This is a genomic window from Saccharothrix espanaensis DSM 44229 (genome assembly GCF_000328705.1).
GTDB classification, from domain to species: Bacteria; Actinomycetota; Actinomycetes; order Mycobacteriales; family Pseudonocardiaceae; genus Actinosynnema; species Actinosynnema espanaense.
Window position 1 is genome coordinate 4,177,420 of record NC_019673.1, and the last position, 115,343, is coordinate 4,292,762.

Annotated in this window: 91 protein-coding genes, 1 tRNA gene and 3 pseudogenes (2 of these 95 only partly in view); 30 read left to right on the forward strand and 65 right to left on the reverse strand. The window is 73.5% G+C overall.

Features of this window, described 5'->3' with window-relative positions; genetic code table 11:
* The 8 genes from BN6_RS18560 to BN6_RS18595 all read right to left on the reverse strand — a co-directional run.
* Nucleotides 1-460, reverse strand: the 5' end (the start) of a protein-coding gene (locus tag BN6_RS18560) for a 3-oxoacyl-ACP synthase III family protein (RefSeq protein WP_231905335.1). Its footprint begins 506 nt before the window's first position; 460 of the gene's 966 nt are visible here — the first part of the coding sequence; it begins with the start codon at nucleotides 458-460; the stop codon falls past the left edge of the window.
* Between the two features lie 207 nt (nucleotides 461-667).
* A complete protein-coding gene (locus BN6_RS18565) occupies nucleotides 668-1,867 on the reverse strand; it encodes a cytochrome P450 (protein ID WP_015101237.1) in 1,200 nt (399 codons plus the stop codon).
* A 20-nt stretch (nucleotides 1,868-1,887) separates the two neighbouring features.
* Nucleotides 1,888-3,051, reverse strand: a complete 1,164-nt coding sequence (locus tag BN6_RS18570; RefSeq protein WP_015101238.1) for an NAD(P)/FAD-dependent oxidoreductase — start codon at nucleotides 3,049-3,051, stop codon at nucleotides 1,888-1,890.
* On the reverse strand, nucleotides 3,048-3,245 hold the full coding sequence (locus tag BN6_RS18575; RefSeq protein WP_041317266.1) for a ferredoxin: 198 nt from the start codon (nucleotides 3,243-3,245) through the stop codon (nucleotides 3,048-3,050). Before BN6_RS18575 ends, BN6_RS18570 begins: the two co-directional genes overlap by 4 nt.
* Nucleotides 3,246-3,618: 373 nt before the next feature.
* A complete protein-coding gene (locus tag BN6_RS18580; protein WP_015101240.1) occupies nucleotides 3,619-4,272 on the reverse strand; it encodes a TetR family transcriptional regulator in 654 nt (217 codons plus the stop codon).
* The gene (locus BN6_RS18585; protein ID WP_015101241.1) at nucleotides 4,266-5,462 is read right to left on the reverse strand and encodes a cytochrome P450; all 1,197 of its coding nucleotides are present in this window, start codon (nucleotides 5,460-5,462) and stop codon (nucleotides 4,266-4,268) included. The genes BN6_RS18580 and BN6_RS18585 overlap by 7 nt, the downstream gene beginning before the upstream one ends.
* A 70-nt stretch (nucleotides 5,463-5,532) precedes the next feature.
* Nucleotides 5,533-7,539: a hypothetical protein gene (locus tag BN6_RS18590; RefSeq protein ID WP_041313216.1), complete on the reverse strand. Its 2,007-nt coding sequence runs from the start codon at nucleotides 7,537-7,539 to the stop codon at nucleotides 5,533-5,535.
* Nucleotides 7,540-7,744: 205 nt separating this feature from the next.
* Entirely contained in the window at nucleotides 7,745-11,032 is a 3,288-nt protein-coding gene (locus BN6_RS18595; RefSeq protein WP_015101243.1) for a DUF4082 domain-containing protein, read from the reverse strand.
* Between the two features lie 368 nt (nucleotides 11,033-11,400).
* Here BN6_RS18595 and BN6_RS18600 point away from each other — a divergent pair, with 368 nt between their 5' ends.
* Together BN6_RS18600 and BN6_RS18605 are read left to right on the forward strand one after the other, a co-directional pair.
* Entirely contained in the window at nucleotides 11,401-12,816 is a 1,416-nt protein-coding gene (locus BN6_RS18600; RefSeq protein ID WP_084672702.1) for a serine hydrolase domain-containing protein, read from the forward strand.
* Nucleotides 12,816-13,994 (forward strand): NAD(P)/FAD-dependent oxidoreductase, encoded by a 1,179-nt coding sequence (locus BN6_RS18605; protein WP_015101245.1) that lies wholly within the window; start codon nucleotides 12,816-12,818, stop codon nucleotides 13,992-13,994. The genes BN6_RS18600 and BN6_RS18605 overlap by 1 nt, the downstream gene beginning before the upstream one ends.
* An 18-nt stretch (nucleotides 13,995-14,012) precedes the next feature.
* Here the strand turns inward: BN6_RS18605 and BN6_RS18610 are convergent, their stop codons facing one another.
* Both BN6_RS18610 and BN6_RS18615 read right to left on the reverse strand, forming a co-directional pair.
* Nucleotides 14,013-14,927: a nitrilase-related carbon-nitrogen hydrolase gene (locus tag BN6_RS18610; RefSeq protein ID WP_041313219.1), complete on the reverse strand. Its 915-nt coding sequence runs from the start codon at nucleotides 14,925-14,927 to the stop codon at nucleotides 14,013-14,015.
* 69 nt (nucleotides 14,928-14,996) lie between these two features.
* Entirely contained in the window at nucleotides 14,997-15,557 is a 561-nt protein-coding gene (locus BN6_RS18615) for an isochorismatase family protein (RefSeq protein ID WP_041313222.1), read from the reverse strand.
* 379 nt (nucleotides 15,558-15,936) lie between these two features.
* Between BN6_RS18615 and BN6_RS18620 the strand changes: the two genes are divergently transcribed.
* From BN6_RS18620 to BN6_RS48890, 3 genes and pseudogenes are all read left to right on the forward strand, one after another.
* Nucleotides 15,937-17,472 (forward strand): carboxylesterase/lipase family protein, encoded by a 1,536-nt coding sequence (locus BN6_RS18620; protein WP_041313225.1) that lies wholly within the window; start codon nucleotides 15,937-15,939, stop codon nucleotides 17,470-17,472.
* A gap of 99 nt (nucleotides 17,473-17,571) precedes the next feature.
* Nucleotides 17,572-18,072, forward strand: coding sequence for an ATP-binding protein (locus BN6_RS18625; RefSeq protein ID WP_015101249.1), 501 nt, complete (start codon nucleotides 17,572-17,574; stop codon nucleotides 18,070-18,072).
* A gap of 300 nt (nucleotides 18,073-18,372) precedes the next feature.
* Nucleotides 18,373-18,954 (forward strand): annotated as a pseudogene (locus BN6_RS48890) (oligopeptide/dipeptide ABC transporter ATP-binding protein); the annotation flags it as partial.
* Nucleotides 18,955-19,370: 416 nt separating this feature from the next.
* On the opposite strand, the gene BN6_RS18635 reads toward BN6_RS48890, so the two are convergent.
* From BN6_RS18635 to BN6_RS18660, 6 genes are all read right to left on the reverse strand, one after another.
* A complete protein-coding gene (locus BN6_RS18635) occupies nucleotides 19,371-22,100 on the reverse strand; it encodes an ABC transporter substrate-binding protein (RefSeq protein WP_015101251.1) in 2,730 nt (909 codons plus the stop codon).
* Nucleotides 22,101-22,450: 350 nt separating this feature from the next.
* On the reverse strand, nucleotides 22,451-23,614 hold the full coding sequence (locus BN6_RS18640) for a S8 family peptidase (protein WP_015101252.1): 1,164 nt from the start codon (nucleotides 23,612-23,614) through the stop codon (nucleotides 22,451-22,453).
* A gap of 502 nt (nucleotides 23,615-24,116) precedes the next feature.
* Nucleotides 24,117-24,809: a hypothetical protein gene (locus BN6_RS18645; RefSeq protein WP_148302925.1), complete on the reverse strand. Its 693-nt coding sequence runs from the start codon at nucleotides 24,807-24,809 to the stop codon at nucleotides 24,117-24,119.
* A 96-nt stretch (nucleotides 24,810-24,905) separates the two neighbouring features.
* The gene (locus BN6_RS18650) at nucleotides 24,906-27,197 is read right to left on the reverse strand and encodes a hypothetical protein (RefSeq protein WP_148302926.1); all 2,292 of its coding nucleotides are present in this window, start codon (nucleotides 27,195-27,197) and stop codon (nucleotides 24,906-24,908) included.
* 358 nt (nucleotides 27,198-27,555) lie between these two features.
* Nucleotides 27,556-29,904, reverse strand: a complete 2,349-nt coding sequence (locus BN6_RS18655) for an ATP-binding protein (RefSeq protein WP_015101255.1) — start codon at nucleotides 29,902-29,904, stop codon at nucleotides 27,556-27,558.
* Between the two features lie 129 nt (nucleotides 29,905-30,033).
* Entirely contained in the window at nucleotides 30,034-32,481 is a 2,448-nt protein-coding gene (locus BN6_RS18660; protein WP_015101256.1) for an ATP-binding protein, read from the reverse strand.
* 280 nt (nucleotides 32,482-32,761) lie between these two features.
* Here BN6_RS18660 and BN6_RS49660 point away from each other — a divergent pair, with 280 nt between their 5' ends.
* Both BN6_RS49660 and BN6_RS49665 read left to right on the forward strand, forming a co-directional pair.
* Entirely contained in the window at nucleotides 32,762-33,241 is a 480-nt protein-coding gene (locus BN6_RS49660) for a serine hydrolase domain-containing protein (RefSeq protein ID WP_051075638.1), read from the forward strand.
* Nucleotides 33,175-33,744 (forward strand): serine hydrolase domain-containing protein, encoded by a 570-nt coding sequence (locus BN6_RS49665; RefSeq protein ID WP_269454341.1) that lies wholly within the window; start codon nucleotides 33,175-33,177, stop codon nucleotides 33,742-33,744. Before BN6_RS49660 ends, BN6_RS49665 begins: the two co-directional genes overlap by 67 nt.
* A 398-nt stretch (nucleotides 33,745-34,142) precedes the next feature.
* Here the strand turns inward: BN6_RS49665 and BN6_RS18670 are convergent, their stop codons facing one another.
* The 5 genes from BN6_RS18670 to BN6_RS46780 all read right to left on the reverse strand — a co-directional run bounded on the left by BN6_RS18670 (nucleotide 34,143) and on the right by BN6_RS46780 (nucleotide 38,290).
* Nucleotides 34,143-34,817 (reverse strand): papain-like cysteine protease family protein, encoded by a 675-nt coding sequence (locus BN6_RS18670; RefSeq protein WP_015101259.1) that lies wholly within the window; start codon nucleotides 34,815-34,817, stop codon nucleotides 34,143-34,145.
* Between the two features lie 324 nt (nucleotides 34,818-35,141).
* A complete protein-coding gene (locus BN6_RS18675) occupies nucleotides 35,142-36,734 on the reverse strand; it encodes a carboxylesterase/lipase family protein (protein WP_015101260.1) in 1,593 nt (530 codons plus the stop codon).
* A gap of 178 nt (nucleotides 36,735-36,912) precedes the next feature.
* Nucleotides 36,913-37,557, reverse strand: coding sequence for a class I SAM-dependent DNA methyltransferase (locus BN6_RS18680; protein ID WP_015101261.1), 645 nt, complete (start codon nucleotides 37,555-37,557; stop codon nucleotides 36,913-36,915).
* Nucleotides 37,558-37,652: 95 nt separating this feature from the next.
* The gene (locus BN6_RS47890) at nucleotides 37,653-37,790 is read right to left on the reverse strand and encodes a hypothetical protein (RefSeq protein WP_015101262.1); all 138 of its coding nucleotides are present in this window, start codon (nucleotides 37,788-37,790) and stop codon (nucleotides 37,653-37,655) included.
* Nucleotides 37,791-38,113: 323 nt separating this feature from the next.
* Nucleotides 38,114-38,290, reverse strand: coding sequence for a hypothetical protein (locus BN6_RS46780; protein ID WP_158509408.1), 177 nt, complete (start codon nucleotides 38,288-38,290; stop codon nucleotides 38,114-38,116).
* A 322-nt stretch (nucleotides 38,291-38,612) separates the two neighbouring features.
* On the opposite strand from BN6_RS46780, the gene BN6_RS18690 reads away from it, so the two are divergent.
* Nucleotides 38,613-39,797, forward strand: coding sequence for a hypothetical protein (locus tag BN6_RS18690; protein WP_041313234.1), 1,185 nt, complete (start codon nucleotides 38,613-38,615; stop codon nucleotides 39,795-39,797).
* 72 nt (nucleotides 39,798-39,869) lie between these two features.
* Here BN6_RS18690 and BN6_RS18695 read toward each other — a convergent pair whose 3' ends face one another.
* Both BN6_RS18695 and BN6_RS18700 read right to left on the reverse strand, forming a co-directional pair.
* Nucleotides 39,870-40,280, reverse strand: coding sequence for a hypothetical protein (locus BN6_RS18695; RefSeq protein WP_015101265.1), 411 nt, complete (start codon nucleotides 40,278-40,280; stop codon nucleotides 39,870-39,872).
* Between the two features lie 165 nt (nucleotides 40,281-40,445).
* Nucleotides 40,446-41,042: a VOC family protein gene (locus BN6_RS18700; RefSeq protein ID WP_015101267.1), complete on the reverse strand. Its 597-nt coding sequence runs from the start codon at nucleotides 41,040-41,042 to the stop codon at nucleotides 40,446-40,448.
* 160 nt (nucleotides 41,043-41,202) lie between these two features.
* Here BN6_RS18700 and BN6_RS18705 point away from each other — a divergent pair, with 160 nt between their 5' ends.
* Nucleotides 41,203-41,889: a class I SAM-dependent methyltransferase gene (locus tag BN6_RS18705; protein ID WP_231905336.1), complete on the forward strand. Its 687-nt coding sequence runs from the start codon at nucleotides 41,203-41,205 to the stop codon at nucleotides 41,887-41,889.
* Between the two features lie 8 nt (nucleotides 41,890-41,897).
* Nucleotides 41,898-41,973: transfer RNA gene (locus BN6_RS18710), tRNA-Cys, on the forward strand.
* On the opposite strand, the gene BN6_RS18715 is transcribed toward BN6_RS18710, so the two are convergent.
* Complete coding sequence (locus BN6_RS18715; RefSeq protein WP_015101269.1) at nucleotides 41,971-42,642, reverse strand: TetR/AcrR family transcriptional regulator; 672 nt, start codon at nucleotides 42,640-42,642, stop codon at nucleotides 41,971-41,973. The two genes, BN6_RS18710 and BN6_RS18715, sit on opposite strands and share 3 nt — an antisense overlap.
* A gap of 75 nt (nucleotides 42,643-42,717) precedes the next feature.
* Here BN6_RS18715 and BN6_RS18720 point away from each other — a divergent pair, with 75 nt between their 5' ends.
* From BN6_RS18720 to BN6_RS18730, 3 genes and pseudogenes are all read left to right on the forward strand, one after another.
* On the forward strand, nucleotides 42,718-43,590 hold the full coding sequence (locus BN6_RS18720; RefSeq protein ID WP_015101270.1) for an MBL fold metallo-hydrolase: 873 nt from the start codon (nucleotides 42,718-42,720) through the stop codon (nucleotides 43,588-43,590).
* 387 nt (nucleotides 43,591-43,977) lie between these two features.
* Nucleotides 43,978-45,600 (forward strand): ABC-F family ATP-binding cassette domain-containing protein, encoded by a 1,623-nt coding sequence (locus BN6_RS18725; protein WP_041317287.1) that lies wholly within the window; start codon nucleotides 43,978-43,980, stop codon nucleotides 45,598-45,600.
* A gap of 44 nt (nucleotides 45,601-45,644) precedes the next feature.
* Nucleotides 45,645-47,054 (forward strand): annotated as a pseudogene (locus tag BN6_RS18730) (ATP-binding cassette domain-containing protein); the annotation flags it as partial.
* Nucleotides 47,055-47,293: 239 nt separating this feature from the next.
* Here the strand turns inward: BN6_RS18730 and BN6_RS18735 are convergent.
* Nucleotides 47,294-48,511: a glycoside hydrolase family 3 N-terminal domain-containing protein gene (locus BN6_RS18735; RefSeq protein WP_015101273.1), complete on the reverse strand. Its 1,218-nt coding sequence runs from the start codon at nucleotides 48,509-48,511 to the stop codon at nucleotides 47,294-47,296.
* An 83-nt stretch (nucleotides 48,512-48,594) separates the two neighbouring features.
* Here BN6_RS18735 and BN6_RS18740 point away from each other — a divergent pair, with 83 nt between their 5' ends.
* Both BN6_RS18740 and BN6_RS18745 read left to right on the forward strand, forming a co-directional pair.
* A complete protein-coding gene (locus BN6_RS18740) occupies nucleotides 48,595-51,201 on the forward strand; it encodes a helix-turn-helix transcriptional regulator (protein WP_015101274.1) in 2,607 nt (868 codons plus the stop codon).
* 385 nt (nucleotides 51,202-51,586) lie between these two features.
* The gene (locus BN6_RS18745) at nucleotides 51,587-52,261 is read left to right on the forward strand and encodes a S1 family peptidase (RefSeq protein WP_015101275.1); all 675 of its coding nucleotides are present in this window, start codon (nucleotides 51,587-51,589) and stop codon (nucleotides 52,259-52,261) included.
* A 75-nt stretch (nucleotides 52,262-52,336) separates the two neighbouring features.
* On the opposite strand, the gene BN6_RS18750 is transcribed toward BN6_RS18745, so the two are convergent.
* The 3 genes and pseudogenes from BN6_RS18750 to BN6_RS50250 form a co-directional block, all read right to left on the reverse strand.
* A complete protein-coding gene (locus BN6_RS18750) occupies nucleotides 52,337-55,060 on the reverse strand; it encodes a secreted protein (protein WP_015101276.1) in 2,724 nt (907 codons plus the stop codon).
* Between the two features lie 178 nt (nucleotides 55,061-55,238).
* A complete protein-coding gene (locus BN6_RS47895; RefSeq protein WP_015101277.1) occupies nucleotides 55,239-55,676 on the reverse strand; it encodes an AAA family ATPase in 438 nt (145 codons plus the stop codon).
* A 40-nt stretch (nucleotides 55,677-55,716) separates the two neighbouring features.
* Nucleotides 55,717-55,938 (reverse strand): annotated as a pseudogene (locus tag BN6_RS50250) (hypothetical protein); the annotation flags it as partial.
* Nucleotides 55,939-56,395: 457 nt separating this feature from the next.
* Between BN6_RS50250 and BN6_RS18760 the strand changes: the two are divergent.
* A complete protein-coding gene (locus BN6_RS18760) occupies nucleotides 56,396-57,676 on the forward strand; it encodes a D-alanyl-D-alanine carboxypeptidase family protein (RefSeq protein ID WP_041313238.1) in 1,281 nt (426 codons plus the stop codon).
* Here the strand turns inward: BN6_RS18760 and BN6_RS18765 are convergent.
* From BN6_RS18765 to BN6_RS18780, 4 genes are read right to left on the reverse strand one after another with little or no spacing between them, the layout of a single operon-like run.
* Entirely contained in the window at nucleotides 57,646-58,164 is a 519-nt protein-coding gene (locus BN6_RS18765; RefSeq protein WP_015101280.1) for a hypothetical protein, read from the reverse strand. The two genes, BN6_RS18760 and BN6_RS18765, sit on opposite strands and share 31 nt — an antisense overlap.
* A 9-nt stretch (nucleotides 58,165-58,173) precedes the next feature.
* A complete protein-coding gene (locus tag BN6_RS18770) occupies nucleotides 58,174-58,446 on the reverse strand; it encodes a hypothetical protein (RefSeq protein WP_015101281.1) in 273 nt (90 codons plus the stop codon).
* Nucleotides 58,407-58,751, reverse strand: coding sequence for a hypothetical protein (locus BN6_RS18775; RefSeq protein WP_015101282.1), 345 nt, complete (start codon nucleotides 58,749-58,751; stop codon nucleotides 58,407-58,409). Before BN6_RS18775 ends, BN6_RS18770 begins: the two co-directional genes overlap by 40 nt.
* 12 nt (nucleotides 58,752-58,763) lie before the next feature.
* Nucleotides 58,764-58,985: a hypothetical protein gene (locus tag BN6_RS18780; protein WP_041313242.1), complete on the reverse strand. Its 222-nt coding sequence runs from the start codon at nucleotides 58,983-58,985 to the stop codon at nucleotides 58,764-58,766.
* 477 nt (nucleotides 58,986-59,462) lie between these two features.
* On the opposite strand from BN6_RS18780, the gene BN6_RS46790 reads away from it, so the two are divergent.
* Genes BN6_RS46790 through BN6_RS18795 form a run of 3 tightly spaced genes read left to right on the forward strand, consistent with a single transcriptional unit; the run spans nucleotide 59,463 to nucleotide 62,294 of the window.
* Nucleotides 59,463-60,515, forward strand: coding sequence for a sensor histidine kinase (locus tag BN6_RS46790; RefSeq protein ID WP_158509411.1), 1,053 nt, complete (start codon nucleotides 59,463-59,465; stop codon nucleotides 60,513-60,515).
* Nucleotides 60,508-61,656, forward strand: coding sequence for a hypothetical protein (locus BN6_RS18790; RefSeq protein ID WP_015101285.1), 1,149 nt, complete (start codon nucleotides 60,508-60,510; stop codon nucleotides 61,654-61,656). Before BN6_RS46790 ends, BN6_RS18790 begins: the two co-directional genes overlap by 8 nt.
* A complete protein-coding gene (locus BN6_RS18795) occupies nucleotides 61,638-62,294 on the forward strand; it encodes a response regulator (protein WP_015101286.1) in 657 nt (218 codons plus the stop codon). The genes BN6_RS18790 and BN6_RS18795 overlap by 19 nt, the downstream gene beginning before the upstream one ends.
* A gap of 52 nt (nucleotides 62,295-62,346) precedes the next feature.
* Here BN6_RS18795 and BN6_RS42125 read toward each other — a convergent pair whose 3' ends face one another.
* A complete protein-coding gene (locus BN6_RS42125; protein WP_015101287.1) occupies nucleotides 62,347-62,925 on the reverse strand; it encodes a helix-turn-helix domain-containing protein in 579 nt (192 codons plus the stop codon).
* Between the two features lie 251 nt (nucleotides 62,926-63,176).
* Here BN6_RS42125 and BN6_RS18805 point away from each other — a divergent pair, with 251 nt between their 5' ends.
* Together BN6_RS18805 and BN6_RS18810 are read left to right on the forward strand one after the other, a co-directional pair.
* A complete protein-coding gene (locus tag BN6_RS18805) occupies nucleotides 63,177-63,899 on the forward strand; it encodes a VCBS repeat-containing protein (protein ID WP_148302928.1) in 723 nt (240 codons plus the stop codon).
* 166 nt (nucleotides 63,900-64,065) lie between these two features.
* Entirely contained in the window at nucleotides 64,066-64,884 is an 819-nt protein-coding gene (locus BN6_RS18810; protein WP_051075643.1) for a DUF1684 domain-containing protein, read from the forward strand.
* 150 nt (nucleotides 64,885-65,034) lie between these two features.
* Here BN6_RS18810 and BN6_RS18815 read toward each other — a convergent pair whose 3' ends face one another.
* A complete protein-coding gene (locus BN6_RS18815) occupies nucleotides 65,035-67,572 on the reverse strand; it encodes an ABC transporter permease (protein WP_015101290.1) in 2,538 nt (845 codons plus the stop codon).
* The gene (locus tag BN6_RS18820; protein WP_015101291.1) at nucleotides 67,572-68,336 is read right to left on the reverse strand and encodes an ABC transporter ATP-binding protein; all 765 of its coding nucleotides are present in this window, start codon (nucleotides 68,334-68,336) and stop codon (nucleotides 67,572-67,574) included. The genes BN6_RS18815 and BN6_RS18820 overlap by 1 nt, the downstream gene beginning before the upstream one ends.
* Before the next feature lie 141 nt (nucleotides 68,337-68,477).
* Between BN6_RS18820 and BN6_RS18825 the strand changes: the two genes are divergently transcribed.
* The 3 genes from BN6_RS18825 to BN6_RS18835 are packed head-to-tail and all read left to right on the forward strand — an operon-like array spanning nucleotide 68,478 to nucleotide 71,138.
* Nucleotides 68,478-69,152, forward strand: coding sequence for a response regulator transcription factor (locus BN6_RS18825; RefSeq protein ID WP_041317309.1), 675 nt, complete (start codon nucleotides 68,478-68,480; stop codon nucleotides 69,150-69,152).
* A gap of 10 nt (nucleotides 69,153-69,162) precedes the next feature.
* Nucleotides 69,163-70,629 (forward strand): ATP-binding protein, encoded by a 1,467-nt coding sequence (locus tag BN6_RS18830; RefSeq protein ID WP_015101293.1) that lies wholly within the window; start codon nucleotides 69,163-69,165, stop codon nucleotides 70,627-70,629.
* On the forward strand, nucleotides 70,626-71,138 hold the full coding sequence (locus BN6_RS18835; protein WP_015101294.1) for a hypothetical protein: 513 nt from the start codon (nucleotides 70,626-70,628) through the stop codon (nucleotides 71,136-71,138). The genes BN6_RS18830 and BN6_RS18835 overlap by 4 nt, the downstream gene beginning before the upstream one ends.
* Here BN6_RS18835 and BN6_RS18840 read toward each other — a convergent pair.
* The 7 genes from BN6_RS18840 to BN6_RS18870 form a co-directional block, all read right to left on the reverse strand.
* The gene (locus tag BN6_RS18840; protein ID WP_015101295.1) at nucleotides 71,110-71,769 is read right to left on the reverse strand and encodes a DUF2306 domain-containing protein; all 660 of its coding nucleotides are present in this window, start codon (nucleotides 71,767-71,769) and stop codon (nucleotides 71,110-71,112) included. The two genes, BN6_RS18835 and BN6_RS18840, sit on opposite strands and share 29 nt — an antisense overlap.
* Before the next feature lie 31 nt (nucleotides 71,770-71,800).
* Nucleotides 71,801-72,529, reverse strand: a complete 729-nt coding sequence (locus tag BN6_RS18845) for a response regulator (RefSeq protein WP_084672706.1) — start codon at nucleotides 72,527-72,529, stop codon at nucleotides 71,801-71,803.
* Nucleotides 72,526-73,644 carry a sensor histidine kinase gene (locus BN6_RS18850; RefSeq protein WP_015101297.1) on the reverse strand — a complete coding sequence of 373 codons (1,119 nt, stop codon included), beginning with the start codon at nucleotides 73,642-73,644 and terminating at the stop codon, nucleotides 72,526-72,528. Before BN6_RS18850 ends, BN6_RS18845 begins: the two co-directional genes overlap by 4 nt.
* A 63-nt stretch (nucleotides 73,645-73,707) precedes the next feature.
* On the reverse strand, nucleotides 73,708-75,078 hold the full coding sequence (locus tag BN6_RS18855) for an FAD-dependent oxidoreductase (protein WP_015101298.1): 1,371 nt from the start codon (nucleotides 75,076-75,078) through the stop codon (nucleotides 73,708-73,710).
* A 10-nt stretch (nucleotides 75,079-75,088) separates the two neighbouring features.
* Complete coding sequence (locus BN6_RS18860; protein ID WP_015101299.1) at nucleotides 75,089-76,399, reverse strand: cytochrome P450 family protein; 1,311 nt, start codon at nucleotides 76,397-76,399, stop codon at nucleotides 75,089-75,091.
* Entirely contained in the window at nucleotides 76,396-77,538 is a 1,143-nt protein-coding gene (locus BN6_RS18865; protein WP_041313250.1) for an epoxide hydrolase family protein, read from the reverse strand. The genes BN6_RS18860 and BN6_RS18865 overlap by 4 nt, the downstream gene beginning before the upstream one ends.
* A 236-nt stretch (nucleotides 77,539-77,774) precedes the next feature.
* On the reverse strand, nucleotides 77,775-78,764 hold the full coding sequence (locus tag BN6_RS18870) for a sigma-70 family RNA polymerase sigma factor (RefSeq protein ID WP_015101301.1): 990 nt from the start codon (nucleotides 78,762-78,764) through the stop codon (nucleotides 77,775-77,777).
* Nucleotides 78,765-78,954: 190 nt separating this feature from the next.
* Here BN6_RS18870 and BN6_RS18875 point away from each other — a divergent pair, with 190 nt between their 5' ends.
* Complete coding sequence (locus BN6_RS18875; RefSeq protein WP_015101302.1) at nucleotides 78,955-80,499, forward strand: MFS transporter; 1,545 nt, start codon at nucleotides 78,955-78,957, stop codon at nucleotides 80,497-80,499.
* 187 nt (nucleotides 80,500-80,686) lie between these two features.
* On the forward strand, nucleotides 80,687-80,977 hold the full coding sequence (locus BN6_RS18880) for a putative quinol monooxygenase (RefSeq protein WP_231905411.1): 291 nt from the start codon (nucleotides 80,687-80,689) through the stop codon (nucleotides 80,975-80,977).
* A gap of 50 nt (nucleotides 80,978-81,027) precedes the next feature.
* On the opposite strand, the gene BN6_RS18885 is transcribed toward BN6_RS18880, so the two are convergent.
* A complete protein-coding gene (locus BN6_RS18885) occupies nucleotides 81,028-82,407 on the reverse strand; it encodes a condensation domain-containing protein (RefSeq protein WP_015101304.1) in 1,380 nt (459 codons plus the stop codon).
* A gap of 84 nt (nucleotides 82,408-82,491) precedes the next feature.
* Nucleotides 82,492-84,246, reverse strand: a complete 1,755-nt coding sequence (locus tag BN6_RS18890; RefSeq protein ID WP_041313253.1) for a non-ribosomal peptide synthetase — start codon at nucleotides 84,244-84,246, stop codon at nucleotides 82,492-82,494.
* A gap of 173 nt (nucleotides 84,247-84,419) precedes the next feature.
* Here BN6_RS18890 and BN6_RS18895 point away from each other — a divergent pair, with 173 nt between their 5' ends.
* Nucleotides 84,420-85,166 (forward strand): DUF899 domain-containing protein, encoded by a 747-nt coding sequence (locus BN6_RS18895; protein WP_015101306.1) that lies wholly within the window; start codon nucleotides 84,420-84,422, stop codon nucleotides 85,164-85,166.
* Between the two features lie 58 nt (nucleotides 85,167-85,224).
* Here BN6_RS18895 and BN6_RS18900 read toward each other — a convergent pair whose 3' ends face one another.
* The 5 genes from BN6_RS18900 to BN6_RS18920 form a co-directional block, all read right to left on the reverse strand.
* Nucleotides 85,225-86,010 (reverse strand): alpha/beta fold hydrolase, encoded by a 786-nt coding sequence (locus tag BN6_RS18900; protein ID WP_015101307.1) that lies wholly within the window; start codon nucleotides 86,008-86,010, stop codon nucleotides 85,225-85,227.
* A 25-nt stretch (nucleotides 86,011-86,035) separates the two neighbouring features.
* On the reverse strand, nucleotides 86,036-87,592 hold the full coding sequence (locus BN6_RS18905; protein ID WP_015101308.1) for a 4-hydroxyphenylacetate 3-hydroxylase N-terminal domain-containing protein: 1,557 nt from the start codon (nucleotides 87,590-87,592) through the stop codon (nucleotides 86,036-86,038).
* A gap of 119 nt (nucleotides 87,593-87,711) precedes the next feature.
* Nucleotides 87,712-88,365 carry a DUF899 family protein gene (locus BN6_RS18910; protein WP_015101309.1) on the reverse strand — a complete coding sequence of 218 codons (654 nt, stop codon included), beginning with the start codon at nucleotides 88,363-88,365 and terminating at the stop codon, nucleotides 87,712-87,714.
* Between the two features lie 28 nt (nucleotides 88,366-88,393).
* Entirely contained in the window at nucleotides 88,394-89,056 is a 663-nt protein-coding gene (locus BN6_RS18915) for an O-methyltransferase (RefSeq protein ID WP_015101310.1), read from the reverse strand.
* Nucleotides 89,053-93,903, reverse strand: coding sequence for a type I polyketide synthase (locus BN6_RS18920; RefSeq protein ID WP_051075644.1), 4,851 nt, complete (start codon nucleotides 93,901-93,903; stop codon nucleotides 89,053-89,055). The genes BN6_RS18915 and BN6_RS18920 overlap by 4 nt, the downstream gene beginning before the upstream one ends.
* A gap of 271 nt (nucleotides 93,904-94,174) precedes the next feature.
* On the opposite strand from BN6_RS18920, the gene BN6_RS18925 reads away from it, so the two are divergent.
* On the forward strand, nucleotides 94,175-95,353 hold the full coding sequence (locus BN6_RS18925; RefSeq protein ID WP_015101312.1) for a cytochrome P450: 1,179 nt from the start codon (nucleotides 94,175-94,177) through the stop codon (nucleotides 95,351-95,353).
* Nucleotides 95,354-95,483: 130 nt separating this feature from the next.
* On the opposite strand, the gene BN6_RS18930 is transcribed toward BN6_RS18925, so the two are convergent.
* From BN6_RS18930 to BN6_RS18975, 10 genes are all read right to left on the reverse strand, one after another.
* A complete protein-coding gene (locus BN6_RS18930; RefSeq protein WP_015101313.1) occupies nucleotides 95,484-96,668 on the reverse strand; it encodes an acyl-CoA dehydrogenase family protein in 1,185 nt (394 codons plus the stop codon).
* Nucleotides 96,669-96,817: 149 nt separating this feature from the next.
* Nucleotides 96,818-98,017 (reverse strand): cytochrome P450, encoded by a 1,200-nt coding sequence (locus BN6_RS18935; protein ID WP_015101314.1) that lies wholly within the window; start codon nucleotides 98,015-98,017, stop codon nucleotides 96,818-96,820.
* A gap of 122 nt (nucleotides 98,018-98,139) precedes the next feature.
* Nucleotides 98,140-99,144: a dihydrolipoamide acetyltransferase family protein gene (locus BN6_RS18940; RefSeq protein WP_015101315.1), complete on the reverse strand. Its 1,005-nt coding sequence runs from the start codon at nucleotides 99,142-99,144 to the stop codon at nucleotides 98,140-98,142.
* A gap of 3 nt (nucleotides 99,145-99,147) precedes the next feature.
* Complete coding sequence (locus tag BN6_RS18945) at nucleotides 99,148-100,122, reverse strand: alpha-ketoacid dehydrogenase subunit beta (protein ID WP_015101316.1); 975 nt, start codon at nucleotides 100,120-100,122, stop codon at nucleotides 99,148-99,150.
* Nucleotides 100,119-101,252 (reverse strand): thiamine pyrophosphate-dependent dehydrogenase E1 component subunit alpha, encoded by a 1,134-nt coding sequence (locus BN6_RS18950; protein ID WP_015101317.1) that lies wholly within the window; start codon nucleotides 101,250-101,252, stop codon nucleotides 100,119-100,121. The genes BN6_RS18945 and BN6_RS18950 overlap by 4 nt, the downstream gene beginning before the upstream one ends.
* Nucleotides 101,253-101,376: 124 nt before the next feature.
* Nucleotides 101,377-101,625: a hypothetical protein gene (locus tag BN6_RS18955; RefSeq protein ID WP_015101318.1), complete on the reverse strand. Its 249-nt coding sequence runs from the start codon at nucleotides 101,623-101,625 to the stop codon at nucleotides 101,377-101,379.
* Entirely contained in the window at nucleotides 101,622-101,906 is a 285-nt protein-coding gene (locus BN6_RS18960; RefSeq protein ID WP_015101319.1) for a chorismate mutase, read from the reverse strand. The genes BN6_RS18955 and BN6_RS18960 overlap by 4 nt, the downstream gene beginning before the upstream one ends.
* A 226-nt stretch (nucleotides 101,907-102,132) precedes the next feature.
* Nucleotides 102,133-102,561, reverse strand: coding sequence for an SgcJ/EcaC family oxidoreductase (locus BN6_RS18965; RefSeq protein WP_015101320.1), 429 nt, complete (start codon nucleotides 102,559-102,561; stop codon nucleotides 102,133-102,135).
* A 204-nt stretch (nucleotides 102,562-102,765) separates the two neighbouring features.
* Nucleotides 102,766-104,409 carry an FAD-dependent oxidoreductase gene (locus tag BN6_RS18970; protein WP_015101321.1) on the reverse strand — a complete coding sequence of 548 codons (1,644 nt, stop codon included), beginning with the start codon at nucleotides 104,407-104,409 and terminating at the stop codon, nucleotides 102,766-102,768.
* A gap of 15 nt (nucleotides 104,410-104,424) precedes the next feature.
* A complete protein-coding gene (locus tag BN6_RS18975) occupies nucleotides 104,425-104,955 on the reverse strand; it encodes a DUF5987 family protein (RefSeq protein ID WP_051076002.1) in 531 nt (176 codons plus the stop codon).
* 700 nt (nucleotides 104,956-105,655) lie between these two features.
* On the opposite strand from BN6_RS18975, the gene BN6_RS18980 reads away from it, so the two are divergent.
* A complete protein-coding gene (locus tag BN6_RS18980) occupies nucleotides 105,656-106,387 on the forward strand; it encodes a helix-turn-helix transcriptional regulator (RefSeq protein WP_173430530.1) in 732 nt (243 codons plus the stop codon).
* Between the two features lie 81 nt (nucleotides 106,388-106,468).
* Here the strand turns inward: BN6_RS18980 and BN6_RS18985 are convergent, their stop codons facing one another.
* The 6 genes from BN6_RS18985 to BN6_RS19010 all read right to left on the reverse strand — a co-directional run bounded on the left by BN6_RS18985 (nucleotide 106,469) and on the right by BN6_RS19010 (nucleotide 113,857).
* Complete coding sequence (locus tag BN6_RS18985) at nucleotides 106,469-107,833, reverse strand: cytochrome P450 (protein WP_015101324.1); 1,365 nt, start codon at nucleotides 107,831-107,833, stop codon at nucleotides 106,469-106,471.
* Entirely contained in the window at nucleotides 107,830-108,837 is a 1,008-nt protein-coding gene (locus tag BN6_RS18990) for a hypothetical protein (protein WP_015101325.1), read from the reverse strand. The genes BN6_RS18985 and BN6_RS18990 overlap by 4 nt, the downstream gene beginning before the upstream one ends.
* Nucleotide 108,838: 1 nt before the next feature.
* Nucleotides 108,839-110,800 (reverse strand): CRTAC1 family protein, encoded by a 1,962-nt coding sequence (locus BN6_RS18995; protein ID WP_015101326.1) that lies wholly within the window; start codon nucleotides 110,798-110,800, stop codon nucleotides 108,839-108,841.
* A complete protein-coding gene (locus BN6_RS19000) occupies nucleotides 110,797-111,777 on the reverse strand; it encodes a DUF1702 family protein (RefSeq protein ID WP_015101327.1) in 981 nt (326 codons plus the stop codon). Before BN6_RS19000 ends, BN6_RS18995 begins: the two co-directional genes overlap by 4 nt.
* A gap of 117 nt (nucleotides 111,778-111,894) precedes the next feature.
* Nucleotides 111,895-112,884, reverse strand: a complete 990-nt coding sequence (locus BN6_RS19005; RefSeq protein WP_015101328.1) for a DUF1702 family protein — start codon at nucleotides 112,882-112,884, stop codon at nucleotides 111,895-111,897.
* Nucleotides 112,885-112,921: 37 nt separating this feature from the next.
* Nucleotides 112,922-113,857, reverse strand: a complete 936-nt coding sequence (locus tag BN6_RS19010; RefSeq protein WP_148302929.1) for a hypothetical protein — start codon at nucleotides 113,855-113,857, stop codon at nucleotides 112,922-112,924.
* Between the two features lie 348 nt (nucleotides 113,858-114,205).
* Between BN6_RS19010 and BN6_RS19015 the strand changes: the two genes are divergently transcribed.
* Nucleotides 114,206-115,343 carry the 5' end (the start) of a type I polyketide synthase gene (locus BN6_RS19015; RefSeq protein ID WP_015101330.1) on the forward strand. It continues 4,574 nt past the right edge of the window, so only the first 1,138 of its 5,712 coding nucleotides appear in the window; it begins with the start codon at nucleotides 114,206-114,208; the stop codon falls past the right edge of the window.

Below are 115,343 nucleotides of genomic sequence, written 5' to 3' on the forward strand. Positions count from 1 at the left end.
CGCGCAGGAACTCCGCGAGCCCGCCGACCTGCCACCGCACCGCCCGCGACGGCGCTTCGCCGCTGGCGACGAGCACCGTGCGGTACCGGCCCGAGGCGATCAGCGCGTCGGCGACCTCGATCCCGTTCAGCACGCTGTTGCAGGCGTTCTTCACGTCCATCACCGGGCAGCGCAGCTCCAGCTTCGCCGCCACGATGTGCGCCGTCGCCGGCTCCACCATGTCCTGGCTGGCGGAGGCGAACAGCAGCAGGTCGACGTCGGCCGCCGCCGTCCCGGTCTCCGCCAACAGCTTGCGCGCCGCCGCCACCGCCAGGTCGGACGCCTGCTCGTGCTCGCCCATGACGTGCCGCGACTCGACCCCGGTCAACCGGTGGATGAGCCCCGCGGGCGGCGTGAACGGCGCCAACCGCCGCTCCACCTCGGTCGTGCTGACCTGCTGCTCGGGCAGATGAACCGCCACTCCGGCAAGTTGTGTCCCCACTCGGGCCACCTCCCTCGCCAGAAGGCTAGAGGCGGCGCGAGCCGCGTGCCCTCAGTAGAACTACTCTGATCACCCCGCAGTGGCTCCACAAAGGAACATCGTGACCGATCGACGTAACCGACCGGTCGCACTGCGTGAATCGGGTCACGACCGGTGAACCGTCCGCGACCGACGGCACCGGTCGGTTCACCACGTCACGGGTAACTCGTACACCCCGAACACCACCGCGTCGTGCTTGAACGGGATGGACTCGAAAGCACCGGCCAGCCGCAGACCGGGCAGCCTGCGGTACAGCGTCCGGTACACCACCTCCAACTCCAGCCGGGCCAGCGGCTGGCCCAGGCACTGGTGCACGCCGAACCCGAACGCGATGTGGTGGCGTGCCTCCCGGGTGATGTCCAACCGGTCCGGGTCGGGGAACGCGGCCGGGTCGCGGTTGGCGATGTCGGTGGGCAGCACCAGTCCCTCGCCCGCCCGCACCACCTGCCCGGCCACCTCGATGTCCTGCGCCGCGAACCGCCGCCGCCCGCTGTGGGTGATGGTGAGGTACCGCAGCATCTCGTCCACCGCGCGGCTCGCCACGGCCGGATCGTCCGAGTCGCGCAACAGCGCCAACTGCTCCGGGTCGCGCAGCAGCAGCACGGTGCTCAACGCGATCATGTTGGCGGTCGTCTCGTGGCCCGCGACGAGCAGCAGCACGGCCATGTCGGTGGCCTGCCGGAGGGTCAGCTCGCCCGCCTCGACCCGCTCGCCCAGCCGGGACACCACGTCGTCACCGGGACGGCCCACCTTCGCCGCCACCAACCCGCCCAGGTACTCGGCCAGGGCACCGAGCGCGGCCTGGCGCTGCTCGCCGGTGGAACCCCGGTTCGCGATCACCCGGGTGTTGCGCTGGAACAGGTCGTGGTCGGCGTACGGCACGCCGAGCAGCGCGCAGATCACCCGCGAGGGCACCGGCAGCGCGAACGCCTCCACCAGGTCGACCGGCCGGGGCCCGGCCGACAACGCGTCCACGGCCTCGTCCACGATCCGCTGCACCGCCGGCCGCATCGCCTCGACGTTGCGGACGGTGAACACGGCGGTGAGCATCCGCCGCAACCGGGCGTGCTCGGGGTCGTCGAGCCCGACGAAGCTCAACGCCCCGCCGAGCCCCGGTGCCTGCCTCGGGTAGCGCGGATCGGTCATCAGGGCGCTGACCCGCTGGTCGGCGAGCACCGCGCGCTGGTCGGCGTACCGGGTCACCAGCCACGGCGTGCTGCCGTCCCACAGCTCGACCTTGGCCAGCGGACCCTCCCGCTGGAGTTCGCGCAGCGCGGGCGGCGGGTCGAACGGGCAGCCCGGCGCGCGCGGCATCGGGAACGGCGGGACTCCGGACGTGCTCGTCATGGTCTTCCCTCCGGGTCGGGTCACGCCCCGGCGACGGGTGGCTCCTCCAGGTGCTGCCGGCGGTGCTGACGAGCCTGCTTGGGCATGTTCCAGCCGAGAACGGCGACCGCCGCGCCCTCCCGTTCGTACAGTGCCACGAACCGGCGCGCCTCGACGTCGCCTTCCACCAGGGTCACCCGAGTGGCCGCCGCCGGCACGCCGTGCACCTGGATCCGGGCGTCGAACTGGTCGGTCCAGAAGTACGGCACGGGCGCGTAGGTCCGTTGCGCGCCAAGAACGTTCTCGGCGACCACGGCCGCCTGCTCGGTGGCGTTGGTCCGGTTCTCCAGCCGCAACGGGCCCAGCGTCGGGTGCTGCCACCGCGCGACGTCGCCGACCGCGTAGACGCCCTGCGCCGCACGGCACCGCGCGTCGCACACCACGCCGTTGTCCAGCACCAGGCCGCTGCCGGCCAACCACTCCGTGTTTGGCACCGCCCCCACGGCCACCACGACCACGTCCGCCGGCACGACTTCGCCGTCCGCGAGCCGCACGCCGTCGCCGACCAGCCGGTCCACCCCGACCCCGAGCCGCAACCGCACACCGCGTTCGGCGTGCAGCGCCGCCAGCGCGCCGGACGCGAGAGGGCCCAACTGGAGCGCCAGGGGAGCGGGCTGGGGCCCGACCAGCGTGACGTCCACCCCGAGGCCGCACGCCGTCGCCGCCACCTCCGCGCCCAGCACGCCGTCACCGACCACGACGAGCCGTTGCGCCACCAGGAGATCCGCCCGCAACGCCAGCGCGTCCGACATCGTGCGCAGCACGTGCACCCGGCACGGGCCGGGGTCGGCGGGCAACCTCCGGGGCCGTGCGCCGGTCGCCACCACGACGGCGTCGGCCGTCGACACCAGCCCGGACGCCGTGCGCACCGCCCGTGCCGCCACGTCCAGCGACACCGCCGCGTCGCCGGGCACGAACCGGGCGTCCAGCGCGTCGAGCGCTTCGGCGGTGCGCAGGCGGGCGCGGTCGGCGGGCCACGCGCCGGACAGGACCTGCTTGGACAGCGGCGGTCGGTCGTAAGGGGGGTGCTGCTCGTCGCCGAGCACCGTCAGCCCGCCGGTGAACCCTCTGCGCCGCAATGCCTCCACCGTCGCCAGACCGGCCGCGGACGCCCCGACGACCAGCACCGACGAGGGACCGCTCACGCCTGTTCCAGCACGATCGCCCCGGCCGGGCAGACGTTCGCCGCCTCGGTGACGGCGGCGTGCAGGTCCGCGCCCGGTGCCGGGTCCAGCAGCAGGACGACGCCGTCCTCGTCGCGCTGGTCGAACACCTCCGGCGCGAGCAGCACGCACGACCCCGCGCCGCAGCACCGGTCCTCGTCCACGGTGATCTTCATGGCCTCCCCCTCGGATTCCCCCGGCCACCGACCGGTGCCGGCCACCGCAGCCGGGTCCCCGGCCCCGTCACCGCAGCACCGGCCGGCGGGCGCGGGCAAGGCGGCTTGGCGTTGTGCGGCCGCCCGGTCCGGTGTCCACCACGCCGGTGTCCACCACGCCGGGTGCCACTGCGCCGGGTGCCACTGCGCCGGGTGCCACTGCGCCGGGTGCCACTGCGCCGGGTGCCACTGCGCCGGGTGCCACTGCGCCGGGTGCCACTGCGCCGGGTGCCACTGCGCCGGGTGCCACTGCGCCGGGTGCCACTGCGACCTCCTGGAGTCGGTGCCGTGAACCCAGCCAACCAACCTTCCGAAATCGCGTCAAGCAGGTGACTTAGGAAGCGGGCGCGGTCAGCAAACCGGTGATGGCGTCGACCAGGCCCGTCGCGGTCTGCTCCCACGAGGGCTGGGGCGTGCCGTCGGCCAACGCGCGTTCCCGCTCGGCGCAGACGTGCACCATCAGGGCGCTGACCATGTCGCCGCGCTCCAGGCGCACCTCGTCGGGCAGGTCCGGCAGGCAGCGGTGCAGGCCGTCCACCACGCGGCGCAGTCCCGGCGTGGACAGCGCCTCCTCGGCCAGGACGTGTCGGAACGTCGGATCGGTGGCCACCTGCGCGCCGAACCGGGCGTACCACGTCGGGGCGCCCAGCGCGGCCAGGTGGGTGGTGACCGGGCGGACCAGGCAGCCAACCCACGTGCGCAGGTCGGCCGAGCCGCCGGCCGCCGCGACCAGCCCGGTGCGCAGGTCGTCCATGCGCAGCGCGTGCCGCCGCACGATGGCGCGCACCAGGTCGGCCTTGGCGCCGAAGTGGTAGCCCACGGCGGCGTTGTTGCCCTGCCCGGCGGCGGCGCTGATCCGGCGGTGGGACACCGCGCGGAGGCCCTGCTCGGCGAACAGCCGCTCGGCGGTGTCCAGGATCCGCCGGCGGGTGGCGTCGACCTGCCCGGCCCGCGGGGTCCGGTCGACGTCGGCCGGCACGCTCACCATCGCACCGGCACCCTGCTCAGTCCCCCGACCACCAGGCCGTGCACCGGGGCCAGGTTCGCCGGCGCGACGGCCAGCGCCAGACCGGGCAGCCTGCGCAGCAGCACCTCCAGCGCCACCTGAAGCTCGGTGCGCGCCAACGCCTGCCCCAGGCACGAGTGCGCGCCCACGCCGAAGGCCAGGTGCGCGTTCGGCGCGCGCTCCAGGTCCATCTCGGCCGACCGCTCGAACGCCGTCTCGTCCCGGTTGGCGGCGGCCATGCTGCACATCACCGTCGTGCCGGCCGGCAGCGTCCCCGTGGACAGCTCGGTGTCCTCGGTGAGGTACCTCGGCAGGCCGATCCCCGGGTTGGCGTCGAACCGCAGCGCCTCCTCGACCGCCGTGCGCACCAGCGCCGGGTCGTCGAGCAGCCGCTCCCAGCGGGACCGGTCGGACAGCAGCATCCCGACCATCTTGCCGATCATGTTCGCCGTGGTCTCGTGCCCGGCGACCAGCAGCCCCAGCCCGGTCGCCACGAGCTGCGCGTCGGTCATCGCGCCCTCGGTGACCAACGTGCTGAGCAGGTCGTCACGGGGCTGCGCGCGCTTGGCGGCGACGTGCGCGGTCAGGTACCCGACGAAGTCCGCCTGTGCCGTGCGCAGTTCGTCCTCGGAGTACCGGCTGAGGTTGAGCATCGCGTCCGACCAGTGCGAGAACCGGTCGCGGTCCGCCGCCGGAACGCCCAGCAGGTGGCAGATGACCCACACCGGCAGCGGGAAGCCGAAGGCGGCCTTCAGGTCGGCCGGCTGCCCGCCCGCCACCATCTCGTCCACCAGCCGGTCGCCCATCGCCTCGATCTCCGGGCGCAGCGCGGACATCCGCTTGGCGGTGAACCACCGGCCCACCGCCTGCCGCCACCGCCGGTGCCCTTCCCCGGTGGTCGGGACCGAGGAGCCCAGCTCGTTGTTGAACACGCCGCCGGTCTCGCTGTCGGTGATCCGCGCGGCACCCGGGGCGTCGAGCTGCCGGGAGAACCGTGGATCGCCCAGCACCTGCTTCACGTCGGCGTACCGGGTGATCAGCACCGCCCGGTCACCGCTGGGCAGCGTGACCGGGGCCGCCGGGCGCTCCCGGCGCAGCCGCTCCCACACCTCGGGCGGCTCCAGGGCGGTCGGGTTGGGGATCGGGTAGCTCAGCACCTCGTCGGACCCCACCGGGGACCTCCTCCGCGTCGCAGGCGCACCCCAGTCAAACGACGGCCGGCGAGCCCGTCAAGCAACTGACTTACGACTGCCGGTGCCACACGTCGTCGTCCGGACCGGTCAACCGGGCCACGTCCAGCGCGTACAAGGGCTTCGCGCGCTTGCCCAGCCGGCTCACCACGGCCCGCTGCCGGTCGGCGAGCGCCGAGACCACCCGTGACGGCGACGCGGCGGACCCGGGGCTGGTGCGGTACCAGTTGCCCAGCACCTCCAGCGCGAAGTCGACCGCGAGCGACGCCCCGGCGGCCAGCGCCACGTCACCCGCCGTCCGGAACCGCCCGGAGTGGAACGCCACGTTGCGCACCACGTACAGGGTGTCGAGGAACAGCGCGGTGCGGCGGCGCGACTCCTCCAGCCACGCGGCGCACGCGCGCGGGTCGGCCAGCCGCGTCGACCACTCCTCGACCTGGTGCGAGGCCAGCGGGGACGTGTGCGCGACCACGCCGTCCAACGCTGTGCGGGCGGTGGTGAGGGCCGGGTCCTCTTCGGGCCGGCCGGGCAACAGCACGTCCACCCACGTGTTGAGGTCGAGCAGCCGGCCGAATCCGTCGCACCGCGCGTACCGTCCCAGCAGCCGCACCCCTTCACCGACCTGCTCCTCGACGAGCCGCTCGTGGCGTTGCGCGGCAACGAGTTCCCGCTCCGTGCGGTCGGCACGGGCACGCAACCCGGCGTGGTCCGGGTGATCTTGCGGGCAGCGTTCCAGCGCACGCCGCAGCGCGACAACGCGGCGCCGCGACTCACCGGCACGGGCCCGCGCGTCACCGAGCACCTCGGCGGCGGCCTGGTGGAGTTGCTGGTGCGTCTCGGCGACCTGCTGCCGCAACGCCTGCAACGACAGCGCCGACGCGAGGTCCGCGCGGTTCTCCAACCCGCACGCCTCCAACGTCACCCACGCCAGCGCGGTCGCCGGCATCGCCGCCTCGGTGGTGCGCGCGACGTGCGCCATGCGCAGCCCGCCGCGCAACGCGCTCGGCCACCCGGGCACCAGCGGCTCGGCCCGGTCGACCGACTGTCTGCGCGGCAACACGACCCCCGACTTCCCACTGTCCACTGCGGACACGAAAGCCGCCGGGCCGGGAGCGAGCACCACCAGCCGGTGCCCCGCCGCGTACTGGTCCAGCAGCTCGGACAACGCCCGCCGCGCGGCCCGTGCCGCACTGGCCTCGTCCACGGCCCGCACCTCGCACGCCACCAGGCATGCCTGCCCCGGCGTCGCCACCCGCCCGGCGAACGCCCGCAGCCGGCCACCGGTCGCACCGAACCCCAGCGGCTCCACGTCCGCGAACGACGACACCGCCGCCGTCGGGTCCAACGCGGAGATCCGCGCCAACGTCGACGCCCCGTGCACGACCACCGCGACCCGGTACCGGACCGGCACGGGCAGTAGCACCCGCCGCACCGAGGCCGCGTCGCCCGCGCCGGCCAGGTGAGTGCCGGACAGGTGGGTGCCGGCCAGGTCGGCGGCCAGGGTGTGCGGGTCGCGGTCGGCAGCGGCGACCAGGCAGGCCACCTCGTCCGCGACCAGGTCGAGCCCGGCCGGGGTGAACTCGCCGTCGGGCGCGGCCCAGGCGGTGTCGAACCGCCGCTCGACGAGCCGCCGCAGGTGGGGCGCGAGCCCGTCGAGGTCGGCGGCCGCGGTGAGCGCGAGGTCCTTCCACCTCGACGGCGTGTGCCCGGCCGGGTCGTCCAAGGCGGCGACGAGTCCGGACACCGTCCGATGCGCCCGCACCAGCACCGGTTCGTCGCCCCACTGCGCCATCGCCCGCCCGACCGCCTCGTCCGCGCCCGCGCACAACGCCCGCAACAGCGACGCGCGGGGCTGGGCGGTGTCCGCGAAGTTCGCCAGCACCCCTTGCAGCCTCGGCAGCTCGCCTGCCACCCCGGACACCGCGGCGACGTGCCGGCTGAACAACGTCGTACCACTGACCGCCCGCAGAACCCGTTGCAGGACATAGGTGCGCGACCAGGTCACGTCGGCCCGGCGCAGCGCGCCGAGCAGCCGGTGGTCGAATCCGCTGAATGCCACCCGCCCAGCACACCACGCCCCCGCCCGCACGCCCCGACCGGTCCCACAACCACCGTGCGGCTGGCGACCGGTCCCACAACCACCGTGCGGCTGACGGCCGGTCGACGTGCGACCCGGGGGTGGGTGCACGTCGACCGGCCGCCAGTGGCGGCCAATGCGGTCCGACTCGGCGCGGTCCGACCGCGTGGGCCGGGTTCGGCGTGGTCTAGTTGGTGAAGACCACGTCGACCCAGTAGTTCGGGCCGTAGTTGCCGTTCGTCGCGATCGTCGGGAAGCCCGTGCCGTTGCCGTACACGGACGCGACGCCGCCCAGCTGCGGGGTGTTCACGGGGAACAGCCAGCGGCTGGTGAGGCTCGGGTCGTGCGAGTAGTGGCCGTTGGGCGCGAAGTACGAGACCACGTACGCCGTGCCCGCCGTGACCGTCACCGGCGTGGCGAAGGTCAGCGTCTGCCAGCCGCTCGCCGACTCCCCGGTGAACGTGCCGGTCGCGAGCTGCGTGCCGGTCGTCGTCCACAGCGAACCGGTGTGGGTTCCGGTGTTGCCGATGCCCTTGTAGAACCGCACGCCGGTCACCTGGCCGTCGACCCCGGGCGTGAACCGCAGGCCCAGTTCGTACGGGTTGCCGTCCGCGGTCTCCGAGATCTGCGGCGTCTCCGCGGCGCTGAACACCGAGCACGGGCACGCCGCGTCACCAGTGGTGAACGACCAGTTCAACGCGGCGGCGGTGTTGGCGCTGGGATCCCACGCCTCGACCGTCACCCGGTAGTTGTTGTTGCGGGACAAGGGTGCCACCGGCGTCCAGACGAGGGTCTTGTCGTCGTTGGCCAGCGCCAGGTTGCCGCGCAGCGGGACACCCCACCGGGTCTCGACGCGGAACTTGGTGCCGGTCAGGCTGACCGCCTCGTTGAACGTCGCCGTGACCGACGTGTCGATGCCGACGCCGGTCGCCTCGTTCGACGGCGTGGAACCGGTGTTCACCGGGGCCGTCTGGTCGGCGTACGGCGTGAAGTCCACGTCGACCCAGAAGTTGCCGCTGTAGAAGTCGGTCGGGAACGCGCCGGTCGTCGTCGAGTAGCGGCCGTTCGCGTACGCCCCGGACGCCGTGTACAACGGGCCGGACACGACCGGGCTGCGCCGGTCGAAGTAGCCCGGGTCGTAGGAGTACACGCCGTTGGGCGTGGTGTACGAGGCGACGTAGATCGTGTTCGCCTTGACCACCAGCGGCGGGTCGAGCGTGAGCGTCTGCCAGCCGGTCGCCGTCTCGTCGGTGAACGTCCCGGTCGCGAGCTTCGTGCCGAAGTCGTTCCAGATCGAGCCGGTGTGCGTGCCGGTGTTGCCCGCACCCTTGTAGAACTTGATCGCGCTCACCACGCCGTTGTACGGCGAACCGAACCGCACGCCGAGCTCACGGGCGTTGCGGATGCTGCCGGACCGCACCTCGGGCACGATCGCCGTGCTGAACAGCGACGCCACACCCGGCCCGGCGGCCTGCGTGGTGAACGACCAGGTCACCGGCGCGGTGATCACGTTGCCGTTCACGTCGGCGACGGTGACCGAGACGTTGTAGTGCGTTCCGGGCGTGAACGAGCCGTTCGCCGTCCACGTCACGGACTTCAGGTCACCGGACCACACCGCGCTGCCGGCCAGCGACGCGCCGCCGTCGTCGGTCACCCGGATCTGCGCCGAGGTCGTGTCGATCGCCTCGCTGAAGCCCGCCGTCACCGAGGCACCGAGCGCCACGTCACCGGCGTCCGGCGCGGGCGTGCGGGTGTCGAGGGTGGGGCGGACGTGGTCGCCGTTGGTGCCGTTGCGGTAGACGACGTCGACCCAGTAGTTCGACGCCAGGTGCCCGGTGGACGGGAACCCGCCGCCGTAGCGGTACACGCCGTTGGGCGCCGCGACCGTGTCGATCGCGGCCTGGATCTGGCCGTGCCCGACGGGCGTGGTCGAGCTGAAGAAGCCCTGGTCCGCCGCGTAGTGACCGTTGGGCGCGTAGTACGACACGACGTAGTCGGTGTTGGCCTGCACCACCACGGGGGTGGCGAAGGTCAACGTCTGCCAGCCGACCGTGCTCTCACCGGTGAACGTGCCGGTCGCGAGCTGCGTGCCGGACAACGACCACAACGTGCCGGTGTGCGTGCCGGTGTTGCCGACGCCCTTGTAGAAGCGGACGCCCAGCACCTCGCCGCGGCCGGTGAAGCGGACCCTCGTGCCGAGTTCGACGGCACCGGAGTCGTTGGCGCTCGACTGGGTCGGCGTGGCGAAGTCGTCCCAGATCGTGCACGGGCAGTCCGCCGGGCGGGTCGCACCGGTCCTGAACGTCCACGTGTACGCCGTGGTCTGGTTGCCCGCCACGTCCTTCACCCGCACCGACGCGGTGTAGGTGGTGCCGGCCGTGAGCGCGGCGTCCGGGGTGAGCTTCGCCGTGGTGCCACCGCTGATCACCGAGGTCTGCGCGGCGACCGCGCCACCCGGACCGGTCAGCGTGAACTCGACGGCGGTCGGGTCCAGCACCTCGTCGTAGCCGGCGGTGATCGACGGGCTGAGCCCGACGCTGCCCGCGCCCGCCAGGGGTGCGGTGGAGAGCTGGTCGGGCGCGTGCGTGTCGGGACCGGCCTCGGTCGCCCACACGACGTCCACCCAGTAGTTGGCGTCGTTGGCGCTCAGGTCCGGGTAGCCCGCGCCGCCGCGGAACACGCCGTTGAAGCCCTCGGTGCCGGACTGGAGGCCGGTCAGCGGCTCCAGGTACCGGGCCGAGGAGGCGAAGTAGCCCGAGTTGAGCGCGAAGTGCCCGGTCGGCGACAGGTACGAGGCCACGTAGGTGGTGTCCGCCGCGACCGCCACGGGCGAGGAGAAGATCAGCGTCTGCCAGCCGGTCGCCGTCTCGTCGGCGAAGGTGCCGGTGGCCAGGCGCTGCCCGGCGGTGTTCCACAGCGAGCCGGTGTGCGTGCCGGTGTTGCCCGAGCCCTTGTAGAACCGGACGCCGCGCACGTGGCCGGCCGTGCCCGAGCGCCACTTCACGCCCAGTTCGAGCGCCGAGGAGTCGGCGACGTCGGGGTTGGCCGGGACGTCGGCGTCGCTCCACAGGCTGCACGGGCACGCGCGCGGCGCGACGGTCGGGCCGGCCGTGGCGATGCTGGTCTGGGTGTGCGTGGAGTCCACCGTGCGCGCCGAGAGCTGCGCCGTGCCCGACGCCTTCGGGGTGTAGGTGGCGCTCCACGTCGTCTGGCCGACCGTCCACGTGGCGACCTGCCAGTGGGCGCCGTTGTCCGACGACACCTCGACCCCGGCGATCCCGGCGTCGTCGGACACCGTGCCGCCGAACGTGTAGGGCGTGCCGACCGCGGCTCCGGCCGGGGTGCTGGTGATCTCGATGGACGGGGCGGCGTGCGCCGCGGGCGTGATGGTCACGACGGGCACGACCGCGGCGAACACCGCCGCCGTGAGCAGCCGTGCCCAACCGGGTCTGTGACGGGTTGCGGGCAATGACATGTGGTTCTCCCCTCGGGGCCTGACGGCCCGTGGTCCCACGTCGGGCATCGGCTCGATCGCGGCTCCCGTTACCGAAATTCAAGAGCCCGCTTCGGTATTCGGATGAACGGTCGAACGTACTCCGGTCAGAGGGGGTCTTCGCAGGTCAGATAATCTGTCAATGGGAGCCGGTGCAGTCCGCCGAAAGCGCTCCAGGGTGCGCGATTGCCGTGTTCCGGTGGTCTGTTCGCGGCTGCTCCGAATGGTCTTCCCGGTTTTCGGATCGCCGCCGAAGTCGGTATTCGTGGTTATTCGCCGGATTCCGGTCGGTGCGGGTGTCCGCACCGGAACCGGGCACGCCGGCCACGGCTGGTCCCTACCCTCGGGGGATGAAGACGACGGGGGTGGGGATGCGACCGGGGGACTGGCCGGAGGTGCTGGCCGACGTGGACCGGCAGGCGACGTGGTTGCGGCGCTCGCCGGACCGGATGGGGCTGGCGGGGTTGATGCGGCTCTACGACGTGCCGGCGGTGAGCATCGCCGTGCGGCAGGACGGTGCCGAGCCGTGGGCCGGCGCGTACGGCGTGCCGTTCACCGGCTCCGCCGACGTGGTGGGACCGGGCACGATCTTCCAGGCGTGCTCGATCAGCAAGCACGTGGCCGCGTTCGGGGCGCTGCGCCTGGTGGACCAGGGCGTGCTGGACTTGGACGAGGACGTGGACGCCTACCTGAGGTCGTGGCGGCTGCCCGATTCCGACGGGTGGCGGCCGACCGTGACGCTGCGCCACCTGCTCGCGCACACCGCGGGCCTGTCCTACAACTGGTTCCGCGGTTTCGGGCAGGACGAGCCGCTGCCGACCATCACCGAGGTGCTGCACGGGCAGCCGCCCGCCACCAGCCCGCCGGTGCGCCCGACGATGGTGCCCGGCACCGCGTTCCGCTACTCCGGCAGCCACTACGCCGTGCTCCAGCAACTCCTCGAAGACGTCACCGGCACCGGGTTCGCGGACCTGGTGCGCTCGCTCGTGCTCGACCCGCTCGGCCTCGTCGACAGCAGCTTCGACCAGGACTTCCCGCACCGCCGCGGTGATGTCGCGCACGGCCACCACGTCGACGGCACCCCGCTGCGCGGCGGGTGGCGGGTGCAGCCGGAACTGGCGGGCGCGGGCCTGTGGACGACTCCCGCGGACCTGACCCGGCTGGCTACCGAACTGGCCCACGCCCGCACCGGCGATTCCGCCCTGCTGTCCCGCGAACTCGCCGTGGACGCGACCACGCCTCAGGTGCCCGGCGGCTACGGCCTCGGTACCAGGGTGTACGACGACGGCAGGTTCGGCCACACCGGCGGCAACGTCGGCTACTCGTGCTGGCTGGCCACCTGGCCGTCGTCCGGGACCAGCATGGCGGTGATGCTGGCCAACGACGGTGCCGACGAGGTCCTGTGGACCCTCCTCACCGCCGCCCGCGAGGTCTACGACACCCCGCCGGTCCGGGCCGGTGCCGTCGACCCGGTCGGCGAGTACCGCGCGTGGGACGGCTGCACCGTAACGATCACCGACGACGCCGGCGCGCTCGCGTTGCAGGTCCCCGGCCAGCCCCCGCTCCCGCTGCACGCCCTCCCGAACGGCGATTGGCGCACCGCGGCCCTCGACGGCGAGCTGACCGTGCGCGAACGGGGCGGCGAGGTCGTGCTGGAGCTGCGCCAGCAGGACACCGTGCTCACCGCAACGCGGCCCCTGGTCCGCGGTGCGACGCTGGAGGCCGCGGCGGACGTCGCAGCGGACGTCGCGGAGGGCGGGGCGTGATGGTCGGACGGGTGGTGGTCGTCGGCGCGGGTGTGTACGGCGCGGCGGTGGCGGCGTCGCTGGCGGACCGTGGCGCGCGGGTGACCGTGGTGGACGCGGGCGCGCCCGCCGGCGGCACGTCCGGGGCGACGTTCTCGTGGACCAACTCCTGCGGCAAGCAGCCCCGGTCCTACCACGACCTGAACGTGGCGGGCATGGCGGCGCACCGGCGGCTCGCGGCGCAGGGCGACTGGTACCACGAGGGCGGCAACCTGGAGTGGGCAGGCGACGCCGCCGGGCAGCGGGAGTTGCGGCGCAAGGTCGCCTCGCTGCTGGACTACGGCTACGAGGCGCGGTGGCTGGACCGGGCCGGGGCGCTGGTCCTGGAACCCGACCTGGACCCGGCGTCGGTGCCCGCGGACGGCATCGCCTACTTCCCGCGCGAGGGCTGGGTCGAACCGGCCCGGCTGATCGGCCACCTGCTGTCCCGGGCCGTCGCGCGCGGCGCGGAGGTGGTCCGCGACGACGCCGTGACCGGTCTGGACGTGGCCGACGGGGCGGTCCGCGTGGTCCGGCTGGCGTCGGGCCGGCGGCTGCCGGTGGACGCCGTGGTCAACTGCGCCGGCCCGCAGGCCGCCGGAATCGCCGAACTGGCCGGGCTGGCGCTGCCCATGCGCAACACGCGCGGCGTGCTGGTCTACACCTCGCCGGTCGCGGTCGCGGTGTCCCGCGTGGTGCACGCGCCGGAGGTCCACCTCCGCCCGGACGGAGCCGGGCGGCTGGTGCTGCACACCCACCAGGTCGACGGCGCGGCGCACGTCTCGGAGTCCGGGCGGACCCACGTCGACCCGGCGGCCGTCGACGCGGTGCTGGCCGCCGGGCGCGAGCTGTACCCGGGGTTGCGGGCGGCGGCCGTGGTGGACGTGCGGGTGGGGGAGCGGCCCATCCCCGGCGACGGGCTGCCGGTGCTGGGCCGGGTGGTCGGGCTGCCGAACTTCCACTTCGCGGTGTCGCACAGCGGCGCGACGTTGAGCGTGCACGCGGGCGACCTGGTCGGCGCCGAGGTGCTGGGCGAAGACCGCGACGACGCACTGGCCCCGTTCCGGTTCGAGCGGTTCCTGGTCGATCTCGACCCGCAACAGAGCCCGGACGACGGCTACCGCGCCAAGTCTGTGGAGCGGCTGCTCGACCCGGCGTGAACGCGGCCACACCGCCGGTTACACCAGCCGGAGCGTCTCGTCCACGCCGAGCGTGAACACGTCGGGCCGCGCGTAGTGGCCGACCGGGTCGAAGTCGAACCGGGCGCGGGCGAGGTCGGCCAGGTCGAGGTCGGCGACGAGCACGCCCTCGCCGCCGCGCAACGGTCCGGCCAGCACCTCGCCCAGCGGTGAGACGATCATGCTGCCGCCCGCGATCAGGACGGTGGCCGGGTCGTCGCCCTGCACCGGGTGCACGTCGGCCGGTTGGTCGGCGCGCGTGAGGTACTGGTTGGCGCTCAACACGAAGCAACGGCCTTCGCGCGCCACGTGGCGCATGGTCTCGCCCCAGTTCTCGCGGTCGTCCACGGTCGGTGCGCACCACAGGTCGACGCCCTTCGCGTACATCGCTGTGCGCAGCAGCGGCATGTAGTTCTCCCAGCAGATCGCCGCGCCCAGCCGCGCCCGGCCGGTGTCGAACACCGGCAGCGTCGAACCGTCGCCCTGGCCCCAGATGACCCGCTCGGCGGCCGTGGGCACGAGTTTGCGGTGCAGGCCGAGGTAGCCGTCCGGGCCGAAGAACAGGGCCACGCAGTACAGCGTGCCGCGCCGGCGTTCGATCGCGCCGAGGACGACGTGGCAGCCCAGTTCCCGGGTGAGCGCGGCGAGCCGGTCGGTCTGCGGACCGGGCACGGTGATCGCCGAGTCGTGGTAGCGGCGGAACAGCTCGCGGCCTTCCGGCGTGCGGTTGCCGACCGTCACGCCGAAGTCGAGGCCCTTCGGGTAGCCGCCGAGGAACGCCTCCGGCAGCACCACCAGGCCGGCCCCGTCGGCCACCGCGCGGCGGATCCACTCCTGGGCCCGGCGGAGGTTGTCGGCGGTGTCGAAGAGCCGGGCCCCGGCTTGGACGACGGCGGCGCGCACGGTGCTGGTCATGTCCGCGACGTTACGTGGTGTCACCGGGTCGTGGCGGCGGCGACGACCCGGTGACACCACGCGCGGAGGTCAGCCCTGCGCCGTGAAGTCGACCTCGCCGGTCTTCACGGTCGCCGCGGTGCGGCCCGGCGCGGTCTGGAACGACCAGTACAGGTTCGTGTGCGTGATGACCTGGTCCGGGGTCGGCGCGCCCCACGCCGACAGGTCGTCGGTGGTGTGCGCGTCGGTGACCAGGGTGGCGTCGTAGCCCCGGACGAACGCACCGTGCAAAGTGGACCGGACGCACGCGTCGGTCTGCGCACCGACCACGACCAGGCGGCCGACCGCGAGCCCCGCCAGCACCTCTTCCAGCGTGGTCTCCTCGAACGAGTCGCCGTACTCCTTGGCCACCAGCGGCTCGGCGGCGTCCGGCACCAGCTCGGGCACGATCTGCCACTGGTCGGTGCCCTTGGGCAGCTCCTCGGACGAGTGCTGGACCCACACCACGGGAACGTCCTCCTGGCGCGCTTTCGCCACCAGGCTCCCGATGTTGCCCACCACGGCGTCACGTTCGTGCGCTTTTCCCACGACGCCGTTCTGCACGTCGATGACGATCAGCGCGGTGTTGGGCCGCTGGTTCAAAGTCGTCATGATCTTGCCTTTCCCCCGCAGTCGGATGTCACCGCCGACACTAGTCGCAGCCGGGCCCGGCGCGTGGCGGATCGACCGCGGGCAGGGCACTTCGCTTGCGCACCAAGGGTTTCGGCAACTGACGGTAAGCCTGCGATCACTCGTCCGGATCGGCCCCGGGCCGCCGCGAAGCGCTCAAGGGCGCACTGATCGCCGAGTACGAGCGGGTCACTCCGATGGACGCGCGGCTGAGCTCGTCGCCGAAGATCACCGGATGCCCGAGCACCTCGAGAACGCCGAGCGGCGCGTGCTCGAAGACCGCCGGTCCGCGGCGTCCGAGACACCCGGTTGAGCGAGCCACCCGGTTGAGCTAGTTACACGCCGGCGCGCCGGCGGGAGGATGGCGACCGTGCCCCACGAGACGATCACGGTCGACACCGCCCACGGCCGGGTCTCCGGCATCGCCGAGGCGGAGTTCGCGCGCTTCCAGGGGATTCCGTACGCCGCGCCGCCGACCGGGCCGAACCGGTTCGGCGCGCCCGTACCGCCGCGGCCGTGGAGCGGGGTGCTGCCCGCGCACGGGTTCGGCCCGCCCGCGCCCCGGCCCGTCGGCGGCTCGTTCGACGAGATCCTCAGCGGCCTCGACCCGGTGCCGGGGGACGGCTGGCTCAACCTCAACGTCTGGACGCCGGACGTGACCGGGTCGTCGCCGGTCCTGGTGTGGATCCACGGCGGCGCGTTCCTGCGCGGCTCGTCCGCCGGGACCATGTACGACGGCGCGGCGTTCGCCGAGGCCGGCGTGGTGCTGGTGTCGTTCAACTACCGGCTCGGCGTCGAGGGGTTCGGGTACGTCGCCGACGCGCCGGTGCCGGCCAACCGGGGGCTGCTCGACCAGATCGCGGCGCTGGAGTGGGTGCGCGACAACATCGCCGGGTTCGGCGGCGACCCGGACAACGTGACCGTGTTCGGTGAGTCGGCCGGCGCGATGAGCATCCTGACCCTGCTGTCGCTCGACCTCGGGCTGTTCCACCGGGCGATCGCGCAGAGCGGCAGCGCGCACGTCGTGCAGACCGCCGCCGACGCCGCCCTGGTGACCGGGGAGATCGCCCTGGCACTCGGCGTGCCGCCGACGGCCGAGGGACTGTCCGGAGTGGACACCGCCGACCTCGTCGCGGCGCAGACCCTGGTGCACAACCTGGTCGTGGGCACGGCGGACGCCGGGAAGTACGGCGAGAGCACCATCCAGACCTGCGGCATGTCGCTGGTGCCGGTGGTGGACGGCGACCTGGTGCGGGTCCGGCCGATCGACGCCATCGCGGCCGGCGCGGGCCAGGACGTGCCGCTGGTCATCGGCACCACGACCGAGGAGCACCGGTACTTCGTGCTGTCCCAGTCGTGGGAGGGCCTGCCGGTCGGGGCGTGGGTGCAGCGGCTGGCCGCGTACGGCGTGCCCGACCCGGCCCGGTTCTACGACCAGTACGCCGAGGGCACCACCGCGCGCTACCCCCGCGACACCCCGGCGGAGGTGTTCTCGGCGGTGATGACCGACCGGCTGTTCCGGATCCCCAGCCTCCGGGTGGCCGAGGCGCGCAAGGGCCACGCGCCCACCTACGTGTACGACTTCGGGTGGCGCACCCCCGTGCCGTCGGTCGGCGGCGGCGCGCTGGGCGCGTGCCACGTGGTGGAGTTGCCGTTCGTGTGGCACACCCTGGGCGCGTCGGGCGTGGACGAACTGGTCGCCGACGGGCCCGTCCCGCTCGCCGACGAGGTGAACGGCCGGTGGGTGGAGTTCGCGGCGACGGGGAGCCTGGAGTCGTGGGACGAGTACGGCGACGAGCGCCCGGTGATGGTCTTCCACGCGGAGCGGTCCGCGGTCGTGCCGGACCCGCGTGGGGCGGAGCGCGCCCTGTGGGACGGCGCGCTCGATCCCGAGTAGCGCGCGGGGTTCGGCGTCGACCGCGCTTGTCACACCCCGCCGGGCGGGCCACGATGACGCGGTGGGCATCGATCCCGCGGGGCGGCGGGCGCGGATCACGTGACCGGGCTGCGCAACGAGGTGTCGTCGGAGTCGGTCGCCACGGCGGTCCAGGTCGGCGTGCCGCACGGCGGCATGCACCTGTCCGCACCGCCCGAACAGCCCGTCCCGCGCCAGTTGCCCGCGCCGCCCGCGCACTTCACCGGCCGTGAAGCCGACCTGGCCCGCCTCGACCGCGCGCTGGACGGGGCAGTCGGCACCGTCGTCATCTCGGCGGTCACCGGCGCGGGCGGGATCGGCAAGACATGGCTCGCGCTGCACTGGGCGCACCGCAACGCCCACCGGTTCCCGGACGGCGTGCTGCCCGTCGACCTGCGCGGGTTCAGCCCCGACGACGAGCCGGTGCCCGCGTCCGTCGCCGTGCGCGGGTTCCTCGGTGCGCTGGGCGTGTGGCCGGCGGCCGTCCCGGTGGACGAGCACGCCCAGGCTGCGCTGTCTCGGACCCTGGTCACCAGCCGCCGTCGGTTGCCGATGCCGGCCGGCGCGTTCGGCGCCCGGTAGGTGGCGCTGGACCTGCTGCCTGACGTGGACGCGCACGCGTTGCCGGAGCGCCGGATCGGGGCGTGCCGCCGCCCACCCCGACCTGTCGCCGGCGGTCGTGGCCGACGAGTTGCGGGAGGCCGGGTTGGCCGGTCTGGACGACGGCGAACCCGCCGCGAGCGTGCCGGTCGTGCTCTCGTGGTCCTACCGCGCGCTGCCGCCGGAGCACACGCCGAGGTCTTCGCGCTGCTGGGCGTCGCGCCCGGTCCGGACATCGCCGTGGCCGCCGCGTCCAGGCTGACGGGGGCCGCCCGTCCACAAGACCCGGATCGTGCTCGACGCCTTGGAACAGGCTACCCGCACGAGTTCTCCGGCGGGCAGCGCCAGCGGGTGGGCATCGCGCGGGCGATCATCCTCGAACCCGACCTGGTGGTGGCCGACGAGCCGGTGTCCGCGCTGGACGTCTCGGTGCAGGCGCAGATCGTGAACCTGCTGGAGGACGTCAAGCGGTCGTTGTCGCTGACCACGCTGGTCATCGCGCACGACCTGGCCGTGGTCCGGCACCTGAGCGACACGGTCGGCGTGATGTACCTGGGCCGGCTGGTGGAGGAGGCGGAGTCGACCGCGCTCTACCGCGACCCGCTGCACCCCTACACCCGCTCGCTGATGTCGGCCGTGCCGCTGCCGGACCCGGAGGCCGAGGCCCGCCGCGAGCGGATCATCCTGACCGGCGACCTGCCCAGCCCCACCGCACCACCACCCGGCTGCCCGTTCCACACCCGCTGCCCGGTCCGCCGGGACACCCGGTGCGCCACCGAGGTCCCGCTGGTCCGCGAGGTCCGGCCGGGGCACCGCGTCGCGTGCCACTGGGTGGACGCCCAGCCCGTGCCCGGTGGTCGGTGACGGACCGAGCCCCGCGCACGTCGGTGCGCGGGGCTCGGTCTTGCGGTCCGTCAGCCGTGGTCTGTCAGCTGTGACCCGGTGGTGGTGGGCGGCAGTCGTCGGGAGGCCGTCGGTGGCGGTGCGTGCCGGCCGAAGCCGGTCACGCCCGCGACACGCCAGGGGTCGGCACGGCGGTCGCCTCTCGGCGGTGTGCACGACGCGGCTCCAGCCGAACGGTATTCCGCGAAGGCATTTCTGGTGAGGCCCGGGGACACTGACCGCACCGACCGCCTCGTACAACGGCCGCCACCCCCGGCTTGTTCCCCGAAGTGGAATGTGTCTCCGGTCACATCCTGGTCATGGTCGGCGGCCCTCGCGCTCGCGCCTCGGGGGTCCGGTCCGCCGGGCGGGAGCCGGGGTGAGGCGGACCGCCGGACTCAGCCCGGCTTCGGGCAGCCGTGTTCGGTGGTGTCCGGTCCGTGGCTGTAGAGGACCCCCGTCATCAGCGCGCAGCGCGGGACGCCGGGGGTGCCGGTCACGTCGTGGATGTCGTCGATCTTGAGGATGGCCAGGTTCCGGTTGTTGGCGATCCGGCTGGTCTGGAAGCCGATCCGGCCGGTGGTGCCCTCGAAGTCCATCTCGCGCAGCCGCTGGGCGATCGCGGCCCGGTGCGGGGTCGAGCCGCCCTTGGGTCGCAGTTCGCGGACCGCGGCGGCGAACAGGCTGGCCGTGTCGTAGAGGCCGCCGACCCGTTCGCCCGGCCAGGGCGCGACCGGCTTCTCCTGCTCCGACAACGTCTTGTCCAGCAGGCCGCGCAGGTCGTGGTAGCCCGCGCAGAACGTGTCGAGGATGAACGGGCCGCCGGCCAGCGCGCCGGACCGGCCGGCCACGCAGTCGGCGCCCGAGAGCACGACCAGGCCGCCCATCCCGACGTAGGCCAGCGGGACGCCGTTGAACTCGTCGCTGGTCCGGCCGGGGGTGTGCGCGACGAACCGCGACACCGCGTCCGACGCCACGATCTGCGGCAGCCGCTTGGGATCGGCGCACTTGCTGCGCATCGCCCGCACGAAGTCGCCGAACTCGTCCTCGCGACCCGCGTAGAACGCGATCTGCCGGCTCGGGTCCGCGCCCTCGACGCACTCGTTCGACGGTGCGGAGTCCGCCTCCCGCCAGTCCTGGTTGGGCGCGAGGATCTCGGCCGTCTCCGGGCGCAGCCGCATCACCTCGATCAACGAGTCGACGTACGGGTCGGGTCCGGTGCCGCCGCGGTAGATGGTGAGCTTGGTGGCCCGGGTCTGGACGGCGTAGGCGCCGACCAGCTCGGCCTGCTTGGCGTTGTCCGGCACCAATCCGAAGTACAGCGGTGACAACGAGTCCAGCCCGACCTTGGTCAGCGAGGTGCCGACCGCCGGGATGCCGTGGTCGCCCAGTTCCCGGATCGCCGACGCGGTCTGCTCGACGCTGCGCTCGAGGCCGATCACGCCCAGGACCTTCGGATCGGCCTCGATCAGCGGCACCAGCAGGTCGCGCGCCACGGCGTGGGCGTCGCCCATCTTGCTGCCCCCGTTGGCCACGACGATCCGCAGCAGCGGTCCGTTCGTGATCCCCGCCCTGTTCAACTGCCGCTGGCGGATGAACAGCCCCTCCAGCTCCTCGGCGACCGAGTGCTCGGCGGCCGGGGCGCTCTTGTTGAACGTCAACCCGGCGAAGTAGACCAGGGTGAAGTACGGGCGGTCGGGTGCGTCTCCGTGCAGCACGGCCGCTTCGGCGTTCTGCGCGAAGACGTGCTCCTGCGCCAGCCGCAGCCGCTCGTTGCGGCCGAACACCTGGCCGGGGTTGTCGCTGTAGCCCAGGCACTGGTCCTGGCCGTCGATCTCGACCACCCGGGTGGCGATCCCGGCCGACACCGCGCCGAAGAACGCGCAGTCGGCCCGCCAGTGCCGGCTGAGCGACGCCGCCGGCCACGCCAGGGCGGCCAGCAGCACGATGACCGCCAGCACCTCGCCGACACCGCGCCGCGCGGGCCACGGCTCGCGGCGCGGCTGCTCCCACGCCTCCACGTCCCACGCGTGCCGGTCGCGGCCGGGCAGGCCCGCGCCGTCGGGCACCGACGCGGGCAGGCTCACGAACAGGTAGCGGGCGTCGTCGGCGAGCAGTTGCCGGCGGCGCGGCAGCCGGCCCTTCCAGGTGCTGAACGCCTCTTCGGCCACGTTCGGCGTCATCGGCGTGCTGGGCTGGGCCAGATCGGCGGGCAGGTCGCCGCCGGCGGTGACGAACAGCAGCGGGTCCAGCTCGCCGGTCTCGTTGCGCACCTCGTTGACCAGCCGCAGCAGCTCCCAGCCGGCCGGGTCGACGTCGTCGAGCAGCACCGGGACGTAGGTGGTCCGGCGCAGCGCCCGCCGGCGCGGCAGGAACCCGGCCCGCGTGCGGCGGTAGGCCGTGCGCAGGTCTTCGAGGAAGGCGTGCACCAGGAGCTTGCGGAACTGCTCGGGGTTCTCCGAGTCCCGCCGGTCCTTGGTGAGCCGTTCGGCGAAGGAGAAGAAGTCCGACGAGTGCCGGGGCACCATGTAGGGCTGGCGCAGGAACCAGCGCCGCTCGCGCCCGAGCCCCGGCACCCGGTCGCGCCCCCAGTACAGGCCGACCAGCCGCCCGGCGAACTTGGTCAGCGCCATCAGCAGCTGGGCGCGGTCGCCCGCCTTCTCGGCGAGGTCGTCCACCGCGCCGAACATCCGGTGCCGGCCCCACGAGCGCAGGACGGCTTCCATCGGCCGTTCGTACTTGACCTGCTTGGGCGCGAGTTCGACACCGGTCAGGTGGTGGGCCAGTTCGTAGTGGTCGAAGCTCTTGAACGAACTGCGGCCGAACTGCCCGCCGCGCAGCTTCCCGTGCAGCGCGTGCAGCAGCGGCAGCACGGCATCGGGGTGCTTGAGCGCGTCCGCCGGGGTGGCCAGCACGTGCGGCACCTTGGGCGTCTTGGCGGCCAGCGCCCGGTCGAGCGTGGGCAAGAACCCGTCGGCTCCCGGTTCGCGGATCAGGCACACCAGGGGCAGCGGCAGGTCGCCCCGCCGGTCGAGGTCGCCATCGCGGGCCAGCAGCCGCGGCCGCTGGATCACCATGCGGACGAGCGTCAGCAGCGCGTCGACACCGAGGAAAACCGGATTGGACACGTTCCCCCTTCACCCCGGCGAATTCCCCGTCACCCGGAAAGACTGCTCGCGACGCCGGGCGGAGGCCGGCACCACACCTCTTGGCGGTATCACGAAGAACCGGGAAACCGTTACAGGCCGCAAAAGTGCGTATTCCGCGCATTCGGGACCCGGTCGCGAATCTAGCGCGACCGGACGATGTGCCGCCCGTTGTTTCAGGGGATGGGGGAATTCGGCGCGACGAGGTCGCCAACGGGGAGGCCGGGGTGTGGGAGCGGCCCGCCCGCACCTGGCGACGCGATGACCCCGGCGGTCGACCCGACGAGCGGGTGCCGGGGCCCGCAGGTGCGGGCGGGCCGGTGGCCGGGCGGTCAGCCGCCGGGCCGGTACGCGGGGTTCACCGTCAGGAGCCGGTTCGGCGATCCCCTCGGGTCGGACACCACGCTCTTGGTCGAGTCGTTCACCAGCGCGGTCGCCACCTGGGCGGGCGTCAGCGCCGGGTTGACCGACAGCAGCAACGCGGCCGCACCGGAGACGTGCGGTGTCGCCATGGACGTGCCGGACAGGTCTCCGGAGTCCGTGTCGCTGCCGTTGTACGCCGAGGTGATGCTGTCACCCGGCGCGAACAGGTCCACGCAGGTGCCGTAGTTGGAGAAGTACGCCCGGCGGTCGGTCCAGTCGCTCGCGGCCGCGGTCAACGCCTCCCGCACCCGTGACGGCGAGTGCCGGCACGCGTCGTCGGACTCGTTGCCCGCGGCCACCACGGCCACCACGCCATCGGCGATGGTCCGCCGCACGGCGTCCTCGATGACCTGGTCCGGCGCATCACCGCCCAGGCTCATGTTGGCCACCGCCGGACCGGACACGTGGTTGCCGACCACCCAGTCCAACGCCTCCGCGACGTCCTCGCTGCTGCCGTTGCCGCCGCAGTCGAACACCTTCGCCGAGACCAACTTGACGTTCTTGGCCACACCGTAGGACTGCCCGCCGACGGTCCCGGCGACGTGCGTGCCGTGCCCGTGGCAGTCGACGTTCTGGTTGTCCACGGTGTTCGTGCCCCACACCGCGCGCCCGCCGAAGTCCCGGTGGCTGACCCGGACCCCGGTGTCGACCACGTACACGGTGACGTTCGACGCCGTGTTGGGGTACCGGTAGTTGTCGTCCAACGGCAACCGCCGCTGGTCGACCCGGTCCAGTCCCCACGACGGCGGGTCGCGCTGTTCGCCGGTCACTCTCACCCGCTGGTTCTGCTGCACGTACGACACCGCCGGGTCGGCGGCGAGCCGCCGTGCGTCCCGGGCCGTCATGCGTGCCGAGAACCCTGGGAAAACATGGGAAAACGTGGTGACGACGGTGGCGGAGTACCGGTCCGCCAAGTCGTTCGCCGCGCGTTCCCCCTTGAGCACCACCACATAGCTGCCGTCGATCGCACCGGGAGCGTCGGCTCCCAGCACATCGGCCGTCGCGACCGGTGCACCACCCACCAGCCCACCGGCCACCACCGCGGTGGCCGCCAACCAGGATCTCGTCCTCATCGCACCTCCTGTGCGTCTTCCGGACTTCTCGGCAGGCTAGGGCGGTCCGGCGGCCCCGTGACAAGACCGGCGGGACGATTGCTCCGCGTCCGATCGGAAATGAAGCCGAACGGTCGCGCTACCAACGTCCGGCATCCGCGTCGAATGGCCGCCGGTCGCGGTTTTTCACGCTGTTGTCCGAAAACGGCGCTGTTTCGGGAGTCGGACAGCGGCTGCTGGCGCACCCGGTCGTTCCACTGTGGCCGGTCGTGCCGGTGGCGCTCCGACCGAGTGGCTACAGCGCTGGTGGGAACGGAGATCAGGGTGGGCGACTACCCGGCCGCACATGCCGCGGACGGGTACGCGCAGGTCCGGCGGCTGTCGACGGTCGAACCCCAGGTGACCGGCACCATGCGGGCCGAGATCGGAAGCAGGGCGAACTGGTCGTCAAAACCGGCCATCGTCGCCTGCGCGTTCGCCGACCAGCGTCGGGGTGTGGGTCGGAAAGTCGGACCTGACGGCGTCACTCGTGGTGGGTGAGCGACGCGCAGTCGGGCTCGTCGGGCAGCAAGGGGCGCAGCCGCACGCGGTAAGTGACCCCTTCGCTCGTCCACGAGGTGTCCGACCGGATGTCACGGACCTCCGCCGCGTCGTACACCGCGCAACGTCCCGCGTTGAACGGGATGCCCTCGGTCAGCGGTCGCAACGGCCACGCGGGGCCCGCCGGGTCCGACGACGCCCCTGCCACCACGGCGACGCGTTGCGGCCGGTAGCGCTCGTAGGACGAGGACAGGTCCAGCGCCACGGCCCGCACGACGTCCCCGGCCTCGCCCGAGTCCTCCGGGTCGGGCGCGGTGACGCGGGTGACCGACCGGCCGGTGTCGGTGCCGAACACGACCTCCAGCACCGACGCGTCGGGTGCCTGCACGTCGAACGTCCGGGCCGTCGCCAGCCCGGCCGAGCGCGCCCGGCCGTACACGCGGTCGAACTCCTCCTGGGTGAGGTGGTACTCGCGGGGCGCGTCGCCGTCGGCGGCGATCAGCGTGCGGTCGCCGTAGAGCACGAACTCCGGGAACGTGACGGTGCCCGACGGGAGCGGCCCGCCCCCGTACTGCTCGACGCGCAGTGCGACCGCCTTACCGGACGGTGGCGCGGCGGCGGACTGGCAGCCGGCGGCGAGCACCACGACGACGGCGACGACGGAGAGAGTTCTCACGGTCACAGGACGGTCCGGGCGCACGATGTGGTTGCACCTCCAGGGGAAGCAGGCGGTGCCGGCCGGGGGAGCGGTCCCCGGCCGGCACCGGCGTGGTCAGGCGCGGCTGAGCGTGTAGACGCCCGCTCCGCCCCGGTTGACCAGCACGACCCCGTAACAGCCGGTGGACGTGGCCTCGTGGGTCAACGTCTCCGGCTGACCCGGCCCCTGCCCACCGGCCTGCGCCACGGCCGCCGCGCGGTTCTGCACGAAACTGGCCGGCTGGTCCGGGTTCGACGCCAGCAGGAACAGTTCCGCGTCCTGCCCGCCGTCGGACGGGGTCGCGGTCAGCGTGATCCGCTGCTGCGGCGTGACACCGCAGACGTCCCGCACCGCCACCACGTCATTCGCGCCCATCGCGATCTGCGCGCTGGACGCGGGCGGCAGCTGGCTCGCGCCCTGGGCGAGCTGGATCTGGTACTCGCCGTGCCCGGACACCGCGCGGACCTGGGGGAAGTACTCGCCCAGCGGCCGCCGGTTGGAGTCGATCGCCACGAAGTTAACGATGTCGGGCCCCAGCGTGCTCGACGCCAGCTGCTGGTTCAGCTCGCGGTTGCCGAACACGGTCAGGTCGTAGCGCGCGCCCGTCGGCGGCCGCACCGCCACCGCCGACCAGAACACCGTCGTGGTGCGGAACCGGTAGTTGTGCGGTGTCGTGGGCTCCGGCCTGGTCAGCGCCTGGTTGTCGGCCAACGGGTTGCGGTAGTCGTAGTCGATCGTGCTCTGGTAGAGGCTGCCCTGCGGGCCGTCGGACACGTCGAACTGGTCCTGGCCGCGTTGCCGCCAGTACTCGTTGAACGTGGTGGACCGGTGGTTCAGGAACGTCTCCCACAGCCGGTTCGGCGCGCCTTCGCCGTAGGAGTCCCAGTACCGCTCGGGGTTCTGGTCGGCGAGGTCGATCAGCGCGCCCGCCACCCGGCCCTCGACGGCGTCGCCGTTGTCCCAGTTCTCGGTGCCCAGCGTCGACCCCCAGGTCGGCGTCTCCAGCGGCACCTCGAACCCCGGCCCGCCGACGTAGCGCGGGTCGTTGAAGACCGCCGCCTGGTACCAGTCGGCGAAGCCCTCCGTCCACGCGCACGTCTGGTGCGAGATGCGGTGCAGGAAGTGCGGGCTGCAGTTCTCGGTGCGCGGGTAGTTGTCCTCGTAGACCTCGTCCATCACCGCGTGGCCCAGTTCGTGCACCACCACGGACCGGAAGTTCGGGTCGTCGGCCCGCAGGTACACCCTGTTCTGCTCGGTCCGGTAGAACGCGCCCTCGGTCGAGGTGGGCGTCCACCGGAACTGCACGACCCGGCAGTTGGTGTGCCGGGCGTCCCAGCAGTCGCCGGGCGTCCAGTTCTTCGCGTCGTTGACCTCGTCGAACGCGTGCAGCGCGCGCATCAGGTTGCCGTCCACCGGGTTGAGCGCCCCCAGGTCGACGGTCGCGCCGTTGCCGATGCGCGGGATGTCCCGGCTGACGAACGCGTACGGGTCGTTGTCGCCGTCCACCACCGACCACTTGCCGTTCTCGGCAACGAATCGGACATAGACGTCGGCACCGGCCGCCGCGGTCGAGCACACCCGGTACGCGCCGTTCTCGTCGGTGATGTCGGAGGTGAGCAGTTGCGGCCCGACGAACGTGCGCCGCCACAGCTGCACCTGGAAGTTCGCCGACGGGTGCCACTGGCTGTTCTGGTCCTGGTAGCGCCACGAGCCGCGCACGCAGGTCAGCGCCTGCGCCTGCTGGTCCGCCGGGATCTCGGCGGGCTTGGCCAGCCCGGCGGTGCCGACCGACTTGTGCGGCAGGTGCGGCGTCGCGCGGGTGACGGCCACCGCCGGGCCGGCCGTGGCCGCGTTGACCTCGGCCTCCCGGTAGCCCTGGAACGACTCGGCCCGCGTCGCGCCGACCGTGACGGCCAGGCTCCCGGACGCCGTGTCGAGCTGGCCGCGGGTCGCGCCCACGACGGCCGCCCGGACCGGTGCCGCGCCCGGGGCCACCGCCACCACGGTCCCGGTCAGCGACACCTTCTGTCCACTGTGGAGTTTCAGCGCACCCGAAGCGCGTTCGACCGCGCCGCCGGCCTCGGGTGACGCGCCGGTGACGCGGGCCGTGGAGAACCCCTCGGGCGCGCGGTCCCAGCGCAGCGTGGTGGGCAGGTCGACGGTCACCGCGACCTCGCCGACGTCGGCCTGCGCGGCGACCTCGACGCTGATCGCGGCGGTGCCACCGACCTCGGGCACGGTCGGCAGGTCGATGCCGACCTGCACGCAGTGCGCGCGTTCCCCCTGGACGAACGCGCACTTCTCGACGTTGCCCGGTTGGGCCGCGTGCGCGGCCGGCACCACGGTGGGTGCGAGCGCAGCGATCACCACGGCCACTACGGGCAGGATTGATCTACGTAACAACACATATCCCCCTGACGAAGGCGAAAACCGGGTTGCGGCGTCGCTTCGGCATAGTGCGTCACCGTGCGAAGACTGGACGATCGCTGCACGGCAGCGCAGTTCTGTCGCTCCACCCCCCGGTTTGAGCGTCGGCTGCGGAAGAGAACGTCGCAGCGGGCAAAGACTATCAGCGCGCGTCAACCCCTTGGTGGAGTACTGCCGGAAAATTCCCTCCCACAGGGAAAAACAACCGTCCACAGTGGAGTTATCTGATGGCGGGCTCGTCTTGGGCACCGCAGCCCGCAGCCGGTGTTGTCTGCGGTCGTGGAGTGGACTCGGTGCGTCAGGCCGAGTGCGTACCGGACTCGTCGGTCAACGACGCCAGCTCGCGCAGCGCGTCCGCGTGGGCGGTGTGCTGGCCGGTGCGTTCGAACAGGACGAGCGCGTCGGCGAGGTGTGCGCGTGCCCCGGGGAGGTCGCCTTGTCCGCGCAGGAACGTGCCGCCCAGCCGCAGCGCGCGGGCCTGGCCCATCAGCGCGCCGTGCACCCGGAACAGTCGCAGCGCCTCCTCGCTCTGCCGGAACGCCGCGTCCAGCGAGCTGAGCGCCGCGAGGTTGCCCGCCGACCGCAGCAGCAGGTATGCGTAGTTGTTGTCGTCCACGGGGTTGTCCGGCGCGTCGGGGGCCGGCGCGAAGTAGTCGAGGCAGGCCGCGAACTCGTCGGCGGCCTCGTGGAACCGGCCGTCGACGTGCAGGCAGCCCGCCCGGATCGAGCGGGCCACGAACGAGCCGAGCCGGTAGCCGGCCCGGTCGAACAGGCCCACCGCCTCGTCCAGCAGCGGCACGGCCACCGCGTGCCGGCCCTCGCGCAGCTCGGAGTTCGCCTGGTAGGTCCGCGCCCAGGCCTGCTCGCGCAGGTCGCCGGCCTCGACGGCGGCGTCCCGGGCCAGCCCGGTCATCCGCACCGCGTCCGCCGACCGTCCCAACAGGACGGCCAACACCCACGACTGGTAGTTGCGCTGCACGGCCTCGTCGCGCTTGCTGCCCAGCGCCACGGCCGCCTGCACGCCCAGGCCGAACACCTCGTGCCACAGCGACGCCGTGCCGCCGAACTCCGAGTACCAGTGCATCGCCTCGGACAGGCCGAGCACGGCGCGGTGGTCGCCGCGTGCCGCCGTCCCGCGCAGCGCGGCGGGCCAGTTCTCCGCCTCGGCGTCCAGCCAGCGGCCCGCGCCGAGGTGGTCGGCGAACCACGGCGTGGCCGCCGGCGGCGAGTCCACGTCGCCGGAGGGCTGGAAGTACCGGGCGGCGGCCGTGGCGGTCGCCACCAGCCAGCGGGTGTGGCGGTCCCGCGCCCGCCCGATGTCCTCGGGGGTCTCGTCCCGGTCGAGGCGTTCGGCGGCGAACACCCGGAGCAGGTCGTGGAACTGGTAGCGGCCCTCCGCCGGGGACAGCTGAAGCAGGCTCGCGTCGGTCAGCTCCTCCAGGCAGTCGGCCGCGTCGTCCTCGTCCGGGACGTCGGTGAGCACCCGGGCCGTGCCCGCCGAGAAGTCCGCGCCGGGCACCAGCGACAGCCGGCGGAACGCGCGGGCGGCGTCCGGGCTGAGCTGCTGGTAGGACAGCGTGAACACGCTGCGGACGTCGAGGTCGCCGGCGGTGAGCGCGGACAGCCGCCGGTCGCGGTCGCGCAGCTGGTCCACCAGCCGGCCGATCGACCACACGGGCCTGCTCGCGAGCCGGTTGCCCGCCACCCGCAGCGCCAGCGGCAGCCGGCCGCACAGCTCGACCAGCTCGGCGGCCACGGGCCGTTCCCGGGCCACCCGCGCCGGGCCGATGATCGTGGTCAGCAGGGCGAGCCCGGCGTCGAGGTCCAGCGCGCCCAGCGGGAACCGGCGCACCCCCTCCAGCCCGACCAGCAGGTGCCGGCTGGTGACCAGGGTCAGGCAGCGCGGGCCGCCGACCAGCAGCGGCCGCACCTGGGCCTCGTCGGCGGCGTCGTCGAGCACGATGAGTACCGCGCGGTCGCGCAGCAGCGAACGGCACAGGCCGGCCCGCTGCTCGGGGTCGGCCGGGATCTGCACCGCGTCGACGCCGAGCGAGCGCAGCACCAGGTGCAGCACGTCGGCGGGCCGGCCCGGCTCGGCGGACATCCCGCGCAGCTTGAGGAAGAACTGGCCGTCCGGGAAGTACCCGGCGAGCTCGTGCGCGGCCCGGACGGCGACGCTGGTCTTGCCGGTGCCCGGCGGTCCGCTGAGCACGGCGACGTTCCCGGTCCGCTGCCGCGGGTCGGCCGGTTCGGCGGCGACCGCGCGCAGCGCCGCGAGGTCGGGCGAGCGCCCGGCGAGGTCCTCGACGTCGGGCGGCAGCACCCCGGCCGGTCCGCGCACCGGGATCCCGGCGGCCACCGGGGCGAGCGCGGTGACCGCGGTGACCGCGGGCCGGGCCCGGCCGCGCTTGGCGATCCCGTGCAACGCGGCCAGCTCGTCGTCGGACAGGCGCAGCGGCCCGGCGAGCGCCGCGATCGTGCGCCGCTGGGGGCCGCGGGCGATGCCGCGCTCCATGTCGCTGATGGCCCGGACGCTGACGCCGGCCCCCTCCGCCAGGTCCTCCTGGGTCAGCCCGGCGCGGACGCGGTACCCCTTGAGCAAGGCGTCGAAGGCTTCCGGGGCCCCGTCGTGGGCCGTGGTCGACATGGCTCCAATCAATCATGGGCGGGGCGCGGCCCGGCAGCCGGGCGGCGTCGTCACGCGACGTGTTCGCCGCGTTCGATCACTCGATCGGCCGCTGGTTGGTGTGCCGCAGCGCGTGCTGCGGGATGGCGTTCACGTCCGAAGTGCTTGACTTGTCCGGATCCGATACCGGTCAGGCTCGACCGGGCTCGGCGGCGTGACACCGAGGACGGTCGCCAGCTCCGCCGCGTGCGCCCGCACCGCGCGGGTGTCGTAGCGGGAGCACTCGGCCAGCGCCCGCACCTGGAAACCGCGCGCCTCCAGCGGGTCGTCGGACACGTCGGCCAGCCGCCGCAGGAGCTCCACCCGGTTGTCCGACAGCCGGGCCTCGTCCAACGCCTGGAGCAGCTGCCCGCGCGCCTCGGCCCTCCGGCCCGCCCGCGCCAGCGCCAGCCCGCGCATGTAGCGGGCCTTCGCCACCCCGGACTCCGCGCCGTACCGGGCGAACCGGGCCTCGGCCTCGTCCAGCAGTTCCAGCGCGCCGGTCACGTCACCGGACGCGGAGAGGCTGTCGGCGAGCCGGGTCAGCACCATCGACAGCAGTTCGGCGTCACCGGGCCGCCCGGTCGCGTCCAGCTCGCGGTAGTAGGACTCGGTGCGTCTGTGCACCGCGACCGCCTCCTCGTAGTCGCCCGCCGCGTGCAGCATCACCCCGAGCAGCGACAGCGCCAGGTGCAGGCCGTTGGCGTGGTCGGTCGACTCGAACAGCGCCACGGCCCGCCGGGCGTGCTTGGCGGCGGCGGCCGGCGTGGACAGCCGCCGCTCGATGCCCGTGCGGTAGTACCAGGTCCACGCCCGGGTCAGCGGGTCGCCGCACTCCAGCGCCGTCGCCAGCGCCCGCTGGTTCACCCCGAGCGCCTCGTGCGGGCGCCCGCAGAGCAGGTACAGCGCCCACGACAGGTAGTTGAGCTGCTCGGCCTGGTCGCGGGGGTCGCCCAGGGCCAGCGCCGCTCCGGCCCCGGCCTGGAACACCTCCCGCCACAGCTCACCGGTGCCGCGCAGGTCGGAGTACCAGTGCACGGCCCGCGCCAGGTCGAGCACCTGGCGGTGCGCGTCGCGCGACACCGCGGACCGCAGGGCCTCCAGCCAGGCCGGCTCCTCGACCGCGAGCCACCGCCCGGCCGCCTCGCGGTCGCGCACCGGGTCCGGCCCGTCGACGGTCGCGGAGACCTCCGCGCGGTCGTGGTCGAAGTGCAGCGCCGCCTTCGTCGCCACCGCCAGCAGCCAGTCGTGCAGCCGCGCGGTGGCCTCGGCGACGTCCTCGGCGGACTCCTCGCGGTCGAGCAGCTCCCGGGCGAACTCGCGGATCAGGCTGTGGCAGGCGTAGCGGCCGGGGGTCTCGCCGACCTCGATCAGGCTCGCGTCGGCCAGCTCCTCCAACGCCCGCTCGACCTGCTCCGGCGTGCGGCCCGCGACCACGGCGGCGGTCTCCACCGACGTGCCGGTGCCCGGCACGAGCGCCAGCCTGCGGAACACCAGCGCGACCTCCGGGGCCAGGTGGCGGTAGGACAGGTCGAACGCGGTGCGCACCTGGAGGTCGCCCGCGGTGAGCACGGACAGCCGGCGGCGCCGGCCTTCGAGCTGGTCGGCGAAGTGGGCGGTGGTCCACCGGGTCCGGCTGGCCATCCGGTTGCCCGCGATCAGCAGCGCCAGCGGGATGCCGCCGCACAGCCTCGCGACCCGGTGCGCCGCCTCCGGTTCGGCGGCCACCCGCTCGGCCCCGGCGAACCTGGCCAGCAGCGCCACCGCGCGGTCCTGGCCGAGCAGGCCCAGCGCGAGCCGGTGCCGCGCGTCCAGGCCCGCCAGCGTCATCCGGCTGGTCACCAGCACCATCGTGCCGGGGCTGGTGGCCAGCAGCGGCCGGACCTGGGCCTCGTTCGCGGCGTTGTCGAGGATCAGCAGCACGGCCCGTTCGAGCATCTGCGAGCGGTAGAGCGCGACCCGGTCGTCCGCGTCGGCCGGGATCGCGCGCTCGCGCACGCCCAAGCCGCGCAGCAGCCGGTGCAGCGCCTGCGCCCAGCTCAGCGGCTCGTCCGACATGCCGCGCAGGTCGAGGTACAGGCAGCCGTCGGCGAACCGGCGGCCGAGCCGGTGCCCGGCGTCGACGGCGAGCGCCGACTTGCCCACCCCCGGCGGGCCGTGGACCAGGGTGACCTGCGACCGCGGCGACGCCTCGGCATCCCGCGCGCAGCCGTCGAGCTGCCGCTGCTCGGCCTCGCGGCCGATCGGCTCGACCGGCAGCGGCGGCACCGCGCACACCTCGCCGGCGAACACGTCCGGCTCCGGCGCGGGGTCGACCGGGTCGACGGCCCGGCGGCCGGCGCGGGCCAGCCCGGTCAGCTCCGCCGCGTCGCCCTCGGCCAGCCCGAGCCCGTCGACCAGCAGCTCCACCGTGCGCCGCTGCGGGTTGCGCGCCCGGCCGCGTTCCATGTCGCTGATCGCCCGGACGCTGACCCCCGTCCGCTCGGCCAACTCCTCCTGCGTCAGCACGGCTCGCAGCCGGTAGAAGCGCAGGAAGTCGCCGAACGTCGTCGTCGTCACACCAGACCTCTCTCCTGGACGGGGACGGCCTCGCCCCCCGCGTGGACCCGCGTCCTCCCGGTCGCGGTGCGGCCGCCATTCTGCTCTGAGGTCCTGCCGGTCCTGCCGCTTGGTCCGCGTGACGTCCGCCGCTCACCGCGCGGTACCTGTCGTTCCGGTTAACCCCAGGTGACACTCGGATTCCACGGCGCCGACCGGCGGCAACCGACCGGCTGCCGCCGGTCGGTTGCCGGACGAAAGTAGGCCCAAGTCGCACCGGTCGGATGACGACCGGGCGGAGGTGCGGCGGATCCTCGACGGCTGGACCGGCACGACCGCCCGGGGCGTGCAGGTGCGGATCAACGCCGACGATCGCGAGTGGCAGGCGCGCAGCGGGACGGCGCGGACCGGCAGCACGGCACCGGTGCCGCGCGACGGCACGTTCAGGGCGGGCAGCGTGACCAAGACGTTCGTGGCGACAGCGTTGCTGTCACTGGTCGGCGAAGGCCGTGTGGTGCTGGACGCGCCCGTCACGCGCTACCTGCCGGGGGCGCTGCCCGACTGGGACCGGAGCACCGTGCGCAACCTCCTCCAGCACACCAGCGGGCTCTACAATTACACGCTGGACGTGTACGTGTCCTCCGCCGACTTCGTGCGCAAGCGGTTCAAGCACTGGGAGCCCGCGGACTGCTGGCGCTGGCCACCCGGCACCCGTTGCGGTTCGAGCCGGGAACCCGTTATGAGTACTCGAACACCAACTACGTCGTGGTCGGAATGGTGATCGAGCGCGTCACGGGCCGGTCGTGGCGGGACGAGGTGACGCGGCGCGTGCTGCGCCCCCTGGGGCTGCGCGACACGGGCACGCCCGTCGACCGGCCACACCTGCCCGGACCGCACGCCTCCGCGTACGAGGAACTGGACGGCAGCCCGTTCGACGTGACCCGGTTCAACCCCTCCGTCGGGGGCGCGGCGGGCTCGATGACGTCCACGACCGCCGACCTGGAGCGGTTCGCGCGCAAGCTGTTCACCGGTGGCCTGCTCAAGCCCGCCGAGCGGGCCGAACTGACCCGGACCACCGCGGTGAGCACGTACTACGGCCTGGGCGCGGTGGTGCTCCCGCTCAGCTGCGGCACGACCGTGCTGGGGCACGATGGTTACCTCCTGGGCTGGTTGACCGAGATGTGGGTCGACCAGGACGGTTCGAGGAGTCTCACCCTGTCCGCGAACATGGCGAGGGGCGGCTTGCTGTCCGTGGGACCGCTGCTCGACGAGGTGTTCTGCTGACGGCGTGACACCGGGCCGCCCGGCACGGTCGCGAAGTCGTCCCGGGGATCCGTTGCGCCGCAACGCTCAAGTGCTCAACGGCCGGGCCTTCGCGATCGTAGCCGGCAGCGTGACGACCTGCCGTCGTTCGGGAGTGCGTGATCGCCCATCGCCATCGCGTGACCGCGCCGACCGCACCGACCGCACCGACCGCACGGGGTGCGACCGGTCAGGTCCGGTCGGCTCCCGGGAGTTGTTGCGTCGCAACCGACTCGACGTGGTCGGAGGTCGGGGACCCGCCGGGCACCGCACCGCCGCACCGGTCGCCGGCGCGCCCTCGTGGAACACGCGGGGAGGGCGTCGCCGACGCGTGTGCGACCGGTGTGCGGGACGCGGTGTCCCGGCGGGTCACGACCGGACTACGGGGCCTTGGTGATGTTGACGATGGTGTCGCCCCAGGTGAAGCGGGCGTTGCGCCGGTACTGGTTGTAGGACCAGGTCTGGTACCGCTGGTAGGCGGGCCACGGGTCGCCGACCAGGATGGTCTGGTTGGTCGTGTCGTAGCCGTAGATCACCTCGGCGTGCCCGCCGCCGGCGGTCCAGTAGATGCCGGTCAGGTGGGGGATGCCCGCGTCGATCTGCTGGGTGATGGACGCGTAGCTGATCGTCCCGTTGGCGTCCTCGGCGGTGAAGCCGGTGCCGCGGAAGCCGTCGACGATCTCCGGGATCTCCGCTCCTTCGTTCGGGCAGTAGCCCGGCGACGAGTTCTTGCCCGCCGCGCAGAACGTCTGCTGGCTGGTGGTGACGCCGAGCGTGCGCTCGATGCTCGCGCCGGTCGCGGCCCAGCACCACTGGTCCTGCTGCTGCACCTGCTGGGTGTAGTTGAGCCGCTTGGCGGCCTGGGGCTCGACCCCGGCCAGGGCCGCCGCCGGCGGCGACACCTCCCGGACCTCGGTGTGCTCCCGGGTCTTGATCAGGCCGTGCGGGACGTCCTGGTCGGTCGTCGCCGACGCCGTCGGCGCGAGCACCGCGGTCAGGGCGAGGACGACGCTTGCCAGGCAGGGGAGTCCCCGACGGGTGAGTTTCCGATCCACGAGTATTCTCCTTGCAGGAAGGGGAACTTCGATTCCACGCCGGCCGCCCGCTGACGGGACGGCCGGCTGGGACCACCGTGCTCACCCCACCCGTTCGCGGACAACGGCCGGCCGCTCCCGCCGTGGTGCGGCGTGACCGTTCACCCCCGGCGCGTGGCCGCGGAACGTTCCAGTAGCAGCGTTTCCGCCGCCGGCTGCGCTCGCCGCTCGCGTTACACCGAGAACATTCACGGCCCGTTCACCGGCCGTGAACCATCGTAGTTTTCGTGGAATACCGGCTCAACTCGCCGTATGTCCTATGTGGACGATTTGATCCACTCGCGGTCACCTGGGTTCGGGGGTGATGCGGTGCCAGAAGTTGCACTGGTGTTGGCGGCCGATCTCGCCCGTCATCGCGCTGTCCCCGGCGGGCAGCAACGACATGACGCGCGGATCGTCGCCGGTGTACGGGGTCCAGAGCGGCGTGCCGGTGACGGTGGGGTCGCCGGTGCGGGCGAACCCGGTCCACTGCGCGACGAGCTGCCGGCCGTACGCGCTCTGGTTGGCGTTCCACGTGTCGCTGCCCACGGCGTAGAGGAAGTTGTTCTCCGACACGTGGAACGCGCCGTTGGGCTTGGTCTGGTCCAGCCACCCGGCGGGCGGCGAATCCGGGTTGTCGACCTGGTAGGCGAAGACCGGCAGGTGCCGGGCCAGCCGCCGGGCGGTGAGCAGCGAGGGGCACACCGAGTTGGAGTCGGCGACGATCGTGCGGTAGGCCAGGAACGCGGCGGGCTCCGGGAAGCGCTCCAGGGGGTAGCGGGCGAACACCTCCGGGGCGTGCGCGCCGTACTGCTCCCGGACCAGCTCCCGGTACCGCTCGGGTGTTTCGGCCGGTTCCAGCTGCACTTCGTCCCGGGCCACGCCGGTCATCACCCGGGCCGGGTTGAGCCGGCCGCGTTCGATCGCCTTCGCCGGGGAGAGCGGGATGGTGACCCCGTCCACGACCGGCGCGATCGTGCCGCTGTCCGGGGCCAGTCCGTCACCGGCCTGCGCCACCAGCCGATCGGCGGGCAGCGCGCGCAGGCAGGCGGCGACGTCGTCGGTGCAGCCCAGCGCCGCCGCGAACCGGGCACCGGCCTGTTGCGCCTCGCGCTCGGTGGGCCACTGCGCCGTGCAGTCCTGCGGCTGCCACGAAGTGTCCTTGCCCAGCAACGAGTTGTAGTGACCGCTCTGGTTGATCCCCTTGTGGAACAGGCCGCGCGCGGCGGGCGAGACGAGCTGCGCGCACACGCTCGACCCGCCGGCCGACGCGCCGTAGATGGTGACGTTGCCGGGATCACCGCCGAACGCCGCGATGTTGCGGCGCACCCAGCGCAACGCGGCCTGCTGGTCCTGCAGCGCGTAGTTGCCGGAGTGCGGGCCCAGCGCCTCGGCGGCGAGGAAACCCAGGACCCCCAGCCGGTAGTTGATCTCCACGCTGATCACCCGGCCGGTCGCGGCCATCCGGCTCGCGTCGGTCGGGCCGAACAGCAGGAAACCGCCGCCGTGGATCTGCACCATCACCGGCAGCGGCCCGGGGCCCCGCTCCAGCGGGACGCGGACGTCGAGGTTCAGGCAGTCCTCGGCGGTGCGCGGTGTGCCCTGTCCGGGCTGCGGACACCGGTTGCCCGGCTCGGTGGCGGCGAAGGTGCCCGACCACGGCGTGACCGGGGCCGGCCGCCGCCAGCGCAGCCCGCCCACCGGCGGTGCCGCATAGCGGAGGCCGAGCCACGACGTCACCCCCGTGCCGACCACCCCGCACACCAGGCCCTCGGCGGTCCGCACCTCGGTGCCGGCCGTGCACTCCGGTGCCGCGGCGGGTGCCGTCGGGCCGGTGGCCCCGGACAGCACGAACGCCGCGGCGCAGACGACCGCGACGAGTCGGGATCGTGGTCCCATCAGGCTCACCCCTGTCCGTAGACGGATGCGAGAGCCCATGCTCGAAGACGTGGCCGGCACCGGTCGAGAGGGCATCACCCGGCCGCTGCTGCGCCATCGGTGGCGTCCTCCCCGGACGTGCGATTGCCCGGGGCTGGGACGTGCGATTGCTCGGGGCGCGGACCGCCGATCGCCGGGACTATGCCGGGCGACGTGCGAAAACGGCCGCGCCCGGGGTCGGCTCGTCCGGGTCGAACAGCACGTAAGCCTCGATGGCGAACCCGGCCGCGCGCAGCCGCTCGGCGACCTGCTCAGGGGTGCGGCGGTGCACGTGGACCTTCATCGGGTGGCCGCCGTAGCCCTCGGTCTTGAGGGTCGAGCGGTCGCCGACGTGGAAGCCGACCATCAGCGGCGCGCCGGGGCGCAGCACCCGGCGGAAGTGCTTGAGGACGGTGGGCAGGGCCTCGTCCGGGATGTGGATCAGCGACCAGAACGCGAGCAGGCCCGCCACCGACGCGTCGGCGAGGTCGAGGTCGGTCATGGAGCCGACCTCGAACCGGAGGTCGGGGTGTTCGCGCCGGGCGTTGTCGATCATCGCGGGGGACAGGTCGATCCCGAACGCGTCGACGCCCAGCCCGGCGAGGTGCGCGGTCACGTGCCCAGGGCCGCACCCCACGTCCGCGACGGGCCCGCCACCGGCCGCCCGTACCAGGTCGGCGAACATCGCCAGCACCCCGATCAGGTAGGGCTTGGTGGGCAGGGTGTCCCGCAGGAGGTCGGTGTAGCTGTCCGCCACGGTGTCGTAGGAGGTCCGGGTGTCCGCGAGCCAGTCGTCCGGTTGCATGGCACGAGAGGGTATCCACGGCCGCGTGGCGCGGCGTTCGGAGGAGGACCCCGGCCGGGTCACGGGGTCGGGTGCCGTCCGGTGGAACTGCTCGATCAGTTGATCGACGCGCCGACCTGTTCGTGGCCGACGATCCGCACGAGCACACCCAGGCTGTCGTCCGGGTTGAGGACGCGGCAGCGTCGCAGTGACAGGCACCCGCAGCCGATGCACCCGGTCAGGCCACGCTCCACCCGCTCGACCTCCCGCCGCCGGTCGTCGAGGTGGTCGCGTCACCGCTCGGCGATGCGGGTCCAGTCGCTCGTGCCCGGCATCCGGTCGCCGGGCAGGCCGGCGAACACCTCGGCGACCTCGGCCAGCGGGATGCCAGCAGGTCGGTCGGGGTCTGGGTCATGAGCGCTCGTTTGACTTCAACAGAACTTGAAGTCCAAGCATAACCCGCTGTGACCTGCCTCCGAACGGCCCAATGATCACGCTGAAACCGCAGGTCAACGCCCCGGCGGCTGGCGAAGGCACCGGGGATCCGGGTGCTCGGGGCTCGGGGCGCGGCGAGGGCCTACCGCACCGGCTTCCTGGTGTTGGCCGCCGGACCGGGCTCCGCGATGTGGGCGTCGGCACGCTGGTCGCTCGTGCTGCTGACGCTCGCCGCGAGCGCGGGCAGCCTGAGCTCCACCGTCCCGCCGGGCGGTCCGACGGTGGTCCCGCTGGACCCGGGCACGCTGCTGCTCGGCACGGCCTGTCGGTCGGCTGGGTCGTCGCGCGGCTGTGCAGCGACGGCGTTCGCGACCCACGACCAGCGCGCCGGCGGGGGACGTCGGTTGGGTGACGCGGTAAAACGTGAGAGTGTGGGGTCACACGGCCCGACTCCGGGCTGTTCGCCCACGGTTTCGCAGAATCCGGCCCGCTGAAGATCCGGGCCCGGCAGTGGACGCCATTCCGTCGTTCCCGGTGCCATCCGCACTGCACGGTCCACGCTGCGCTCCGCCGACCCCGCCGCACCGGTGGGGCGTGGCGGACTCACCTCACGGGGGAACCCCATCAGCCTGCCCACGCTCGTGCCGCCGACCATCGGCGCACCACGCACGCTCGCCGACGTGTACGGCCCCGACGTCGCCGTCGCCGCCCGGCCCGCGCTGGAGGCCGAGGTGCCCGACAGCAGGCACCGCACCACCCGCGACTCGCTGTCCGCCCGGCCGATCGCCGTCGCCGGGGACACCACGCTGATCTGCAGCACCGGCGGCACCGACCCGGTCCTGCTGGCGCACCTGCGCGACGGCGGCCTGCCGGTGGGCACCGACCTGCGCGAGTTCCGCAGCGAGGCCGAGTTCGCGGCCCGGGTGGCCGAGACGATGAGCGACGGCCTGCGGATCTCGATGGAGTACCCGCAGCCGACGTCGCTGTGCCCGGACGTGCGCGCGGTCAAGACCGCCCAGCTCGTCGGCTACCTCAACAACAAGGCGAGCATCTCCACGCTGGTCGACCCGCGCTTCCAGGCCCGGCGCAGCGTCGTGCCGCGCGGCGACCTGGTCGACGCGGCCCCGTCGGAGAAGTCCTGGGTGCTCAAGGCCGCCACCAACGACGCGCACGGCGCGAGCCTCGACGTCTACCTGCACGAGGCGGGCGAGCCGATCGTGCTGCCCGCGTTCACCGAGGTGCTCGGCGAGTTCGTGGTCGAGGAGTACCTGCGGCTGCTGCGCAACTGGGGCATCCAGCTCTACGTCGGCGCGGACGGGGTGGCCCGGCTGCTCGCCGTCACCGAGCAGCGCGTCGACGAGATCGGCGTCTACGTCGGCGGTCGGTTCGGGATGGTCGCCGCGCCGCCGCCGGAGCTGCTCGCCGAGTGCCTGGCCACCACCCAGCGCGCGGCCGACGTCGGCTACCGCGGCCTGTGCAGCCTGGACTGCGCCCAGACCGGCGACGGCCGGCTCGTCCTGCTGGACCTGAACTTCCGGATCACCGGCGGGTCGATCCCGTTGCTGGCGCTGGAATCGGTCCGCCCGGACGCGCTGGACGGGCCCGCCGAGTCGCTCAAGCTGACCGTCGCCGCGCCGATGGCCGACCTGCTGGCCGACCTGCGCCCGGCGCTGGCGGCGGGCGGCCTGCTGATCACCTCCGGCCACGACACCACCCGCACCGACAGCCCGGTCCGGCAGAGCACGCTCCAGCTCCTGGTCTACGGCGACGACCCGGACGAGGTGACCGCGCGCCGTGCCGCACTGGAGGCGACGGCAGGCCACTGACCCACCGACAGGGCCGCGTGCGGCTGCCCACGCGACGAATCGCGCGGGCAGCCGTTCTCCGCGTGGGTCGGATCAGCCGGTGCGCACGACGGCGTCCTTGTACGGGCGGCAGCTGTAGTACGGCAGCGGCGGCTTCTTCCACATCATCAGGCTGCACGTCCGCCACTGGAGCGGGTACTCCGTCGTGCCCAGCGGTGCGACGGAGAACGACATCGTGTCGCCGCACTTGCCCCTGACGCGGTCGGACTTCGTGCCCCACTTGTACTCGACGTACCAGGCGGGCGGGCACTTCGACACGGTGATCACGAACGAGTTCGGGCCGTGCTCGGGAGCTTCGTCGCCGGGGTGGTAGCGGACCTCGACGCTCGCCGCGCCCGGGTCGGGCGGGGCCGTCGCGGCGGTGGCCGGGGTGGCGGTGACCGTCGTGGCGAGCAGGGCCGCGAGGCCGGCGAACGCCGCGAGCGTCGATCGACTGGGTAACACCAGGATTCTCCTTGCGGGGAGTCGGGTTGCCGACCTCCGAGTGCCCGGTCCGCGTCGCCGTCACACCTGTGCGGACGCCCTGCGGCCTCCGGCCGGCAGAAGGCCGTGACGCGGGCCGGTTGCTGCGCCCGAGGTCGGACAAGGGCGTCGCGGTCCGTCGCGCGATCAATCGCCTGGACGAGGCCCGGATCCGGTGATCCGCTCGATCAACTCGTCGCGGTAGGCCTGGGCGTCCCGCAGTTCCGGTTCGGAGCCGTCGGTCTGCTTGAGCGCCCCTTCGAGGATCTTCAACGCCTGCCGCTCGTCGCCCTTCGCGTCCGCCAGCCGTGCCGCGTTCTCCATGGCTTTCGCGAGCTTGGTGCGTGCTTCGGGTTCCTGGGCGGCCTTGTTGATCCGGATCCAGTTGCCACCAGGATCGATGACGGTGAACCCGGTGTACCGGTCGTTGCGCAGCCGAGGTCTGGTCATGCGCGGGATGCCGGAGATGAGCAACTTCCCGTGCACGGCGCGCATCCCCGCCGCGAACGCCTCGAACAACGGCCCGGTGTCCTGCACGATGATCAGGCACGTGCTGTGCGACTGCTCCGGGACGTGGCCGTCCATCCCGTAGAAGTGCAGGTTGATGTCCTCGCGTTGCAAGGCGATGTGCGGGTTCGGCCGCGTCTGCCGATAAGTGATCGAGAAGCCGAGCATCTCGTAGAAGGACGCCATTTCGTCGATGTCCCGACAGGGCAGGAGCGGAATCGTCAGTTCGTTCGCCACGGCCCGAACCTAAGCCCGGACGCGCCAAAACGACACGGAGCTATTTGCTCAAGCGAACGGCAGGACGGCCCGTCGGCGAGCATCACGCCGACTTCGCCACCTGGCCGGCGGGGTGCTCCACGCTCGGCGCGGCGATCACCCGGTCCGGTTGGACTGGGGTGTGGAACGGTTGCTGGACAACGAAGAGCTGGAACGGTCGTCGGTCGTCGCGAACCGCGACATGAACCGCGAACGCGGGCTCGCCGGGTCCAACGGGTACGGCCGGGAACTCGGCCTCGACGTGGCCGCCTTCCTCGCCGGGCGCGCGGCGGCGCGGTCCGGGATGGTCGAGTGGCTCGACCTGTGCTGCGGCACGGGCACCGCGCTGCTGGAGTGCGCTGCGGCGGTGGCCGACCCGGGGGTGCGGATCACCGGTGTCGACCTGGTGGACCACTTCGCCGGGCCGCCCGTGCCGGGTGTGGAGTCCGTGACGGCGTCGGTGGCGTCGTGGCGGCCGGACCGCGCGTTCGACCTCATCACCTGCGTGCACGGCCTGCACTACGTCGGCGACAAGCTGGGGGTGCCGGCGCGGTCGGCGTCCTGGCTCGCCGACGACGGCGTGCTGGCGGCGAACCTCGACCTGGCGGCGATCAGGTCCGAGCGCGGCACCGCGTGGGGTCGGCCGCTCAGCGCGGCGGTGCGCGCGGCCGGGTTCGACTACGACGCGCGCCGGCGGCGGGTCGGGTGCGTCGGGCGGCGGGAGGTGAGCCTGCCGTTCGGGTACCTCGGTGCCGACGACCGGGCCGGGCCCAACTACACCGGCCAACCCGCGGTGTACTCGTACTACACCCGGACGGCCCCGCTATGATCGTCCGCGACGGGTCGTAGCGCAGAGGCAGTCGCACCGGCCTGCACAGCCGGGGAACGCTGGTTCGAATCCAGCCGCCCGTCACCCCTCTTGGCCACCCGAGGTCCCGGTGGTCGTCACGCCGGAGCGCTCGGTGTGCGCGGACCGCGCCCGGGACGGGTGCGACGGCTCCGCCAGACCGGTCAGCACCGCCCGGACCAGCCGCTCGGCCTCGCGATCGACGGCACGGGGGCCGTCGAGCCGGATCAGCCCGTCGCGCAGCAGGGTGGCCAGCCCGTGCACGGCGGCCCAGAACGCGAACTCGGCACCGGGGCGGGCCGCGTCGGACAGGCCGCCGGCGGCCACGAGCCGGTCCAGCTCGGCGCAGAGCACGTCGTGGGGGTGCGGGGCCCCGGGCTCGTCGTGGTGCGGTCCGAACGCCAGCGCGGCCACCGCCGGCTCAGCCAGCGTCCACCGCACGTACCCGCGGCCGAGGGCGACCAGGCGTCGCAGCGGGTCCGCGCGCTGACCCCGGGCCCGTGCGGCGGCGTGCCGGAGGTCGTCGCCCAGCCCGGCGAGAACGCGGCCGGCCAGCGCGCGCACCAGGGCGTCCCGCGAGGCGAAGTGGTGGTACGCGGCGCTGGGGCTGACGCCGACGCGGGCCGAGACCTCGCGCAGCGACCAGCCGTCGGCGCCCCGTTCGCGCACCAGCGACTCCGCCGCGTCGAGCAGGGCGCCGCGCAGGTCGCCGTGGTGGTAGGGCCGTCCGGTCATGACCTGATCTTAGCGGTGTTCAGATCAGGTGCTAGCGTCGAGGCCATCTGAACACTGATCAGATTGGAGTCGGACGTGGGCAGCGAACCGATCGTGCGCGGCGAACCGGTCGAGGTGGCCGAGGGGGTGTTCGTGATCCCCGACGGGCGGGTGCCGCTGGTTCCCAACGTCGGGATCGTGGTCGGCGAGCGGGCCGCCCTGGTCGTGGACACCGGGCTGGGGCCGCGCAGCGGCGCGTACGTGCTCGACCAGGCCCGGCGGCTCGCCGGGGACCGCCCGCTCTACCTGACCACGACGCACTTCCACCCGGAGCACGGGTTCGGCGCGCAGGTGTTCGAAGGTGTGGCGACCGTGGTCTACAACCGCGCGCAGCGCGATGAGCTGCACCGCAAGGGAGCGGCCTACCTCGACATGTTCGCCGGCCTCGGGCCGGAGATCGCCGCCGAACTCGCCGACGTCCGGCTGGTGGGGCCCGACATCGCCTACGACGGCGACCGCGTCGAACTCGACCTGGGCGGGCGCACGGCGGTCCTGCACCACCGGGGGCCGGCGCACAGCGCGGGCGACCAGACCGTGCTCGTGGACGACCGCGTGCTGTTCACCGGGGACCTGGTGGAGACCCGGATGTTCCCGATCGTGCCGCACTTCCCGCCGTTCGACGTCGACGCGGACGCCGAGCGGTGGATCGCCGTGCTCGACCGGTTGCGCGCCCTCGACCCCGCCGTGGTCGTGCCCGGTCACGGCGAGGTCGGCGACGCCGCGCTGATCGGCGACGTCCGCGACTACCTCGACCACGTCCGCACCGAGGTCACCCGGCTGGCGGCCGACGGGAAGTCGTTCGACGAGGTGTCGGCGGAGATCGGGCGCACCGCCCGCGAAGGCCGCTCGACCTGGGAGCAGCCCGAGTGGATCGGGTTCACCGCGCGCGCCTTCCACGAATCCGCCTGACCGCACCCGCCCGTGCTGGTGCCCGACCTGTGCCCGGCCGAGCCCGACCCCCACCCCGGGCCGGGCTTGGCGGCTCGCTGCGGCGGTTCGTGGGGGCGGGAGTCGGCCGGGAACCGCCGCCAGGTGCGGAAATCCACTGTCCACTGTGGTCCGGACGGATATCGGGAGGTGCCTTGTGGAGGGTTGTGCTACGGTCGAATCGCAGGTGTCCCGAGATCAGGAGTGGTGACGTGGCAGGTGAAGACGACATCTCCGGGTGAGCCCCGGAGCTGGTGAACCACTGGTGTGCGCGCGTGGTGCGGGCCGCCGTGGTCATGTCGTCGTTCCCCCACATCCACCAGCGGTGTCGCTTTCGTGCGCCCGTTCATCACCTCCGAGGTCTGTTCCGTGTCAGACGCGTTCATCGTGTGCTCGTCCCTGTCGTTCTCCTGGCCGGACGACACCCCCGTGTTCGAGGACCTGTCCTTCTCCGTGCCGGGCGGGCGCACCGGCCTGGTCGCGCCGAACGGCGCGGGCAAGTCGACCCTGCTCAAGCTGATCGCCGGTGAGCTGCGGCCCACCGGCGGGAGCGTCTCGGTCGACGGGGTGCCCGGCCACCTGCCGCAGACCCTGCCGCTGACCGGCGACCTGACCGTGGCCGAGGTGCTGGGCATCGCCCCGGTGCTGGCCGCGATCACCGCCGTCGAGTCCGGCGACGCCGCCGAGGAGCACTTCACCACCATCGGCGCGGACTGGGACGTCGAGGAGCGCACCCGCGCCCAGCTCGACCGGCTCGGGCTCGGCGCGCTCGACCTCGACCGCCGGCTGGACACCCTCAGCGGCGGGCAGGTCGTCTCGCTCGGGCTGGCCGCGCAGCTGCTGCGCCGGCCGGACGTGCTGCTGCTCGACGAGCCGACCAACAACCTCGACCGGGACGCCCGGCACCGGCTCCACGACGTGCTGCACGACTGGTCGGGCTGCCTGCTGCTGGTCAGCCACGACCGGGAGCTGCTGGACCGGATGGACCGCATCGCCGAGCTCGACCGCGGCGGCATCCGCTTCCACGGCGGCGACTTCACCTCCTACGAGGCCGCCGTGCAGGCGGAGCGCGAGCTCGCCGACCACCAGGTCCGCGCCGCCGAGCGGGAGGTCAAGCGGGAGAAGCGGGAGTTGCAGCAGGCCCGGGAACGCGCGCAGCGCCGGGCCGGCAACGCCGCCCGCAACCTGGGCAGCGCCGGTCTGCCGCGGATCTTCGCGGGCACCATGAAGCGCAACGCCCAGGAGTCGGCGGGCAAGGCGAACGAGGTGCACGCGGCCCGCCTGACCGCCGCGAAGGCCCGGTTGGACGAGGCCGAGGGCAACCTGCGCGACGACCGGAAGCTCGCCCTCGACCTGCCCGGCACGGAGGTGCCCGCCGGGCGCACGCTGTTCGTCGGCGAGGGCCTGCGCGTCCGGCGCGGCGGCCGCGACCTCTACGCCGGCGTCGACCTGGCCGTGCGGGGCCCCGAGCGGATCGCGCTGACCGGCCCGAACGGCTCGGGGAAGTCCACCCTGCTCCGGGTGGTCGACGGCGACCTGGAGCCGGACGAGGGCCGGGTCACCCGGCACCCGGGACGGGTGGCGTACCTGTCGCAACGGCTGGACCTGCTCGACCCGGGCCGCAGCGTGGCCGACAACCTGGCCGCGTACGCGCCCTCGCTGCCGCCCGCGCAGCGGATGACCCTGCTGGCCCGGTTCCTGTTCCGGGGTTCGCGCACGGCGCTGCCGGTGGGCGTGCTGTCCGGCGGGGAACGGCTGCGTGCCACCCTGGCGTGCGTGCTGTTCGCCGAGCCCGCGCCGCAACTGCTGCTGCTGGACGAGCCGACCAACAACCTGGACCTGGTCAGCGTCGGCCAGTTGGCGAGCGCGCTCGACGCGTACCGGGGCGCGTTCATCGTGGTCAGCCACGACGAGCGGTTCCTGGCCGAGATCGGGGTGGGCCGCCGGTTGCGGCTGGTGGACGGGCGACTGCTCGACACCACCGCGCCCTGACCCGTCCCGACCACCTCCGGGGTTCCGCCATGCCCATGTCCGCCATGCCTCCACCCGCCCTGCTCGCCCACGACCTGGTCCGCGTGCTGGGCGTGCGCCGGGTGCTCGACGGGCTGTCCTTCACCGCCGCCCCCGGCCACCGGATCGGGCTGATCGGGGACAACGGCGTCGGCAAGTCCACGCTCCTGCGCCTGTTGGCCGGCCTCGACCGGCCGGACGCGGGCACCGTCACCCGGCCGGACGACGTCGGCTTCCTGCACCAGGAGCTGCCGTTCGCGCCGGGCGCGACGATCGCCGACGTGCTCGCCGACGCGGTCCGCGACGCCCGTGACGACCTCGCCGAACTCGACCGGCTGGCCGCCGCGCTCGCCGACGCGCCGCAGGACGAGGGCCTGCCGGCCGCCTACGCCGACCGGCTCGACCGCGCGCAGCACCGCGACGCGTGGGACGCCGACCGCCGTGCCGCGCTGGTGTTCGGCGGGCTCGGCCTGGCCGCCCTGCCCGCCGAGCGCCCGCTGGGCTCGCTGTCCGGCGGGCAGCGCGGCCGGTTGGCGCTGGCCGCGCTGCTGGTGCGGCGGCCGTCGGCGCTGCTGCTGGACGAGCCCACCAACCACTTGGACGACGAGGCGATGGCCTTCGTGGAGGGGCACCTGCGCGCGTTGCCGGGTGTCGTCGTGGTGGCCAGTCACGACCGGGCGTTCCTCGACGCCGTGTGCACCGACCTGGTCGACCTCGACCCCGCGCTGGGCGGACCGACCCGTTTCGGCGGCGGCTACACCGCTTACGTGGCCCGCAAACGCGCCGACCGGGAGCGGTGGCGGCGGCGGCACGCCGATGAAGAGGAGGAACTGGCGGCGTTGCGGCACGCGGCGCAGGACACCGCCCACCAGGTCGCGCCGAACCGCGAAAAGCGCGACAACGAGAAGATGGGCTACGGCCACTCCGGCGGGCGCGTGCAGAACCAGATCGCGCGGCGGGTCCGCAACGCCACCCGCCGGCTGGAGACCCTCGAACGCACCCGCGTCCCGGAACCGCCGCGACCGCTGGAGTTCCGCCCGGCGGGGCTGGCGACCTGGGAGGGCGCGGAGGACGCGGTGTCGCTGCACGGGGTCCACGTGCCCGGCCGGCTCGCCGTGGAGCACCTGGTGGTCGCGCAGGGGGAGCGCCTGCTGGTCACCGGCGCGAACGGGGCCGGGAAGTCGACCCTGCGGGCGGTGCTCGCCGGCACGTTGTGGCACGGGGGACAGGTGCGCCGGCGGCCGGGCCTGACGGTGGGGCTGCTCGCCCAGGACACCGCGTTCGACCACCCGGACCGGACCGCGCGCGAGACCTACGAACGGGTCCTGGGGCCCGAGCGCGCCGAGGCCGTGCCCCTGACCTCGTTGGGCCTGCTCGGCGACCGCGACCTGGACACCGCCGTCGGCTGGCTCTCCGCCGGGCAGCGCCGCCGGCTCGGGCTGGCGCTGCTGGTCGCGGACCCGCCGGAACTGCTGCTGCTGGACGAGCCGACCAACCACCTCGCCCGACCCTGTGCGACGAGCTGGAGGACGCGTTGGGCCCGGGTCCCGGCGCGATCGTCGTGGCCGGCCACGACCGGTGGCTGCGCGGCCGGTGGCGGGGCGCGGAGATCAGGATGGCCGGGGGTGCCGTGGTCGGGACGTGCCCGGCGTGAGCGACAGCGGGACACCCCGGTTCAGCAGGCGTCCTTCTGCTTGAGCACGCGGCGGGCGGCCTCGTCCACGCGGGTCGCCGGGAGGGTTCCGGCGGCGACCGAGGCTTCCAGGTGGTCGAGCACCTCGCCGGCCCGGCCGCCGCTGGACCACAGCGCGATGTCCGCGCCGGCGGCCAGCGCCTGGCGGACCGCCTCGGGCAGGTCGACCCGGTCGGTGACGGCCCGCATCGCGCCCAGGTCGTCGGTCATCGCGGGCCCGGTGAAGCCGAACTCGCCGCGCAGCAGCGCGTACGCCTCGGGGCTCAGCGTCGCGGGCAGGCCGCCGGTGAGGCCCGGCACCTCGATGTGCCCGAGCATCACCACGACCCGCCCGTAGCGGCCGATGTCGCGGTAGGGCACCAGGTCGGTCTGCCGCAGCGCGTCCAGCGGCGGCGAGGTCACCGCGCCCTGGTGCGAGTCGCCGCTGGTGTTGCCGTGCCCGGGGAAGTGCTTGAGCACGGGGGTGGTGCCCACCTCGTGCAGGCCCTCGGCGAAGGCCAGGGCGTACTCGGCGGCCACGGCCGGGTCGGCGCTGAACGAGCGGTCGCCGATCACCGTCGAGGCGGGTTGGCCGCTGGTGTCGACCACCGGGGCGAGGTCCATGCTCACCCCGCGCTTCTCGAGCGCGGCCGCGCGGTCCCGGGCCAGCACCCGCACTTGCGCGGGCGACAGCGCGGCGGCCATCTCCCGGGCACTGGGGATGGAGCCGTCCAGCACGTCGACGCGCTGCACCCGGCCGCCCTCGTCGTCCACGGCCACCTGTAGCGGCAACGCCGCCGCGCCGCGCACCGCGTCCAGCCCGGCGGAGAGCAGGCCGGTGTCGTCGCCGCCGATGAAGATGCCGCCGACCTGCTCGCCCCGCACCAGGCCGAGCGCGTCGGCGGTGCCGCGCGGGTCGACGCCGACCATCAGCAGTTGCGCGAGGCGGTGGCGCAGCGACAGCGCGGCGACCTTGGGCACGCACGGGTCCGGCGGCGGCGAGGGCGACGCCTCCCGGGTGGGGGAGGACACCTGCGACTCGGCGGAGGTGCGGGGAGCGGACGCGGCCACCGGGTTCCCGGTCACCTGCCCGCCGGCGTCGTGCGGCCCGGGGTCGAGCAGTACCGCCGCGAGCAGAGCGCCGAGGGCCGCGGACGCCAGCAAGGTCCGCGTCCCGGTCTTCGGGCCGCCGCGACGCCCGATCGGCAGCTCGTTCCGCACCGGACCAACCTACGGCACGGGCGGCGCGGCCACCTCTCGGCCGTGGTGGGGCGGTTGCCGCCGCCAGTACGGTCGGTGGTGACATGGATCTCCTCGGTCGGGACGAGCTGCTGGCCACCGTGCGGGCCGGGTTCGCGCGCGGCCGGCTGTTGCTGCACGGCCCGGTCGGCATCGGGAAGACCGCACTCGTGGACGCCGTCCTGGCCGGCTCACCCGCCGGAGGCCCGGTGCTGCGCAGCAGCCCGGTGGAAGCCGACCGGGGCATCCCGCACCTGGTGCTCGCCGACCTGCTCGCCGACCTGCTCACCGACGTCCGGGTCGACCTGCCGGAGCCACAACGCGACGCGCTGGACCGCGCGCTGCGCCGCCGTGCCGGCGAACCGGACCCGCTCGCGCTGCGGCAGGCCGTGCTGGCGGTGTTCCGCGAGGTCGATCCGGTGGTCGTGGTGGACAACGCCCAGTGGGTCGACGACGCCACCGCGGACGTCCTGGCGTTCGCCCTGGTCAGAGCCCGGACGCGGGCGCTCGGCGCGGCCCGGGAACCGGTGGCCTGGTGGCGTGGCGACGTGGTCGAGGTGCCGCCGCTGACCGTCGCGGCGACCGCCGAGCTGATGGCCCGGCACGGCCGCGTCGACGTCCGGCTGACCGGCGGCAACCCGCTGTACGCGGTGGAGCTGGCCGGATCGGCCGGCGCGGTCCCGGCCCGGCTGCTCGGGGTCGTCGGCCACCTGCTCGCCGCCCAGCCCGCCGACACCCGCGCGACCCTGCTGGTGGCCTGCCTGGTGGACCGGCCGGGCCTGCGCCTGCTGGTGCACTGCGGGCGCGCGCGGGCCGCCGCCGAGCTGCGGGACTGCCCGCTGGTCCGGGTCGACCCCGACGGCGGGGTGCGCTTCCGCCAGCCGCTGGTGGCCGCCGCGATCCCGCTGGTCCTGCCGCCGGAGGAGGTCCGCGCGGCGCACGCCCGGCTCGCCGGCCTGGCCGCCGACCCGGTGCAGCGGGCGCGGCACCTGGCCCACGCGGTCACCGGCTTCGACGAGCCCACCGCCGTCGCCCTGCTGAGGGCCGCGGCCGCCGCCCGCCGCCGGGGCACCCTCGACCAGGCCGCCGAACTGGGCGGGCTGGCCGCCGAGCGCACCCCGCCGCACAGCCCGGCACGGGCCGCCGCACGCCGGTTGCGCGCCGCCGGCGACGCGTTGGGGGCGGGCCGCCACGAGCTGGCGACGGCGCTGGCCCAGGCCGTGCTGCGCTCGCCCGGCGTGCCGAGGACGCAGCGGGTGCGCGCCCAGTTGGTGCTGGTCGACGCCGTCGGCTACGCCCGGACGGCGGCCGGCGGGATGGTGGGGGAGGCGCTGACCGGCGCGAAGGGCGACGCCGCGCTGGAAGCGCCCGCCGAGTACCGGTTCGCGGTGCACTCGGCGGTGGGCGGCGACCTGCGCGGCGCGGCCCGGCACCTGGCCGACGCCGTGCTGCTCGCCCGGACCGCCAAGGACGTGCGCACCGAGGTCCGGTCGCTGTGCTCGCTCGCGCTGTGCCAGATGGCCCTCGGGGACGCGACCGCCGCCGGCACGCTCGACCTGGCCCGGCGGATCGTGCCGGAGGCGATGGTGGTCACGCACGACGGCACGCTGTGGGCGGCGGCCCGCCTGGACCTGTTCGCCGACCGGTTGCAGGCGGCGTCGGACCACCTCACCGCGCTGCTCGACCACGCCGGCGAGCGCGGCGTGCTGGCCGAGGTGATCGGCATGACGTGGGCCGCGATCGAGGTGTGGGTGGCGATGGGGCGCTGCGGCAGCGCGTTGCGCCGGGCCACCGAGTGCCTGCGGCTGGCCGAGGACATGGGCTACGACCTGGCGCTGGCCTGCTACGGGGCGGCGCTGGCCGAGGCCTACGGCGGCGACCCGGCGGTGGCCGACGCGCTGGCCCGGCGCGGAGCCGCGCGGGCCGAGGCCGACGGCGACCTGTCGTTCCTGGTGCGCAACCTGCACGCCCAGGGGCTGGCGGCGTTGAGCGCGGGCAACCCGGAGGCCGCCGTCGGGCCGCTGCGCCGGGCGGTGAAGCTCGAACTCGACATGGGTTTCGGCGACCCGGCGGTCTTCGCGACCCGCCCGGACCTGGCCGAGGCGCTGATCTCGGTGGGCCGACTGGAGGAGGCGGCCGGCGTGGTGGGCTGCGCGCGGGCGGCGGCGGTGCGGCTGGGCCGGCGCGGCGTGGTCGCGTCGCTGGACCGCGCGGACGGCCTGCTCCGGCTGGCGCTCAAGGACCCCGTGACCGCCGAGCGCTCGCTCAGCGCCGCCGTCGAGGCGCACCGCGACCTGGGGCAGCCGCTGCAACTGGGCCGGGGCCTGCTCGCGTTCGGCATCGCGGAACGCAGGCGGCGTCGTCGGGGAGCCTCCCGCCGGCTGCTGGAGCAGGCCCGCGAGGTGTTCACCGAGAGCGGCGCGCCCAGGTGGGCGGGCCGGGCGGCGGTGCTGCTCGGCGACACCCCGGAGGGCACCGCGCTGGCCGGGTTCGAGGCGCGGATCGCCCGCCAGGTCATCGAGGGCGCCAGCAACCCGGAGGTGGCGGGCCGGCTCAACATCAGCGTCAAGACCGTCGAGGGCGCGCTGACCCGCATCTACCGCAAGCTCGACGTCCGCAACCGCACCCAGCTCGCGGCCCGGCTGCGCGGCGAGCGCAACCCGCAGATCTAGCCGGTCGACCACCTTGCGCGCTCGGGTGGACCCGGCGTCCACTCCGCTTCGGTGCGCGGTGCGCGGGCGCGGTGCGCGGTGCGCGGTGCGCGGTGCGCGGTGCGCGGTGCGCGGTGCGCGGTGCGCGGTGCGCGGTGCGCGGTGCGCGGTGCGCGGTGCGCGGCGGGTCGTCGAGGGATGTCGGCCGCGCAGGGGTGGCCGGTCGGCCCAACGTCGGCGTCAGGACGGTCGAGGGTCCGCTGACCCGGCCCCACCCCGGGGGCTCGACGGGCGCGACCGCACCCCGGTTGCGCGGGGAGCGGGAATTCCCCGTTTCCGACCGGGGAATCGGACATCCATCCTGATCCCCGCTTGTCCCCCCTGCCTAGTGGACGAGGAGATCTACATGCGTCCGTTCATCCTTGCCTGCGCACTGCTGTGCGCGGTGACCGCCGTCCCGGCGAACGCCGCGCCCGGCGGCGAGGTCTCACCCATGATCATCGGCGGCACGCTGGTGTCGTCGGCGCCGTGGTCGGCGGCGGTCTACCGCAACGGGTCGTTCACCTGTTCCGGCACGATCATCTCGGCCCAGTGGGTGCTGACCGCGAAGCACTGCGTCGGATCGGGCCTCACGGTCCGGGTCGGCAACGTCCAGCGCGCCCAGGGCACGCCCAGCTCGGTGACCCGGTACGTCAGCCACGCGCAGGCCGACACGTCGCTGCTCCAGCTGGCCACGCCGATCCAGACCAGCGAGTACTCCAGGCTGGCCGACGCCAACCCGCCGACCGGCAGCACCAACCAGATCTACGGGTGGGGCTACACCAGCCGCAACGGCCCGGTGTCGCCGCAGCTCAAGACCGCCAACGTCCGGGTGACCTCGATCTGCCGCGACTACTACGGCGGCCAGGCGCTGTGCAGCAGCCGGATCAACGGCAACGCGTGGTCCGGTGACTCGGGCGGCCCGCAGATGTACAACGGCCTCCAGGTCGGCGTCGCCTCCACGGCCGACGGCACCTCGACGCAGCAGTACAGCAGCGTGCCCGCCGTCCGGGCGTGGATCCGGTCCACCTCGGGCGTCTGATCCCCAGGCACTCCCGGTCGCCCGCGCCGCAGCACCGGCGCGGGCGACCTCGCCGTCAGCGTGTGCCCGGCACCGTTACCGCGTGGCCGGATCGGTGACGGTACCGGTCAGGACCACCTCCCGGCTGTCGGGCTGGTAGGTGGTGAAGACCAGCCGGAGCCGTTCGGCCGGTTCGGCGTCGGTGTCGGCGGCGGTGGGCACGGCGAGTTCCGCCGTCAGCTCGCCGGGCGGGAAGTACAGCGTCAAACGCAGCCCGGTGGTGGACAGCGGCCGGGACGGCAGCGGGTCCTCCTGGTAGGTCTGCCGGCGGAACCACTGCTCGTCCACGTCGGTGCTGGACAGCTCGGGCCCGTCAGCCGGCACGGTCGCCGCGCCCACCCACAGGATGCCCACGTCGGCCGGCGCGGACAGGGCCGCCCGCCAGGCCAGCACCCCGCCCTCGGCCACCCGGTCGGCGACCGGGGCGACGGTGAGCACCGGCTCCGGGTCGTCCTCCCGCACGGTCAGCCCGCCCGCGAACCGGCCGGCGACCGTGCCGCGCACGGCCTTGACCAGCAGCACGCGCAGCGCGTCCGGGCTCCACCGGGTGTTGCCGGTGACCTGCATCGGGATCTCGACCAGGTGCTGGCCCGGCTCGACGGTCACCAGCCGCTGGGTGAACGCCCGGCCGACCTCGTCGTAGGCGAACAGCCGGACCGCGCCGGGGCCGTCGCCGGTCACCGTCACCGGGACCTGGTAGGTCCGCGTGCCGGAGTCGCCCTCGTCCGCCGTCACCACGCCGACGTCGACCCGGGGCAGCGCACCCGTCGCGGGATCGGGCAGGCCGTCGTTCCAGCCGTAGGCGTCCACCAGCCACGCCTGCCCGGCGTCGCCGCGCGGGACGAGCTCCAGCTCCACGACGTGGTGCGGGTCGACGCCCGTCAGCGGCACCCGCACCTCCTGCGCCCAGCGGGCCGACATCCGCCCGGTGGCGGGCAGCCCGTCCAGCGTGACCCGGCCCAGCTCCGCGCGGCGGCCGGCGCTGTCGGTGACCGCCACGTCGAAGGCGGTGCCGGTGGTGTTCGGCGGCACGACCAGCCGCAGCGCCAGCTCCCGCGACCCGGCCAGCGACACCTCCCGGCCCGGCCGCACCACCGCGGCCTGCCCGGCGGCGGACCAGGCCAGCGCGACGGCGTACCGGCCGGGTTCGGGCTCGATCCCCTGGAACCTGGTGAAGTGCGGCGAGCCCCGGTACTCGACCGGGTCGACGCACGCGGTGGCCGCGTTCTTGGTGACCTGGTCGCAGCGCCGTGCGTTGCCGGTGGCGGTGGTGGCGTCGTCGGGCACGACGAACGGCGTCCGCGCGCCGCCGACCGCGTGGGAGAGCACCCGCGCCGGATCGGCGGACGGGGCGCGCACGCCCGACCCGTCGAGCAGGGGCAGCACCCGCTGGTCGCCCGCGAGGAACAGCCGGGCCGCCGCCGCGACGTAGGTCGCGCCCGCCGTCTGCTGCTGGGCCGGTGTCAGCCGGGTGGCGGTGCCCGGTGAGCACACCGCGTCGGCGGGCGGGCTGGAGAAGTCGTCGTCGGCCGGGGCCTCGGCCTGGCCGGGCGTCCACTCGGCGTTGAAGAAGTTGTGGTTCGCGCCCACCACGTACAGGGCGCTGTGCAGCGCGGTTCCCCGGCCGAGACCGCGGGCCGCGTCGAGGTAGAGCTGGCCCTGGAGGTCGTTGACGTCGCCGTCGCAGCCGGGCAGGACGGTCACCGACGGCACGTCCGGCGCGGGGTTGTGGCCGAAGATCGTCGGCCCGATCAGCAGGTCGCCCTTGATCGTCCAGCGGGCGGGCCCGTCGTGGCCGCTGCCCGGCGGCGGCGCGGTGATGCTGTCGGTGGCGGCCCGGTTGACGCCCTCGCCGCCCCGGGAGTGCCCGACCAGCAGCACGTTCGCCAGGTCGGCGACGGGTGCCGCGCGGACGATCGCCGGTGCCGAAGCGCGGTCGGGGCCCGCCCAGTCGGCCCACTTCGCCAGGTGCGCGCGGACCAGCGCCGACCGCGCGCCCGCGCCGGCCTCGGGGTCCAACGCGTCCTGGGCGTTGATCCCGTTGGCGGACACCGACACCGTCACGTAGCCCTGCGACGCCAGCAGGCGCTGCGCCTGGAGGTAGCCCCGGTGGCTGGGTACCGCCCTGGACCCGGCCGGGCAAGGCCACGACAGCAGGATCTTGTTCGGCGCGGCCGGCTCGTAGCACGTGAAGTGCCTGCCGTGCAGGAACAACGCGAGCGGGCGCTTGCCGGGCGCGTCGGTGGGCGCGACCACCACGGCCTGCACCTCGATCGGCGTCGCGTACCCCGGGACGGTGATCGGGTCCAGCGCGTACTCGCCGGTGGTCGTCGGGAACGGGCCGGGCGTGCCGGGATCGACCGCCGCGGCGGGGCGTGGCGCGGGGGCGGGCGGCGGCGCGACCGTCGCCGGCACGGGTTCCACCGCGTCGAGCCGTCGGCCGGAAGCCCTGACCTGGAGCCGTTGCGCGCTGTCGACCCGGGCCCGGTCGAGGGTGTAGGTGCGCAGGTCGGCGGACGGGCGCGGCCGGCCGAGCAGCCGGTCGCCCTCCCAGAACTCGATGGCCGCGCCACCGGGCGGGATCGGGGCGGGGGCGGTCCACACCAGTTCCGTCCCGGCGAGCGTCCACCCCAGAGTCGAACCCAGAGTCGAACCCAGGAGCGGACCCGGAGGTGAACCCGCCGCCGGGGGCGCGGCGACGGTCGGCGTGGCCAGACCGGTCATGAGCAGCACGGCTACCGATAACGCTGTCAAGCGCATGGTGCGATTCCCCTCGGATTGGCCTGCGCCCAAGCCATGTCTAGCGCTGCGGCGCACCACGCGACAAGCGACAGAAGTGGGGTTTCAACTCGGGAAAGCCGAGTTCCGGGGAACCGTCCGCACCGCGACGGCTCCCTGTATGTCCACAGTGGACCAAGGGTTCAGCGGCGGCGCTTCTTCAGGTACGCGGCCAGCTCGTCGTATCGGGACCAGCCGCCCGGCGGACAGCGACTCGTCCATCGCCGACTCGGTGGCCTGCTCGCACCAGCGCCAGGTCCGCGCCGGACAGGCCGGCCGCGGGCTTGGCGACCTTCGCCAGGTCGAGCCGCCCGATCGGCCGGCCGCGCAGGTGGAACCGCAGGATCGCCTCGCGCGCGGCCACGTCCGGCGGCAGCACCAGCACCGTCCGGTCGAACCGGCCGGGCCGCAGCAGGGCCGAGTCGATGTCCCACGGGTGGTTGCTCGCGGCCAGCACGAACAGGCCGTCGTTGTCGGTCGTCGCGCCGTCGAGCTCGGCGAGCAGCTGGTCGACCACCCCGCGCAGGGACGACCCGCCGGCGCGCGTCTGCGAGCGCTTCTGCCCGAGGCGTCCACCTCGTCGAAGAACACCACGCACGGCCGGTTGCGGCGGCGCCCAGCTCGCCCGCCAACGCCCGCGCGATCAACGTCTTGCCGCACCCCGGAGGCCCCACAGCAGCAGACCGCCGCGCAGGGACTTGCCGTAGGGCAGGCTCAGCTCGGGGTTGCGCAGCGGTGCCAGGAACCGCAGTTCGAGGCGCTTCTTCACCTCGGCGAGGCCACAAATGTCGGCCATCGTGATCCCGGCCGGCCCGAGCGCGCCGATGGCCGGCTCGACCAGCGGTTCGCTCGCGCTCCACTGCCGCAGGACCTCGTCGGCGGTGTCGGGCACGGTCGGCGACGCCGAGACGGCAGGCGCGGCAGGCGCGGTGGGGTGCGCCGCGGCCGGGTCGAGTGCGTCGGCGAGCCGCCCGTAAGACGCCGCCCGGGTCTCGTCGCCCAGGGCCCGCGCGGCCGAGGCGGCGACGCGCAGCGCCGCCAGGTCGTCCGGCACGGCGGCGAGCACCGTGGTGGCGTGGGTCAGCGCGTCGTCGGCGTGGCCCACGTCCAGCAGCAGCCGCACGTGCTCGGGCCCGCCGTGCGGCGGGCCACCTAGGGGTTCCTCGCCTTCGCGGCGGCGGCCGTCACGTGTGTCGTGGTCGGCCTGACGGCCGGGCCGGCGCAAGGTACTGGTCAACGGCACGGGGGTCGCGGCGGTGGTGGCCGGTGCCGCCGTCCACGTCGTGGCGTGGGGCGGGTGCCGTTAGCCTGTGCCGCGTGCGTTTTCCCGCCTCCCGACGGCCCGTGGCCCTGGTGTCGGCCCTCTGCGCGCTGGTGGCCGCCGCCGCGCTCGGCGCCCCGGCGGTAGGTGCCCACGTCGGGGGCCACGTGAGGGCCCAGCCCCCGGCCTGCGACAACCGGGTGCCGCCGCCGGCGGTGGACACCTCCGAGCAGGTCCCGCCGGGCGGGGTGACCCCGTCGGTGCTGCCGGTGCCCGAGGAGCCGATCGGCGGCGAGGGGCTCGGCGGCTGCGGCCCGGTGCTGCCCGCCGACGCCCCCAAGCTCCCGGACGGCCTCAACGCCGCCGCGTGGGTGCTGGCCGACCTGGACTCCGGCGCGGTGCTGGCCGGGCAGGACCCGCACGGCCGGCAGCGCCCGGCGTCGGTGATCAAGGTGCTGCTGGCGAGCGTGGTGGTCAAGGAACTCGCGGGCGATGCCAAGGTGGTGGCGACCGCCGAGGACACCGCGCAGGAGTGCACGTGCGTCGGCCTGCGCGAAGGCGCGGAGTACACCGTCGACCAGCTGCTCCAGGTGCTGATGATGGTCTCCGGCAACGACGTCGCCCACGCGCTGGCCCGCAAGCTCGGCGGGGTGCCCGCCGCGCTGGCCAAGATGAACGCGCTGGCCGCCGAGGTGGGCGCGCTGGACACCCGCGCCGCGTCGCCGTCCGGGCTGGACGCCCCCGGCATGAGCACGTCGGCCTACGACATGGCGCTGATCTTCCGGGCCGCGCTGCGCCAGCCCCGGGTCGCCAAGGCGATGGCCACCCTGACCGTCGACTTCCCGGCCGCGGACGGCAACGGAACGGTCGTGCTGGGCAGCGACAACCGGCTGCTGTCCGGCTACGAGGGCGCGCTGGGCGGCAAGACCGGTTTCACCGACGACGCCCGGCACACGTTCGTCGGCGCGGCGCAACGCGGCTCGCGCCGGCTGGTCGTGGTGCTGCTGCGCGGCGAGCCCCAGCCGTTGCGGCTGACCGAGCAGGCCGCGCTGCTGCTGGACTACGGCTTCGCGCTGCCCGCGACGCAGCCGGTCGGCCGGCTGGTCGACGGGCGGCCGACGACCGCGAAACCGACCCCGACCACCCCGTCCCCGGCCGTACCCGCACCGGCGGGGGTGGCCGGCGCGCAGGAGGTCCGCGACCCGGACGCGTTCGGCACCATCGGCCTGCCGATCACGATCGTCGCCGGTGCCGGCCTGGCGCTGGGGCTGGTGGTGTTCCTGCGCAAGCGGCGGGCGCGGGCGGCTCAGGTCGCGTCGGCCACGGACCGCCAGTAGGCCAGGTTGCGTCGGCAGGACCGCGTGACGACGTTGTCGGGACCGTAGAGGCGGGTGTAGTCCGCCGGCAGGGCGGCGTGGTCGGCCACCGCCCCGGCCGGATCGCGGACCTGGCCGCGCAGGCCGGCGATCAGCGCCCGCGTGCTCAGGACGCTCGCGCTGTCGGGTCCGTGCCGGCGGGCCTGGTCGTCCCGCACCGCCTCGAACTCGGCGATCGCGCCGACCTGATCACCGGCCTGCGCGCACAGGACTGCCAGCTGGTGCCGGAGGTTCCCCGTGACGAAGTCGTCCGGGTCGTGGTGGGCGGCCGACTCCCGGCAGAGTCCCCGCGCGTGGGCGACAGCGGCCCCGGCCTGCCCGACTGGGAGCAGTGATGCCCCGACCCTCTCCAGCACGGTGTGCCCGTGGTGGTCCCAGAGCACCGGGGCCGTGTGTGCATGCAGTTCCCCCACCGCTGCCCGCAGCGCCTGGGCCAGGTCGGGGTCCACGTCGTCGTCCTACGGCCACACGTCCAGCAGGGCGTAGCCGGCCGCGTGCGCCGACGCGCCGAGCCCGCCGAGCGCCTCCCGGACCGCGCGTCCGACCGGATCGGGCACGGTGACCGCGCGTGGGCCCCGGCCCGGCTCGACGGTGACCAGGTTCACCCGGCGCAGGCGCTCCAGCGCGGCCTCCGTCATCCCGGCGGTGATCGCGCCCCGCCGCCGGAACCGCCGCCTCGGCAGGCGGTCGGTCAGGCGATCGAGGAAGGAGCGGCTGGTGAACACCGCCACCGGGACGAGCCGAGCAGGGCGGCCAGTCCGAGCACCGACCCGGCTACCCCGTGCGGACCGGCGCGGTCAGGGCCGTCGGCGTGGTCGAGCGCCAGCGAGCACGTGGCGGCCAGGGTGCTCCGGTCCGCCGGGATCGCGTCCCCCGGCCCGCCCGCCAGGTCCCGCCGCCGGTCCAGCAGCCGCCGGTACCCGGTCGCGGTGAGTTCCGGGTCGGCCCGGATCAACGCCGCCTGCGCCAACGCCGGCGGTAGCCGTTCCAGGTCCTCGGACAGCCCCGGTGCGCCCCGGCCCAGCGCCGTGGTCAAGTACCGCTCGGCCTAGTCCTCGGTGAACGCGTCGAGCCCGACGACGTGCAGCCCGTCCTGGGGCAACGCCAGGCCCGGCAGCCGGGTCATCACCACGACCTGCCCGACTTCGCCGGGCGGCCACAACCCGCGCAGCTCGGCGGGATCCCGGACGTCGTCGAGCACCACCAGCCACGGACCTCGTCGCGCGGCCAGCTCGGACTCGCCCACCCCGCCGGGCCCGGACAGCACCACCGACCGCCCGCCACCGAGCGGTCCCGCCGCCGCATCGAAAGGTAGTGCGACCGAGCTGCGGCCAGCTCCCGTCCGGCAGCGCGCTGCACAACTCCGGCGCACCCGCCCCGGCGCACCCGCCACGGTTGCCAGCCGCTGCGTGGCGCGGGCGGACGTCCCTGCGGGGTCATTCACCGCACGTTAGGGACCACCGGCGCGATGTCGACCGCCGTTCGTCGTGACGACGACCATTTGGACCAGTGGGAACTCCGAGGATCCAGCCGCTTTCCCGCAAATGTCGGGTTTCGTCGGTCCGAGTGCTGCCAAGGTGTCGTTGCTCTGTCCGGGTGGAGTGCCCGCAGTGCCCGGCGCGCGCTGGGGGAGTGCGGGAGACTCGGGCGCCGCGATCACGTTCGCCGGTCGAGGGGTGGGATGGAAGCTCCAGTCGCCGCGACTGAGGACGGGCTGCACCGGACAGGCCGCCGTTACGCAGTTTTGATGCGGGCTGCGGTGCTGCTGTGCGCGAGTGGTGCCGCCGTCTGCCAGGCCGCGCCCGATCAGCGGCCGGTGGTGGCGTCGGTGGTCGCCGGGCTCTGGCTGTGGAGCGCGGTGTACGTGCGGTGGGGCGGTCGCCTGCTCCTGGTCGACACGGCCGTGGTCCTGGCGCTGTGCTTGTCACAGCGCTGGCTCGTGCCGCCGGAGTCGTTGGGCGACAGCACGAACTGGGTGTTCGCGGTCGTGTCGTGCACGGTCGTCGCGCAGCAGTGGCTCACCTCAGCGGGCACAGGCGCGCTGCTGACCGCGATCGTCGTGGCCGCCCACCTGACCGGGAACTTCCTGGCCGCGCCGGACGGCTGGTTCGACGCGGTGCCGATCGGCCTGTGGTCGTTGGGCGAGGCGGGCCTGTCGAGACTGCTGTTCCTGCTGGTGCTCCAGGGTTCGCGGCGCGCCGACCGGGCGATCGCGGAGAGCGCCTCGGCCCGCCGGGACGCGGCGGTCGCGGCGGCCCGGCGCGACGACGAGCGCGAACACCTGGCTCTGCTGCACGACACGGCGGCGGCGACCCTGCTGGCGGTCGGGTCGCGGATGGTCGGCCCCGGCGAGCCGTGGCTCGCCGACCAGGCGGTGCGCGACCTGGAAGTGCTCGCCTCGCAACCGGGCTTCCCCGAGGGCGAGGTGGACCTGGCGCTGCTGCTCGACGAGGTCGCGCGGCACGCGCCGGTCGCGGTGCGGACCCGGTCACCGGGCCCCGTGCCGGTGGCCGCGGTGCCCGCCGCCGCGGTGGGCGCCGCGGTGCGCGAGGCGTTGACCAACGTGGGCCGACACGCCGGGGTGGACCTGGCCGAGGTGGTCCTGAGCAGGGCGGACGGGGTGGTGGTCGTGGAAGTCGTGGACCACGGCCGGGGATTCGCGCCGGACGCGGTGCCGGCGCACCGGCGCGGGCTGGCGCGGTCCATCGGGCAGCGGATGGACCGGGTCGGCGGGCGCGCGGTCGTGACCAGTGCGCCCGGCGCGGGCACCCTGGTCCGCCTGGAGTGGCCGGATGGGTGAACCGGACACCGACCTCGTGACCGACCGGCTGCTGCACCGGCTGCGCCTGGCCCTGCTGGCCATCACGACCACCACGCTCGGCGGGTTCGCCCTGCCGCTGCTGGCCGCCAATCCGGAGGTCTACCGCGACCTGACCCGGCAGGTGGTCGCCTTCGCGCTGCTGACCGGCGTCCTGCTGGTGTCCGGGTGGCACGTGCTGCGCCGGCGGTTCCCCGGCCGGTCGCGGTGGGTCCAGGTCGCGGTGGTGTTCACCGCGTCCGGGCTGGCCACCACCGGCATCGCGCCCGAGCGGCTGATGTGGGAGGCCGAGTGGTCCTACGGCGTGATCGGCTGGTTCGTGCTGCTGGTCCTGGTGGGCCGGGGCGCGGTGGCGGCGGTGGTGTTCCTGGGCGTGCACACGGTCGTGAGCTTCGGGCAGTTGTTGCTGGTCGGGCCGGCGGACGAGGTGGCCGACCTGGTCGTCGTCACGACGGTCGTGCTCGGCTGCCAACTGCCGGTGGTCGCGGTGGTGGCGGCGTTGCGCGGGCTCACGGCCACCGCCGCGGCGGCCTCCCTGCGCGCCGAGCGGGTGCGCACGGCGGACGCCATCGCCGAGCACCTGCACGCCGACCGGCAGGCCCGCTACGCCGACCTCGCGGGCACGACCGTGCCGCTGCTGACCGACCTGACGACCGGCGCGGCGGACCTGTCCGACGACGGGGTGCGCGCCGCGTACGCCGTGGCGGCGGCCCGGCACCGGAGGCTGTTCGCCGAGCACGACGACGTGGTGGACCCGCTGCTGCACGAGCTGCGGGCGTGCGTGGACCTGGCCGAGCGGCAGGGGGTCGCGGTGTACTTGGGTACGTGCGGTGAGCGGCCGACGCCGCCGCTGGAGGTGCGCCGGGCGTTGACCGAGCCCGCGTTGCGGATCATGGCGACCGCCTCCCGGGCCCGGGTGACCGTGCTCGGGACGCCGACGGGCGTCGCGGTGAGCGTGCTGGCCGACACGCCGGCCGGGCCCGCACCCGCCGAGATCGGGACGGGCGAGATCGGGACGGGTGAGGTTGGGACGGCCGAGATCGGGACGGCAGGGGTGACCGTGACGCGGCTGGTGGACGGGGCGCGGGTCTGGGTGGAGGCCACGTGGCGAGTGGGGGACTGACCACGGTGGTGGTCGTGGACGACCACCCCGCGATCGTGTCCGGGCTGGAGGCGTGGTGCGCCGCCGCCGACCCGCCGGTCCACGTGCTGGACTCCGGCGCGACCCCGGCGGTGGCGTGGACCGACCCCGGGCTGGCGGCCGACGTGATCGTGTTCGACCTGCACCTGAGCGGCCAGGTGCCGGCCTACGCGGACCTGCGGCGGCTGGTCGACGCCGGCCGGCGGGTGGTCGTCTACACCATGCGGGAGGACCGCGACACCATCCTGGTGTGCCTGGACCTGGGCGCGTTCGCCTACCTGGCCAAGACCGAGGGGCCCGACCACCTGGTGCACGCGATCCGCGCGGCCGGCCGCGACCAGCCGTACACGCCGCCGGCGATGGCGCGGGCGATCAGCACCGACACCCGCCCGGAGCGGCCCCGGCTGACCCCGCGCGAGACCGACGTGCTGGTGAACTGGTTCGCCTGCGAGTCCAAGGAGATGGTCGGCCGCAAGCTCGGCCTCTCGGTGCGGACGGTGAACAGCTACATCGACCGCGTCCGGATCCGCTACGCCAACGCGGGGCGGCCCGCCCCGACGAAGGCCGCGCTGGTCGCCCGCGCGATCCAGGACGGCCTGGTGCGGCTGGACGAGCTGTAGGGCCGCTGGGCCGGTCGCGCGGCCGGCGTCGCCGAACGGAGCAGCGCCGGGGTCACCCGACGGGGTTGGGCGCGCGGCCGAGCGCGGCGCTCACGGCCCGCGCGGCGTGCCGGACGGCGTCGCCGAAGAAGTCGCGGCGGCGCAGATCGGGCGCGGCGGCCCCGACCACGCCGACCTGCCGCCCGGTCGGCGTGAGCACCGGGCCGGCGATGAAGTCGAGGTCGTGCGGCACGGTGCCGCCGGGTCTGAGCAGCAGCACGTCCTCGGGTCGGACGATGCTGGTGGCCGCGATCAGGTCCTCCCGCCGGCAGCGCACGGTGAGCACGGCGCTGCACCTGGTGGCCGCGGCGAGGTCGTGCAGCGGCCGCCGGGCCGCGGCCAGCAGGTGCGGGTAGGGCTCCCACGCCTGGCCGAGCCGGAACACCTGCGAGCCCAGCCGGTACAGGCCCTCGGACCGCTCGACCACGCCCAGCGCTTCGAGTTGTTGCAGCAACCGGTGGGTGGTGGCTTTGGGTATTCCGCAATAATGTGCGATCCAGGTCGGTCCGGCTCCATCCGGATGGATCACCAGTGCGTCCAACAGGGTGAACGCCCGGCCGAGCACGCCACGTTCCAACTCCGTCTGGCTCATGCGTATTGCACCCCCTCGGGTCGCCATTCAACCGGAAGTTCCTTTCCGGTCCACTGAGCGGAACGAGTGATTTCGGGGGTGTTCTCCGGTCGCAGACTGTCCCCATGCCTAATTTAGGGAAACGACTCCTGGCCGGTGCGACCGCGGTCGCTTCGCTTGTGCTGGGCCTGTCCACGGGACAAGCGGCCGCCACACCGGACGACGAGATCCGGAGCTACTCGGCCGCTTCCGACTCGTCACCCCAAAGAGTGGTGGGTGACTTCAACGGTGACGGAACGGATGATGTCGCGGTCTGGCGACCGAGCAACGGCACCTGGTACGTGCTGGGCTTGTTCACGGTGCAATGGGGAGTCGCGGGCGACATCCCGGTGGCCGCCGACTACAACGGCGACAACATCACCGACATCGCGGTGTGGCGGCCCAGCAACGGAACCTGGTACGTGCGCGGAATCGACACCTCCGTGTGGGGCGTGGGCGGCGACGTCCCGGTGGTCGGCGACTACAACGGCGACAACCGTGCCGACTACGCGGTGTGGCGGCCGAGCAACGGGACTTGGTACGTGCGCGGCATCGCCACCGTCGACTGGGGCAGCGGTGAGGACATCCCGGTCGTGGGCGACTACAACGGCGACAACCGCGCCGATTACACGGTGTGGCGGCCGAGCAACGGGACCTGGTACGTGCGCGGCATCGCCACGGTGGCCTGGGGCGTGGGCGGCGACATCCCGGTGACCGGTGATTTCAACGGCGACAACACCTCGGATCTGACCGTGTGGCGGCCGAGCAACGGCACCTGGTACGTGCGCGGCATCGCCACTGTCGGTTGGGGTGTCGGCGGCGACATCCCCGTTTCCGGTGATTTCAACGGCGACAACCGCACCGACTACACGGTGTGGCGACCCAGTAACGGCGTCTGGTACGCGAACGGCCTGTTCGCCACCGCCTGGGGCGTCGGCGGGGACATCCCGGTGTGATTCGGCGGTTACCGACACTTCGCTGAACAAGACTGCCGGAGCACACCCGGTGCGGGATCGCGGCCTCGGCGATCCCGCACCGCGGCACGTCCGCGAAATCCCGTCAGGTGGGACGCGGAATAGTCGCGCGGCAGCCTTGTTGGCACCGGCGACGGTTTTTCGCGAAATGAGGTGCGCGGTGAGCGGTGTGGTCCAGGAACAGGCCGTGGGGTTCGCGGAGCGGTGGCAGGAGTGGAAGCGGGAGCGCGAGCAGCGGCTCGCCGAGCCGCACGGCTGGTTGGCGCTGGTGTCGTTGGACTGGCTGGCGGACACGCCCCGCGCGTACCCCGGCCTGCCCGGCGTCTGGTGGCAGGACGAGGACGCGGCCCACTTCGACCCGCAGGGCGCGGACGTCGTGCACGAGGGCGCGCCGGTCACCGGTCCGCTGCGGTTCGAGCTGGTCAAGAGCGGTCCCACCACCCGGGTGGTGGCCGGTGAGGTGGAGATCGAGGTGGCCCGCCGGGGCGGCTACCTGATCCGGGTGCACGACCCGGCGGCTCCCGCGCTGGGCGCGTTCCGGGGTGTGCCGAGCTACCGGCCGCAGCCGGAGTGGGTGCTCACCGGCACCTTCGAGCCGTTCGACGAGCCGCGCCCGACGACGGTCGGCGCGGTGGTCGAGGGGCTCAGCCACGTCTACACCGCGCCCGGCGTGGTGCGGTTCCGGCACGGGGCGGACGAGCACGTGCTGACGGCGTTCAACGGGACGTCCGGTGGGCTGAGCATCCTGTTCACCGACGGCACCAGCGGCGTCACGACGTACGCGGCGAACCGGTCGCTGGCCGTGGACGCCCCGGCGGCGGACGGCACCGTCGTGCTCGACTTCAACCGCGCGGTGAACCTGCCGTGCGCGTTCACCGACTACGCGACCTGCCCCCTGCCGCCGGAGGGCAACCGCCTGCCGTTCGACGTCGAGGCGGGGGAGCTGACCCCCTACGAACGGTCCTGACCCGGCCCGCGTGACGACGGCGGCGCGGTGGGCCCCGTCGTCACGCGCGGTGCTGTCTCAGCCGTTCCCAAGCCCGGTGACGACCGTCGTGCGCGCCGCCGCCGCGACCGCCGGCGCGGCGGCCGCAGGTCGTCACGCATGGAGCCCGGCTCAGCCGTCCCCGAGCCCGGCAACGAGCGCCGTGCGTGCCGCCCGTCGGGCCGGGACGAGTGCCGCGAGTACCGCTGCGACCGCCGCCACCGCCACCATCGCGCCGACCTGGCCGAAGGGGACGGTGAAGTCCAGCGGTTGGGTGGGGGTGGCGACCGCCCCGGTGAGCAGCCACGCCGAGCCGACGCCGAGCGCCGTCCCGATCAGCGCGCCCATCAGGGCCATCAGCAGCGACTCGACCACCAACATCCCGCGCAGCTGACCCCGGGTCAGTCCCAGCGCCCGCAGCAGCGCGGACTCACGGGTGCGTTCCAGCACCGACAGCGACAGCGTGTTGGCGATGCCGAACACCGCGATGAGCATGGCCAGGCCGACCAGCGCCCAGAGGAAGGTCAACATCCGCCGGACGCCTTCACCGCTGCGCTCCCGGGCCTCGGCCGAGCTCTCCACCTGTGCCAGCGGTGACGCCGCGGCGGCCCGGTCGACGGCCTCCCGGCCCTGCGCGGCCGACACCCCGGGCTTGAGCTTGACCAGGATCTCGGCGTACCCGGTCGCCTCGGGCCGCAACTGCCGCCAGGTGCCCAGTTCGACCAGCCCGAGGTCCAGCCCGTCGGTCTTGTCGTACACCGCGACGACCTTCAGCTCCCGCGTCACCCGCTCGTCGCCGTAGGACGTGGTGGGCACCGTGTCACCGACCGCCAGCCCGGTCTGCTCGGCCAGTTCCCGGCTCAGCGCCAGCTCACCCGGCCCCAGCCGGTCCAGTGCCCCGCTGAGCAGCGCGGGCCGGACCGCGGTGCCGATCGCGTCGCCGCGCACGGCGGTGAGCTGGGCGGGCGTGCTGCCCACGTCGGCGCTGACCATGTCGCGCGGCGCGGCCACGGCCACCTGCGGCAGGCGTGCGAGGCCGTCGACCAGCGGATCGGTCAGCGGTCGGCTGTGGACGGCGCTGGAGATCGTGTAGTCGGACGGGAACTGCGCTTCGACCGTGCGGTCGGCGCTGTTCTGCACGGCCGCGGCGACGCTGGTCACCAGCGTGACGACGGCCAGGCCGATGGTCAGCGCGGCGGTCGTGGCGGCGGTCCGCCGGGGGTTGCGGTGGGCGTTGGCCGCGGCGAGCTTGGCCGGCACCCCGAACAGGGCGCGGGGGAGCGCACCGAGCGCGCCGATGACCGGGCCGACCAGCAGCGGCCCGAGCACCAGCACCGCGCCGAGCAGCGCGGCCGACGCGACGGTGGCGAACACCGCGCCCTCCTGGTCGCCGGTTCGCACCCCGATCACCGCTGCGACCACCCCGGCGACCGCCGACACCGCCGCCGTCACGACCCGGGCCCGCCCGATCCGGCCGCTCGATGCCTCGTCCGGTGCCGTGCGCAAGGCCGCGATCGGCGGCACGCGGGTGGCCTTGCGCGCCGGCAGCACCGCCGCCAGCAGCGTGACCAGCACCCCGACCGCGAACGCGACGGCCACCGTCCGCCAGGACACCGGCAGGTGGACGGTGAAGTCCGCGCCGCGCGAGCTGAACGAGCTGATGCCGACCTGGAGCAGCGCCGAGACCCCCAGCCCGCCGAGCAGGCCGAGCGCCGACGCGACCAGCCCCAGGACACCCGCCTCGGCCAGCACGCTGGCGAAGACCTGCCGGCGCCCCGCGCCGACGCACCGCAGCAGCGCCAGCTCCCGGGTCCGCTGCGAGACCAGGATGGTGAACGTGTTCGCGATGACCATCGCCGCTACGAGCAGCGCGACCACCGAGAACGCGGTCAGGAACCGGGTGAAGCCGCCCGACTGGGGCGCGGTCTGCCGCACCAGCGCCGCGATCGACTCCTCCCCGGTGGCCACGGCGAGGTCGGCGCGGTCGAGCGCGGCGGCGACGGCCGCGGCCAGCCGCCGCTGGTCCGTGCCCGGTTCGGCGCGCGCCACCACCTCGGTGAACCCCCGGTCCGGCGCGACGGCGCGCAGCGCACCGGGCAGCACGACCAGTTCGGTGCCGGCCGCCAGTTCCCCGCTGGTCACCGCCGGCCGGAACGTGCCGACCAGCGTGAACTCCCGCTCCCGGTCGTCGGTGCCCAGCAGCGTGACGCGCTGTCCGAGCGCGTACCCGGACTTGGCGGCGGTGTCCACGTCCAACGCCACCTCGGTGTCGTCGCCGGGGTAGCGCCCCTCTGCCCGGTCGAACGGCCGCAGCGGCTCGTCGGCGGGCAGCGCCACGACGACCGCGGTGACGGCTTTGCCCTTCGGGTCGACCAGCGGCACCGCCGCCGACTCGCGCCCCTCGGCCGCCGCCACACCCGGCACCGCCCGCACCGCGTCCACCGTGCGGCGGTCCAACGGGTGGTCCGGGCGGTACGCGCCGGTGGCGATGGTCACCGAGACGTCGACGTTGCGCGCGGCCTTGGCGTAGGCGTCGCGCAGACCGGCCTGCGCCGCGTCGGCCAGCACCAGCGAGCCCGTGACGAACGCGACACCCAGCACGATCGCCGTCGACGACAGCACCAGGCGTGCGACGCGGGCGCGCAGCCCGGCCAGGACCGTGCGCCGCATCAGACGTTCCCGAGGTTCTTCAGCGCGGTCAGCACGGAGTCGGCGGTCGGCCGTTCGACCTGGCCCGCGAGCCGGCCGTCGGCCAGCAGCACGACGCGGTCGGCGTAGGAGGCGGCGACCGGGTCGTGCGTCACCATGATCACGGTCTGCCCGAGGTCGCGCACCGACGTGCGCAGGAACCCGAGCACCTCGGCACCCGCCCGGGAGTCGAGGTTGCCGGTGGGTTCGTCGGCGAACACCACATCGGGCCGGGCCACCAGCGCCCGTGCGCACGCCACCCGCTGCTGCTGGCCGCCGGACAGCTCGGCCGGCTTGTGCCGCAACCGGTCCCGCAGGCCCAGCGCGGCCACGACGGTGTCGAACCAGGCTCGATCCGGCTCGCGCCCGGCCAGCTCCAGTCCCAGCAGCACGTTCGCCTCCGCGGTCAGCGTGGGCAGCAGGTTGAACGCCTGGAACACGAACCCGATCCGGTCGCGGCGCAGTCGCGTCAGCTCCCGGTCGGACCGGCCGGTCAGCTCGGTCCCTCCGAGGTGGACCGTGCCGGAGTCGGCCGCGTCCAGCCCGGCCAGGCAGTGCATCAGGGTCGACTTGCCGGAGCCGGACGGCCCCATGATCGCGGTGAACCGACCGGCCTCGAACGACACGTCGACACCGTCGAGCGCGCGGACCGCGGCGTTGCCCCTCCCGTACACCTTCACCAGGTTCCGGGCGGTCACAGCGGTGCGCACGCCCGCCGGCCGGGGTGTCGACACCAGTTCCACCATGTGCTGCTCTCCTCGCGTCCGTCCCGGCCCGGTGTCCGCCCCGGGCCCGCGCCCAGGCTGGCAGGACCGCGCTGAGCGCTCCCTGAAGCGGTCTGAAGATCGCTTCAGGTCCGGTCGCGCCGGTCTGCCAGGATGGCGGACGTGCGGGTGCTGGTGGTCGAGGACGAGCGGCGGCTGGCCGAGACGCTCCAGTGGGGGTTGGAGGCGGACGGTTACGCCGTGGACCTCGCGCACGACGGCGGCGAGGGCCTGCGGCTGGCCCAGGAGCACCCGTACCAGGCGATCGTGCTGGACATCATGCTCCCGGTGCTCAACGGCTACCGGGTGTGCGCGGAGCTGCGCCGGCTCGGCGTGACCACGCCGATCCTCATGCTCACCGCCAAGAACGGCGAGTACGACGAGGTCGAGGCGCTGGACACCGGGGCCGACGACTTCCTGCGCAAGCCCTTCTCCTACCCGGTGCTCACCGCGCGGCTGCGGGCGCTGCTGCGGCGCGGGGCGGCCGGGCGCGAGCCGGTCATCACGGTCGGGGACCTGGTGGTCGACCCGGGCCGGCGGACCTGCCGGCGGGCCGGCGAGCCGATCGCGTTGACCGCCAAGGAGTTCGCGGTGCTGGAGTGCCTCGCGCGGCACGCCGGGCAGGTGGTGTCCAAAACGGACATCCTCGACCAGGTCTGGGACATGGCCTACCAGGGCGACCCGAACATCGTGGAGGTCTACGTGAGCGCGTTGCGCCGCAAGGTGGACGCGCCGTTCGGCCGCCGCACGATCGGCACCGTGCGCGGCGTGGGCTACCGGCTGGTCGCCGATGCCTAGGTGGTGGCCGGTGTCGCTGCGCGCGAGCGCGGCGCTGGCCGCCGGACTGGCGTGCGCGGGCGTGTTCGGGCTCGGTGGCCTCGCGGCGCGGGCCGTGGTCTACAACGGACAGCTCCGGGCGGCGGAGAGCACCGCCGGCGCGGAACTCGGTCGGGTGGTCGACTCGTTGCGGTCGGGCCGGCCGCCCGCGGCCGCCGGCGGCGGCCTCAGCGGTGACGCGCTGTTCGAGATCGTCACCGACACCGGCGAGGTCGTCGTGCGCAGTGCCGCCCTGGCCCGGCTGGACCCGGCCCGGGGTGCGCTGCCGCCGGCCCCGGCGGGCGCGCCGGCGGACTGGAGCACGCGCACGACCACCGACCTGCGGCCGGGCGAGCACCCGGACTGGCGGGAGTACCGCTCGTACACGGTGCTGGGCGCGGTGGCGCGGGACGTGCCCGCCGCGCTGGTCGAACCGCTGGGCCGGGCCGCGTCGACCCCGTGGGACGGCCTCGCCGGCACCGACGACGCCCGCCGCTACCGGCTCACCGCCTACCTGTTCGTGCTGCCCTGGGACGCGCAGTCGGCGATGCGCGGGGTCAGCCAGCTGCTGCTGCACGCCGTCCCGTTGGCGGTGCTGTTCGTGATGGTGGTCGCGTGGCTGGCGACCGGGCGCACGTTGCGGCCGGTCGAGGCGATCCGGCGGGAGATGGCCGAGATCGGCGAGCACGCGCTGGACCGCCGGGTGCCGGTGCCGCCCTCCCGTGACGAGGTGTCCCGGCTCGCGGACACCACCAACGCCACGCTGGACCGGCTGGAACAGGCGCACCGCCGGCAGCAGCGGTTCGTCGCCGACGCCAGTCACGAGCTGCGCAGCCCGCTGGCGAACCTGCGGGCCGGGCTGGAGGTCGCGCTGGTGCACGCCGACCGCGCCGACTGGCCGCGCACCGCGAGCCGCGCGCTGGGCGACGTCCAACGCCTCCAAGACCTCGTCGCGGACCTGCTGCTGCTGGCCGAGAGCGAGGCGGGCGACCCGGTGCCGCCGGTCGAGGTCGACCTCGCGGTGCTCGCCCACGAGCAGGCCGCCGAACGCGGTCCGCTCGTGCGGTGCTCCGCCGAGGGGGAGGTGCTCGTGCGCGGCCGGCTGGTGCGGTTGGACCGGTTGCTGCGCAACCTCCTGGACAACGCCGAGCGGCACGCCCGCTCGCAGGTCACCGTCCGGGTCCGGGCAGCGGGGTCGGAGGCCGTGGTCGAGGTGCTGGACGACGGCCCCGGCATCCCGCCCGAGGAGCGCGAGCGGGTGTTCGAGCGGTTCACCAGGCTGGACGACGCCCGCGCCCGGGACACCGGCGGGTCGGGACTGGGCCTGGCCATCGCGCGCGGGATCGCGTGGCGGCACGGCGGGACGCTGCGGGTGGCCGACAGCGACACCGGCGCCCTGCTGGTGGCCACGCTGCCGTTGCTAACGGATCACCCCGCCGAAACGAGTCCACGTGCGTGAGAATCGTCCTCTTCGCCGCACTCGTCCTGCTCGCGGGCTGCACCGTGAACGTGACGGGCAGCAGTTCCACCGGCACCACGGCCGCCCTGCCCACGACGGCGACGTCCAGCCCCGAATCGACCGGCCCCGAGTCGACCGGCCCGGAACCGACCAACCCGGACACGTCCGCGCCGGACACGCCCAGTCCGGAGGAACCCACCGACAGCCCGTTGCCGCTGCCCCCGATCGACGAGTCCGCGCCCACCCGGTTCTGCGACCAGCCCTTCACCGGCGCGCTCGGCAAGCCGATGCTGGCCGCCGTGGTCGAGACCCCGTCCGGCCGGCTGAACTGCGACCAGGCCGGCGCGGTCCTGGTCGACTACTACGCCGAGCGGCACGACCCGACCGCGGGCCGGCCGCCGCTGGTGGTCGCCGGGATGACCTGCAACCAGGTGCCGGAACCGGCGTTGCCGCAGGTCGTGTGCACCGACGGGGCGGACGTCATCTACTCGATGTGGCCGCAGACCTGAGCTTCGACGCGGCTGCCGGGCGGACCCGGCGCAGCCGCCACTCGACCACCGCGAGGTTGATCAGCCAGCCCGCGCCCAGCAACAGGGCGCGGGTGGTCTCGTCGGGCGCGCCGAACGGGATGAACCACGCGGCCGTCACCACGGCCTGCGTGCCCGCGCCGATCCCGATCGCGTACCCGCGCATCACCCAGGCGCTGTGCGCCGCGAACTCCCGCCGACGAACCGCGCGGAACCCGAGCACCAGGGCGACCGCCATCGCCGTGCCGAACAGCAGCCGCAACCCGTAGAGCACCGGTCCGTCGCCCGCCGGCCACGGGTAGGCCACCGTCATCCACAGCCCGGACAGCGCCGCGACCAGTCCACACGGGAGCACCACGCGGCCCGCCCTGCGGTGCCACGGGCGTCGCCGCAGCGCCGGCACGAACTGGAACGCCCCCAGCACGCAGAACACCGTGGCGCACCCGATGTGCAGCACCACCGGCACGGGCATCGCGAAGAACCGGGCGTTGTCCGGGCCGACCGGCCCGCCGGCGGTGAGCTGGGTGAGCCGCACGCCGCCGGCCACCACCGGGACCAGGCTCAGCGCGATCAGGCCGGCGGGCACCGGCCACTGCCGGGTTCGTCTTGTCATACGGTGATCGTGCTGGTCAAAGCCGTGCGGGTCATCCGACCCCGGGCCGGAACCGCCCTGTCCGCAAGTCCGGTCCCGGCGTAGTACTTCCGGCTGGTCGGGCACCGCCGCGCACCCGCCGGGTCTCGTAGGCCCAGATGGCGATCTCGACCCGGTTCCGCGCGCCGAGCTTGGTCATCAGGTTGGTGATGTGCGACTTGACCGTGCTGAGCGTGACGTGGAGCTCGTCGGCGATCTCGTTGTTGGTGCGCCCGCGCGCCACCGCCGCCAGCACCTGCTCCTCGCGGTCGGTCAGCGGGTCGACCGGCTGGACCGGCGGGGTCGCCGACCCGGTCGCGGCGAAGTCGGCCAGCAGCCGGGCGGTGACGCTGGGCGCGATGAGCGCGTCACCGTCGGCGGCGGCGTGCACGGCCTGCGCCAGCAGGTCCGCCCCGGCGTTCTTCAGCAGGAACCCGCGTGCCCCGGCGCGCAGCGCGGCGTAGACGTACTCGTCGTGGTCGAACGTGGTGATCACGACGACCGCGAGCGGGTCCTCGACCGCCGGGCCGGCGAGCAGGCGGGTCGCCTCGATGCCGTCGAGCACGGGCATCCGGATGTCGAACAGGCACACGTCCGGGCGCAGCCGGCGGGCCAGGTCCACCGCCTGCCGGCCGTCCTCGGCGGTGCCGACGACGGTGATGCCGGGCTGCGCGTCGAGGATCATGGCCAGGCCGGTGCGGACGATCTCCTGGTCGTCGGCGACCAGCACCCGGGTGCTCACACCGCCGCCGCGGTCGTGGGCAGCACGGCCGTCACGGTCCAGCCGCGCCCGGCGTCCGGGCCCGCCTCGCAGGTGCCGCCGAGCAGGTCGGCCCGCTCGATCATGCCGGTCAGCCCGTACCCCGGCGGGCCGGCCGGGCGGGTCGCGCCGTCGTCGTGCACCCGCAGCCGCACGGCCGTCGCCCCGACCTCCACCCGCACGTCGATCCGGGTGGCGTGCCGGGCGTGCCGCCGGGCGTTGGTGACCGCCTCCTGGGCCAGCCGGTAGACCGCCGCGCCGACCGGTGCCGGCAGGTCGTCGGCGTCGCCGACCACCTCCACCTCGACCACCGGTCGGGTCCGGGAGGCGAGCCGGTCGAGGTCGGCCAGCCCCGCGCCGGGTGCCAGGTCCGGCCGTTCCCGGCGCAGGATCCGGACCATGCCGCGCATCTCGTCCAGCGCCCGCGCGGCCTCGGCGTCGATCACCCGCAGCGCCTCGACGGCGGCGGTCGGGTCGGTCGGCGCGAGCGCGATGCCCGCCTGGGCCCGGATCGCCATCGCCGACACGTGGTGCGCGACGGTGTCGTGCAGGTCGCGCGCGAGCCGTTCCCGTTCCAGCAGCTTCACCTGGTCCAACTCCCGGCTCCGCGCGCGCGACCGGTAGCGGACCGCCGCGCCCAGCGCCACGGCGAGCGCCAGGACCAGCGCTCCGGCGAGCGCGTCGGCCGGCGGCAGGTGGCCGAGCGCCGCCGACAGCCCGACCTTGCCGAGCATGAGCGCGGTCCCGAGCACCGCGTCCCGACCGGAGCCCCACCGCAACAGCGCGAACGGCAGCAGCAGCAGGTAGGCCATCGCGCCCTGTTCGGGGAACTCCCGCCCCAGCACGACGGTCAGCGCGGCGGACAGTCCGAACGCGACCGCGATCGCCGCCAGCGGCCGGGACCGCCGGTGGAGCAGCACCGGCGTCAGCCCGACCGTCACCGCCGCCGACAGCACCGGGTCGGCCAGTGGCCGGCTCACCGCCTCCACCACGCCGATCAGCGCGAACGCGCCCACCAGCGCCCAGTCCCACCACACCCGTGGTGGTCCGGGGGTGGGTCGTGGCTCTCGCCACACCGAGCGGAGGAGGGTGTGCACCGGCTCATGGTACGAGCCGGCGCACCCCGCCGGATCAGCCGGAAGTACACCTCCCGACCGCGGTCAGGCCACCTGGTGGTCGGCCGGTTCGCGCGGCGGCGCGGTCCGCCCGGAGCGGCCCAGCACGCGCAGGAGCATCCTCGGGCGCATCAGCGCGCCGGGCGGCTCCACCAGGCCGGCCACCCGCATGAACGTCCGGGTCACCTCGCCGTCGTGCACCGCGGCGGCCTGCATCCGGCTGCTGTAGGCGTTGCCGATCCGGGTCGCCAGCGTCCGCTTCCCGGTCACGCCGGGGAACCCGAGGTCGCCGCCCGCCGAGATGTCCCACGGCACGTCGATGACCGCCGAGACGTCCCGCTGGAACGCGAGCGGATCCGGCGCGCCGCCGCCCGCCAGGTGGTCGCGCAGGGTCAGCGACTCCAGCGCCGCGACCGTCATGCCCTGCCCGTACACCGGGTTGAAGCTGCACGCCGCGTCGCCCAGCACGACGAAGTGCCGGGGCATCCGGTCCAGCGCCTCGAACCGGCGGCGCACGCTCGCCGGGTAGCGGAACGACACCGGGTCGTCCAACGGCCGCGCGTCCTTGATCACGTCGTACACGTCCGGCACCGGCAGCGACCGGACGAACGCCAGGTACCCCTCGTCGTCGGTGGGCGCGCTGTCGCCCAGCACCCCGGTGAGCGACAACATGCTGTCGCCGTTCTCCACCCGGGAGAAGAACGCGCCGCGCGGGTGGCTCGGCGTGGACACCGGGTTGATCGACAGGTCGCCGTCGAGCACCGACTCGTCGGGCAGCCGGTAGCGGCGGGTGGTGTAGGTGAGGTCGATCCGGATGCGGTCCTCGGGCGGCCGGGCGTAGCCGATCTCCTCCAGCCACAGCGGGGTCCGGGTGGCCCGGCCGGTCGCGTCCACCACGAGATCGGCGTCCACCACCCGTTCCGCCTGGGGCTCCGGCGGGCGCGGGGCGACCCGCACGCCGACCACCGTGCCGCGGTCGGGCGTCGTCACCAGTCCGAGGATGTCGTGGCGTTCGGCCAGCACGACGTTCGGGATGGCCAACAACCGGTTGCGCACCAGGCTTTCCAGCACCGGGCGGGCGGCCGAGACGCAGGTGAGCCCGGTCGACTTCGGGGCCAGCCGGCGGCCGTTGAAGAACCAGCGCAGCTCGCCCAGGTCCCCGGTGGGCACCCCGGCCGCCACCGCCTCGGTGGTGAAGCCGGGGAACAGCTCGTCCAGGACCTGCTGGCCGCGCGCGAGCAGGCCGTGCACGTGCCGGCCCTGCGGGACGCCCTGCCGGGCGGTGGTCACCCCGGTCAGCCGGTCGCGGTCCACCACCAGGACCTCGTCGTAGCGGTCGGCCAGCACCCGGGCGGCCAGCAGCCCGGCCATGCTGCCGCCGAGCACCACCGCCCGTCGACCGTTGGCGGAAACCATGGTCCCTCCTTCAGTTCCCGGCCGGGCGCAGCCGGACGGGCAGGGCCTGGTGGCCGTTCATGATGAACGTGGGCAGCGGTTCCAGGTCACCCGGCTCGACCGCGAGGGCCATCTCCGGGAACCGGCCGAACAGCGTGGACAGCCCGATCGAGGCCACCGAGCGGGCCACGCCCGCGCCGAGGCAGTAGTGCGGGCCCAGGCCGAACGAGAGGTGCTCCTTGTCGGCGCGGGACAGGTCGAACTCGCCCGCGCCCGCGCCGTGCAGCCCCGGGTCGCGCCCGTAGGCGCTGTAGTTGACCAGGATCGGGTCGCCCTTCGGGATGGTGACCCCGTCCAGCTCGACGTCCTCGACGGCGTAGCGCAGCGGCAGGTTCGCCAGCGGCGACTGCACGCGCAGCGTCTCGTCGATCACGTCGTCCCAGGACGCCGCGCCGGAGGTGACCAGCGCGCGCTGCCCGGGGTGGACGAGCAGGGCGGTGATCGCGTTGTCGAAGAAGTTGATGGTGGTCTCGGACCCCGCGCCCAGGATGGCGAAGATGGTGTCGGTCAGCTCCTCTTCGGACAGTCGCGACCCGTCCTCGTCCCGGGCCGCCACCAGGTCGCTGGTGATGTCCTCGCCGGGGAACCGGCGCTTCTCTGCGATCAGCTCCGCCATCGCGCCGCGCCAGCCCGCCAGCACGCCCTGCGCCTGCTCGGGGGTGACCGTCGTGTCGACCATCAGGTCGATCACCTTCGCGGTCTTGGCGCGGGCGTCCTCGGACATCCCGATCAGGTCGGCGACCAGCCGCGCGGGCAGCGGGTAGGCGAACCGCTCCCGCAGGTCCACCACCTCGCCGGGGTCGGTGTCGGCCAGGGCGTCCACCAGCTCGTCGGCGAGCTTGACGATCCACGGCCGGATCGCCTCGGTGCGCCGCGCGGTGAACGCCTTGCCCACCAGCCGGCGCAGCCGGACGTGCTCCTTGCCGTGCGCGGTCACCATGTTGTCCATGGCGATCCAGCTGATCATCTCCCAGTCCGGCGGGATCCGGCCCTCGATGAACGCGGGCCAGTGGCTGCGCGCGCTCTTGGTCACCCTCGGGTCGGTGAGCACCTTGCGGATGGTCCGGTGCTCGTTGACCGCCCACGCGTGCACGCCACCGGGCAGCACCACCCGCACCGCCGGGCCTCGGGCGCGCAGGTCGTCGGTCGAGCCGTGCAGGTCGCGGCCGGTCGGGTCGAGGACCGGGCAGCCGGTGGCCGCGGGCGCGTGGGCCGGGCAGCCGTCGGCGGCCGCCGGGGCGCCGGCGCTCCGGTCGTGGGTCGTCGGGTCGGTGGTGCTCATCGGACCTCCCGGAAGAACGAGCGGACGTCGCCGGTGAACAGGTCGGGTTGCTCCAGGGCCGCGAAGTGGCCGCCGCGGTCGAACTCGGTCCAGCGGACGATGGACGGGTGGTCGCGCTCGGCGAACGCGCGCACCGGCACGAACAGGTCGTGCGGGAACACCGCCACCCCGATCGGCACCGGCACCCGCGGTGGTGGCGAGCCGGACGCCGCGGCGCGCACGGCCGCCGCGCCCTCGTAGTAGAACTGGGCGGACGAGCCCGCCGTGCCGGTCAGCCAGTAGATCGAGACGATCGCCAGCAGCGCGTCCCGGTCGACGGCGTCGGCCCCGCCGGTCCACTCGTGGAACTTCTCCGCGACCCAGGCGAGCTGGCCCACCGGCGAGTCGGTCAGCGCGTAGGACAGGGTCCGCGGCCGGGTCGCCATCACCTTCATGTAGGCGGACCGGTCGAGGTCGAACTCCTGGAGCAGGCCCAGCCGGCGGCGGCCCTCGTCGTCCAGCGCGGCCAGTTCCGCCGGGTCGCCCGACGGGAAGGCCATCAGCATGTTCACGTGCACGCCCACGACGTGGTCGGGGAACATCGCGCCCAGCGCCAGCGAGATCGGCGAGCCGGCGTCACCGCCCTGCACCCCGTAGTGCCGGTAGCCCAGCCGGGTCATCAGCTCGTGCCAGGCGCGGGCGATGCGCGGCACGTCCCAGCCGGTGTCCGGCGGCGGGCCGGAGAAGCCGTAACCCGGGATGGACGGGATCACCAGGTGGAACGCGTCCGCCGGGTCCCCGCCGTGCGCCGCCGGGTCGGCCAGCGGGCCCGCGACCCCGGTGAACTCCCGCACCGAGCCCGGCCAGCCGTGCGTGACCAGCAGCGGCAGCGCGTCCGGGCGCGGCGAGCGGACGTGCAGGAAGTGCACGGGCGCGCCGTCGAGTTCGGTGACGAACTGGGGGAACGCGTTGAGCCGCTCCTCCTCGGCGCGCCAGTCGAACCCGGTGCGCCAGTACTCCGCCAGCTCGCGGAGTTCGGCCAGGGGCACCCCGCGCTCCCACCCGGTCCCGCCGGGCGAGTCCGGCCAGCGGGTGCGGGCGAGCCGGGCCCGCAGGTCGTCCAGGTCCTCCTGCGCGACATCGATCGTGAACGGCCTCATCGCATCCTCGCTGTCCGGCTGCCCGACGGGCCGGGCGATTGCACGAATTCCCGGCACCGCGAGCATCGGCCGGCCGAAACGGTCGACGCATCTCCCGGAGTGCGATCGACCCGATCACGGCGGCATGGCGCACATTCGGAGAAGAATCGGCGGAAAAGCACGAATGGAGGTGCACGCCGAACAGCCGGCGCGTATCGCTGATTACGCGGGTGCCGGGGCGTGGTTCCGGCCGCGGACTAGGCGGGCAACGTCTCCGGGAGACCGAAGGACGCGCACAGCGCCGGGTCGGCGAACGTGACGACCTGGGTGATGTGCGTCGACGTCAGGGTCAGCACCTGGAGGCAGGTGATGCGGTGCCGGTCGCCGGGGGTGGCGCGGCGGTAGGTGGCGAACGCGGGCTGGCCGTTGGCCCTGGTCGGCACCAGCCGCACGTCGCCCGGACCGCCCGCGCACCAGGTCGCCAGGTGCCCGGCGATGGTCGCCGCGCCCCGGTACCAGGTGGGCTGCGGCGGCATCTGCCAGGTGGTGTCCGCGGTGAACAGCTCCACGAGGGTGGTGACGTCGTGGTTCTCGAACGCGGTGACGTAGCGGTCGAGCAGTTCGCGCTGCTCGGCGGCGGGCGGCTCCACCGTGCGGTCACGCCGGGGCGAGACCTCCTCGAGCTGGGCGCGGGCACGCCGCAGCGAGCTGTGCACGGCGGTCGGCGTGGTGTCGAGCACGTCGGCCACCTCGGCGGCGCGCCAGCCCATCACGTCCCGCAGGATCAGCACCGCGCGCGGGCGCGGCGGCAGGTGCTGGAGGGCGGCGACGAACGCCAGCCGGATGCTCTCCCGCGCGGTCACGATGCCCGCCGGGTCGTCCGGGCCGCCGGGCACGGCGGCGTCCGGGACCGGTTGCAGCCACGGCACGTCGTGCCGGGCCGGGCCGGGGTCGGCGAAGTCGGCGGCCGGGCCGCCCAGGTCGACCGGCAGCGGCCGGCGGGCGCGGGTGTGCAGGGCGGTCAGGCAGGCCCGGGTGGCGATCCGGTAGAGCCAGGTGCGCAGCGACGACAGGTGCTGGAACCGCTCGTAGGCCCGCCACGCGCGCAGGAAGGTCTCCTGCACCAGGTCCTCGGCGTCCTGCACCGAGCCCAGCATCCGGTAGCAGTGCGTGAACAGCTCCCGCCGGTACGGGTCGGCGAGCCGGAAGAAGTCCTCGTCCGTCTCGCCGCCGTGCACCGTGGTCATTGCGGTCCTCCTGCGTGGCCTGCCCCCGATCGTAGTCCGACCGGGTGTCATCGGGTGAACACGCACCGCCACTGCCGCCCGTCACCAGGCAAAACCGGACCGCCGCCGAAAAAGGTGCCGGCCCGGCGACGACTTTTCGGCGCGGGCGTCGTCTACCTGGCGATGCCCGTCCAATCGGAGAGGACCTCCCATGCACGACACGAACCGGGCAGGACGCCGGGAGTGGGCCGGTTTAGCGGTGCTCGCGATGCCCACCCTGCTGCTGTCGATGGACATCAGCGTCCTGTACCTGGCCCTGCCGCACCTGAGCGCGGACCTGGGCGCGAGCGCCAACCAGCAGCTGTGGATCCTGGACATCTACTCGTTCCTGCTCGCCGGGTTCCTGGTCACCATGGGCAACCTCGGTGACCGGGTCGGCCGGCGGCGGCTGCTGCTGATCGGAGCCGCGATCTTCGCCGTGGCGTCGGTCGTCGCGGCCTACTCGACCAGCGCGGAGATGCTGATCGCCACCCGCGCGCTGATGGGTGTCACCGGGGCGACGCTGATGCCGTCCACGCTGGCGCTGATCAGCAACATGTTCCACGACGCGAAGCAGCGCGGCACGGCCATCGCGATGTGGGCCAGCTGCATGATGGCGGGCGGCGCGCTCGGCCCGGTGGTCGGCGGCCTGCTGCTCCAGGGCTTCGGGTGGGGCGCGGTGTTCCTGATGGCGGTGCCGGTGCTGGCCGTGCTGCTGGTCGCCGGGCCGTTCCTGCTGCCCGAGTTCCGCAACCCCGACCCCGGCAAGCTCGACCTGGTCAGCGTCGCGCTGTCGCTGGCCGCGATCCTGCCGGTGATCTGGGGCGTCAAGGAGATCGCCCGGGTGGGGCCGGAGGTCCTGCCGCTGGTCGCGGTCGTGGTCGGCGTGGTGTTCGGCTGGCTGTTCGGCGTGCGGCAGCGCCGGCTGGAGCACCCGCTGCTCGACCTCGGGCTGTTCGCCAGCCGGTCGTTCAGCGCCGCGCTGACCATCCTGCTCATCGCGGGCGCGACGCTCGGCGGCATCTTCCTGCTGGTCAGCCAGTACGTGCAGCTGGTGGAGACGCTGTCGCCGGCCGAGGCGGGCCTGTGGCTGATGCCGGTGGGCCTGTCCATCGCGGTCGGCACCATGGTCGGGCCGAAGCTCGGCCAGAAGCTCAGCCCCGGCGTGGCCATCGCCGCCGGCCTGCTGGTCTCGGTGGTCGGGTTCGTGCTGCTGATGCTGATCGGCGAGTCCTCCGGGCTGCCGATGCTGCTCGCGGGCATCGTGATCCTCTACATCGGTGCCGGCCCGGCGATCGCGCTGGGCACGAACGCGGTGGTCGGGTCGGTGCCGCCGGCGAAGGCCGGAGCCGCCGCGTCGGTCTCGGAGACCAGCAACCAGCTCGGCGTGGCGCTGGGCATCGCGGCGTTCGGCGCGATCGGCACCGCCGTCTACCAAGGCGCGGTGACCGTGCCCGCCGACGTGACCGGCGAAGCCCGCGAGGTGGCGGGGGAGAGCCTCGCCGGAGCCACGGCGGTCGCCCAGGACCTGTCCGGCGGCGTCGCCGAGGAGCTGTCCCGCGCCGCGCACGAGGCGTTCATGAGCGCGCTGCACGTCGGCGCGGCGGTCGGCGGCGCGACCTTCGTCGTGCTGGCCGCGGTCGCCCTGGCGTTCCTGCGCGGCAAGTCCGCCGAACAGCGGTCCGAACGCGAACTCGCGGACAGCCCGGCCGAATAACCGTTTCGAGCGGAAAGGAATCGGGAAACCGAGGAATGGCGCGGTTGAATCCGCAGCCGCGTGAACTGTGCGAGGTGGTCGCCACTGGTACGGTCGAATGCGATCCGCCAGGACGCGAGACCTCCGGCGCACGACCCGGTGAGGTGGTCGCCCCACCTCCCGGAACAGAGAGGAATCAGCCTTGACAGTGATCGTCGCAGGACACCTGACCATGGCCCCGGACGACCGGGAGGAATTCCTGCGCGGACACCGCCACATCGTGGAGGAGTCCCGCAAGGCCCCCGGCTGCGTCGACCTGTCCATCTCCCCGGACCCCCTCGACCCGGGCCGGGTGAACATCTTCGAGCACTGGGAGTCGCCGCAGACGCTGGACGACTGGCGGTCCGTCGCGCCGCCGCCCAAGTGCGACGTGCAGATCAACGACGGCTCGATGTACAAGCACGACGTGGCCAAGTCCGGTCCGCCGTTCGACGCCTGACCCGCGACCCGGCGGTGCCCCCGACCACCCGGCCGGGGGCACCGCCGTGCTCACGCCTGCCGCGCCTCGCGCAGCGCGGCGTCCAGCGGCGTGTCCGGAGCGGTGACGACCAGCCGCAGCAGCCGGCGGAACGACCCGACCCACCGGTCGAGCGTGGCCGGGTCGAACTCCGCGCGGTCGTAGCGGAAGTTGCCGAACGCGCCCGCCTCCTGGTCGACCTCCAGCGTCGCGAGGGTCCCGTCCGGGATGTCCGACCCGACCTCGTGCGACCGGGTGCGGTGCCGGATCTCGCCGTAGTCGAGCCCGCCCATCCGGCCGACGTTGGTCGCCGGGTACTGGAAGACCTGGAACGCGCACACCGACACGGCCGGGTCGCCGAAGGTCGCCATCAGGTCCGGGGCCTCGCCGAGCACGAACGCGAACGGCACCTCGTGGCTCTGCGCCTCCAGGCACGTCCGCCTGGTCGTGTCGAACACGTCGCGCAGCGTTCCGCACCCGGCGAGGTCCGTGCGCAGCGGCACGAAGTTGAAGAACGGTCCCACCGTCCGCTCGTAGTCGGGGTGGTTGCGGCCGAAGGTGATGGTCGGGACGACGATGTCGGTCCGCCCGGTCAGCAGGTGCGCCAGCAGGTTCTGCGCGGTCATCGTGACGATGAACGCCGACGCGCGGTGCGTCCGGGCGAACGAGAGCGCCCGCGCCACCAGGTCCGGTTCGACGTGGAAGCGGTGCGCGGCGGTGACCCGCTTCGCGTCCGGCAGCCGGGGCCGGTCCGACGGCAGCCCGAGCATCCGCGCGCCGGTCAGCTTGGCGCGCCAGTAGGCGGTGGCCTCGGCCAGCACGGCGGGCGTGAGGTGCGCGCGATGCCACGCCGCGTGCTTGCGGTACTGCGGAACCGGCGGCAGGTCGGGCTCCCGGCCCGCGGCCCGCGCGGGGTAGCACGCGACCAGGTCGCGCATGAGCAGTTCCATCGACCACCCGTCGATGGCCACGTGGTGGGCGATCAGGCCGACCACCCAGTCCTCGCCGTCGAACCGGCCGAGCACGACCCGCAGGTGCGGCAGGTGCCGGACGGGCAGTTCCTCGCCTTCCAGCCGGTTGAGGAACTCCTCGGCCCGGCCGTGGCGTTGCGCGGCGGGCAGGTCGCCGAGTTCGTCCACCCGCACGTCGGGCGCGGTCGGGCCGTGGATCCGCTGGTGCGGCTCGCCTTCCGCGACGATGACCGTGCGCAGGGTCTCGTGCCGGGCGACGACGTCGAGCAGCGCGGCGCGCAGGACGTCGACGTCGAGCCGTCCGCGCACCCGCCAGCCGCGCACCGTGTGGTACCGGGGTCCGAACGGCCCGGCGGTCTCGTCGGTGCCGAACATGCACAGGAACTCCTGCGTGAACGACAGCGGCGCGGTGGTCTCCTGCTCGACCGGCGAGGCACTCATGCCGGCACTCCTCCCTGTGGTGGTCGGTGTTGTCGATCGGTGCCCAGCCGGGTCGCCGTCCGTCGGGTCGCCGGCCGGCGGGTGTCACGACACGGGGGAGCCGGTGGCGCGCTCCTTGTCGATCTGTTCGGCGAGCATCGCGGGCGTGGGGTTGTCGTAGAAGGTCGCGATGGTCACCGAGACCCCGGTCTTGCGCTCGATGCGCGCGATCATCCGGATGGCCTGCATGGACTGCCCGGACAGGTCGAAGAAGTCGTCGTCAAGACCGACCGACCGCAGGTCGAGGGTTTCGGCGAACACCGCCCGCAGGTACTCCTCGGTCTCCGAGCCCGGCGTCTCGTCGTGCTCCACTGTGGACGGATCGGGCAGGGCGGCGCGGTCCAGCTTCCCGTTGGGGCTCAGGGGCAGCTCCGGCAGCAGCACGACCGCCGCGGGCACCAGGTAGTCCGGCGCCTGGGCCGCCACGTGCCGGCGCAGCACGGCGGGCGTCACTTCGGAGGCCGCCACGACGTAGGCGACGAGCTGCTTGTCGTCGGACACCGCGCGCGGCACGACCGCCGCGTGCCGGACGGCCGGGTGCGCCGCCAGCAGCGCCTCCACCTCGCCCGGCTCGACCCGGAACCCGCGCACCTTGAGCTGGTCGTCCGCCCGGCCGAGCAGTTCCAGCCGCCCGTCCGGCCGGCACCGCGCCAGGTCGCCGGTGCGGTAGAGCCGGCCGCCGTCGCCCGCGAACGGGTCCGGCCCGAACCGCTCGGCGGTCAGGCCCGGTCGCCCCAGGTAGTCGCGGGCCAGCTCGCCGGCCACGAACAGCTCACCCACCGCGCCGTCGGCGACCGGTCGCCGCTGCTCGTCGAGCAGGTGGACCCGCTTGTCCCGCAACGGTGTCCCGATCGGCACCCGCGCCTCCGGCTGGTAGGGCGCGGTGATCGGGGCGTTGGTGACGAACAGGTTCGTCTCGGTCGCGCCGTACATCACCCGCACGACGAGGTCGGGACACGCGTCCAAGACCCGCGCCACGGCCGACGGCGAGACGACGTCGCCGCCGGTCATCACCTCGCGCAGCGGGGCGACCAGCCGCGGCGACTCCTCGGCCAGCACCCGGAACAGCCCGGCGGTGATGTGCGCGGCGGTGACCCGTTCCCGGGCGATCACCTCGCCCAGCGCGGCCAGGTCGAGGTCGGCACCGGGGTAGAGCACGATCTCCCGCCCGTGCAGCAACGGGACCCACAGCTCGAAGGTCGACATGCTGAACGCGTACGGGGACACCATGAGCGTCCGCTCGTACGCGTCCGAGTCCCACAACGGGTCCGACACCAGGCCCAGCACGCCCCGGTGGGTGACCGTGACGCCCTTGGGCTCGCCGGTCGAGCCCGACGTGAACATCACGTACGCGGCCCGATCCGGATCGCCCGCCGGCAGCTCGACGTCACCAAAGTCGACGTCACCAGGGTCGGCGGAGTCGTTTGTCAGCACGACGCGACAGCGCTCCGGCACCCCGCCCCGCGACGACGGACCGTCCACCAGCAGCAGCGGGCGGTCGAACCGGTCGACCACCTGCTGCCGGCGGTGCGCGGGGTGGGCGTGGTGCAGCGGCACGTAGAAGGAACCGGCCTTCAGCACCGCCAGCGTCGCCACCACCAGCTCCGGCGAGCGTTCCACCAGCACCACCACCGGCCGTTCCGGTCCGGCGCCCAGCGCGACCAGTCGCCGGGCCAGCCGGTCGGAGCGCTCGGCCAGGTCCCGGTAGCCGGTCTTGACACCGGCCAGGGACAGCGCGGGCGCGTCCGGCGTGCGGGCGGCCTGCGCGGTGAACCGTGCCTGGATGGAAGCAGAGTCCATGACTGGGGTCCAATCTGGGTCACCGGGTGGGTAGCCGTCTGCCCACCACCTTCCCGGGACCGCGCGGCGGCGGGCATCTCCCGGCGTGCGCCACCTGCGCATTCGCGGAGTAGCGACGAATTCCGTGGCGATGTCGGGTCTAATCGACAAATCGAAACGATGGAGGTGACGTGATGGTGCTGCCACCCGCGGTGTCCCGCGCGCAGTGGGTCGACGCGCGCAAGGAGTTGCTGCGCAAGGAGAAGGAGCTGACCAAGGCCCGTGACGCGCTCAGCGTCGAGCGGCGCGCGCTGCCGATGGTGCGCGTCGACAAGGAGTACGTGTTCGAAGGGCCGGAGGGGAAGGTGACGCTGCCCGACCTGTTCGACGGGTGCCGCCAGCTCATCGTCAGCCACTTCATGTTCAACCCGGACTGGGACGAGGGCTGCTCCAGCTGCTCGGCCGGGGCCGACGACATGTCCGCCGGCAGGCTGCGACACCTGCGGTCCCGTGACACGGCGTTCGTGTACGTCTCCCGCGCGCCGCTGGCGAAGTTGGTGGCCTACAAGGAGCGCAAGGGCTGGGACTTCCCGTGGTACTCGTCGTTCGGCAGCGATTTCAACTACGACTTCCACGTGACGATGGACGATTCGGTGCTGCCCGCCGAGTACAACTACAAGACCATCCCCGAGCACCGCGCGGACGGCACCGGCTACTACTTCGTCGGCGAGCAGCCGTCGGAGCAGCCCGGCCTGAGCTGCTTCCTGCGTGCCGGCGGCGACGTCTTCCACACCTACTCGGCCTACGGTCGCGGCACGGAGATGAACCTCGGCGCGTACGCCTACCTCGACCTGACCGCGTTGGGGCGCCAGGAGGACTGGGAAGAGCCCACCGGCCGGGTGCCGCAGACCCACCCGGCCGCACCGGACTTCCGTTCCTGACAGCGAACCGGGCCGGTCGCGAGCACGCGACCGGCCCGTCGGTGCGCCGGCGGGAAGCCTAGACGCGCGTGCCGGTGAAGAAGTCGACCAGCAGGGGAGCGACGGCGTCGGGCACGAGCAGGTGGGTGTGCCCCGGCATGGAGTGCCGCCGCCCGTTGGGCAGCACGTCCGCCAGTGCCTGCACCCCGTTGCGCGCCCACGGCAGGCTGTCGCCGCCGTCGATCACCAGCGTCGGCGTGCGCACCTTGGACAGCCGCTCCACCGGCAGCGAGCAGTCGCCCATCAACGCGTCGTCGTAGCGCAACGTCGGCGCGAGGGTCTCCAACCCCGCCCACATCGGCGAACTCCGGACCTGCGTGACGGCCTCGTCGGTGAGGTCCGCGCACCCCTTCATGAACAGCTCCAGCGCGTCGCCGCGCCGCCCCTCGGCGATGAACGACTCCAGCCGCGCCGAGTAGCGCGCCGGCAGGCTGCGGTCCTCGGGCAGCGAGTAGGGCGGCTCGTACAGGGCCAGCGCGGCGAACTCGCGTCCCCGCGCCGCCGCCTCCAGCACCAGCGCGCCGCCCGAGCAGTTGCCGAACACGTACGGCGGCTCACCGGTCTCGGCGAGCACCGCGTCGAGGTCCTCGATCTCGCGGTCCACCGAGTACGGCTGGACGTCGCCGCTCGCGCCGCGCCCGCGCCGGTCGTAGGCGAACACGGTGAACCGCGAGGACAGCAGCGTGCCCAACGGCACCGTGGTCGCCAGGTCGTTGAGCGCGCCTTCGATCAGGACCAGCGGCGGCCCTTCGCCGAACCGGTCGACGCTGATGGGCGTCCCGTCCTTTGACGTGACAGTGTGCATTGGGCAACTCCCGTGTGGTGTGTGGTCAGCCGGTGGCCATGTCGTCGCGGATGTGCGAGAGGTCGGCGACCGAGGTCAGGTCCGGCACGGTCCAGCCGTCGAGGTCGTACTCGGACAGGCACTGCTCGACGAACTCCTGGTAGCCGGCCAGCTTCCCGGACGAGACCTGGGCGTTGAGCAGCTCGATCCGCACGTTCTCGTGGTTGCCGGAGTAGTTGCGCTCGTAGAGCTCGTGCCGCCCGGCGAACTCGGTGCCGACGGTGTCCCACAGCAGTTTCATCACCTTGGCGCGGTCCACGGCCTCGACCCCGTTCGAGCCGCGCAGGTACTTATCGAGGTAGGGCCGCAGGTCCTCGTTCTTGAAGTCGTCGGCGCTGGAGTTGACGTAGATCAGCCCGCTGGCCACGTCCTGGAGGACGATCTCGCGCACCCGCGAGTAGCCCAGCTGCATGAACCACCGGTAGGCCATGCCGTAGTCCGGGTTGGGCAGCAGCGCGCCGTTGCGCCACGGCAGCGGGTTGCGCGCGGACGCGTCGGACAGCCCCCAGAACAGGTTGCGCCACGCCAGCACCTCGCCCAGCCGGGTCTCGATGCCGCGGAAGTTCCGCGCCCCGGTGATCTCCAGCGCCCGCGCCAGCAGCCCGGCGATGAACTCCAGCTTGACCGCCAGCCGGACGCAGCCGTGGAACGTGGTGCGCTCGTTGAACCCCGACTGCCCGGTGAACGCCTGGACCTTGCCGATGTTGCCGTAGATGAACACGTTCTCCCAGGGGATCAACACCTTGTCCATCACCAGGATCGTGTCGTTCTCGTCCAGCCGGGAGGACAGCGGGTAGTCGAACGGCCGCCCGGTCACCGCCGCGTTGGCGCTGTAGGAGGTGCGGCAGATGAGCTTCACGCCCGCCGCGTTCATCGGCACGGTGGCCACCAGCGCGAACCGCTTGTCCTTGATCGGCAGGCCCCAGTGCGCGACGAAGTTGTAGTGGGTCAGCGCCGACCCGGTCGCGACCACCTTCGCGCCGCTGACCACCAGCCCGGCGTCGGTCTCCTTCTCCACGTGGACGAACACGTCCGACACCTCGTCGGCGGGCCGGTCGCGGTCCACCGGCGGGTGCACGATCGCGTGGTTCCAGAACAGCACCTTCTCCTGCGACTCCCGGTACCAGCGCCGGGCGTTGTCCTCGAACGGCGCGTAGAAGTCGGCGTTCGCGCCGAGCGTTCCCAGGAACGAGGCCTTGTAGTCCGGGCTGCGGCCCATCCACCCGTAGCTCATCCTGGCCCACTCGGCGATGGCGCGCTGGTCGGCGACCAGGTCGTCCACGCTGCGCGGGGTGGTGAAGAACGGGTGGGTGTAGCCGTCGCTGCCGGTGTCGGTGGGCCGGGTCAGCACGCCCTTCGCCGCCGGGTCGTGCAGGGCGTCGTAGAGCCGGGCGGTCATCCGCGCGGGGTTGCGGAACGCCGCGTGCTCGGTGACGTCCTTGACGCGGTCCCCGTACAGGTAGATCTCCCGGCCGTCGCGCAGACCGGCCAGGTACTCCTCGCCGGTGAGCGGGCGGGTCTCCCGCGTTGGTTGCTCGGCCACAGCTCTCGATCCCTTCCCTGGCAGGTCCCGGTCGCGGCCCGGGTCGAACCCGGACGACCCGGTCCGCGCGAACGGTCTCGGGCGAACGGACCCGGGCGAACGGACTCGGGCGGTCGGACTCAGGCGTGGTAGTCGTCGTGGTAGCGGACCCAGTCGTGCTTGAACCCCAGGCCCTCCTCCTGCCGGCCCAGCGGGGTCAGGTCGAGGTAGTGGTAGGTGGAGTTCAACATCTCGCCGCCGGTGATCAACGTCGAGTAGGTCCGGTGGATCCGGTCGTCGTCGTCCCGGAAGTACACGCTCACGCCGGGCTGGATCCGCTCGCCGTCGGCGAAGTCGACGAAGTGGTCCTGGTAGAAGGAGGTGCCGTGCGACGACACCCACGGGACCTGCCAGCCCATCCGGTCCTTGAACGCCAGCCCCTCGTCCAGCGGCACCGGGCAGTCGACCACGAAGCTGGTGTCGCGCGCCCACAGATGCGCCAGGTGCCCGACGTTGTCGATCCAGAACGCGCAGGACGTGCAGAACCGGCCGGTCTCCATCGGGACCATGTAGTGGTAGACGATCAGCTGCCGCCGCCCGTCGAACAGGTCGAGCAGCGTGCGCTCGCCGTGCTCCGAGGCGAAGACGTAGTCCTGGTCGACCAGCACGCCGGGCAGCGCGCGGCGGTGCTCGCTCACCTCGTCCCGGACCCGGATCAGCTCGGCCTCGCGGTCGTAGAGCTCCTTGCGCGCGGCGGCCCACTCCTCGCGGGTCACCGACTTGATCGAGGTCATGCCCTCTCCTCTCCTGGCTGGTCCGCGCTCACCGCTTGACCGCCACGGTCATCCCGTCGGCCAGCGGCAGCACGGCGTAGTCGATGCGCTTGTCGTTGCGCACGCGCTCGTTGAAGGCGCGCACGGCCGCCGTCTCGGAGTCGGTCGCGTCGGGGTCGGCCACCGCGCCGTGCCACAGCACGTTGTCCACCACGATCACGCCGCCCGGCCGGAGCAGGGCCAGCGCGCCGTCGAAGTAGTCGGCGTAGCCCTCCTTGTTCGCGTCGATGAACGCGAAGTCGAACGACCCGGCCGCGCCCTGTTCGGCGACCAGTGCGGCGAGCGTCTCGCGGGCGTCGCCGATGCGCAGGTCGACCTGGTGCGCGACGCCCGCGCGCCGGCAGTGCGCCATCGCCAGCGATGTCCACTCCTCGCTGAGGTCCAGCGCGACGACCTGTCCGTCCGGCGGCAGCGCGAGCACCGTGGCCAGCAGGCTGTAGCCGGTGAACACGCCGACCTCCAGCGTCCGGCGCGCACCCACGGCCTTGACCAGGGTGGCCAGGAACCGGGCTTCCTGCGCCGGCACCTGCATCATCCCGGCCCCGAGGTAGCCCGCCTCCTCGCGCACCGCGCGCAGCGGCTCGGGTTCCGGCGGCGATATCGCGGTGACGTAGTCGTGCAACGCCTCCGTCATGGTCAGTTCCAGTTTCATCGGTCCCGCCCGGGGTCTCGTGGTCGTGACGGGCCGCCGGCGCCCAGCAGCCCCACCAGGTGGTCGGCGAGGGCGGTGACGGTCGGCCGCTGCCACAGCAGGACCGCCGGCAGGTCGTGCCCGAACCTCTTCTCCAGCCGCCGCCGGACCAGCACGCCCATCACCGAGTCCAGCCCCTGCTCCACCAACGGCCGCCGGTGGTCGAGGCTGTCCTCCGCGAGTCTCATCTCGGCCGCGACCTGCACGCCGACCTCACGCCGCACGTGCTCCCACAGCCGCTCCGGCACGACCTCGGCGCTGTGGTCGTCCGGTGCCTCTTCGATCGCCTTCTCGCGCAAGAACTCAGGGATGGCGTCCGCATCGGACACGACGGCGGTGAACCCCGGCCCGTCCCAGGCGGCGATCGCCTCCTCGGCGGTCACACCGGCCCACGTCAGCACGGTGGTGTCGGCCGCGCGCAGACCCGCGAGCCCCTCGTGCTCCGCGCCGGCCACGGTCACGTCGACCGGCCCCGCGCCGAGGAACGCGGCCCCCGGCGTGCACAGGACCAGGAAGTCCAGACTACCGGGCGGGTAAAGGGAGTGCAGGCTCAGCACGTCCCCGTCCGCACCCTGCGCGTGCACGATCCCGCGCACCGGCGGCAAGTCGTCAAGCGGGACAAGGGTTTCGGTCAGCCGGACGGTGACCCCGCGCTCCTCGCACCACCGGATGACGTCGATCCGCCGCCGCACGTCCGCATCCGAAACGTCGTCCCACTCCGCGCGGAGGGGGAGAACTTCGTTGTCCACCATGACGATCCGTCGTGCACCTCGGGCGACGAGTTCACGGGTCGCGGCCAGTCCCAGCGCGCTCAGACCTCCGGTGACCAGGTACGTCCCGTCCGGTCGGCACGGCACGGGGGTGCGGGTCGTCGCGGGCACGAGCCGGGGTGCGGCAGCGGAACCTTCGCGAAGGGAGACAACGGGGTCCGGAAGATCCGTCCCCAGCAGCGAGGGCAGCAGCGACGCCCACGAACGGCGCGGGTCGACGTCCAGGATCGTCACGGGCTGGTCCGCGTGCAGTGCGCGAGCTATGCCCCACAAGGGAGTCTGCGCCAGACGGGCGTCGTCGGCGCATTCGCGCACACCCACCGTCACGCACCAGACCCGGGCAACGCCCTTGGCCGCCGCAGCGGCGTCGAGCAGCACCGTGTGCCCAGTCGCCAGGTCGGGAACCACCACGACGTCCGTGATCCCGTCGAGCGGGCCGAATTCTGTCGGCCCTTCCACGCTGTGCCAGGGGATTCCGGCGGAGGCCAAACTTTCGGTCACAGTGTCGCGCAGCGCGTCCGGCCGTCCGACGACCACCACCCGGTGTTCGTCACGGGGAGCAGTCAGTTCCACCGGACGCCACACACGCCGGTGCACCGATCGGCCCGCACACCCGATCACCGGATACCGCAACCCGGACGCGACCGCGACAACCGCGCCGTCCACCGACACGACCGCGTCGACCGTGTCCGGCCCGGCCGGCGTCACGTCCACGACGAACGCCTCCGGCGGCGCACCGATCACGTCCAGACGTTCGGCGCGCACCGCCATCCGCAGCTCGGGCTCGCCCTCGAACGACGCCGGCGCGATGGTCATCACCGCGTCCACCACCGGGGCCCACGTCGACCCCGGAGCCATCCGGACCTCCGCCCGCATCCGCCCCCGGCCGGCCGCCAAGTGCCCGATCGTCCAGTCGAACCCGGTCGACGGCACGCCGACGGCGTCGAGCCTGCGTCGCACGAGATCGGTGTCCACCGGTACCAGGTTCGCGTTGCGGGGCACCGATGTCGTCGGCCTCTCGGTCGGGATGTCGGCCTCGGCGTGCACGGCCCAGTCCGCGTCCGGTGCGTCGGTCCGGGAAGCCAACCGCAAGCGCCGCCCATCACGGACGACTTGGAGCTCACGGCGTTGCGCGGTCAGCAACGGTTGCCGCATCACGAGATCGGCGACGGAGTGCCCGTCGCAGGCGTCGAGGAAGGTCTGGGCCAGCACCGCGGCCGGCACGATCTCCGCGCCGCCCACGGTGTGGCTGCCGGGGTAGGGACGGTTGGCGTCGTCCAGCCAGGTCCGCCAGGTCGTCACGGCACTGCCCGCGACCGAAGTCCGTGCGCCCAGCAGCGTGTGCGCGTCGACGTCGTGCCCCCGCGTGCCCGTGACGGGCTGGGGCGTGCGCCAGTGCGGCCGGTGCTGCCAGGCGACGGGCGGCAGCGTCACCAGGTCGCCGGACGGGTGGACCCGGGCCCAGTCGACCGCCACGCCGTGGCAGTGCGCCTGGCCCAACGCCGCGAGGAACTCCCGGTGGTCGGGGCGGTCGCGGCGCAGCGTCCAGCCGACGGCCGCCGGGTCGTCCAGCCCGGACAGGCACTCGGTCACCGAGTGCGCGACGACCGGGTGCGCCGAGATTTCCAGGAACACGCGATACCCGTCGTCGGCGGCGGCCGCGACGGCCGAGCTCAACCGCACCGGGTCGCGCAGGTTGCGCACCCAGTAGTCCGCGTCCGGTGCCAGCCGGGAACGGGGGTCGCGCAGCGCCGTGCGGTACACCGGGATCGTCGGCTCCCGGGCGAGGACCTCCACCGCCTTGAGGTCCGCCAGCAGCGGTTCCATCTGCGGGCTGTGGAAGGCCACGTCCGAGTCGACCTCGCGCACCACGGCGTCCCGGCAGCCCGCGGTGAACTCCGCCACGGCCCCCGGTTCGCCGGACACCACCGTGGACGCAGGCGATGGGATGATCGCGACGACCACGTCGGTGCGGCCGGCCAACCGGCGGGCGACCTCGTCGGAGGGCAGCCCCACCATCGCCATCGCACCCCGGCCCGCGACCCGCCGGAGCAGCAGCGACCGGCGGCAGACCAGGCGGGCGGCGTCGACCGGGTCCAGCCCGCCGCCCGCGACGGCCGCCGCGATCTCGCCCACCGAGTGCCCGATCACCGCCGCCGGCGTCACGCCGTAGGACCGCCAGACGGCGGTGAGCCCGAGCTGCACGGCGAAGATCAACGCCTGGGTGCGGGCGACGTCGCCGAGATCACCGTCCCGCAACGCCTCCTGCGGCGAGAACCCCATCTCCCGCCGGTACACCTCTTCGACCCCGTCGAGCGCCGCGCCGAACGCGGGTTCGTGCGCCAGCAGGTCACGGCCCATCCCGGACCACTGCGACCCGTGGCCGGAGAACACGAACACCGGCCCGAGGCCGCCCACCGGACGCCCGGTCGTCACGCCGTCCACGGCCTGCCCGTTGGCCAGCACGCGCAGCCGCGCGCGCAGGTCGTCCCGGCCGGTGGCGGGCACGACCGCCCGGTGGGCCAGGTGGGACCGGCGCAGCGCCAGCGTGTGTCCCACCGACGCCAGCGGCACGTCGTCGGCCAGCCGCCGTTCCAACCGACCCGCCGCAGCGGCCAGCGCCTCCGGCGAAGCCGCCGACAACGGGTAGAGCCGGGGCACGTCCGGCCCGGTCGGGACCGGTTCCCGGTCGGGCGCCTGCTCCAGCACGACGTGCGCGATCGCGCCGCCATACCCGAAACCGGACACCGCCGCGCGGCGCGGCTGGTCGGATACCGCCGCGCCGCGCGGCAGATCGGGCTCCGCCGCGCGGCGCGGCAGATCGGATACCGCCGCGCGGCGTGGCCCGCCGGACCACGGCTCGGTCTCGGTCGCCACGCGCAACCCGTTGACGCCCCAGGCAATGTCCGGGTTGAGCCGCCGGACCACCCCGGGCGGCACGATCGCGCGCTCCAGCGCGAGCACCGCCTTCACCACGCTCGCGACGCCGGCCGCGCCTTCCAGGTGGCCGATGTTGCCCTTCACCGAGCCGATCGGGCACGGCTCGTCGCGGCCGTAGACGGCGCTCAACGCCGCGACCTCGGCGGGGTCGCCCAGTCGCGTGCCGGTGCCGTGCGCCTCGACGAACCCGACGGTCGCCGGGTCGATCCCGGCGTTCGCGCAGGCCCGACGCATGACCTGCTCCTGGGCCGGGCCGGAGGGGGCCATGATGCCCTCGGTGCGGCCGTCCTGGCTGACCGCGCTGCCCCGGACCACCGCGAGCACCCGGTCACCGGCGCGCAGCGCGTCCGACAGCCGGCGCAGCACCAGGACGCCGCAGCCCTCGCCGCGGCCGTAGCCGTCCGCGTCGACGTCGAACGGCTTGCTCCGGCCGTCCGGGGACAGCGCGCCCGCCGCGTCCAGCGACAGCGTCTCGCCCGGCGACACGACCAGGTTGACCCCGCCGGCCAGCGCGGTCGAGCAGTCGCCCGCCCGCAGGCCCTGGCAGGCCAGGTGCAGCGAGACCAGCGACGCCGAGCACGCGGTGTCCACGGCCAGGCTGGGCCCGTGCAGGTCCAGCGCGTGGGCGATCCGGTCGGCCAGTGCGCACGTCGCCGCGCCGATGCCGGTCCACGCCTCGATGCCGGGCAGGTCTTCGAGCAGCCGGCGGCCGTAGTCGGCGGTGCAGAACCCCACGTAGACGCCGGTGTCGGTGCCCGCGAGCGAGTGCGGCGGGACGCCCGCGTGCTCCAGCGCCTCCCAGGCCGTCTCCAGCAGGACGCGCTGCTGCGGGTCCATCAGCTCGGCCTCGCGGCCGGACAGGCCGAAGAAGGCCGCGTCGAACCCGGCCACGTCGTCGAGGAAGCTGCCGCGCGCGGTGGTGCGCCGCAACGCCGACTCGTGCGCCGGGCTCAGGTCGCGGTACCAGTCCCACCGGTGCGCGGGCGCCGGGCCGGAGGTGTCGCGGCCCGCGAGGACGAGTTCCCAGAACGCCTCGGGCGTGTCCGCGCCGCCGGGGAAGCGGCACCCGACGCCGACCACCGCGATCGGTTCGGTCATGTCCGCTCCCGGCCGCACGCCGCCCGGACCACGGCCCGCCGCTGGGCACGGCACTGTCCACTCCGGACCGACTGGTCCGCAGCGGCTGCTCCTCCCGGGTGTCGTCGCACCTCCGGAATGCTTCCAGCGGCCCGGTGACCGGCGCATCTTCCAGCGTGCGCGGAATCCGCCGAAGGACCGCAAACACGGAGGTGCCGCGCGGCGCGGGACGCGGAAGGGTGGCGGGAGGGAACGACGTCGCGCGGATCCGAGACGCACCGAAGGAGTCCCGATGGACCTGGAGTACAACCCCCTGGACTATGACGTGCAGGAGGACCCCTACCCCTACTACGCCCGGCTGCGGGCGGAAGCGCCGGTGTACTACAACGAGAAGCTGGACTTCTTCGCGCTGTCCCGGCACGCCGACGTCGCGCCCGCGCTGCGCGACTCCGACCGGTTCTCCAACGAGAACGGCCCGCTGATGGAGCGCGAGTACTGGAAGCCGGACTCGGCCCGGCACCACTCCATCGTCGCGATGGACCCGCCCGACCACGCGCGGTGGCGGCGGCTGATCTCGGGCAGCTTCTCGCCGCGCGCGATCGGCCGGCTGGAGGTGCAGGTCCGCGAGCTGTCCCGGCTGGCCGTCGAGGCCGCCGTGGAGCGCGGCACGTTCGACGTGATGCAGGACGTGATCTACCCGATCCCGATGGACGCGCTGGGCATCGTCGTCGGCGTGCCCAAGGCCGACCGGCCCGAGGTGCAGCGGCTGCTGGAGGGCACCGTGCACCGCGAGGACGGCGCGACCACCATCGGACCGGCCCAGATGCAGGCGTTCCAGGCGCTGAGCGGGTACTACGCCGAACTGGTCGAGGAGCGCCGCAAGCAACCCGCCGAGGACCTGATCTCGGACCTGCTGGCCTCGGAGATCGACGGTAAGCCGCTGGAGACGCAGGACGTCCTGGCGTTCCTGCACCTGCTCGGCGGGGCCAGCACGGTCACCACCATCGACCTGATCGGCAACGCCTGGTACTGGGCCTGGCGCAACCCCGACCAGCAGCAGGCGGCGCTGGCCGGCGACGTCAACGGCTGGGTCGAGGAGACCCTGCGCTACGACTCGCCGGTGCAGATGGTGATCCGCAAGTCCAAGGTTGACCTGGAGCTGCACGGGGTGCAGATCCCGGCCGGCGCGCAGGTGCTCATGCTGATGGGCGCGGCGAACCGCGACTCGGCGGAGTTCCCCGGCGCGGACGAGTTCGACCTGACCCGGGACGCGAGCCAGCTGCTCAGCTTCAGCCGCGGCCCGCACCTGTGCCTGGGCAACCTGATGGGCCGCCGGGTGGCTCGGATCGTGCTGGAGGAACTGGTGAACCGGGTGGCGGACTACGACCTCGACCCGGACGGGCTGGTGCGCGTGCACCGCAGCACGGTCCGCGGCTTCCGCAAGCTGCCCACGGTCATCACCCTGCGCTGACACCACCACGACCGACCGCCCGCCGCACCGCCCCAGGCGCTGCGGCGGGCGGCGTTCGCGCGCGGAACCCTCGCGAACGCACGGCAGTGCGGTCCGGGCGGGGGAGCCCGGACCGCACTGGGGTTTCGGATCAGATGTAGAGGGTGTTCGGCGGCAGGCCGCACAGCACGCGGCCGTACAGCTCGGCGTTGGTGTTCGGGTGCATCAGGGCGTGCAGGTTCACCGCCTCCACATCGCGGTGGATGCGCTGGATCGGCACGTCGCTGTAGATCGAGGACCCGCCGCTGGCCGTGGCGAAGATGTCCACGGCCTCCTTGGCGCGCTTGCACACCGCGCCCAGGTCGGCACGGGCCAGCGCCCGGTCCTCGATCGTCCACGGTGTCCCGTCGACGCCCTTGGCGTCCACCAGGTCGGCCAGCCGGTGGGCGTGGAACTGCGCCTCGTCCACCTTCATCACCGCCTCCGCGACCTGCAGGTGGGTGATCGGCGCGGCACGCTGGTCGTCGTAGTCGGTGTAGGTGATCTTGCGGCCGGGCAGGCGCTCGAAGAACGCCTCCTGCGCGGCCTTGGCCAGCCCGACCACGGTCCCGACCGACGACGCGGCGGCGACCGGCAGCAGGGGAGCGCGGTAGATCGGGGTGTCGGCGTTGGCCGCCGACGCGTGGCTGCCCTGGAGCACCGCGCCCAGCGGCAGGACGCGTTCCCGCGGCACGAAGACGTTCTCCGCGATGGTGCTGACGCTGCCGGTGCCCTTGAGGCCGGTGGTGTGCCAGTCGTCGACGATCTTCAGGTCGGACATCGGCACCAGCGCCATGATCGGGGCCGGCTCGCCGTCGGGGTCCAGCAGGATCGCGATGATCTCCTGCCACTGGCTGTGCCACGCCCCGGTGATGAAGCCCCACTTGCCGTTGACGACGATGCCGCCGTCGGTCGGGGTGGCCGTCGCGGTCGGGCTCAGCGTGCCGCACACCCGGGCGTCCGGGGTGGCGAACACCTCGTCCTGCACGGCGTCCGGGAACAGGCACGTCATCCACGTCGGGATCCAGTACACCGAGGCGGTCCACGACGCCGAGCCGTCCGCGCGGCCGAGTTCGGTGGCCACCTCGACCAGGGTGCGGGTGTCGGCCTCGTAGCCGCCGTAGCGCTGGGGGACCCGCAGCCGGAACACGCCGGCGTCGGCCAGGGCGTCGACGGACTTGTCGTGCAGCCTCCGGTTCTCCTCGGACCAGGCGGCGTTCTCGCGGAGCAGCGGCACCAGGTCCGCCGCACGGCCGACGAGGTCCTCCTTCGTCGGAATCTCGCTGGTCAACACCATTTCCTCCCTTGGGGAGCTCGGATGGGGGACTGTGGCCGTTCCGGCGCTCGCCGCCCGAAGGACCTCCCGACCTTCCCACTCGCACCGCCGCCGTCGCATCTCCCTGGTTGCGGAGGCCGGCTCGCGGAGGTCGGTTCGCCGCACCGGGTTCATCCCCAGCGCAGCCGCAGCTCGTCCAGCGACCAGATCATGGTGGCCCGCTCCTGTGGCGCCTTGGCGAGCTCGTAGTCGGGGATCAGCCGGTGCCACTCCTGGAGGAGCAGCGCCATCTCCTGACGGGCCAGGTGCGCGCCCAGGCAGGTGTGCCGGCCCGCGCCGAACGACAGGTGCCGCGCGCCCCGCCGGTCCAGGTCGACCTCGGTGGCGTGGCGGTAGGCCCGTTCGTCCCGCCCGGCGGCCGCCAGCGAGAACACCGCGACGTCGCCGGCGCGCACCGGGCAGCCCTGGAACTCGGCGTCCCGGGTGGCCTTGCGGGTCGGCGTGGCGATCGGGTAGACCCGCATGCCCTCCTCGACCATCCCCGGCACCAGCGACGGGTCGCGCACCAGCCGCAGCCGGTCGTCCGGGTGGGTGGCCAGGTGGAACGCCGTCCACGTCAGCTGGCTCGCGGTCGTCTCCAGCGCCGCGCCGAGCACCGTCATCAGGCAGTTCACCAGGTCCTCGTCCGACGGCGGCACCCCGTCGATCCGCCAGCACGCCGCAGCGGCCACGATGTCGGTGCGCGCCGGGTCGGGGTGCCGCCGGCAGCGCTCCAGCAGCTCGCCGAGGTAACCGGTCATCTCGGCGGCGGCGGTCTGCTGCGTCTTCCTGGCCTGCTCGGGGTCGTCGCCGCGGAAGTGCAGCCCGTCGGTCCACTCCAGGAACCGCCCCACGTCCTCCGGGGCGACGCCCATGATCGGCAGGAACGCCGCCGAGGTGAACACCTTCGCCACGTCGGCCAGGAAGTCGCACTCGCCGCGCGGTCGGACACCGTCCACTGTGGACGCGGCGAGCCGGCGCTGGTCGTCTCGCATGGCGCGGACCCGGCCGGGGGTGAACCACGCGGCGAGCAGTCGCCGCCAGGCGGTGTGCCGGTCGCCGTCGAGCTGGATGGGCACCATGACCCGGTCCGGCTCGGGTTCGAACGGGAACACCGCGGAACTGGACCACAGATCGGCTTGGCGCAGTCCGTCGGCGACGGCGTCGTGGTCGGTGAACACCCGGTAGCCCTGCGCGTCCTCGGTGTGCAGGGCGGGTCGCGCGTGCGCCCGGTGCTCGTCCATCTCCTCGAAGGCGGTCATGGCGGGCGCCGGCGGGCGCAAGGTCGTGTAGTCGCGGACCGGGCAGGTGGCCTGTTCCGTAGCCTCCACTTGGCGTCTCCTCCTCGCTCCCCCTGATCAACGCTAGGCCGGCCCCTGCGGCGTCGGCATATGCGATCGTGTGGTTTGAACGGTCGTCCACGACCGTTCGGAGCAGCCGGAGAACCGGGGGATCAGCCCAGGTCGGAGGGAGATTCCAGGTCGGAGCCGACAGCGGAGAGGAACCGGGAGGCCAGTTCGCCGTCGATCACCCGGTGGTCGAAGGAGAGGGCGAGCGTGACCACCTGGCGCAGCGCGAGCCGGCCCTCGTGCGCCCACGGCCGTTCGGCGATGCGGCCCAGCGCGAGGATCACCGTCTCGCCCGGCACCAGGATCGGCGTGCCGGCGTCGGTGCCGAAGATCCCGGGATTGCTGATGGTCAGGGTGCCGCCGACGAGTTCGTGCGGCTCGGTGGTGCCCTCACGCGCGCGCCCGACCAGGTCCGACAAGGCGCGCGCCAGTTCGGGCAGGGACAGGGTGTGCGCGTCCTTCACGTTGGGCACCAACAACCCCCGGTCGGTCGCCACGCCCACCCCGAGGTGCACCGGGCGCTTCAGCACGATCTCGCCGGTGTCGTCGTCCCACGACGCGTTCACCTCGCGGTGGTCGGCCACCGCCCGCACGACGGCCCGTGCCACCAGCAACAGCGGCGACACCCGGACGTCGGCGAACTCGGGCCGTTCGCGCAACTCCCGCACCAACTCCATCGTGGGCGTCACGTCGACCTGCAACCACGTCGTCACGTGCGGGGCGGTGAACGCGGACTTGACCATCGCGGCGGCCGTCCGGGCGCGGACCCCGGTGGCGTGCACCCGTTCCTCGTCCACGACGGCCTTGCGCCGACGCCGCACGGGCCGGGACTCCTTGACGCCGTAACCGACCAGCAACGGGTCGCCACCGACGTCCACGGTGAGCAGCGGCGCGCCGACGTCGACCGTCGTCCCTTCCCCGTGCAGCACCTCGACCACCGTGCCTTCCATCGGCGACGGCAGTTCGACCAGCGCTTTCGCCGTCTCGACCTCGACCACCACCTGGTCGACCGCGACGACGTCGCCCGGTTCCACCCGCCACGCCACCACCACGGCCTCGGTGAGGCCCTCGCCGACGTCCGGGAGCCGGAACTGCCTCTGCTCACCCACTCGTCACCACCGGAAGGTTCGGTCGACCGCGTCCAGGATCCGGTCGAGATCGGGGAGGTAGTGCTCCTCCAAGCGCGACGGGGGATAGGGCACGGCGAACCCGCCCACCCGCAGCACCGGCGCGGACAGCACGCCGAAGCACCGCTCGGTGACGCGTGCCGCCAACTCCGCGCCGTAACCGCCGAACACCGGAGCCTCGTGGACCACCACGCACCGCCCCGTGGACCGCACCGCCGCGACCACGGTCTCCTCGTCCAACGGGTTCAGCGACCGCAGGTCCACCACCTGGATCGACCGCTCCTCGTCCGCCTCGGCGGCCAGCAGGCACGTCGACACGCTCGGCCCGTAGGTCAACAACGTCACGTCGGTGCCGTCGCGCACCACCGTCGCCCGGTCGACGCCGGCGTCCACGGGCTCGTCGAGCGTGACGGGACCCTTGTCCCAGTAGCGCCGCTTGGGTTCGAAGAACACCACCGGGTCCGGGCAGTCCACCGCGCGCCGCACCATGGCGTACGCGTCGGCGGGGTTGGAGCAGGTGACCACCCGCAGGCCGCCGGTGTGCGTGAAGTACGCCTCGGGCGACTCGCCGTGGTGCTCGGCCGCGCCGATGCCGCCGCCGTACGGGATGCGGATCACCACCGGCAGCTCCAGCCGGCCGCGCGACCGCGACCGCATCTTGGCCAGCTGCGAGGTGATCTGGCTGAACGCCGGGAACACGAACCCGTCGAACTGGATCTCGCACACCGGGCGGAACCCGCGCAGCGCCAACCCGATCGCCGTGCCGACGATGCCCGACTCGCCCAGCGGGGTGTCGACCACCCGGTCCGGGCCGAACTCGCCCTGCAGGCCGTCGGTCACCCGGAAGACGCCGCCCAGCGCGCCGACGTCCTCGCCCATCACCAGCACCGAGGGGTCGTCGGCCAGCGCGCGGCGCAGCCCCTCGTTGATGGCCTTGCCCAACCCGATGGCGGCGGTCACCGCTGGTCCTCGAAGGTGTCGAGGTAGGCCAGGTAGTCCGCGCGCTCGGCGGCCACGGCCGGGTGCTCGGCGGCGTAGGTGTTGTCCCAGATGGACTCCACGGCGGGCTCCGGCAGCGCGATCACCCGCCGGCGCAGGTCGGCCGCGACGTCGTCGGCCTCGGTGTCGACCGCGGCGAAGAAGTCCCGGTCGGCGAACCGGCTCCGGGTCAGGTAGGCGCGGACGCGGTGGATCGGGTCCTTGCGCCGCCACCGCTCGACCTCGGCCGCCGACCGGTAGCGGGTCGGGTCGTCGGTCGTGGTGTGGCCGCCCATCCGGTAGGTGAACGCCTCCACCAGCGACGGCCCGCCGCCCGCGCGCGCCCGGTCCATGGCCTGCCGGGTCACCGCGAGGCACGCCAGCACGTCGTTGCCGTCGACCCGCACGCCGGGGAAGCCGAACCCGTCCGCGCGGCGGCGCAACGGGATCGCCGACTGCGTGCGCACGTGCTCGGAGATCGCGTACTGGTTGTTCTGGCAGAAGAACACGATCGGGGCGTGCTGCGCGCTCGCCCAGACGAACGCCTCGTTCACGTCGCCCTGGCTCATCGCGCCGTCACCGAAGTACGCGATCACCGCGTCCCGTCCGCTGTCCCGGTTCACGCCCATCGCGTACCCGGTGGCGTGCAGGGCGTGCGCGCCGATGACGATCGTGTAGAGGTGGAAGTTGTGCCGACGCGGGTCCCAGCCCATGTGGTAGACGCCGCGGAAGTGGCCCAGCACCTCGGCCATGTCGACGCCCCGGCACCACGCCACGCCGTGCTCGCGGTAGGTGGGGAACGCCATGTCGCCCGGCGCGAGCGCCCGGCCGGAGCCGACCTGCGCGGCCTCCTGGCCCGCCAGCGACGCCCACACCGCGAGTTCGCCCTGCCGGGCCAGCGCCAGCGCCTGGGTGTCGACCCGGCGCACCACGACCAGGTCGCGGTACAGGTCGGCGATCGCGGAATCGCTGATGTCCAAGGGGAAGTCGGGGTGTTCGACACGCTCGCCGGACGGGGTGAGCAGCTGCACGGGGTCGGGCTCGTCGCCCGCGGTGTCGGGGGCGCGGCCGGATCGCGTCGCGGAGCGCCCGGTGGCGGGGACGATGGTCATGGAGTAACTCCACTTCGGTCGCGGAGCCGCCGTGCGCTCGGGCGGACGTTCCCAGCCTGGCACCGGCGGAATCGGCCGCGCACCTCCGACATTGCGGCTGATCCCGCAACCCGGGAGATGGCTTTCAGGCGAGCCCGAACAGCTCGCGCAGGGCGTCGGCGAGGTCCGTCCCGCCCGCTTGCTCGACGCGGGACGCGGGCAGGCGGAGCAGGTGGTCCACGACCCGTTGCACGGTCGCCTCCAGCTCTTCGCGCAGCGGGCCGTCCACGGTGGGCAGCCGGCCGCGCAACCGCGCCAGCTCGGCTTCCACGACGGTGGCGGCCCGCGCGCGCAGCGCCGTGACCTCGGGTGCCCTGCCGATGGTCGCGGTCACGACGCACCACGCCGCCCGGCCGAACCCATGGACCGGTTGCGGGACAACGCGAGCAGGACCAGCGCGAGTCGGTGACCCTCGTGGCCGAGCGCGCCGAACCGGGCGACGACGTCGAGTTCGTCCTTGAGCACCGCGCGGGTGCCGCCGGCCTGGAGTCGCGCGTCGGCCAGACTCGCCGCGGAGTCGACGCGTGCGGTCACCAGGCGGACGATCTCGCCGTCCAGCCGGTCGATCTCCTCGCGCAGCGGTGGCACTGCGCCACCAGGTGCCGGCTCGTCCACGGTGCCGCGCCTCCTCTGCGGTGAGAGGTTCTCCGGGCTCCTGACGCCCGGAGACCATCGTCACACCCGCACCGGGCCGCCGGCATCCTCTGCCGTGCTGGATCGGCCCCTGCGTGCGGCATCCGGCCCCGCACAGCGGAAAGGCCGTCCACCTCGGCGGTGGGCGGCCTTCCGGTCGTGGTTCGCGGTCGGGCGTCGGCGGTCGGGTCAGGTGCTGTCGGTCGGGTCAGGTGTTGGCGGGGCTGTTCTGGTAGGTGGCCAGCCGCCACTCGCCGTCCTGCTTGACGACCACCCAGGAGCCGCGGATCGCGCGCTCGGCGGTGACCTCGGTGTCGCCGGGCGCGAGGACGCCGCCCTCGGTCACCAGGATGCCGAAGTCCGGGCCGAACAGGCGCAGGTCCAGCGGGGTGCCGGCCACCGTGGTACCCCGGTACGGGCCCTCGAACGCGGCGGCCATGAACTCGCGGATCTCGTTGCGCCCCTTGCGGTACAGGCCGGGCAGGATCATCACGCCGTCCTCGGTGAACAGGTCCGCGATGGCGCTCGCGTCGTGCAGCGCCCAGCCCGCGATCATCCGCTGGGGCAGTGCCGCGATGGCGGCCTGGTCGGCCTTGCTCGGTCCGGTGTGGACGGTCATGCGCTGGTCGGTCGTCATGCCTCTCCTCGGTTCCTGGTCGTCGGGCCGACTCCGCCGACCCGTCCGGCGGACGCGCCGGGCTGCCGTGGTGCTCACCGTCGACCCTCCCGCTCGGGCCCGACCGGCGCATCTCCTGGCTTGCTCGGATCGCGCCGGTCCCGGTCGGTCCCGGTCGGTCCCGGTCAGACGCGGTCGGTCCCGGTCAGTCCCGGTCGGTCGCGGTCAGTCGCGGACGAGCTGGGCGACGGCGCGCCGCCCGGAGGTCCCGCCGTCGGGGGAGGGCGCGCCGTAGCTCACGTCCACGCCCCGGTCGCGCAGCGCCGCGACGATGCCGGGGATCGCCCGCTCGGCCAGCGCGGCGATGGTGAGCGCGGGGTTCACCGTGACCGCGCCGGGCACCGCCGAGCCGTCGGTGACGAAGATGCCGGGGTGGCCGCGCAGCTCGTGCCGGTCGTCCAGCGCGGAGGTCTGCGGGTCGTCACCGATCCGGCAGGACGCCAGCGGGTGCACGGTGTACGCGCCGACGACGTCGTTGGTCCACGGCATGACCTTGGACAGCCCGTCGCGCTCCAGGATGTCCTTCACCGCCGCGTCGGACTGCCGCCAGCCGGACAGGGTGTTCTCGGTGGGCCGGTAGGAGATGGGCCCGCGGCCGAGCATCTGCTGGGAGATCCGCACGGCGTTGCCTGTGGGCGGCGGCGGGCCGAACACGCCCTCGTTGTCGTCCTCGGTCATCGCGAAGATGGTCAGCCACGACTGCCACTGCTCGACGATCCGCTTCTTCTCGGTGCCGAACCAGGTCGGCCCGGTCGCGTCCGGGACCTGCGCCAGGATGGTGCCGAACCCGGGCGGGAAGTAGAGCTGCTCCAGGCAGAACCGGGAGAACTCCGGGCTCGCCGGGTCGAGGTTGTCCCAGCTCGCCACGCACGGGCCCTTGCCGATCTGGTTGGCCGCGTAGGCCAGGCCCTCCGCGCGGCTCAGGCCGAGCAGGCGCAGGGCCTTGTCCTCGTCGATGATCGCGGTGTTGAGCCGCTCGCCGTTGCCGGAGAAGTACCGGCCGACGGCGTGCGGCATCGGGCCCAGGGTCGGCTCGGAGCGCTGGAGGATGACCGGCGTCGCGCCCGCCCCCGCCGCCAGGACGACCACCTTGGCGTCGATCGACCCGCTGCCCACGCTCATCCGGTAGTCGACGTCGTGGATGACGTTGTAGTCCACCCGGTAGCCGCCGTCGTCGGTGCGGCCGAGCCGCTGCACCTCGTGCAGGGGGCGGATCCGCGCGCCGTGCGCGACGGCGGCCGGCAGGTAGTTGAGCAGCAGCGACCGCTTGGCGTCGAACCGGCAGCCGGACATCATCCAGTTGCAGTTGGTGCACTTGTCGCCGTCGATCGCGACCGGCACCGGGTTGGCGGTGCGGCCGGCGTGGTCGCACGCGGCGGCGAACAGCCCGCCCGCGTAGGTCACGTCGTCCCAGCTCTGCCGGGTGACCGGCAGCGCCTCGCACACCTTGTCGTACCAGGGGTCGAGGGTGTCGCGGGTGACCGCCTCGGGCCACATCCGGCGGCCCAGGCCGCCCTGGCGGTCGAACACGAACCGCGGCGCGCGCGGCATCGCGGCGAAGTAGACCACGCTGCCGCCGCCGACGCAGTTGCCGCCGAGCAGGCTCATCCCGTCGCCCACCACGAAGTCGAAGATCCGGGTGTAGGAGGAGCCGAGCAGGAAGTCGTGCTCGAAGTCCTCGCCCTCCAGCCACGGACCGCGTTCCAGCACGGTGACCTTCGCCCCGCCGGCGGCCAGGTGGTAGGCGGCGATCGCGCCGCCGAACCCGCTGCCGACGATCAGCACGTCGGTGCTCTCGGTGCTCGTCATCGCACACTCCCCTCGTCAGGCCGGGTCGCCGGCCGGCGTCGTGCCCGGGTGGGTCCGCGCCAGCCGCCTGCGGTAGGAGAAGGAGGGGAACCGCCACAGCCCGTCGGCGTCCGGCTCGGCGAACCGCATGGCGCGCAGCCCGGGGTGGCCCGCCGCCATCGCCTCGGCGGTGTGCAGGTGCGCGCCGGTGTCGAACGCCATGTTGCTGAACAGCGCCAGCGCCACCCAGCCGTCCTTCTCCGGGTGGCCCGGCGCGACCAGTTCCGCGACGAGCCCGGTGCGCTGCGCGAACGGCAGTGCGACGAACGGCGGAACGGTCCCGTCCAGTGCCGTCCCGGTCCGGTCGGCGTAGTCCCGGGCGTGGTTGTTGAGCAGTTCGGACAGGCTGTCCAGCCCGTCCACGACGCCGGCCGCGGGCGTCTCCAACAATGCGATCGCGCCCGCTTCCACGGCCCCGCCGCTGGTGGCCGCACCCGCGACGGCGCGATCCTCCGGCGACCGTTTCGCGCCCGGGACGATCGTGTCCGCGAATGCCTCCAGGGTCATGGTGCGGACGGCGCGATCCGCTGCGGTGTCCGATTCCACGGCAGGTCCTCTCTCCGAGCGGGAATTGTCGGCGGGCGGCGCGGGCGGCCGCGTCCTGCGGGGCCGTTTCGCTCTGCGGCGGGCTCGCCCGAACGTTCGTCCCATGGTCTCCCGGAGGATCCGGTGTGCGCTTCTCCGAGGGTGCCGTGATCTGCCGTGATCAGCCGGGCCGGGCCGGGTGCGGACCCCCGAAGGACTGGCGGGGGCAGGTCCGGTGCGGCTGGATGCAGCACCGCGCTGCGGCCGACGGGGGTAAGGCGGCTGATCGGACAAATGAGCCGCGGCGGGCCGGCGGGCGATCATATTATGCCCTCCCGGGGTACTCCGTATTGACCGTCCGCGATCGTTTCAAACATCGTTTTGATGATCTTGTGGAGATCCCTCCAACGATCTTGAAAGGCCACGTCAGGGCCTGTCCGGACAGCTTGCGTGGGCTGTTGGCAGGCTGGTAGCTTGCGAAAGAGAACGATTCGAGGGCCTGGGGGCAGTGCTGCTCGGGAAAGCGCGAGAGCGCGCTGGTCATGGTGACTGGGCGAGCTTCCCCACGGTGCCTGGAGTCGGCTTGTCGGTTGCCGGGTAACACTCTGCGCTAGATACCGTGAATGGAGTTCGACTTGTGGTGCAGGTTATCGAACGTGCGGTAGGACAAGTCATCGATTCGATGCACGCGAACATTGGTGAACAATTCACTATAGACGACATGGCGCGGACCGCGAACTACAGCAAGTTTCACTTCTCGCGGGCGTTCCAGCGGGTGACCGGGGTGTCGCCGGGGCGATTCCTGGCGGCTATCCGGTTGCAGGAGGCGAAACGCCTCCTGGTGGCGACTTCACTGACCGTGACCGATATCAGCCATCGGGTCGGCTACACCAGCGTGGGCACTTTCAGCTCGCGCTTCCGGAGCAGTGTCGGGGTGTCACCGACGACCTTCCGGCAATCCGGCGGTTTCACCCGGCACATCCCGATGGCCCGACGCGCCGTGGACGCGCGGACGGCCGTCGTGCAGGGTGAGATCTCGGCCCCGGCCGGGCCGCCCGGCCTGCTGTTCATCGGCCTGTTCCAGGACGGGATCCCGCAGGGGGCGCCGATCCGGTGCACCGTGCTGCGCCGCCCGGGGTCCTACCTGCTCAGCTGCGTGCCGCCCGGCACGTGGCACCTGCTGGCCCAGTCCGTCGCGCTGGGGCGCGAGTCGATGCTGGGGGACGGCCCGTTCGCGCACGACCTGGCGCTGTCGGTGGCGTCGCACGGCCCGGTCACCATCCGGCCCGGCCGGCCGGTCGAGCGCGCGGACCTCACCCTCCGCCCGATCTGCAACCTCGACCCGCCGGTCCTGCTGGCGCTGCTGGACGTCCGCACGCACGCCCTGGGCGTGAGCGCCAACGCGAGTGCCTGACCGGGTGGGCGCGAGACGCGACAAGGGGTTGTCCTCCGGAGACGGGAGGGCAACCCCTTGTCACGTCGCGCCGCCGCCCGGTCAGCCGACGGGGTGCGCGGTCACCCGCAGGCCGCCGCGGATCCGCAGTGACAGCATCGGCTCGGGCACCACGTCGCGGCCGGGCACGGACCGCAGGTCCAGCTCGCGCGTGATCATCGCGAGGGTGAACACCGCCTCCATGATCCCGAGGTGGTTGCCCACGCAGAACCGCGGCCCGGCCCCGAACGGCAGGTAGGCGTAGCGCGGCCGGCCGGTCGCGGCGGCGGGGTCGAACCGGTCCGGGTCGAAGCGGTCCGGCCGGTCCCAGAACCCCGGGTGCCGGTGCAGGGTGTACGGGCAGATCAGCACGTCCGCGCCGGCCGGCACGAACCAGTCGCCCACGTGGTCGTCGGCCTGCGCCGCGCGGGGCAGGATCCAGACCGGCGGGAACAGCCGCACCACCTCGTCCACCACCATCGCGGTGTAGCGCAACGCGCGCAGGTCCTCGTAGACCGGCGTGCGGTCGCCGAGCACGGCCCGCGCCTCGGCGCGGACCCGCTCCTTCACCTCGGGGTGCCGGTCGAGCAGGTGGAACGCCCAGCCCAGCGTGCTGGCCGTCGTCTCGTGCCCGGCCAGCATCAACGTCACCAGCTCGTCGTGCAGCCGCCGGTCGCCGACCGCCTCGTCGCGCTCCTCGGCCACCGACGCGAGCACCCGGGACAGCACGTCGTCGCCGTCATGGCCGCCGTGCTCGACCCGCCGGGCCGCGAGCTCCGCCACGACCCGGCGCAGCTCCCGGCGCGCCTTGCGGAAGCGGAGCTGGTGGGGCAGCGGCACCCACATCGGCACCGCGCTCATCGTCACCATCTCGAACATCGCCTGGTCCTGCACGGCCTCGAACGAGTGGCCGATGTGCTCGAACCGGGAGAGGTCCTCCGACAGCAGGGTCCGCCCCAGCACGTCGAGGGTCAGGCCGGTCACCTCCTCGGTGAGGTTGACCGGTGGCCCGCCGATCCCGGCGCGCAGCCGGTCGACCAGCCGGCCCGCCGACTCGGCCACCGCGCCCGCCTGCCGCGCGATCCGCTTGTGCTGGAACGCCGGCTGGGTGGCCCGGCGCTGCTTGCGCCACAGCTCGCCCTCGCTGGTGAGCAGCCCGTCGCCGATCGCGCGGCGGGCGTGCACCAGGCCGATACCCTTGTGGTAGTTGGCCGCGTTGTCGGCGAGCACGTGCTTGGCGTGCTCGGGGTTGTTGAAGAAGTACAGCGTCTTGGGCCCGATGGCCATCCGGACCGCGTCGCCGTACTCCCGCGCCGCCGACGTCATCAACGTCAACCGGTCGCCGGCGAGCTGCTTGAGCAGGCCGAAGGTGGCACTGCGCGGGGGCCCCGGCGGCGTCCGCCGGAGGTAGGTCGCGCTGCGGGTCATGTCCGCACGACCTCGCTGCCCGTGGGCACACCGTTGCGCGACGGGTCCACAGTGGACACCTCGGGCTCGGGCTCCTCGGCGGCCCGCGCCTTCTGCTGCTCCTCGCGTTCGAGCCGCGCGCGTTCCACGATGTGCAGCGCCCACAGGAACCCGCCGCGGATCAGGCACACGATCGCCGTGGCGAAGAAGATGCCGTACGGGATGCTCATGCCCATCAGCACGCCGTACACCGCCGCCACGCCACCGCCGAACGCGATCTGCGACACCGGGCGCGACGGGCTCGTGCCCGGGTCGGTCACCATGTAGTTGGTGAACAGCACGAACGCGACACCGGTCATCATGCCCAGCCCGGCCGGGATCGACACGTCCAGCAGGATCCCGCGGATCACCGCCTGCAGCGCGAACCCGACCAGCCACGCCATGATCAGCCACAGCCGGCCGGTCAGCATCCCGTTGAGCATGGTGCCCGCGGCCACGATGATCACCGGGATCAGCCAGTCGACGAACGTGCCGACGTGCTCGGTGAAGTGGTACGGCGGCGCGATGGACGCCCACGGGAACACCAGCAGGATGATCGTGATGCCGAAGTTCGACGGGTTCATGAAGTGCCGCAACCGGCCGCGCACCGGGGCGCGCAGCACCCACTTCGCGCCCACCGCCACGGTGACGCCGAAGATCATCGCCCACACGTTGTCGTTGACGTAGATCAGCATGTTCATCGCGAGGCTGGTGATGTGCGCCGGGTACAGGAACTCCATCACGCCGCGGAAGCCGTTGCCCGCGAACCGGGGCGGCCGGCCCTCCTGCCGCGCGGCGACCACCTCCAGGAAGATCTCCACGGTGTACCCGGTGGCCAGCGCGATGAACGGCCACAGCCACGGCTGCTCGAACCCCAGGACCGTGTAGCCCAGGATGTTGAAGACGGTGATGGAGATCGCGAACCGGCGCAGCGCGGTGACCACCTTGGGGTCGTGGCGCGGCGGGCTCGGTTTCGTCTCGGCCATGTCACTTCTCCTCGGCCTGGTCACCGAGCTGGAGGTCGTGCCAGCCCGCGGACAGTGTCTGCTCCTGCTCGTGCACGGTCCCGTCGCGGTCGCGCCACTTGACGTGCACGGCGACCGGCCCGGTGGCGTCGCCGAGTCCGAAGTGGACCTCGTGGCTGCGCTTGCCGGAGTGGCCGCTTCCGCCGTCGACCCGGTTGACCTGCTTGTGCCCGTCCGGCGTGGTCACGGTGACCTGCGCGCCGATCGCGGGCGAGCCGGGCTTGCCGCCGTTGCCCGGGTGGGTCAGCCGCAGGCCCAGGAAGCCGCGGTCGGACTCGCCGGTGTTGTGGTAGAAGACCGGGTCCGCCCACTGCCGGGAGACCGCCATGTCGAGCTTGCCGTCGCCGTCCACGTCACCGGTCGCGATGCCGCGGGTGGGCACCGGGACGTCCAGCCCCAGCGACGGCGCGAGGTCGGTGTAGCGCTGTTCGCCGGGGTTCTTGACGAACAGGTGGAACCGCTGGCTGCCGGACACGTCGTCACCGGCGGTCATGTGCGGCCACCACAGCGGGTTCGACAGCAGGGAGTCGTTGGCGGTGGCCAGTTCCTGCAACTGGGGCCAGCGGTTGACCTCGCCCTTGACGAACCCGGTGGCCTGCGCGACCTCCAGCCCGCCGCTGTTGTCGAAGTCGGCGAGCTTCACGTCCCAGCCCCACCCCGACCAGGCCAGGTGCAGCGGCGCGCTCTCGTCCTCCCAGGGCGCGACGCCGCGGTCCAGCTCCTCCTTGACCGCCTTGGTGTCGCCGGAGGTGCTCAGCCACGCGAAGTGGCTCTCCTCGATGCCGAACGAGGTGGTGATGTTGCTGACGAACATGTCGTAGACGCCGTCGCCGTTGAGGTCGCCGAAGTCCACCCCCATGCCCTTGAACGAGTCCTTGCCGACGTTCTTGGACTTCGGCTCGGTCGCCCCGCGCACGCCCTCGACCAGCGCGAACTCGAACCGGCCGGGCGTGGACAGGTTGTGCAGCATCCGGTCCGGGCCGAAGTCGTGCGCCAGGTACAGCTCCGGCAGCAGGTCGCCGTCGACGTCGTTGGAGCTCGACGCCAGCGCCCAGCCCTTCGACGCGTCCTGCGGGATGGCCTTGTCGTCGCGCTCGAAGCTCGCCGACGGGGTGGGCCCCGAGGTGCCGCCGGTCCACCGGAACAGGTAGTCCTCGCCGCCGTTGAACGCCATCGACATCGAGTGGTTCATCTCCACGCCACCGCTCTTGGACGGGTCCAGGACCGGGCCGTGCGGGAAGTAGTTGCCGATGTAGAGGTCGTCGTGGCCGTCGCCGTCGAAGTCCGCGACGGTGGCCGAGTTGGTGTTCCACTCCGGACCGGAGTACCGGCCGCCGCTCGCGCCGGGCACCAGCTCGGTCGGGGTGTAGGACTCGGCGGTCAGACCCTCGGCGCGGTCCTGGTCGCCGTTCGCGGCCAGGTGCAGGATCGGCGTGCGGCCCCACAGGTAGACCAGCAGGTCCATCCGGCCGTCCTCGTTGAAGTCGCCCGGCACGCAGCCCATCGGCGCCATCACGTCGTTGGTCGGCAGCGGGCCCGCACTGAGCGCGAAGGGCTCGTAGCGCGGCTGCTCGCCGGCCTCCGGCGCGGGGGTGACGATCACCTGGTCGATCCGGACGTCGACGAAGCAGAGGTCGTTGGACAGGCCGTCGCCGTCGAGGTCGTTGAGCGCGATGGCCGAGCCGACCGACGAGATCCACGCGTCGATGTGCCGGTAGTCCTGGTTGACCCTGCGCATGGACTGCTGGGTGTAGCCGCCGGGCAGTGCGATCGACTCGGCCGCGAACCCGAAGTGCGCGGCCAGGTCGCGCTTCTCGGCGGCCGAGGAGGTGGGCAGCCGGGCCACCGCGAAGGTGGCGGCGACCAGCACCAGCGCGATGATCCCGGGCAGCTGTTTGCGCAGCCAACCTGCCGTGGTGCTCACCTGCCGACTCCTTCCTGGTGGACGAACTGCCGGGCGATCCGCTGCCGCCAGGTCTCGAACGCGGGCACCGCGCCGTCCACGACGGGCGGTTCGGGGCGCACGTCCTGGGTCACCCGGGCCGCCTTCTCCGGCGTGGTGCCGCAGAACACCTGCGTCGCCACGGCCGTGTGCGGCACCAGCAGGCCCGCCTTGACCCGTGCCTCGGCGGCGAACGCGCTCGCCTGGGCGACCATGGGGGAGTGCCGCCCGGCGCGGTGCCGGAACAGCACGAGCTCGTCCTCGGACTCCCCGCCCGCGTAGGTGGCGGCCAGGCCCGCGCCCGCGTACAGGTCCTCCTGGCGGTCCTCGGGGAACCTGTCGATCAGGTCCGCGACGTGCGGGGCGTCCGTGCCGCCGACGAACCACAGCGCGCGGCCGATGCCCTGGTCCAGCGCGCGGTTGGCGTACGAGCGCGGACCGGCGGCCGGCCACGGGAAGCGCGGGTCGACGTACTGCCGGTGCACGTACTGCTCGGTCTTGAAGTACGCCTGGTGGAAGCCGTAGCCGTCGAGCACCAGCCAGCGCAGCAGCGGGTCGGTCCGCGCCTCGGCGGGCCAGCGGAAGCGGGGCAGCCGGGCCATGCCCCAGCCGATCCCCACGTACACCATGTAGACGTGGTCGGCGGCGCGGCCCTTCAGGAACTCCTCGACGTGCCGACCGCTGCCGAACGGCAGCCCGTCGAGCACCGCGAAGCCCATGCCGGCGCCTTCGTAGGCGAATCCCCGGAACTGCGCCGGGATCGTTTCGAGCCGGTCCTCGGCGTCCCGCGGGTGACGCGCCTCGACGGCGTGCGCGTACCCGGCCAGGAACGTCCGGCCGACGGTCTCCAGTAGTTCCCTGGACGTCTCGTCCTTCACCCGGAACCCGCGTTTGGCCAGCGAGGTCTCGGCGATGTCGGGAGTCAATACTCGGCGCCGCAAGGCGCGCAGTGCACTCACCTTGGTCCCTCCAAATGTCCGGAAACCGGTGACCGGACAACTGATGGGAAAATCGTCGCAGCGGACCGGGCGGAGGGTCTACTCCTGGTGTGCGCTCCGGTTACGCGCGAATGCGCATCAGGAGAGCACGTTTCGCCGGGTGGCCGCGAAATGCGCACGAATCCCGCCGCGCCAGCGTTCGTAGGCCGGCACCGGGCCGTTGTCCGCCGGCTCGACGGCGGTCGCGTCGACCAGTTCCGCGGCGGCTTCCGGAGTGGTGCCGGTGAACACGTCGAGCGCGATCGTGCTGTGTTCCGGCACGAATCCCGAATGAATACGGGCCTGCGCGGCGAAGACCGCGCCCACGGCGAGTTCGGCGCGGTGCGCACCGGCCGCGCCGGGCAGGGTGCCGAGCTCGTCGGGCGTACCGCCGCCGGCGAACGTGGCGGCCAGGCCGACACCGCTCCACAGGTCGGCGTGCCGGGCCGGGTCGAACCGCCGCACGGCCGCGGTGACCTCCTCGCACCGCGCGCCGTGGATGAACCACAGCGCCCGCCCGATGCCCTGGTCGACCGCGCGGGGGAAGTAGTCGGCGTTGCCCTGCCACGGGTACGGCGCGGGCACGCGCTGCCGGTCCACCCACGTGCGGGTGTGGAAGTAGGCCAGGTCGAACCCGTAGCCGTCGACCGCCAGCCAGCTCACGGTCGGGTGGTACGGCGACCCGGACAGGTCCGGCATCACCTTGCGCCACAGGCCGCGCGGCAGGCGCGCCATCGCGAACCCGATCCCGATGTAGGCCACGAACAGGTGGTCCGCGCCGTCGCCGCGCAGCAGGTCGCGCACCCGCGTGCCGCGCCCCATCACGTCACGGATGGTGAACGCCATGACCGCGCCCTCGTGGGCGAAACCACGCAGACCGGGCTCCACGAACGCCAGCCGGCGCGCCACCTCCCACCCGTCGCGCGAGTCGATGCCCCACTCGAACCCGCAGACGACCGACTGCGGGATGGCTTCCAGTCGCGCGGCGTACTCCGAGGACGCGCCGGGGAAGCCGCGCGCGCGGAACGCCACCTCCTCCAACGACGGGGCGAGCGCCAGTCGGCGCAGCGAGCCCAGCGTGGTCGACATGTGAAGAGCACCCCCAGGGGGTTCGGGCTCCGCGGGGTCAGCCCACCCACGGGGCGATCGGGTACCACGGGAGGACGCCCCGGCCGGCCAGCAGCCGGACGTCCCAGTACAGGAAGGTGAAGACGCCGGCGGCGATCAGCGTCGCGGCGGTGATCGCCGCCGTGCGGGACGGCTTCGCGGTCAGCCACCGCCGCAGCGGGCCGCCGGCGAGCGTGCCGAGCAGCAGGAACAGCACGGCCATCACGGCGATGTTGCCCACCGACTGCAGGACGAACGCCGCCGCGCCGTACAGCGGGTTCCCGCTCTCCGCCGCGTCCCGGAACAGCTGCCGGAACAGCGGGAACGGCCGGCCGACCAGGAAGCCGCCGATCAGCACGCCGAGGAAGACCGTCCGCGCGGCCGGGCGGCGGCGGAACGGGTCCGGCACCAGGCCGAGCGCGGCGAGCCCGAGGTAGAGCATGGCCAGCCCGATGACGCCGAACACGACCAGTGACTGGACCGCGCGCCCGTTGAGGGTGCCGGCCTGTGCCTGGGCGGTGTCGAACTGCGGCATCCGGGTGCCGATCACGCCGACCAGCGCCCCGTAGACCGCGGCGACCGGGACCATCCCGGCGGCCAGCAGTCCCAGCGGTGCGAGCGAGGCGCGCAGCCTGGCCCAGCGGCCGCCGGTCGTGCCGAGCATGGGCGCGACCGCGCCGAACGCCGCGATGTTGCACGCGGTGAACGTGCCCGCGAGCCCGCTGACGAACGCGAACACGACACCCGCGGCGACACCGGAGATCGGGGTCGCCTTGGCGTCGTGGCCGAGCAGCGTGTCGGCGACGTTGTCGCCGATGGTCGAGTCCACGAACGCGGCCGACCACGCGACCGTGAGCAGGAAACCGGTCAGCGCGGCGAGCGCGACGACCAGCCACCGGCGGCGCGGCAGTACCTCCGGCGGACTCTCCCGGACTGCGGTCCCGATACCCGCCATCTGCTCCTCCTCGGATTTCGGCGGACGCCTGGGCGTGCTGCCTGCCGGTCGGATTTGACTGTGCTCCCAGCATCCGCCCGGGTCCGCCGGGAAATCTTCTCCGAGGATGCGCACCCACTGCTCCGGGTGGCGCACGGCGGTGGTCGGCGGAGCTGCCGGCCGGCCACCGGTCAAGGAAAATCACGCTGTTATGGAAAGCTCCAGGTCAGAGGGCATAATCGGAGTAGCAAACCGGTCCACCGCTCCGGCACGATAGTGGGGCACGCATTCTTCGATGTGCCGTGCCGAATATCGCCGGTATGGCGTTCCCGTCGAGGTCCGAATTCGAGTCGCGGAGACGGTGAAAGCATGGGCAGTGAACGGATCGCGATTGTCGGCATCGGGCTGCGCTACCCCGACGCCGGTTCTGCCGGAGAACTGTGGGAAAGCGTGCTGGCGGGCCGCCGGGCCTTCCGGCGGTTGCCGGACGAGCGGATGAACCACGCCGACTACTTCTCCCCCGACCCGGCCGCGCCGGACCGCTTCTACGCGGCGAAGGCGGCGGTGCTGCGGGACTTCGAGTTCGACCGGGTCCGCTACCGGGTCGCCGGCAGCACCTACCGGTCGACCGACCTGACGCACTGGCTGGCGCTGGACGTCGCGGCGCACGCCCTGGCCGACGCGGGCTTCCCGGAGGGCGAGGGCCTGCCCCGCCGCACCACCGGCGTCGTCCTGGGCAACAGCCTGACCGGCGAGTTCTCCCGGGCCAACGTGCTGCGGCTGCGCTGGCCGTACGTGCGCCGCACGGTGGCCGCCGCGCTGACCGCCAAGGGCTGGCCGGAGGACGAGACCGCCGGGTTCCTGCACGACCTGGAGGTGCAGTACAAAGCGCCGTTCCCGGCCATCGACGAGGATTCGCTCGCGGGCGGGCTGTCGAACACGATCGCCGGCCGGATCTGCAACTACTTCGACCTCGGCGGCGGCGGGTACACCGTGGACGGCGCGTGCTCGTCGTCGCTGCTGTCCGTCGCGACCGCCGCGAAGTCCCTGGCCGACGGCGAACTGGACGTCGCGGTCGCCGGCGGCGTGGACCTGTCCATCGACCCGTTCGAGGTCATCGGCTTCGCCAAGACCGGCGCGCTGTCCACCGGCGAGATGAAGGTCTACGACCGCGACTCCAACGGCTTCTGGCCCGGCGAGGGCGCGGGCGCGCTGGTGCTGATGCGCGCCGGGGACGCCGCCGAGCGCGGTCTCGACGCCTACGCCACCATCGCCGGCTGGGGCGTGTCCTCGGACGGCAAGGGCGGCATCACCCGGCCCGAGGCGAGCGGCCACCGGCTGGCCATCACCCGCGCCTACGCGCGGGCCGGCTACGGCGTGGAGTCCGTCTCGTACTTCGAGGGCCACGGCACCGGCACGGCGCTGGGCGACGCCACCGAGATCGAGGCGCTGTCCTCGGCCCGCCGCGAGGCCGACCCGGCCGCCCGGCCGGCGGCGCTGAGCAGCG

Excerpts from the sequence above, each read along its gene's own strand:
- BN6_RS18615 (WP_041313222.1), bottom strand. The coding sequence starts at position 15,557 with ATGACGACTTTGAACCAGCGGCCCAACACCGCGCTGATCGTCATCGAC.
- BN6_RS18745 (WP_015101275.1), top strand. The coding sequence starts at position 51,587 with ATGCGTCCGTTCATCCTTGCCTGCGCACTGCTGTGCGCGGTGACCGCC.
- BN6_RS18815 (WP_015101290.1), bottom strand. The coding sequence starts at position 67,572 with ATGCGGCGCACGGTCCTGGCCGGGCTGCGCGCCCGCGTCGCACGCCTG.
- BN6_RS42125 (WP_015101287.1), bottom strand. The coding sequence starts at position 62,925 with ATGAGCCAGACGGAGTTGGAACGTGGCGTGCTCGGCCGGGCGTTCACC.
- BN6_RS18895 (WP_015101306.1), top strand. The coding sequence starts at position 84,420 with ATGGTGCTGCCACCCGCGGTGTCCCGCGCGCAGTGGGTCGACGCGCGC.
- BN6_RS18620 (WP_041313225.1), top strand. The coding sequence starts at position 15,937 with ATGGCGACCGTGCCCCACGAGACGATCACGGTCGACACCGCCCACGGC.
- BN6_RS18990 (WP_015101325.1), bottom strand. The coding sequence starts at position 108,837 with ATGGCCGAGACGAAACCGAGCCCGCCGCGCCACGACCCCAAGGTGGTC.
- BN6_RS19010 (WP_148302929.1), bottom strand. The coding sequence starts at position 113,857 with ATGGCGGGTATCGGGACCGCAGTCCGGGAGAGTCCGCCGGAGGTACTG.
- BN6_RS18565 (WP_015101237.1), bottom strand. The coding sequence starts at position 1,867 with ATGACGAGCACGTCCGGAGTCCCGCCGTTCCCGATGCCGCGCGCGCCG.
- BN6_RS18920 (WP_051075644.1), bottom strand. The coding sequence starts at position 93,903 with ATGACCGAACCGATCGCGGTGGTCGGCGTCGGGTGCCGCTTCCCCGGC.
- BN6_RS18655 (WP_015101255.1), bottom strand. The coding sequence starts at position 29,904 with ATGTCGACCACGGCCCACGACGGGGCCCCGGAAGCCTTCGACGCCTTG.
- BN6_RS18875 (WP_015101302.1), top strand. The coding sequence starts at position 78,955 with ATGCACGACACGAACCGGGCAGGACGCCGGGAGTGGGCCGGTTTAGCG.
- BN6_RS18870 (WP_015101301.1), bottom strand. The coding sequence starts at position 78,764 with ATGACCACGGTGCACGGCGGCGAGACGGACGAGGACTTCTTCCGGCTC.
- BN6_RS18980 (WP_173430530.1), top strand. The coding sequence starts at position 105,656 with ATGCACGCGAACATTGGTGAACAATTCACTATAGACGACATGGCGCGG.
- BN6_RS18950 (WP_015101317.1), bottom strand. The coding sequence starts at position 101,252 with ATGACCATCGTCCCCGCCACCGGGCGCTCCGCGACGCGATCCGGCCGC.
- BN6_RS18680 (WP_015101261.1), bottom strand. The coding sequence starts at position 37,557 with ATGCAACCGGACGACTGGCTCGCGGACACCCGGACCTCCTACGACACC.
- BN6_RS18900 (WP_015101307.1), bottom strand. The coding sequence starts at position 86,010 with ATGCACACTGTCACGTCAAAGGACGGGACGCCCATCAGCGTCGACCGG.
- BN6_RS18810 (WP_051075643.1), top strand. The coding sequence starts at position 64,066 with ATGAGGTGCGCGGTGAGCGGTGTGGTCCAGGAACAGGCCGTGGGGTTC.
- BN6_RS18975 (WP_051076002.1), bottom strand. The coding sequence starts at position 104,955 with ATGACCCTGGAGGCATTCGCGGACACGATCGTCCCGGGCGCGAAACGG.
- BN6_RS18715 (WP_015101269.1), bottom strand. The coding sequence starts at position 42,642 with ATGACCGGACGGCCCTACCACCACGGCGACCTGCGCGGCGCCCTGCTC.
- BN6_RS18790 (WP_015101285.1), top strand. The coding sequence starts at position 60,508 with ATGGGTGAACCGGACACCGACCTCGTGACCGACCGGCTGCTGCACCGG.
- BN6_RS18890 (WP_041313253.1), bottom strand. The coding sequence starts at position 84,246 with ATGGACTCTGCTTCCATCCAGGCACGGTTCACCGCGCAGGCCGCCCGC.
- BN6_RS18610 (WP_041313219.1), bottom strand. The coding sequence starts at position 14,927 with ATGACCAGCACCGTGCGCGCCGCCGTCGTCCAAGCCGGGGCCCGGCTC.
- BN6_RS18640 (WP_015101252.1), bottom strand. The coding sequence starts at position 23,614 with ATGAGGACGAGATCCTGGTTGGCGGCCACCGCGGTGGTGGCCGGTGGG.
- BN6_RS46790 (WP_158509411.1), top strand. The coding sequence starts at position 59,463 with ATGCGGGCTGCGGTGCTGCTGTGCGCGAGTGGTGCCGCCGTCTGCCAG.
- BN6_RS18580 (WP_015101240.1), bottom strand. The coding sequence starts at position 4,272 with ATGGTGAGCGTGCCGGCCGACGTCGACCGGACCCCGCGGGCCGGGCAG.
- BN6_RS18925 (WP_015101312.1), top strand. The coding sequence starts at position 94,175 with ATGGACCTGGAGTACAACCCCCTGGACTATGACGTGCAGGAGGACCCC.
- BN6_RS18970 (WP_015101321.1), bottom strand. The coding sequence starts at position 104,409 with ATGACGAGCACCGAGAGCACCGACGTGCTGATCGTCGGCAGCGGGTTC.
- BN6_RS18930 (WP_015101313.1), bottom strand. The coding sequence starts at position 96,668 with ATGGTGTTGACCAGCGAGATTCCGACGAAGGAGGACCTCGTCGGCCGT.
- BN6_RS18575 (WP_041317266.1), bottom strand. The coding sequence starts at position 3,245 with ATGAAGATCACCGTGGACGAGGACCGGTGCTGCGGCGCGGGGTCGTGC.
- BN6_RS18865 (WP_041313250.1), bottom strand. The coding sequence starts at position 77,538 with ATGAGGCCGTTCACGATCGATGTCGCGCAGGAGGACCTGGACGACCTG.
- BN6_RS18855 (WP_015101298.1), bottom strand. The coding sequence starts at position 75,078 with ATGGTTTCCGCCAACGGTCGACGGGCGGTGGTGCTCGGCGGCAGCATG.
- BN6_RS18820 (WP_015101291.1), bottom strand. The coding sequence starts at position 68,336 with ATGGTGGAACTGGTGTCGACACCCCGGCCGGCGGGCGTGCGCACCGCT.
- BN6_RS18740 (WP_015101274.1), top strand. The coding sequence starts at position 48,595 with ATGGATCTCCTCGGTCGGGACGAGCTGCTGGCCACCGTGCGGGCCGGG.
- BN6_RS18985 (WP_015101324.1), bottom strand. The coding sequence starts at position 107,833 with ATGACCCGCAGCGCGACCTACCTCCGGCGGACGCCGCCGGGGCCCCCG.
- BN6_RS18915 (WP_015101310.1), bottom strand. The coding sequence starts at position 89,056 with ATGAAACTGGAACTGACCATGACGGAGGCGTTGCACGACTACGTCACC.
- BN6_RS18860 (WP_015101299.1), bottom strand. The coding sequence starts at position 76,399 with ATGAGCACCACCGACCCGACGACCCACGACCGGAGCGCCGGCGCCCCG.
- BN6_RS18840 (WP_015101295.1), bottom strand. The coding sequence starts at position 71,769 with ATGACAAGACGAACCCGGCAGTGGCCGGTGCCCGCCGGCCTGATCGCG.
- BN6_RS18885 (WP_015101304.1), bottom strand. The coding sequence starts at position 82,407 with ATGAGTGCCTCGCCGGTCGAGCAGGAGACCACCGCGCCGCTGTCGTTC.
- BN6_RS18910 (WP_015101309.1), bottom strand. The coding sequence starts at position 88,365 with ATGACCTCGATCAAGTCGGTGACCCGCGAGGAGTGGGCCGCCGCGCGC.
- BN6_RS18750 (WP_015101276.1), bottom strand. The coding sequence starts at position 55,060 with ATGCGCTTGACAGCGTTATCGGTAGCCGTGCTGCTCATGACCGGTCTG.
- BN6_RS18675 (WP_015101260.1), bottom strand. The coding sequence starts at position 36,734 with ATGGGACCACGATCCCGACTCGTCGCGGTCGTCTGCGCCGCGGCGTTC.
- BN6_RS18605 (WP_015101245.1), top strand. The coding sequence starts at position 12,816 with ATGGTCGGACGGGTGGTGGTCGTCGGCGCGGGTGTGTACGGCGCGGCG.
- BN6_RS18965 (WP_015101320.1), bottom strand. The coding sequence starts at position 102,561 with ATGACGACCGACCAGCGCATGACCGTCCACACCGGACCGAGCAAGGCC.
- BN6_RS19005 (WP_015101328.1), bottom strand. The coding sequence starts at position 112,884 with ATGTCGACCACGCTGGGCTCGCTGCGCCGACTGGCGCTCGCCCCGTCG.
- BN6_RS18600 (WP_084672702.1), top strand. The coding sequence starts at position 11,401 with ATGAAGACGACGGGGGTGGGGATGCGACCGGGGGACTGGCCGGAGGTG.
- BN6_RS18595 (WP_015101243.1), bottom strand. The coding sequence starts at position 11,032 with ATGTCATTGCCCGCAACCCGTCACAGACCCGGTTGGGCACGGCTGCTC.